The organism is Microbispora sp. H10949 (assembly GCF_014161435.1).
In the GTDB taxonomy this organism is placed as follows: Bacteria; Actinomycetota; Actinomycetes; order Streptosporangiales; family Streptosporangiaceae; genus Microbispora; species Microbispora triticiradicis.
Genome location: NZ_JABBWZ010000005.1, coordinates 428,748 through 539,074 on the forward strand (window position 1 = coordinate 428,748; position 110,327 = coordinate 539,074).

113 protein-coding genes, 3 pseudogenes and 1 riboswitch (2 of these 117 cut by a window edge) are annotated in these 110,327 nt (G+C 73.5%); of the genes and pseudogenes, 67 read left to right on the forward strand and 49 right to left on the reverse strand.

The window, feature by feature from the left end; all coding sequences use genetic code 11:
• Positions 1-321, reverse strand: partial view of a universal stress protein gene (locus HHX40_RS15440; protein ID WP_182881119.1) — the beginning only. Its footprint begins 540 nt before the window's first position; 321 of the gene's 861 nt are visible here — the first part of the coding sequence; it begins with the start codon at positions 319-321; the stop codon falls past the left edge of the window.
• Positions 322-447: 126 nt separating this feature from the next.
• Positions 448-1,863 (reverse strand): cellulose binding domain-containing protein, encoded by a 1,416-nt coding sequence (locus HHX40_RS15445; protein ID WP_182881120.1) that lies wholly within the window; start codon positions 1,861-1,863, stop codon positions 448-450.
• Between the two features lie 237 nt (positions 1,864-2,100).
• On the opposite strand from HHX40_RS15445, the gene HHX40_RS15450 reads away from it, so the two are divergent.
• From HHX40_RS15450 to HHX40_RS15460, 3 genes are read left to right on the forward strand one after another with little or no spacing between them, the layout of a single operon-like run.
• A complete protein-coding gene (locus HHX40_RS15450) occupies positions 2,101-3,276 on the forward strand; it encodes a carboxylate-amine ligase (RefSeq protein ID WP_182881121.1) in 1,176 nt (391 codons plus the stop codon).
• Between the two features lie 4 nt (positions 3,277-3,280).
• Positions 3,281-5,062: an N-acetylglutaminylglutamine amidotransferase gene (locus HHX40_RS15455; protein ID WP_182881122.1), complete on the forward strand. Its 1,782-nt coding sequence runs from the start codon at positions 3,281-3,283 to the stop codon at positions 5,060-5,062.
• The gene (locus HHX40_RS15460; protein WP_259403598.1) at positions 5,062-6,978 is read left to right on the forward strand and encodes a prolyl oligopeptidase family serine peptidase; all 1,917 of its coding nucleotides are present in this window, start codon (positions 5,062-5,064) and stop codon (positions 6,976-6,978) included. Before HHX40_RS15455 ends, HHX40_RS15460 begins: the two co-directional genes overlap by 1 nt.
• Before the next feature lie 36 nt (positions 6,979-7,014).
• On the opposite strand, the gene HHX40_RS15465 is transcribed toward HHX40_RS15460, so the two are convergent.
• Together HHX40_RS15465 and HHX40_RS15470 are read right to left on the reverse strand one after the other, a co-directional pair.
• The gene (locus HHX40_RS15465; RefSeq protein WP_111701285.1) at positions 7,015-7,224 is read right to left on the reverse strand and encodes a hypothetical protein; all 210 of its coding nucleotides are present in this window, start codon (positions 7,222-7,224) and stop codon (positions 7,015-7,017) included.
• 109 nt (positions 7,225-7,333) lie between these two features.
• Entirely contained in the window at positions 7,334-8,038 is a 705-nt protein-coding gene (locus HHX40_RS15470; RefSeq protein ID WP_138460818.1) for a hypothetical protein, read from the reverse strand.
• Between the two features lie 17 nt (positions 8,039-8,055).
• Here HHX40_RS15470 and HHX40_RS15475 point away from each other — a divergent pair, with 17 nt between their 5' ends.
• Complete coding sequence (locus HHX40_RS15475) at positions 8,056-8,223, forward strand: hypothetical protein (protein ID WP_165900726.1); 168 nt, start codon at positions 8,056-8,058, stop codon at positions 8,221-8,223.
• On the opposite strand, the gene HHX40_RS15480 is transcribed toward HHX40_RS15475, so the two are convergent.
• Positions 8,208-8,960, reverse strand: coding sequence for a sulfite exporter TauE/SafE family protein (locus tag HHX40_RS15480; RefSeq protein ID WP_310738120.1), 753 nt, complete (start codon positions 8,958-8,960; stop codon positions 8,208-8,210). The two genes, HHX40_RS15475 and HHX40_RS15480, sit on opposite strands and share 16 nt — an antisense overlap.
• A 159-nt stretch (positions 8,961-9,119) precedes the next feature.
• Positions 9,120-9,563 carry a protein-tyrosine phosphatase family protein gene (locus tag HHX40_RS15485; RefSeq protein WP_182881123.1) on the reverse strand — a complete coding sequence of 148 codons (444 nt, stop codon included), beginning with the start codon at positions 9,561-9,563 and terminating at the stop codon, positions 9,120-9,122.
• Positions 9,564-9,742: 179 nt separating this feature from the next.
• Between HHX40_RS15485 and HHX40_RS15490 the strand changes: the two genes are divergently transcribed.
• The 5 genes from HHX40_RS15490 (at position 9,743) to HHX40_RS15510 (ending at position 13,441) form a co-directional block, all read left to right on the forward strand.
• The gene (locus HHX40_RS15490; protein WP_182881124.1) at positions 9,743-10,750 is read left to right on the forward strand and encodes a hypothetical protein; all 1,008 of its coding nucleotides are present in this window, start codon (positions 9,743-9,745) and stop codon (positions 10,748-10,750) included.
• Positions 10,747-11,145 (forward strand): phage holin family protein, encoded by a 399-nt coding sequence (locus HHX40_RS15495; protein WP_111701289.1) that lies wholly within the window; start codon positions 10,747-10,749, stop codon positions 11,143-11,145. The genes HHX40_RS15490 and HHX40_RS15495 overlap by 4 nt, the downstream gene beginning before the upstream one ends.
• Positions 11,121-11,807 (forward strand): DUF3618 domain-containing protein, encoded by a 687-nt coding sequence (locus HHX40_RS15500; protein WP_111701290.1) that lies wholly within the window; start codon positions 11,121-11,123, stop codon positions 11,805-11,807. The genes HHX40_RS15495 and HHX40_RS15500 overlap by 25 nt, the downstream gene beginning before the upstream one ends.
• Positions 11,808-12,064: 257 nt before the next feature.
• Positions 12,065-13,087 carry a zinc-dependent alcohol dehydrogenase gene (locus HHX40_RS15505; protein ID WP_182881125.1) on the forward strand — a complete coding sequence of 341 codons (1,023 nt, stop codon included), beginning with the start codon at positions 12,065-12,067 and terminating at the stop codon, positions 13,085-13,087.
• A gap of 93 nt (positions 13,088-13,180) precedes the next feature.
• Positions 13,181-13,441, forward strand: coding sequence for a winged helix-turn-helix domain-containing protein (locus HHX40_RS15510; RefSeq protein ID WP_111701292.1), 261 nt, complete (start codon positions 13,181-13,183; stop codon positions 13,439-13,441).
• A 10-nt stretch (positions 13,442-13,451) separates the two neighbouring features.
• Here HHX40_RS15510 and HHX40_RS15515 read toward each other — a convergent pair whose 3' ends face one another.
• Together HHX40_RS15515 and HHX40_RS15520 are read right to left on the reverse strand one after the other, a co-directional pair.
• Entirely contained in the window at positions 13,452-14,429 is a 978-nt protein-coding gene (locus HHX40_RS15515; protein WP_182881126.1) for an IS481 family transposase, read from the reverse strand.
• Positions 14,430-14,534: 105 nt separating this feature from the next.
• Positions 14,535-15,386 (reverse strand): helix-turn-helix transcriptional regulator, encoded by an 852-nt coding sequence (locus HHX40_RS15520; RefSeq protein ID WP_182881127.1) that lies wholly within the window; start codon positions 15,384-15,386, stop codon positions 14,535-14,537.
• A 113-nt stretch (positions 15,387-15,499) separates the two neighbouring features.
• On the opposite strand from HHX40_RS15520, the gene HHX40_RS15525 reads away from it, so the two are divergent.
• Positions 15,500-16,375 carry an NmrA/HSCARG family protein gene (locus tag HHX40_RS15525; protein ID WP_182881128.1) on the forward strand — a complete coding sequence of 292 codons (876 nt, stop codon included), beginning with the start codon at positions 15,500-15,502 and terminating at the stop codon, positions 16,373-16,375.
• Between the two features lie 43 nt (positions 16,376-16,418).
• Here HHX40_RS15525 and HHX40_RS15530 read toward each other — a convergent pair whose 3' ends face one another.
• The 3 genes from HHX40_RS15530 to HHX40_RS15540 are packed head-to-tail and all read right to left on the reverse strand — an operon-like array spanning position 16,419 to position 19,134.
• A complete protein-coding gene (locus HHX40_RS15530) occupies positions 16,419-17,030 on the reverse strand; it encodes a GNAT family N-acetyltransferase (RefSeq protein ID WP_182881129.1) in 612 nt (203 codons plus the stop codon).
• Positions 17,027-18,499, reverse strand: coding sequence for an APC family permease (locus tag HHX40_RS15535; protein ID WP_182881130.1), 1,473 nt, complete (start codon positions 18,497-18,499; stop codon positions 17,027-17,029). Before HHX40_RS15535 ends, HHX40_RS15530 begins: the two co-directional genes overlap by 4 nt.
• Positions 18,500-18,534: 35 nt before the next feature.
• A complete protein-coding gene (locus tag HHX40_RS15540) occupies positions 18,535-19,134 on the reverse strand; it encodes a GOLPH3/VPS74 family protein (RefSeq protein ID WP_182873533.1) in 600 nt (199 codons plus the stop codon).
• A gap of 418 nt (positions 19,135-19,552) precedes the next feature.
• Here HHX40_RS15540 and HHX40_RS35710 point away from each other — a divergent pair, with 418 nt between their 5' ends.
• Together HHX40_RS35710 and HHX40_RS15550 are read left to right on the forward strand one after the other, a co-directional pair.
• Complete coding sequence (locus HHX40_RS35710) at positions 19,553-20,089, forward strand: hypothetical protein (RefSeq protein WP_220499126.1); 537 nt, start codon at positions 19,553-19,555, stop codon at positions 20,087-20,089.
• 81 nt (positions 20,090-20,170) lie between these two features.
• Positions 20,171-20,371 (forward strand): DUF3072 domain-containing protein, encoded by a 201-nt coding sequence (locus tag HHX40_RS15550; RefSeq protein ID WP_111701298.1) that lies wholly within the window; start codon positions 20,171-20,173, stop codon positions 20,369-20,371.
• A 111-nt stretch (positions 20,372-20,482) separates the two neighbouring features.
• Here the strand turns inward: HHX40_RS15550 and HHX40_RS15555 are convergent, their stop codons facing one another.
• A complete protein-coding gene (locus HHX40_RS15555; RefSeq protein WP_138460824.1) occupies positions 20,483-21,346 on the reverse strand; it encodes an SDR family oxidoreductase in 864 nt (287 codons plus the stop codon).
• Between the two features lie 134 nt (positions 21,347-21,480).
• Here HHX40_RS15555 and HHX40_RS15560 point away from each other — a divergent pair, with 134 nt between their 5' ends.
• From HHX40_RS15560 to HHX40_RS15590, 7 genes are all read left to right on the forward strand, one after another.
• Positions 21,481-23,319 carry a pentapeptide repeat-containing protein gene (locus HHX40_RS15560; protein ID WP_182881131.1) on the forward strand — a complete coding sequence of 613 codons (1,839 nt, stop codon included), beginning with the start codon at positions 21,481-21,483 and terminating at the stop codon, positions 23,317-23,319.
• A 117-nt stretch (positions 23,320-23,436) separates the two neighbouring features.
• On the forward strand, positions 23,437-24,321 hold the full coding sequence (locus HHX40_RS15565) for an ABC transporter substrate-binding protein (protein ID WP_182873536.1): 885 nt from the start codon (positions 23,437-23,439) through the stop codon (positions 24,319-24,321).
• A complete protein-coding gene (locus HHX40_RS15570; protein ID WP_310738121.1) occupies positions 24,312-25,229 on the forward strand; it encodes an amino acid ABC transporter permease in 918 nt (305 codons plus the stop codon). Before HHX40_RS15565 ends, HHX40_RS15570 begins: the two co-directional genes overlap by 10 nt.
• Positions 25,230-25,282: 53 nt before the next feature.
• Positions 25,283-26,035, forward strand: a complete 753-nt coding sequence (locus tag HHX40_RS15575) for an amino acid ABC transporter ATP-binding protein (RefSeq protein ID WP_182881294.1) — start codon at positions 25,283-25,285, stop codon at positions 26,033-26,035.
• Between the two features lie 121 nt (positions 26,036-26,156).
• Complete coding sequence (locus HHX40_RS15580; protein WP_182881132.1) at positions 26,157-27,854, forward strand: N-acyl-D-amino-acid deacylase family protein; 1,698 nt, start codon at positions 26,157-26,159, stop codon at positions 27,852-27,854.
• A complete protein-coding gene (locus tag HHX40_RS15585) occupies positions 27,851-28,756 on the forward strand; it encodes a serine hydrolase (protein ID WP_310738122.1) in 906 nt (301 codons plus the stop codon). Before HHX40_RS15580 ends, HHX40_RS15585 begins: the two co-directional genes overlap by 4 nt.
• Before the next feature lie 31 nt (positions 28,757-28,787).
• Complete coding sequence (locus HHX40_RS15590; RefSeq protein WP_259403599.1) at positions 28,788-29,945, forward strand: LysR family transcriptional regulator; 1,158 nt, start codon at positions 28,788-28,790, stop codon at positions 29,943-29,945.
• Here the strand turns inward: HHX40_RS15590 and HHX40_RS38200 are convergent.
• Positions 29,874-30,218 (reverse strand): annotated as a pseudogene (locus HHX40_RS38200) (SPW repeat protein); the annotation flags it as partial. The gene HHX40_RS15590 and the pseudogene HHX40_RS38200 sit on opposite strands and share 72 nt — an antisense overlap.
• A 210-nt stretch (positions 30,219-30,428) precedes the next feature.
• Here HHX40_RS38200 and HHX40_RS15600 point away from each other — a divergent pair.
• A complete protein-coding gene (locus tag HHX40_RS15600) occupies positions 30,429-31,283 on the forward strand; it encodes a DMT family transporter (RefSeq protein ID WP_111701306.1) in 855 nt (284 codons plus the stop codon).
• Here the strand turns inward: HHX40_RS15600 and HHX40_RS15605 are convergent.
• Positions 31,270-32,523: an MGDG synthase family glycosyltransferase gene (locus HHX40_RS15605; RefSeq protein WP_310738123.1), complete on the reverse strand. Its 1,254-nt coding sequence runs from the start codon at positions 32,521-32,523 to the stop codon at positions 31,270-31,272. The two genes, HHX40_RS15600 and HHX40_RS15605, sit on opposite strands and share 14 nt — an antisense overlap.
• Before the next feature lie 89 nt (positions 32,524-32,612).
• On the opposite strand from HHX40_RS15605, the gene HHX40_RS15610 reads away from it, so the two are divergent.
• From HHX40_RS15610 to hpnH, 7 genes are all read left to right on the forward strand, one after another.
• Positions 32,613-33,323 carry a polysaccharide deacetylase family protein gene (locus HHX40_RS15610; protein ID WP_111701308.1) on the forward strand — a complete coding sequence of 237 codons (711 nt, stop codon included), beginning with the start codon at positions 32,613-32,615 and terminating at the stop codon, positions 33,321-33,323.
• Between the two features lie 221 nt (positions 33,324-33,544).
• The gene (gene hpnC, locus HHX40_RS15615; protein ID WP_182881134.1) at positions 33,545-34,396 is read left to right on the forward strand and encodes a squalene synthase HpnC; all 852 of its coding nucleotides are present in this window, start codon (positions 33,545-33,547) and stop codon (positions 34,394-34,396) included.
• On the forward strand, positions 34,371-35,507 hold the full coding sequence (locus tag HHX40_RS15620; protein WP_310738124.1) for a phytoene/squalene synthase family protein: 1,137 nt from the start codon (positions 34,371-34,373) through the stop codon (positions 35,505-35,507). Before hpnC ends, HHX40_RS15620 begins: the two co-directional genes overlap by 26 nt.
• Complete coding sequence (hpnE, locus tag HHX40_RS15625; protein ID WP_259403600.1) at positions 35,504-36,940, forward strand: hydroxysqualene dehydroxylase HpnE; 1,437 nt, start codon at positions 35,504-35,506, stop codon at positions 36,938-36,940. The genes HHX40_RS15620 and hpnE overlap by 4 nt, the downstream gene beginning before the upstream one ends.
• Entirely contained in the window at positions 36,937-38,820 is a 1,884-nt protein-coding gene (shc, locus tag HHX40_RS15630) for a squalene--hopene cyclase (protein ID WP_182881135.1), read from the forward strand. The genes hpnE and shc overlap by 4 nt, the downstream gene beginning before the upstream one ends.
• The gene (gene ispH / locus HHX40_RS15635; protein WP_182881136.1) at positions 38,817-40,346 is read left to right on the forward strand and encodes a 4-hydroxy-3-methylbut-2-enyl diphosphate reductase; all 1,530 of its coding nucleotides are present in this window, start codon (positions 38,817-38,819) and stop codon (positions 40,344-40,346) included. Before shc ends, ispH begins: the two co-directional genes overlap by 4 nt.
• Entirely contained in the window at positions 40,346-41,350 is a 1,005-nt protein-coding gene (gene hpnH / locus HHX40_RS15640) for an adenosyl-hopene transferase HpnH (protein WP_182881137.1), read from the forward strand. The genes ispH and hpnH overlap by 1 nt, the downstream gene beginning before the upstream one ends.
• 39 nt (positions 41,351-41,389) lie before the next feature.
• Here hpnH and HHX40_RS15645 read toward each other — a convergent pair whose 3' ends face one another.
• Entirely contained in the window at positions 41,390-42,157 is a 768-nt protein-coding gene (locus HHX40_RS15645) for an SDR family NAD(P)-dependent oxidoreductase (RefSeq protein ID WP_182881138.1), read from the reverse strand.
• A gap of 114 nt (positions 42,158-42,271) precedes the next feature.
• On the opposite strand from HHX40_RS15645, the gene HHX40_RS15650 reads away from it, so the two are divergent.
• Both HHX40_RS15650 and HHX40_RS15655 read left to right on the forward strand, forming a co-directional pair.
• Positions 42,272-42,505, forward strand: a complete 234-nt coding sequence (locus HHX40_RS15650; RefSeq protein ID WP_117410272.1) for a ribbon-helix-helix domain-containing protein — start codon at positions 42,272-42,274, stop codon at positions 42,503-42,505.
• Complete coding sequence (locus HHX40_RS15655; protein WP_117410271.1) at positions 42,502-42,951, forward strand: hypothetical protein; 450 nt, start codon at positions 42,502-42,504, stop codon at positions 42,949-42,951. Before HHX40_RS15650 ends, HHX40_RS15655 begins: the two co-directional genes overlap by 4 nt.
• Here the strand turns inward: HHX40_RS15655 and HHX40_RS15660 are convergent.
• Genes HHX40_RS15660 through HHX40_RS15675 form a run of 4 tightly spaced genes read right to left on the reverse strand, consistent with a single transcriptional unit; the run spans position 42,948 to position 46,045 of the window.
• Entirely contained in the window at positions 42,948-43,544 is a 597-nt protein-coding gene (locus HHX40_RS15660) for a response regulator (protein ID WP_182881139.1), read from the reverse strand. The genes HHX40_RS15655 and HHX40_RS15660 overlap by 4 nt on opposite strands.
• The gene (locus HHX40_RS15665) at positions 43,544-44,641 is read right to left on the reverse strand and encodes a sensor histidine kinase (RefSeq protein WP_182881140.1); all 1,098 of its coding nucleotides are present in this window, start codon (positions 44,639-44,641) and stop codon (positions 43,544-43,546) included. Before HHX40_RS15665 ends, HHX40_RS15660 begins: the two co-directional genes overlap by 1 nt.
• A gap of 4 nt (positions 44,642-44,645) precedes the next feature.
• Positions 44,646-45,335, reverse strand: coding sequence for an ABC transporter permease (locus HHX40_RS15670; protein ID WP_182881141.1), 690 nt, complete (start codon positions 45,333-45,335; stop codon positions 44,646-44,648).
• A complete protein-coding gene (locus HHX40_RS15675) occupies positions 45,332-46,045 on the reverse strand; it encodes an ABC transporter ATP-binding protein (protein WP_182881142.1) in 714 nt (237 codons plus the stop codon). The genes HHX40_RS15670 and HHX40_RS15675 overlap by 4 nt, the downstream gene beginning before the upstream one ends.
• A 169-nt stretch (positions 46,046-46,214) precedes the next feature.
• Here HHX40_RS15675 and ligD point away from each other — a divergent pair, with 169 nt between their 5' ends.
• Entirely contained in the window at positions 46,215-47,180 is a 966-nt protein-coding gene (gene ligD / locus HHX40_RS15680) for a non-homologous end-joining DNA ligase (RefSeq protein ID WP_182881143.1), read from the forward strand.
• A gap of 6 nt (positions 47,181-47,186) precedes the next feature.
• Here ligD and HHX40_RS15685 read toward each other — a convergent pair whose 3' ends face one another.
• From HHX40_RS15685 to HHX40_RS15695, 3 genes are all read right to left on the reverse strand, one after another.
• The gene (locus HHX40_RS15685; RefSeq protein ID WP_220499127.1) at positions 47,187-47,693 is read right to left on the reverse strand and encodes a DUF2716 domain-containing protein; all 507 of its coding nucleotides are present in this window, start codon (positions 47,691-47,693) and stop codon (positions 47,187-47,189) included.
• A gap of 189 nt (positions 47,694-47,882) precedes the next feature.
• Positions 47,883-48,929: a hypothetical protein gene (locus HHX40_RS15690; protein ID WP_182881144.1), complete on the reverse strand. Its 1,047-nt coding sequence runs from the start codon at positions 48,927-48,929 to the stop codon at positions 47,883-47,885.
• Complete coding sequence (locus HHX40_RS15695; RefSeq protein WP_182881145.1) at positions 48,916-49,149, reverse strand: hypothetical protein; 234 nt, start codon at positions 49,147-49,149, stop codon at positions 48,916-48,918. Before HHX40_RS15695 ends, HHX40_RS15690 begins: the two co-directional genes overlap by 14 nt.
• Before the next feature lie 179 nt (positions 49,150-49,328).
• Between HHX40_RS15695 and HHX40_RS15700 the strand changes: the two genes are divergently transcribed.
• The 3 genes from HHX40_RS15700 (at position 49,329) to HHX40_RS15710 (ending at position 52,385) form a co-directional block, all read left to right on the forward strand.
• Complete coding sequence (locus tag HHX40_RS15700; RefSeq protein WP_182881146.1) at positions 49,329-50,561, forward strand: sensor histidine kinase; 1,233 nt, start codon at positions 49,329-49,331, stop codon at positions 50,559-50,561.
• Positions 50,558-51,247, forward strand: a complete 690-nt coding sequence (locus HHX40_RS15705) for a response regulator (protein ID WP_117408212.1) — start codon at positions 50,558-50,560, stop codon at positions 51,245-51,247. Before HHX40_RS15700 ends, HHX40_RS15705 begins: the two co-directional genes overlap by 4 nt.
• Positions 51,248-51,335: 88 nt before the next feature.
• Positions 51,336-52,385, forward strand: coding sequence for a glucose 1-dehydrogenase (locus tag HHX40_RS15710; protein ID WP_182881147.1), 1,050 nt, complete (start codon positions 51,336-51,338; stop codon positions 52,383-52,385).
• 3 nt (positions 52,386-52,388) lie between these two features.
• On the opposite strand, the gene HHX40_RS15715 is transcribed toward HHX40_RS15710, so the two are convergent.
• Positions 52,389-53,441, reverse strand: a complete 1,053-nt coding sequence (locus HHX40_RS15715) for a polyprenyl synthetase family protein (RefSeq protein WP_310738125.1) — start codon at positions 53,439-53,441, stop codon at positions 52,389-52,391.
• A 99-nt stretch (positions 53,442-53,540) separates the two neighbouring features.
• Here HHX40_RS15715 and HHX40_RS15720 point away from each other — a divergent pair, with 99 nt between their 5' ends.
• Complete coding sequence (locus HHX40_RS15720; protein WP_182881300.1) at positions 53,541-54,500, forward strand: aldo/keto reductase; 960 nt, start codon at positions 53,541-53,543, stop codon at positions 54,498-54,500.
• A 22-nt stretch (positions 54,501-54,522) separates the two neighbouring features.
• Here the strand turns inward: HHX40_RS15720 and HHX40_RS15725 are convergent, their stop codons facing one another.
• The 3 genes from HHX40_RS15725 to HHX40_RS15735 all read right to left on the reverse strand — a co-directional run bounded on the left by HHX40_RS15725 (position 54,523) and on the right by HHX40_RS15735 (position 56,991).
• On the reverse strand, positions 54,523-55,326 hold the full coding sequence (locus HHX40_RS15725; protein ID WP_220499210.1) for an NAD-dependent protein deacetylase: 804 nt from the start codon (positions 55,324-55,326) through the stop codon (positions 54,523-54,525).
• 127 nt (positions 55,327-55,453) lie between these two features.
• Positions 55,454-56,005 carry a YceI family protein gene (locus HHX40_RS15730; protein ID WP_182881148.1) on the reverse strand — a complete coding sequence of 184 codons (552 nt, stop codon included), beginning with the start codon at positions 56,003-56,005 and terminating at the stop codon, positions 55,454-55,456.
• A 116-nt stretch (positions 56,006-56,121) separates the two neighbouring features.
• Entirely contained in the window at positions 56,122-56,991 is an 870-nt protein-coding gene (locus HHX40_RS15735; protein ID WP_182881149.1) for a universal stress protein, read from the reverse strand.
• A gap of 399 nt (positions 56,992-57,390) precedes the next feature.
• On the opposite strand from HHX40_RS15735, the gene HHX40_RS15740 reads away from it, so the two are divergent.
• Entirely contained in the window at positions 57,391-58,296 is a 906-nt protein-coding gene (locus tag HHX40_RS15740) for a hypothetical protein (protein ID WP_220499128.1), read from the forward strand.
• A gap of 80 nt (positions 58,297-58,376) precedes the next feature.
• On the opposite strand, the gene HHX40_RS15745 is transcribed toward HHX40_RS15740, so the two are convergent.
• From HHX40_RS15745 to HHX40_RS15755, 3 genes are all read right to left on the reverse strand, one after another.
• Positions 58,377-61,088 (reverse strand): arabinofuranosidase catalytic domain-containing protein, encoded by a 2,712-nt coding sequence (locus HHX40_RS15745; RefSeq protein ID WP_220499129.1) that lies wholly within the window; start codon positions 61,086-61,088, stop codon positions 58,377-58,379.
• 240 nt (positions 61,089-61,328) lie between these two features.
• On the reverse strand, positions 61,329-61,958 hold the full coding sequence (locus HHX40_RS15750; protein ID WP_182881151.1) for an MBL fold metallo-hydrolase: 630 nt from the start codon (positions 61,956-61,958) through the stop codon (positions 61,329-61,331).
• Between the two features lie 105 nt (positions 61,959-62,063).
• The gene (locus HHX40_RS15755; protein ID WP_117408197.1) at positions 62,064-62,549 is read right to left on the reverse strand and encodes an HPP family protein; all 486 of its coding nucleotides are present in this window, start codon (positions 62,547-62,549) and stop codon (positions 62,064-62,066) included.
• A 167-nt stretch (positions 62,550-62,716) separates the two neighbouring features.
• Between HHX40_RS15755 and HHX40_RS15760 the strand changes: the two genes are divergently transcribed.
• Complete coding sequence (locus HHX40_RS15760) at positions 62,717-63,307, forward strand: CBS domain-containing protein (RefSeq protein WP_182881152.1); 591 nt, start codon at positions 62,717-62,719, stop codon at positions 63,305-63,307.
• Positions 63,308-63,324: 17 nt separating this feature from the next.
• On the opposite strand, the gene HHX40_RS15765 is transcribed toward HHX40_RS15760, so the two are convergent.
• Together HHX40_RS15765 and HHX40_RS15770 are read right to left on the reverse strand one after the other, a co-directional pair.
• Complete coding sequence (locus HHX40_RS15765; protein WP_182881153.1) at positions 63,325-64,164, reverse strand: universal stress protein; 840 nt, start codon at positions 64,162-64,164, stop codon at positions 63,325-63,327.
• Positions 64,154-65,824 (reverse strand): GAF domain-containing sensor histidine kinase, encoded by a 1,671-nt coding sequence (locus tag HHX40_RS15770; RefSeq protein WP_310738127.1) that lies wholly within the window; start codon positions 65,822-65,824, stop codon positions 64,154-64,156. Before HHX40_RS15770 ends, HHX40_RS15765 begins: the two co-directional genes overlap by 11 nt.
• 165 nt (positions 65,825-65,989) lie before the next feature.
• On the opposite strand from HHX40_RS15770, the gene HHX40_RS15775 reads away from it, so the two are divergent.
• Both HHX40_RS15775 and HHX40_RS15780 read left to right on the forward strand, forming a co-directional pair.
• Entirely contained in the window at positions 65,990-66,484 is a 495-nt protein-coding gene (locus tag HHX40_RS15775) for an OsmC family protein (RefSeq protein WP_182881154.1), read from the forward strand.
• A gap of 285 nt (positions 66,485-66,769) precedes the next feature.
• Entirely contained in the window at positions 66,770-67,189 is a 420-nt protein-coding gene (locus tag HHX40_RS15780) for a cellulose binding domain-containing protein (protein ID WP_182881155.1), read from the forward strand.
• A 25-nt stretch (positions 67,190-67,214) separates the two neighbouring features.
• On the opposite strand, the gene HHX40_RS15785 is transcribed toward HHX40_RS15780, so the two are convergent.
• Positions 67,215-68,003 (reverse strand): IclR family transcriptional regulator, encoded by a 789-nt coding sequence (locus HHX40_RS15785; protein WP_182881156.1) that lies wholly within the window; start codon positions 68,001-68,003, stop codon positions 67,215-67,217.
• A gap of 84 nt (positions 68,004-68,087) precedes the next feature.
• On the opposite strand from HHX40_RS15785, the gene pobA reads away from it, so the two are divergent.
• The 14 genes from pobA to HHX40_RS15855 all read left to right on the forward strand — a co-directional run bounded on the left by pobA (position 68,088) and on the right by HHX40_RS15855 (position 81,058).
• Positions 68,088-69,275: a 4-hydroxybenzoate 3-monooxygenase gene (gene pobA, locus HHX40_RS15790; protein WP_182881157.1), complete on the forward strand. Its 1,188-nt coding sequence runs from the start codon at positions 68,088-68,090 to the stop codon at positions 69,273-69,275.
• Between the two features lie 8 nt (positions 69,276-69,283).
• Complete coding sequence (locus HHX40_RS15795) at positions 69,284-70,045, forward strand: CoA transferase subunit A (RefSeq protein WP_182881304.1); 762 nt, start codon at positions 69,284-69,286, stop codon at positions 70,043-70,045.
• A gap of 21 nt (positions 70,046-70,066) precedes the next feature.
• Complete coding sequence (locus HHX40_RS15800) at positions 70,067-70,669, forward strand: 3-oxoacid CoA-transferase subunit B (RefSeq protein WP_220499213.1); 603 nt, start codon at positions 70,067-70,069, stop codon at positions 70,667-70,669.
• Entirely contained in the window at positions 70,666-71,841 is a 1,176-nt protein-coding gene (locus HHX40_RS15805; protein WP_117408186.1) for a thiolase family protein, read from the forward strand. Before HHX40_RS15800 ends, HHX40_RS15805 begins: the two co-directional genes overlap by 4 nt.
• Positions 71,838-72,518, forward strand: coding sequence for a protocatechuate 3,4-dioxygenase subunit beta (pcaH, locus tag HHX40_RS15810; RefSeq protein WP_182881159.1), 681 nt, complete (start codon positions 71,838-71,840; stop codon positions 72,516-72,518). Before HHX40_RS15805 ends, pcaH begins: the two co-directional genes overlap by 4 nt.
• Positions 72,515-73,060: a protocatechuate 3,4-dioxygenase subunit alpha gene (gene pcaG, locus HHX40_RS15815; protein WP_182881160.1), complete on the forward strand. Its 546-nt coding sequence runs from the start codon at positions 72,515-72,517 to the stop codon at positions 73,058-73,060. The genes pcaH and pcaG overlap by 4 nt, the downstream gene beginning before the upstream one ends.
• Positions 73,061-73,181: 121 nt before the next feature.
• The gene (pcaB, locus tag HHX40_RS15820; RefSeq protein ID WP_310738128.1) at positions 73,182-74,333 is read left to right on the forward strand and encodes a 3-carboxy-cis,cis-muconate cycloisomerase; all 1,152 of its coding nucleotides are present in this window, start codon (positions 73,182-73,184) and stop codon (positions 74,331-74,333) included.
• Positions 74,330-75,088, forward strand: coding sequence for a 3-oxoadipate enol-lactonase (gene pcaD, locus HHX40_RS15825; protein ID WP_182881161.1), 759 nt, complete (start codon positions 74,330-74,332; stop codon positions 75,086-75,088). Before pcaB ends, pcaD begins: the two co-directional genes overlap by 4 nt.
• Positions 75,085-75,465 carry a 4-carboxymuconolactone decarboxylase gene (gene pcaC, locus HHX40_RS15830; protein ID WP_182881162.1) on the forward strand — a complete coding sequence of 127 codons (381 nt, stop codon included), beginning with the start codon at positions 75,085-75,087 and terminating at the stop codon, positions 75,463-75,465. The genes pcaD and pcaC overlap by 4 nt, the downstream gene beginning before the upstream one ends.
• The gene (locus HHX40_RS15835; protein ID WP_182881163.1) at positions 75,462-76,502 is read left to right on the forward strand and encodes a carbohydrate kinase family protein; all 1,041 of its coding nucleotides are present in this window, start codon (positions 75,462-75,464) and stop codon (positions 76,500-76,502) included. Before pcaC ends, HHX40_RS15835 begins: the two co-directional genes overlap by 4 nt.
• Positions 76,499-77,830: an MBL fold metallo-hydrolase gene (locus HHX40_RS15840; RefSeq protein ID WP_182881164.1), complete on the forward strand. Its 1,332-nt coding sequence runs from the start codon at positions 76,499-76,501 to the stop codon at positions 77,828-77,830. Before HHX40_RS15835 ends, HHX40_RS15840 begins: the two co-directional genes overlap by 4 nt.
• 109 nt (positions 77,831-77,939) lie before the next feature.
• Positions 77,940-79,034 carry a sensor histidine kinase gene (locus HHX40_RS15845; RefSeq protein WP_220499131.1) on the forward strand — a complete coding sequence of 365 codons (1,095 nt, stop codon included), beginning with the start codon at positions 77,940-77,942 and terminating at the stop codon, positions 79,032-79,034.
• A gap of 32 nt (positions 79,035-79,066) precedes the next feature.
• Positions 79,067-79,672 carry a response regulator transcription factor gene (locus tag HHX40_RS15850; protein WP_310738139.1) on the forward strand — a complete coding sequence of 202 codons (606 nt, stop codon included), beginning with the start codon at positions 79,067-79,069 and terminating at the stop codon, positions 79,670-79,672.
• 117 nt (positions 79,673-79,789) lie between these two features.
• Positions 79,790-81,058 carry a cytochrome P450 family protein gene (locus tag HHX40_RS15855; protein ID WP_182881166.1) on the forward strand — a complete coding sequence of 423 codons (1,269 nt, stop codon included), beginning with the start codon at positions 79,790-79,792 and terminating at the stop codon, positions 81,056-81,058.
• Between the two features lie 16 nt (positions 81,059-81,074).
• Here HHX40_RS15855 and HHX40_RS15860 read toward each other — a convergent pair whose 3' ends face one another.
• The 4 genes from HHX40_RS15860 to HHX40_RS15875 all read right to left on the reverse strand — a co-directional run bounded on the left by HHX40_RS15860 (position 81,075) and on the right by HHX40_RS15875 (position 86,114).
• The gene (locus HHX40_RS15860) at positions 81,075-82,655 is read right to left on the reverse strand and encodes a peptide chain release factor 3 (RefSeq protein ID WP_182881167.1); all 1,581 of its coding nucleotides are present in this window, start codon (positions 82,653-82,655) and stop codon (positions 81,075-81,077) included.
• Between the two features lie 125 nt (positions 82,656-82,780).
• A complete protein-coding gene (locus tag HHX40_RS15865; RefSeq protein ID WP_182881168.1) occupies positions 82,781-84,088 on the reverse strand; it encodes a condensation domain-containing protein in 1,308 nt (435 codons plus the stop codon).
• 94 nt (positions 84,089-84,182) lie between these two features.
• On the reverse strand, positions 84,183-85,352 hold the full coding sequence (hsaA, locus tag HHX40_RS15870) for a 3-hydroxy-9,10-secoandrosta-1,3,5(10)-triene-9,17-dione monooxygenase oxygenase subunit (protein WP_111702099.1): 1,170 nt from the start codon (positions 85,350-85,352) through the stop codon (positions 84,183-84,185).
• Between the two features lie 21 nt (positions 85,353-85,373).
• Positions 85,374-86,114, reverse strand: a complete 741-nt coding sequence (locus tag HHX40_RS15875; RefSeq protein WP_182873583.1) for a TetR/AcrR family transcriptional regulator C-terminal domain-containing protein — start codon at positions 86,112-86,114, stop codon at positions 85,374-85,376.
• A gap of 112 nt (positions 86,115-86,226) precedes the next feature.
• Between HHX40_RS15875 and HHX40_RS15880 the strand changes: the two genes are divergently transcribed.
• On the forward strand, positions 86,227-86,817 hold the full coding sequence (locus tag HHX40_RS15880) for an NADPH-dependent FMN reductase (protein ID WP_182881169.1): 591 nt from the start codon (positions 86,227-86,229) through the stop codon (positions 86,815-86,817).
• A 56-nt stretch (positions 86,818-86,873) separates the two neighbouring features.
• On the opposite strand, the gene HHX40_RS15885 is transcribed toward HHX40_RS15880, so the two are convergent.
• Positions 86,874-87,491 (reverse strand): TetR/AcrR family transcriptional regulator, encoded by a 618-nt coding sequence (locus HHX40_RS15885; RefSeq protein ID WP_182881307.1) that lies wholly within the window; start codon positions 87,489-87,491, stop codon positions 86,874-86,876.
• A 77-nt stretch (positions 87,492-87,568) separates the two neighbouring features.
• Between HHX40_RS15885 and HHX40_RS15890 the strand changes: the two genes are divergently transcribed.
• Complete coding sequence (locus HHX40_RS15890) at positions 87,569-88,135, forward strand: dihydrofolate reductase family protein (RefSeq protein WP_182881170.1); 567 nt, start codon at positions 87,569-87,571, stop codon at positions 88,133-88,135.
• A 141-nt stretch (positions 88,136-88,276) separates the two neighbouring features.
• Here the strand turns inward: HHX40_RS15890 and HHX40_RS15895 are convergent, their stop codons facing one another.
• The 4 genes from HHX40_RS15895 to HHX40_RS15910 form a co-directional block, all read right to left on the reverse strand.
• Complete coding sequence (locus tag HHX40_RS15895) at positions 88,277-88,615, reverse strand: TraR/DksA family transcriptional regulator (protein ID WP_111702091.1); 339 nt, start codon at positions 88,613-88,615, stop codon at positions 88,277-88,279.
• A complete protein-coding gene (locus HHX40_RS15900) occupies positions 88,602-89,495 on the reverse strand; it encodes a rod shape-determining protein (RefSeq protein WP_182881171.1) in 894 nt (297 codons plus the stop codon). Before HHX40_RS15900 ends, HHX40_RS15895 begins: the two co-directional genes overlap by 14 nt.
• Positions 89,492-89,851: a TraR/DksA family transcriptional regulator gene (locus HHX40_RS15905; protein WP_182881172.1), complete on the reverse strand. Its 360-nt coding sequence runs from the start codon at positions 89,849-89,851 to the stop codon at positions 89,492-89,494. Before HHX40_RS15905 ends, HHX40_RS15900 begins: the two co-directional genes overlap by 4 nt.
• A 705-nt stretch (positions 89,852-90,556) precedes the next feature.
• Complete coding sequence (locus HHX40_RS15910; RefSeq protein ID WP_138460855.1) at positions 90,557-90,922, reverse strand: hypothetical protein; 366 nt, start codon at positions 90,920-90,922, stop codon at positions 90,557-90,559.
• A gap of 187 nt (positions 90,923-91,109) precedes the next feature.
• Here HHX40_RS15910 and HHX40_RS15915 point away from each other — a divergent pair, with 187 nt between their 5' ends.
• Positions 91,110-91,604 carry a hypothetical protein gene (locus HHX40_RS15915; protein ID WP_182881173.1) on the forward strand — a complete coding sequence of 165 codons (495 nt, stop codon included), beginning with the start codon at positions 91,110-91,112 and terminating at the stop codon, positions 91,602-91,604.
• A 38-nt stretch (positions 91,605-91,642) separates the two neighbouring features.
• Positions 91,643-93,889 (forward strand): protein translocase subunit SecD, encoded by a 2,247-nt coding sequence (gene secD / locus HHX40_RS15920; RefSeq protein WP_182881174.1) that lies wholly within the window; start codon positions 91,643-91,645, stop codon positions 93,887-93,889.
• Between the two features lie 76 nt (positions 93,890-93,965).
• On the opposite strand, the gene HHX40_RS15925 is transcribed toward secD, so the two are convergent.
• On the reverse strand, positions 93,966-94,703 hold the full coding sequence (locus HHX40_RS15925) for a glycoside hydrolase family 25 protein (protein ID WP_182881175.1): 738 nt from the start codon (positions 94,701-94,703) through the stop codon (positions 93,966-93,968).
• 13 nt (positions 94,704-94,716) lie between these two features.
• Positions 94,717-94,860, reverse strand: a riboswitch (cyclic di-AMP (ydaO/yuaA leader).
• 293 nt (positions 94,861-95,153) lie between these two features.
• On the opposite strand from HHX40_RS15925, the gene HHX40_RS15930 reads away from it, so the two are divergent.
• A complete protein-coding gene (locus tag HHX40_RS15930) occupies positions 95,154-95,741 on the forward strand; it encodes a flavin reductase family protein (RefSeq protein ID WP_182881176.1) in 588 nt (195 codons plus the stop codon).
• Positions 95,742-95,833: 92 nt separating this feature from the next.
• Positions 95,834-97,537, forward strand: a complete 1,704-nt coding sequence (locus tag HHX40_RS15935) for an alpha/beta hydrolase (protein ID WP_182881177.1) — start codon at positions 95,834-95,836, stop codon at positions 97,535-97,537.
• On the opposite strand, the gene HHX40_RS15940 is transcribed toward HHX40_RS15935, so the two are convergent.
• The gene (locus HHX40_RS15940) at positions 97,523-98,113 is read right to left on the reverse strand and encodes a TetR/AcrR family transcriptional regulator (protein ID WP_111702075.1); all 591 of its coding nucleotides are present in this window, start codon (positions 98,111-98,113) and stop codon (positions 97,523-97,525) included. The two genes, HHX40_RS15935 and HHX40_RS15940, sit on opposite strands and share 15 nt — an antisense overlap.
• Before the next feature lie 75 nt (positions 98,114-98,188).
• Between HHX40_RS15940 and HHX40_RS15945 the strand changes: the two genes are divergently transcribed.
• The 3 genes and pseudogenes from HHX40_RS15945 to HHX40_RS15950 all read left to right on the forward strand — a co-directional run bounded on the left by HHX40_RS15945 (position 98,189) and on the right by HHX40_RS15950 (position 100,854).
• Positions 98,189-99,037, forward strand: a complete 849-nt coding sequence (locus HHX40_RS15945; protein WP_182881178.1) for an NAD(P)H-binding protein — start codon at positions 98,189-98,191, stop codon at positions 99,035-99,037.
• Positions 98,962-99,285, forward strand: a pseudogene (locus HHX40_RS37715) (hypothetical protein); the annotation flags it as partial. The gene HHX40_RS15945 and the pseudogene HHX40_RS37715, both read left to right, overlap by 76 nt.
• 813 nt (positions 99,286-100,098) lie before the next feature.
• Positions 100,099-100,854, forward strand: coding sequence for a recombinase family protein (locus tag HHX40_RS15950; RefSeq protein WP_310738129.1), 756 nt, complete (start codon positions 100,099-100,101; stop codon positions 100,852-100,854).
• A 122-nt stretch (positions 100,855-100,976) separates the two neighbouring features.
• On the opposite strand, the gene HHX40_RS15955 is transcribed toward HHX40_RS15950, so the two are convergent.
• From HHX40_RS15955 to HHX40_RS38205, 5 genes and pseudogenes are all read right to left on the reverse strand, one after another.
• Positions 100,977-101,441 (reverse strand): SRPBCC family protein, encoded by a 465-nt coding sequence (locus tag HHX40_RS15955; RefSeq protein WP_182881179.1) that lies wholly within the window; start codon positions 101,439-101,441, stop codon positions 100,977-100,979.
• Positions 101,438-101,785 (reverse strand): ArsR/SmtB family transcription factor, encoded by a 348-nt coding sequence (locus tag HHX40_RS15960; RefSeq protein ID WP_182881180.1) that lies wholly within the window; start codon positions 101,783-101,785, stop codon positions 101,438-101,440. Before HHX40_RS15960 ends, HHX40_RS15955 begins: the two co-directional genes overlap by 4 nt.
• A gap of 181 nt (positions 101,786-101,966) precedes the next feature.
• On the reverse strand, positions 101,967-102,212 hold the full coding sequence (locus HHX40_RS15965) for a hypothetical protein (RefSeq protein ID WP_182881181.1): 246 nt from the start codon (positions 102,210-102,212) through the stop codon (positions 101,967-101,969).
• Positions 102,213-102,870: 658 nt separating this feature from the next.
• Positions 102,871-103,191, reverse strand: a complete 321-nt coding sequence (locus HHX40_RS36690; RefSeq protein WP_259403602.1) for a hypothetical protein — start codon at positions 103,189-103,191, stop codon at positions 102,871-102,873.
• A 58-nt stretch (positions 103,192-103,249) separates the two neighbouring features.
• A pseudogene (locus HHX40_RS38205) lies at positions 103,250-103,501 on the reverse strand (LacI family DNA-binding transcriptional regulator); the annotation flags it as partial.
• 112 nt (positions 103,502-103,613) lie between these two features.
• Between HHX40_RS38205 and HHX40_RS15975 the strand changes: the two are divergent.
• The 5 genes from HHX40_RS15975 to HHX40_RS15995 all read left to right on the forward strand — a co-directional run bounded on the left by HHX40_RS15975 (position 103,614) and on the right by HHX40_RS15995 (position 109,065).
• The gene (locus HHX40_RS15975; protein ID WP_239101359.1) at positions 103,614-104,882 is read left to right on the forward strand and encodes an extracellular solute-binding protein; all 1,269 of its coding nucleotides are present in this window, start codon (positions 103,614-103,616) and stop codon (positions 104,880-104,882) included.
• A 68-nt stretch (positions 104,883-104,950) separates the two neighbouring features.
• A complete protein-coding gene (locus tag HHX40_RS15980; RefSeq protein ID WP_182875223.1) occupies positions 104,951-105,877 on the forward strand; it encodes a carbohydrate ABC transporter permease in 927 nt (308 codons plus the stop codon).
• Position 105,878: 1 nt separating this feature from the next.
• Positions 105,879-106,769 carry a carbohydrate ABC transporter permease gene (locus tag HHX40_RS15985; protein ID WP_150934115.1) on the forward strand — a complete coding sequence of 297 codons (891 nt, stop codon included), beginning with the start codon at positions 105,879-105,881 and terminating at the stop codon, positions 106,767-106,769.
• A complete protein-coding gene (locus HHX40_RS15990; RefSeq protein ID WP_182881182.1) occupies positions 106,766-108,268 on the forward strand; it encodes a GH1 family beta-glucosidase in 1,503 nt (500 codons plus the stop codon). The genes HHX40_RS15985 and HHX40_RS15990 overlap by 4 nt, the downstream gene beginning before the upstream one ends.
• A 212-nt stretch (positions 108,269-108,480) precedes the next feature.
• Complete coding sequence (locus tag HHX40_RS15995; protein ID WP_220499136.1) at positions 108,481-109,065, forward strand: hypothetical protein; 585 nt, start codon at positions 108,481-108,483, stop codon at positions 109,063-109,065.
• On the opposite strand, the gene HHX40_RS16000 is transcribed toward HHX40_RS15995, so the two are convergent.
• Positions 109,039-110,019 (reverse strand): helix-turn-helix transcriptional regulator, encoded by a 981-nt coding sequence (locus HHX40_RS16000; RefSeq protein ID WP_182881183.1) that lies wholly within the window; start codon positions 110,017-110,019, stop codon positions 109,039-109,041. The two genes, HHX40_RS15995 and HHX40_RS16000, sit on opposite strands and share 27 nt — an antisense overlap.
• A gap of 80 nt (positions 110,020-110,099) precedes the next feature.
• On the opposite strand from HHX40_RS16000, the gene HHX40_RS16005 reads away from it, so the two are divergent.
• Positions 110,100-110,327 carry the start of an alpha/beta fold hydrolase gene (locus HHX40_RS16005; RefSeq protein ID WP_182881184.1) on the forward strand. 510 nt of this gene lie beyond the right edge of the window, so 228 of the gene's 738 nt are visible here — the first part of the coding sequence; its start codon is at positions 110,100-110,102; the stop codon falls past the right edge of the window.

Below are 110,327 nucleotides of genomic sequence, written 5' to 3' on the forward strand. Positions count from 1 at the left end.
GCCGACGACGATCTCCGCCGCCCCGGCGGCCTCCCGCCGCAGCATCCTCGACGGGTCCCCCTCGACGAGGTCGGGGACGACGCGGACGGCGGGATGGATCTCGCGTACGGACTGCGCGGCCTCCTCCAGGATCCGCCGGCCGGCCCGGTCGAGCTGGTCCTCGATGGGGATGGGATAGCGGGCGATCTCGTAGGGCAGGCGGTCCACGGCGTGGACGATCCGCAGCGGCAGGCCCCTGCGCGCGGCGTCTCCCGCGGCCCACTCCACCGCGGCGGCCGCGGCGCGCGAGCCGTCGGTGCCCACGACGACGGGTTCGGACATGGCTCCTCCTTCGTGCCTGTCCTCATCCCACCGTCCGCGCGCCGCCCCGGGCAGGGCCGCTGGTCCCTGTCTCCCGGGACCTTCCGCCCTGCGGAAGGTCCCCGGTGGGAGATCAGGAACCGGAGATCAGGGACAGGTGATGGCGGTCGGCCCCGGCGAGGAGGATCCGGACGCCTGGAAGCCGAAGCTCGCCGACGCGCCGGGCGCGAGGGTCTTGCCCCAGGAGGGAGCCCGCGCCGTCCAGCGGGACCCGCTGGCGGTCACGGTCGCGCTCCAGCCGCTGACGAGGCCCACTCCGGCCGGCATGGTCCAGCCGACCGTCCAGTCCGCCCAGGTCGTCGTGCCGGTGTTCTTGACCGTGACGTTCGCGGTGAAGCCCCCCTGCCACGAGCTGGCCACCTGGTAGCTCACCTGGCACGTCCCCGGGCTCGCGGACGGGCTCGCGGACGGGGAGGCGGACGGAGACGTCGAGGGGGACGCCGAGGGGGAAGCGGAGGGGGAGACCGACGGGGAGGAGGACGGAGAAACCGAGGGAGACGCCGAGGGGGACGCCGAGGGGGACGCGCTGGGCGACGTCGTGGTCGTGGTGTAGCTCGCCTCGGTGTAGTCGGCGGCGCACTGCGTGCCGCACGACGAGGGCAGGCCGAAGCTGTAGACGCGGCCGCCGTTCAGCGGCTGGTCGGCCGCGTCGCGCACGCGGATCTGGAACCGCGTCGCGCCCTTGCTGGTCCCGCTGATGAGGTACGACTGGCCCATGTCGGAGTTCATCTGGGCCGGCTGCCAGGCGCCGTCGGCGTAGTACTCCACCCCGTGGATGCCGTTGGGCAGGTGGGAGACCGCGATCGCGGTCCAGTACGCCTGGGAGCCCTTGAGGAACCCGATGCGGATGTCGCCCGAGTAGTTCGGCGCCGGGATGAACGACCAGGTGACGTGGCGGTTGTTCCAGTGGTTCGGGTACATGTCCCCGACCGGCGCGCCGTTCTTCACGAACCTGTTGAGCGAGGGCTTCGACAGGTCGAGGTGGTAGCGGTCGTCGCGGCACCAGCCGTTGGAGTCGCCGCAGCTGTCGGCGACGATCATGGTCAGCGTGGCGCCGTTGTAGGCGTCGGAGACCCACGAGCCGTTCCGGCAGAACTGCGAGTTCTGCCCGCCGTCGTTGACGCCGGTGCAGAAGTCCGAGATCTGCACCTGGACGAAGCGGCCGCAGTTCAGCCCGTTGTTCCACAACCCGGTCTTGGACGCGTTGGCGCCGGTCAGCGGCCGGGGGTAGAAGTTGTAGTCGCCGGGGGTGTCGTACACGTTGAGGGCGACGAAGTCCTGCGAGTCGAGCTGGGACTGCGGCATCCCGCAGCCGCCGTACGGCGAGCCTAGGGCGTCAAAGTAGGTGGCGTTGCCGGTCACCGGCGCGGGCGGGTCGCCGACGGCGCCCGCCGGGGACGCGGCGGGCCAGGCGGTCAGCAGCACCGCGGCGACGGCGGCGGTCCAGATGCGGCGCCGGAGGCGCCGGATGCGACCTCGGACGGAGAATGCGCGGCCGGTCATCGGACTCCCTGCGCTCACGGTCGGGGCTCGGAACGCCGTGATCCTGGCGGCGGGCCGGTGCCGGGTCAAGGGCCCGCCACGACGGCCGCGGCGACCAACCCGGTGAGCTGCGTGCGAAGTCCGCACCGTTTGGTGACTGCCTGTAACTTTCATCACCCTCCTGAGCCGATGACGTGCGTAAGCCGACTTTCGGGGCAGAAGAGACGAAATGATTCGTGACGGGCGGGGAGCGGCCACATGACGGATTTCGCAGAGGACATGGCGGTCGGCGTCGAGGAGGAGTTCCACATCGTGGACCTCGCGACCCGGCAGCTCGTTCCCCGAGCCGGCCTGCTGCTCCAGCAGTTGCGATCCGACCATTTCACCCAGGAACTGCAGCGGTCGGTCCTGGAGACCGGGACGACGCCGCGGATCCGGCTGGAGGACCTCGCCGGGGAGCTGACCGGGCTGCGCGCCGACGCGGTCGCGGCGGCGGAGGGGCTCGGCCTCGGCATCGCGGCGGCCGGGACCGTCCCGCTGCTGGACCCGGAGGCGATGAAGATCTCCCCCGACCCGCGCTACGAGCAGATGCTGGACGACTACCAGGTGCTCGCCCGCGAGCAGCTCATCTGCGGCACGCAGGTGCACGCCGAGGTGCGCGACCGGGACCTCGCCGTGGCCGTCACCCACCGGCTCGGCCCGTGGCTGCCTCCCCTGCTGGCCCTGAGCTGCAGCTCGCCGTACTGGATGGGCGCCGACACCGGCTACGCGAGCTTCCGGTCGATGGTGTGGCAGCGCTGGCCCACGGCCGGCCCGGCGGAGCGGTTCGAGTCGGCCGACGAGTACGACGCGATGGTGAAGGAGCTGGTCAGGTCGGGGGTCATCAGCGATCCCGGGATGCTCTACTTCGACGTCCGGCCCTCGGCGCACGTGCCGACCGTGGAGTTGCGGCTGTGCGACTCCTGCCCCCGGATCGACGACATCGTGCTGATCGCCGGGCTGTTCCGCGCGCTGGTCACCCGGGAGCTCCACGCCCTCACCACCGGTGCGCCCACTCCCCTGGACCCCGGCACCGTACGCCCGGAGCTGGTCCGGGCCGCCTCGTGGCGGGCGGCGCGGTCCGGCCTGGACGGCGAGCTGGTCGACCCCGTCGAGGGCGTCCCGAAGCCCGCCCGCACCGTGGTGAGCCGGCTGCTGGAGGGCCTGCGGCCGCAGCTCGAGGCGTACGGCGACTGGGCGCTGGTCAGCTCGCTCGCCGCCGAGGCGCTGGACCGCGGCGGCTCCGCCGCGCGGCAGCGCGAGGCGTTCCGGCGGGCCGGCCGCCTGACCGACGTGGTGGACCTCGTCCTGGCCGAGACCAGGTCCCGAACCGGGTCCCGAACCGGGTCCCGAACCAGACCCGCGAGCCCGTGCGCCGCGGCGGCCGGGAGGTAGGAGCGTGTGCGGACTGAGCGGTGAGATCCGCTTCGACGGACGGCCGGCGGACATCGGCGTGGTGGGCAGGATGACCGACGCCATGCACGAGCGCGGCCCGGACGGTTCGGGGCTGTGGGAGTGGGGGCCGGTCGCCCTCGGCCACCGGCGCCTGAAGATCATCGACCTTTCGGACAAGGCCGCGCAGCCGATGGCCGACCCCGCCCTCGGGCTGACGGCGGTCTTCAACGGCTGCCTGTACAACTACCGTGAGCTGCGTGAGGAGCTGCGGGGCGACGGCTACCGCTTCTTCTCCACCTCCGACACGGAGGTGCTGGTCAAGGCGTTCCACCGGTGGGGAGCCGACTGCGTGCGCCGGTTCGCCGGGATGTTCGCCTTCGCCGTGTTCGAGCAGGAGACCGGGCGGCTGACGCTCGCCCGCGACCGCCTGGGCATCAAGCCGTTGTACGTGTCGGGGAACGGCGACCGGCTGCGCTTCGCCTCGACCCTGCCCGCGCTGCTGGCCGGGGGCGAGGTCAATACGGACATCGACCCGGTCGCGCTGCACCACTACATGACCTTCCACTCGCTGGTGCCGGGCGAGCGCACGATCCTCGCGGGCGTGCGGAAGCTGCCCCCGGCCACCGTCCGCACGGTCGAGGCGGACGGCTCCTCCCGCGACACCGTCTACTGGGACCCGCCGTTCACCCGGCTGCCGGAGCACGAGGGGATGGACGCCGCCGACTGGCGCGACGCCGTGCACGACCGGTTGCGGGCGGCCGTACGGCGGCGGATGGTCGCGGACGTGCCCGTCGGCGTGCTGCTGTCGGGCGGCCTCGACTCCAGCGTCATCGTCGCGATGCTCGCCGAGGAGGGCCAGCGGGACCTGTCGACGTTCAGCATCGGGTTCCACGCGGCCGGGGGCGACTCGGGGGACGAGTTCCGCTACTCCGACCTGGTCGCCGACCATTTCGGCACCGACCACCACCGCATCCTCATCGAGGACTCCCGGCTGCTGTCGGGCCTGCCGGACGCGGTGCGGGCGATGAGCGAGCCGATGGTCAGCCACGACTGCGTCGCCTTCCACCTGCTGTCGCAGGAGGTGGCCAGGCACGTCAGGGTCGTGCAGTCCGGGCAGGGCGCCGACGAGGTGTTCGCCGGATACCGCTGGTTCCCGCCGCTCGCCGCCGTGCCCCGTGACGAGGCGTTCGCGACGTACGCCAGGGAGTTCTTCGACCACCCGCACGAGGACCTGGCGGGGATCGTGGCTCCCGAGCACCTCGTCGACGAGGACGTGAGCGGGGAGATCATCCGCCGCCACCTCGGCCGTCCGGGCGCGGAGACCGCGCTGGACGCGGTGCTGCGCCTGGAGACGCGGCTGATGCTGCCCGACGACCCGGTCAAGCGGGTGGACAACATGACCATGGCCCACGGGCTGGAGGGGCGCACCCCGTTCCTCGACCACGAACTGGTCGAGCTGGCCGCGGCGTGCCCGCCGGAGCTGAAGCTCGTCGGGGGCGGCAAGGGGATACTCAAGGAGGCCTCCCGCGCGCTTCTGCCGCGCGAGGTGGTCGACCGGCCCAAGGGCTACTTCCCGGTGCCCGCCATCCGGCACATCGACGGGCCGTTCCTCGACCTGGTGCGCGACGTGCTCACCGCGCCCGCCGCCCGGGATCGGGGCCTGTTCGACAAGGCGTACGTCGAGGGGCTGCTGGAGAACAGGGAGACCAGCCGCACCACGACGGGGGTCAACATGCTGTGGCAGCTCGGGCTTCTGGAGATGTGGTTGCAGGCGCAGGGAGTGTGATGGCGGCGGAAGCTCTCGGCGTGCGGACTCCGCCCCTCGGGGAGTCCGTCGGGATGCCCGCCGTGAAGTCCGCCGCGAAATCCGCCGGGGATGCGGCGCTCAGCGCCTGGAGCTGCCGGGCGCCGGCGCTCGCCCCCGACCGCGGCGCGGTCGCGTACGTCAGCGACCGGGACGGCGTGCCGCGGGTCTGGGTCAGACCGCTGCGGCGGGGCGGGCGGGCGCGGCCGGTCGCCACGGGACCGGAGCCGGTCGCGGAGGTGAGCTGGTCGCCGTCCGGGGAACGGCTGGCCGTCCTGCTCACGCCGGGCGGCGGCGAGCACACGCAGGTCTGGACTGTCCGGCCGGACGGCGGCGACCTGCGCCCGCTGGCCGCGCCGGAGGGCGGGTCGGCGTGGTTCGTCCACTGGACCGGCCGCGGCGACCTGCTGCTGGCCGCCGAGGTCGCGGCGTCCGGAACGGCCGAGGCGCTGCTGGTCGACGCGGCGACCGGAGGCCGGGAGACGGTGGCCCGCGGGCCCCTGCTGCACCCGGAGGCGGTCAGCCGCGACCACGCCCGGGTGCTGCTGCGGCGGGGGCCGCGCGGGGTCCGGCGGATGTACGTCAGGGAGCTGTCGCCGGAGGCCACCGGCCCGGGAGGCGAGCGGCCGCTGCTGGCGGACCTGCCCGGCTCCACCGGCTACGGCGTCCTGTCCCCCGGCGGCGAGACGGCCTACCTGCTGTCGGACGCGGGGCGGGACCGCGCCGCGCTGCTGGCCGTCGCCGGTGACGGCCGCCCGGTCGTGCTCGCCGAACGCCCGGACGCCGAACTGGACATGTTCGCGCTGACCGCCGACGGCCGGCGCGTGGTGCTGGTGTGGAACGCCGCCGGCCGCTCCGAGCTGGAGGTGCTGGACGCGCCCGGGGCGCCGGAGCCGCTGGAGACGCCGGAGCGGGCCGGCGGGGCCGGGAGCCCGGCGCGGCGTCCCCTCCCCCCTCCCCCGGGCGAGGTGGTCACCTCGATCAGGGTCTCCCTGGACGACCGGGCCGCCGTACTCACGGTGGAGGGACCGGCCCAGCCGCCGCACGTCGTGCTGTGCGACCTGGAGACGGGCCGCTACCGCCGGGTCGCCGGGGCGGGCCGGATCGCCGGGGCGGTGGACGCCGAGCTCGTACGGTTCCCGGCCCGCGACGGGCTGGAGCTCAGCGGCTGGCTCTACCGGCCGCCCGCGGCCGTGGGCCCGGCGCCGTACGCCGTGTTCCTGCACGGCGGGCCGGAGGACCAGGAGCGGCCCACGTTCAACCCGCTGTACCAGAGCCTGCTGGCCGCCGGGATCGGCGTGCTCGCCCCGAACGTGCGCGGGTCGGCCGGCCTCGGCCGGGCCTTCCGCGAGGCGGACGACCACGCGCTGCGCTTCCGCGCGATCGACGACGTGGCCGACTGCGCCGCCTTCCTGGTGCGGGCCGGTCTCGCCGACGCCGCCCGGCTGGCCTGCCTGGGCTGGTCGTACGGCGGCTACCTCACGCTGGCCGCGCTCGTCACGTATCCGGGGCTGTTCCGTGCCGGGGTGGACGTCTGCGGAATGGCCGACTTCGCCACCTTCTACGAGCGCACGCAGCCGTGGATCGCGGCGGCGGCGGTGAGCGAGTACGGCCATCCGGAGGCCGACCGCGACCTGCTGCACGCCCTGTCGCCCCTGCACGCCTTCGACCGGCTGGCCACTCCCCTGCTGGTGGTGCACGGCGCGCGCGACACCAACGTCCCGGTGTACGAGGCCGAGCAGGTCGTCCGCGCGGCCAGGGCCGCGGGAGTGCCCTGCGAGGTCCTGCTGTTCGAGGACGAAGGGCACGAGATCCGGCGGCGGGCCAACCGGGTCACGTTCGTCAGGCGGGTGACGGACTGGCTCGACCGGCACCTGACCGGCGTGTTCCCCGGCTGAGCGGAGTCTGCCGGGGACGGGCGCGGCCCGGCACGCTCAGCGCGACTCGCGCAGCCTGGCCAGGTCGCTCTCCATCTTCGCGATGACCCGCTGGTAGCCCTCCCAGCCGCACAGCCGGAGCAGCTCCGACTTCATGCGCAGCGTCTCCTCCTGCACCGCCTCCGGGCCCTGCCGCCGGATCGCGTCGAGCGCGCTGCGCGCCCGGCTCTCCTCGTCGCTGGCGTCGGCGAGACCTTCGCGTCTCATATCAGGAGCAGGCATGGGACCTTTCCTCCGGGTCTGGACGAACGGTGCCTACACCTGACGCGCCTTGACGCCGGGAGGTTGACGGCCGGGAGAAATATTGGCCGGCGCGTTATCGGAGCGGCCGGACCTCGCCGCCGGGGACGTCCACCGCGATCTCGCCGCCCAGCCGCCGGCCGTCGTCGAGGACCAGGTTGTCGCCGCTCCAGAACCTGCCGGGGTCGTACCAGTTGGGCCGGCGGCCACCCGGCAGCAAGCCCATCTCCTCGTACGTCACGGCGACGACCTCCGCGCAGTAGGCCGTCTCCAGCGTCCTGTCCCGCGCCGTGCGTCCCTCCGCGTCGCGTTTCCCCCGGCGGAGCCCGGGGAGGGAGACAGGGCGGAGCGCGGGCAGGCGCCCGCGCAGCCAGCGCCCCGCCAGACGGGCGGTGGACGGGAACGGCGTGCCGTCCAGCCGGGCGATCGTCCGCAGGACCGCGTCCTCCATCTCCCTGCCCACCGGCGGCTCCAGCTGGCGCAGCCAGGCGCGCTGGCCGTACCTCGCCGCCCAGACGCACACCGCGTCACGCATGTCGTGCAGCTGCACGCCGCGCTGGTGGGTGCCCGACCACATGTCGGGCAGCGACCGGCCGAGCTCCGCGTGCCACATCAGCGGCGGCAGGTCCTCGATGACCACCGCCATGCCCACGTGGTTCACCGGGCTGTTGGTCGTGACCTGGATGGCCCGGTCGGGCGCGCTGCGCCCCCGGAACACCCACACGTCACCGGTACGGACCAGTTCGAGCGCCTTGTCGAGGCTTATCCGCGTACGAGCCACGGCAGTAGCCTAGGCACATGCGGTGGTGGAAGATACTCGGCCTGGCGGCGTTCGCGGGCGTCGCGGCGACCGGCGTGGTGATCGCCCGTGCGGAGCGCCGTCGGCGCGCCTACACGCCGGAGGAGATCCGGACGCGCCTGCGCGCCCGGCACGCCGAGGCGGTCGCCGCTCAGCCGCTCCGGTAGGCGTCGGCGCCGAGCTTGACCGCGACCGCGAGACCGCAGATCGCGGCGGCGAGGCGCAGCGAGTCGCCGGGCAGGCGGCGGGCGATGGCGGGGCCCAGCCAGCCGCCGAGGAGGAACCCCGCGGCGAGCGGCCCGACCGCGGCCCAGTCGACCGGGCCGAACAGGGCGAACCAGACGGCCGCGACGGCGTTGGCGAGCGCGCCCACGAGGTTCTTCACCGCGTTGACCCCTGCCGGGGATCGGTCGAGCGCCGCCGCGAGCACCGCGAACATGATGATCCCTCCGGCGGCGCCGAAGTAGCCGGTGTAGACCGCGACGCAGAACACGGCGGCACGCAGCGCCAGGCCGCTCTCCCCGCCGAGGCTCACCTGTCCCGCGCGGGGCGGGCGCAGCAGCAACAGCAGCGAGGCGCCGCCGACCAGTAATGGAGCGACCATCTCGAACATCCGCGCGGGCGTGACCAGCAGCAGGCCCGCGCCGGCCGCGCCGCCCAGGGCGGCGAAGAGCCCGAGACGGCCGACGACCGAGCGCTGGCCCGCCAGTTCCGGCCGCGAACCGGCCGCCGCGCCCACGCCGGTGAACAGCAACGCGACCGTGTTGGTGACGTTCGCGGCCAGGGGCGGCAGCCCGAAGGCCAGCAGGGCGGGATACGACACGATCGAGGCCAGGCTCACCACCGTGCTGACCACTCCGGCCACCAGACCCACGGCGGCCAGCCCCAACACGTCGACAAACACAGACGAACCCAACCATATGGGCCATAGTCGCCCGTCACCGGCCTCCCGCTCTCACGCACGTCATGACGGCGCCGGGGGACGGTGCGGGTGACACCGGCCGCTTCACGCCGGTCTCCACCCGGGCGGCCCGGTTCCGCGGCGGCGCCCGCGGCCCGGTCGTCAGAGCGCGGGGAAGCGGAGCACCCAGCGGCACTGCCAGGGCGTCTCGACGGCGCGCCGGTGATAGTTGGCCCGGGTCCAGGCCACGGCCTCGTGCGCGGGCAGGCCCGACAGGATCGCCAGGCACGCGATGGCGGTGCCCGTGCGCCCGACGCCTCCGCCGCAGGCCACCTCCACCGCCTGGCCGGCGCGGGCGTGCCCGTGCAGCGCCCGGATGAGGCCGGCCGCGCTCTCCCCGTCGCGGGGCAGCAGGAAGTCGGGCCAGTCGATCCACTCGTGCGCCCAGGTGAGGCCGGAGTCGTGCCGGCGCCTCAGCCGGGCGCCGCCCAGATAGAGGCCGCGCTCGGGCGGGACGCCCTCGGGAGCGGGGTACCGCAGACCGCGTCCGCGGATCGGGGTGCCGTCGGGCAGCTTGATCGCGCCGGGGAGGAAGGTCTCGGACATGATCCCATCCTGCCCCGCCGACGGGACCGGAGAGCACCGGCCGGGTTCGACGGCGTGGCCGTTTGCCCCCCTTGATCCTGTCAAGACGAATTTTTTACTTTTTCCCGCTTTATGGGCGTCCGTTCCAATATCGAGGGTAGCTCGCGGCTCAGGGACGAATTCGACCCAAGGAGGCTTTCGTGAGCGACTTCCATCCCGAGACGCGAACATACGCGGGGGGAAGCGGGCAGCCGCAGGGCACGCTCCGGCAGGAGGAGACGGCCCGGGAGACGGCATTGCGGGGGACGACCCAGCAGGGCGTGACGCAGGGCAACGGTCAGCAGGGTACGACGCAGCAGGTCCGCGAGACGGCTCAGCAGACGGCGCAGCAGGCCAAGGAGGCCGCCGGCGAGGTCGCCGCGACCGCCAAGGACCAGGTGCGCACCGTCGCCCAGGAGGCCAAGGACCAGACGCGGCACGTGGTCCACCAGCTTCGCAGGCGTACCGACGAGCAGGCGTGGCAGCAGAGCAGGCGCGCGGCCGGCGCGATCCGGCAGTGGACCGAGCAGCTGGAGTCGGCCGCCGACGGCGTCACGCCCGACTCCCCCGTGCGCGACGTGGTCAGGCAGGTGACCGACCGGGGCCGCCGCACGGCCGACTACCTGGAGACCGAAGGTCTGACCGGCGCGGTGCGCGACGTGCAGGACTTCGCGCGGCGCCGTCCCGGCCTGTTCCTGGCGGGCGCCCTGGTGGCGGGGTTCCTCGCCGGACGCGCGGTGAAGGCCGTCGCCACGGCCGAGGACCCGGCGGAAACGGACGACGCGCGGCGGTTCGGCTCCGGCACCGCATACGGCTCCGCCCCTGACTACGGGCGCGGCACCGCATACGCTACCGGGTCCCCCTCCCCGGTCCGGTACGGCGACGGCGCCGGAAACGGCCTGACCGGGGAATCGGTCTCCGGGAGCACGGGCACCGGTGGCCCGGGGACCGGCGCCGCCTCCCCGTCGTACGGAACCGGCAGTGGCAACGGCACTGGATACGAGACCGGCGCCCGGTATCCGGGCGGCGAGTTCCGCGACGGCCGCACGGACGGCCGCACGGACGGGTACACGAACGGGCGCGGCGACGGGTACGCGGACGGCGACGGGAACGGCCGCGGGCACAGCGGTGGGTTCCCCGGCGGTCTCCCCGGAGGTGAACCGCGATGAGCTACCCCAGCCCACCGGCCGAGCCCTCACTGGGCAAGCTGGTCGGCGAGATCGGCGAGGACCTGTCCAAGCTGTTCCGCCAGGAGGTGGAGCTCGCCAAGGCCGAGATCCGCCAGGAGGCGGGCAAGGCCGGCAAGGCCGCCGGAATGCTCGGCGGCGCCGGCTTCGCCGGATACATGGTGGCGCTCCTCGTCACGCTGGCCGTCGTGTTCGGCCTCGGCAACGTCATGGACCTGGCCTGGGCCGCGCTCATCGTCGCGGCCGTGTGGGCCGTGATCGGCGGAGTGCTGTTCGCGCGGGGCAAGGAGCGCATGCGCGAGGTGAACCCCACGCCCGAGCAGACCATCGAGACCCTGAAGGAGGACGTGCAATGGGCGCGAGCCCAGAGGAGATAAGGGCCGAGATCGATGCCACTCGGGCGGAACTCGCCGCCGACGTGGACCGGCTCGCCGACAGGACGAGCCCGTCGCGCATCGTGCGGCGTCGTACGGACAGTCTGCGCCAGACGGCGCGATCGGTGAGGGAGAAGGTGATGGGGGTGCCGGCACACGCCACCCACACGGTTCGCGACCAGGCCGGCGACACCGTGGGAACGGTCCGCGACAAGGCCGCGGAGGCGGGCGAGACGGTGCGGCACGCGGCGGCCGAGGCCGGCGAGACCGTACGGCACGGCGCCCAGCAGGCCGCGGAGACCGTGCGGAGCGCGCCGCGCCAGGCGCTGCGCGGCACGCAGGGCAACCCCCTCGCGGCCGGGCTGATCGCCTTCGGGGCGGGCCTGCTGGCCGCGAGCCTGCTGCCGAAGACCGCCGCCGAGGAGCGGGCGGCCCTGCAGGTCAAGGATCGGGCGGGTGAGCTGGCCGAGCCGGTCAAGCAGGCCGTCCAGGAGACCGCGCAGCTTGTCGGCGAGGACGCCAAGGAGGCCGTCCAGCAGGTGCGCGACACGGCGGCCGAGGCGACCAGGACGACCCGCGACGAGGCCCGCGACCAGGCCAGGCAGGTCACCGAGGACACCCGTGACCAGGCCAGGCAGATGACCGGGCAGTCGCGTTCGCAGTGACCGTCGCGAGGGCCGGGCCCGGTGGACGGGCCCGGCCCTCGGGCGTGTCACCACCGGGCCCGCGATCACCGACAGGGTGATGCCGGGGGCCGGCTCCGCTGGACGGAGCCGGCCCCCGGGCGTGTCACCGCCCACGCGGCCGCCGCGCCGGCGATCACGGAACTCGCGGCCGCAGGCTTGCGATCACCGGGGTTACGATCGACGGGAAGACGATCTCAGGGGGCGGCGATGGCGTCGAGGGACGCGGAGGGCGGAGCGTGAAGGCCGCCCGGCTGCACAAGGTGGGCGACATCCGGCTGAGCGACGAGCCGCCGCCCGTCCCGGGCCCGGGTGAGAGCCTGGTGCGGGTCACCGCGGTCGGCCTGTGCGGCTCCGACCTGCACTGGTACGCCGAGGGCGGCATCGGCGACGCGGTGCTGGACACGCCGCTCGTGGTGGGACACGAGATCGCGGGGGTGATCGAGGGCGGTCCCCGGGACGGCACGCGGGTCGCGGTGGACCCGGCGATCCCGTGCGGCCGCTGCGCGGTCTGCGCCACGGGCTACGGCAATCTCTGCCCGGACGTCCGCTTCGCCGGGCACGGGACGCTCGACGGCGGCCTGCGGGAGCGGATCGCCTGGCCCGACGACCTGCTGCACCCGCTGCCCGCCGCGCTCTCCGACGGCGACGGTGCCATGCTCGAACCCCTGGGCGTCGCGATCCACGCCGTGGACCTCGGGCACGTCCCGCTGGGCGCGCCCGTCGCCGTCGTCGGCTGCGGGCCGATCGGCCTGCTCGTGATCCGGCTCGCCCGGCTCGCCGGAGCCTGCGCCGTCATCGCCGTCGACCCGCTGCCGCACCGCCGCGCCGCCGCCCTGAGGTACGGAGCCGGCCTGGCGCTGTCGCCCGAGGAGGCGGCGGAGCCCGGCGTGTGGCGGGAGGTCGACGGCTCGGCGGGCCTCGGCGTCCGGGTGGCGTTCGAGGTGGCGGGCGACGACGACGCCGTACGCCTCGCCATGACCGCGGTCCGGCCCGGCGGGCGGGTGGTGCTGGCCGGGATCCCCGACGAGGACCGCACCTGCTTCCCCGCGTCACTCGCCCGGCGCAAGGGCCTGACGATCGCCCTCGTCCGGCGGATGAACCTCACCTATCCCCGGGCGATCCGGCTGGCCGCCGACCGGCTGGTCGACGTGTCGTCGCTGATCACCGAGCGTTTCCCGCTCACGGCCACGGCGGAGGCGTTCATCGCCGCCGTCTCGCGGCGCGGGCTCAAGGTCCTGGTCGAGCCCGGCCGCCGCTGAGCCGCGGCCGGTCTCGCACGGGATCGGTACGGCAGGACCGGAACCGGCAGAACCGGCAGGATTGGACCGCCGGCCGCCGGGCAGGGCCATGACGTGGCTGTCACCGACGATTCCGGCGAGCCGGTCCCGGCGTACCGGCGGCTCGCGGCGATGCTGCGCGAGGAGATCGTGCACGGCCGGATCGAGCCGGACCGTCCCCTGCCCTCGGAGGAGCGCCTGGTGCGCGAGCACGGGTTCAGCCCCGACGACGTCCGCCGTGCCGTCGGCGTGCTGAGCGGCGAGGGCCTCGTCTACACGATCGAGGGGCAGGGGGCCTACGTCTCCACCCGGGCCGAGGAGACCGGCGGCGGCTAGGTGTACCCGGTCATGGCGTTGGTGACAGTCGGCTGATCGGCGGAAGGCCGTCCAGTGCGGTGTGACGTCGTCGGGTGTTGTAGTACTCCAGCCATGGTTGCAGGGCTTGGGCGCGTTGGGTGTTGCTGGTGAAGAGCTGGCGGTAGGCCCACTCGGTCTGCAGGGTGCGGTTGAAGCGTTCGACCTTGCCGTTCTGCCATGGGCAGTGCGGCGTGATGAACTTCTGCCGGGCGCCGAGCGCTGCCACCGCGGCGCGAAAGGCGGCCGAGTGGCGGTAGGCCCAGGCGTTGTCGGTGATCACTCGTTCGATGGCGGGGATGCCGCAAGCGGCGAAGAAGGCGGCGGCCCGGCGCAGGAATCCCGCGCTGGTCTCGCCGGTTTCGTCGGGCAGGATCTCGGCGTAGGCCAGGCGGGAGTGGTCGTCGACGGCGGCGTGGACGTAGTCGTAGCCGATGGTGGTCTTCTTGTGTTTGTGGGCTGAGGTCGCCGCGCGTCCCAGGGCACGCCGGCCGCCTCCGTCGGGGATCTTGCCGATTTTCTTGACGTCCAGGTGGACCAGTTCGCCGGGGCGGTCGCGCTCATAGCGGATGATGGTGGTGCGGGTGGCGCGGATGACCTGCCCGGTGAGGGGGTCGCAGTCGGCCAGGTGGGGGTGGTTGTGGCGGCGCAGGATCCGGGAGACGGTGCGCTCGGGCACGCCGGTGTGGGCGGCGATGTGCGCTGGTCCACGCCGCATCTGGCGGCGGCAGTCCACCACGGTTTGCTCCAGCTGAGGCGGGGTGCGGTTGGCGACGCGGTGGGGGCGGGAGGAACGGTCGTGCAGGCCGGCCCAGCCCTGCTGGTCGTAGCGCTTGACCCACCGGTGCGCGCATTGGCGGGAGATGCCCAGCTCCTTGGTCACGTGCGCCACCGGGCGGTGATCGAAACGCACCCGCCGTACCAGCAGGATGCGTCCATGAACGGTCAGCCGGGCATTAGCGTGGGCCATGAAGACCTCCGGTTCGGTGAAGACGGCATCTCCACCACATCCGGAGGTCTTCCTATTGATCAAGCACCGACCCCGGCGCGTCACCAACCTGCTGACCGAGTACACCTAGTCCCGGCCGGCCCGGCCGAGGAGGGAGGCGACCCGTCTGCGGGCGTCCTCGCCCACCGGCACCTGGAGCACCAGCACGAGATCGGGGTGTCCCATCGGGCGCATCTTGAACATCTCCAGGTCGAGCCGCCCTATCTCGGGATGGTCGATCCCGACCGTCGCCGGCCGGAAGCGGCGCACGGGGTAGTCGGCCCACCATTCGCGGAACTCCCGGCTGACCTCGCTGAGCTCCTCCACCAGCGCCGCGAGCCGCGGGTCGCCGGGCCTGCGTCCCATCGCGGCGCGGAACTGGCTGATCACGGCGCGGGCCGCGGGCTCCCAGTCGACCATGCGGGCACGGTTCGCGGCGTCGGTGAACATCATCCACAGCAGGTTCCGCCGGCCCGGCGGGAACGTCAGCGGATCCAGACGGAGCAAGGTGTAGGAGGTGTTCCAGGCCACATAGTCGAAGCACGCGTCGTAGAGGGAGGCGGCGTTCGGGGCGGCGGCGTCGACCAGGCGCCGGAGCCGGGCCGCTGCCGCCGCCTGCTCCCCTCCGGGAGGCGGCGTGTCGGGCGGGGCGAGGCCCGCGAGGTCCCGCAGGTGGTGGTGCTCGTCGGGGTCGAGCCGCAGCGCGCGGGCCAGCGCGTCGATGACCTGCGCCGACGCCGAGATGTCCCGCCCCTGCTCCAGGTAGGTGTACCAGGTGACGCCGACGCCCGAGAGCTCGGCGACCTCCTCGCGCCGCAGTCCGGGGGTGCGGCGCAGGGCCGGATCGCCTCCCGGCAGCCCGACGTCGGCGGGCCGCAGGCGGGCCCGCTGGGCACGCAGGAACGCGCCGAGTTCGGCCCTGCGGTCCGAGTCCCTCACGCGGCGGCCGGGCGCGAGACTGGCAGCACGAGTGCCAGGACCGCCGGACGCCGCCTCGTTATCGTGACGGCCATGATCCTTCACAGGGCGAGTCTCCCAGGGAGGCGGGTGTCATGAGTGATCGCGTACTGGTGATCGGCGCCACCGGGCGGCAGGGCGGCGCCACCGCCCGCGAACTGCTCGCCCGCGGGCGGACCGTGCGCGCCCTGGTGCGCGACCCGGGCTCCCCCGCCGCGGCGTCCCTGGAGCAGGCGGGGGCCGAGCTCGCGGTGGGCGACCTGGACGACGAGGCGTCGCTGCGCCGCGCCATGCGGGACGCCGAAGGGGTCTTCCTGGCGCTGACCATGATGCAGGGACCGAGGATCACCGTCGAGGGCGCCGCCGCCGAGGAACGGCGGGGGCTGACGGTGGTCCGGCTGGCCGCCGAGGCCGGCCTCGGGCACCTCGTGTACAGCTCGCTCCCCGGCACCGACGCCGACTCCGGCATCCCCCACTTCGAGAGCAAGGCACGGATCGAGCGGGAGATCCACGCGCTCGGGCTCCCGGCGACGATCCTGCGCCCGGTCTCCTTCATGGAGAACTTCCTCACCTACAGTCGTCCCTCCGTGGAGGACGGCACCCTGGTCCTGCGGCTTCCCGCACGGCCCGGGACGCCGATGCAGCTGATCTCCGTCAGGGACATCGGGGTCTTCACCGCCCTCGCCTTCGAGCGTCCCGGCGGGTACGTCGGCCGGACCGTCGACATCGGCGCGGACGAGCTGACCCCGCCGGAGATCGCCGCCGCGTTCGGCCGGGTGAGCGGCCTGCCGGCCCGCTTCGAGCAGACGCCGATCGAGCAGGTGCGCGCGTTCGACGAGCACCTGGCCCGGATGTTCGAGTTCTTCGACGAGCACCCGGCCGGCGGTGTCGACCTGAAGGCCCTGCGGGCCGAGCATCCCGGTCTGACGACGTTCGAGACCTGGCTGCGCACCACCGGCTGGAAGCCGTGAGGCGCGGGACGTCACCGGCGGCCGGGATGCCACGCCCGTACGGCTATTCCGCGGGCGGCCGGGGCTCGCGCCACATGGGATACATGACCGGGCCTCCGGGCAGCCGGATCAGTTCCGGCATGTCCACGTAGCCGTGGCGGAGGTAGAGCCGCCGGCTCGACTCGCTGCTCGCCTCCAGGTAGGCGGGCACCCCCTCGGCGTCGAGCCGGCGATGGTGCTCCTCCAGCAGCATGGTGCCGAGGCCGCGGCCGGTCCTCCCCCGCTCCAGGGCGATGAAGTTCAGGTAGTGGTGCGGCTCGCGCGGATGGTGCTTCTCCAGCAGCTCGCCCAGGATGTGGTAGCGCCCCGCGTTCTCCCCGGTGAAGGCGTCGATCTCCGCCCGCTCGCCGGGGATCTCCGGGAACGGCGCGGTGAACCAGACGGCCACCCCGGCCAGTTCGCCCGCCTCGTGGATGCCGTAGACGTCGCCGTGCTCCATCGCGTGCGCGGCGTACATGGTGAAGAACCTCCGCTGGAGGGGCAGGCGGTCCTCCTGGCGCGGGACGAGCCACGCGGTGATCGCGTCGACGTGGAAGGTCTCCGCGATCAGGTGGCCGGTCGCCTCCGCGTCCGTCATCCGGCCGATCACCGGACCCGCCGCGTCCGCCGCGGTCACCGGGGGCCTCCCGCCGCGGCCTGGGCGCCGAGGCCGATGCCGGCGTACACCTCGGGCCGGGTCGCCCTGATCACCCGGGCCCAGACGACGCCGAACACCACTGCGACGACGTAGATGGAGGGCAGGATCCACCGGATCGGCGAGTCGGGCGCGACCCCGAGGACCGTGTCGAAGTTGACCAGCGTCAGCGCGATGATCACGACCAGCGCCACGATCGACAGGGCGGGAGCGAAACGCGTCCGCCAGGCCGTCTCTCCCCGGAGGTCGCGGGAGAAGTACACGATCACCGAGATCGAGGTGACCGTGAGCAGGGTCAGCAGCCCGAGGCCGCCGAAGGCGCCGAAGGTGAAGAACAGCTTCGTCACGGGGTCGAGTCCCGAGACGGCGTAAATCGCGATCACGATAAAGCCGAGCGCGGTCTGCAGCACCGATCCGGAGATCGGCGCGGCGGTGCGGGCCGAGGTGCGGCCGAACACCGAGGGCAGCACGTTCTCCCGGCCGAGGGCGAAGATGTAACGGGCCGTGGTGTTGTGGAAGGCGATCATGCAGGCGATGCTGCTGGTCACGAACAGCACCGAGCCGACCGTCGCGACGGTGCCGCCCAGGTGCTCGGCCGCCTGGCCGAAGACGAGCGTGGGACCCTGCTCGGTCGCCGCCTTGACGATCCCGTCCGGGCCGGTCGGCACCGTCTGGGCCCAGGCGGAGATCGAGTAGAGGATGGCGATGACCGCGATGCCCAGGTAGGTGGCGACGGGCACGGTGCGGAGGCGGTCCTTGGACTCCTCGGCGAAGACGACCGACGACTCGATGCCGGCGAAGCCCGCGACGACGGTGGCGAGCGCGGCGCCCACGCCGGGCACGAACAGCGCGGCGGGGCTGTAGCCCTCGAAGCTGACGCCGTTCCGCGCGCCGCCGAACAGGTCGCCCAGGTCGAACAGCAGGACGACGGCGATCTCGCTGACCAGCAGGACCGACAGGATCCGGCCGTTGATATCGACCCGCAGCAGGCCGAGCAGGCCGGTCAGCGCCCAGGCCCCCAGCGCGATGACCCACCACGGGGGCGAACCGCCGAACCAGTCCAGGAGCAGCGGCTCCGCCGCCGACCCGATGATGCCGTACAGGCCGAGTTGCAGCGCGTTGTAGGCGAGCAGCGCCACCCACGCCGTCACCACGCCCTGCGTCCGGCCGAGACCCTGCGCCGCGTAGGCGTAGAAGGCGCCGGCGTTCACCACGTGCCTGGCCATGGTCACGTAGCCGACGGCGAAGAGCGAGAAGACCCCGCCCAGCAGCAGGAACGCGAGCGGCACGCCGATCACGCCCGTCACCGCGTACGCCGTGGGCACCGAACCCGCGACGACCATCAGGGGCGCCGCCGCGGAGATGACGAAGAACACGATGGACGGCACACCGAGCCGGTCCTGGGCCAGTGCGGCGGAGACGGCGCTCGGCCGTTGCTCTGTCAGGGACACCTGGAACTCCGTGAGGGGATTTGGGGGGCGAGCGGTCACCGGCGGCTGAGGACGGCCTGGCCGACGGCGGCCTTGGTCTGGGCGACGAGTCTCTGCATGGGGGCCGGGAGCATGGCGATCACCGCGGCCACGAAGCGGGGATCGTGTTCCGACAGCACCCGCTGGGCACAGCCGGCGGCGTCCAGCAGTCCCAGGAGGACTCGGTCCCGGGGGTTCGGCGGCGTGCGGCGCTGGACGGCGAGGTTCAGGCGGGCGAGCGGCCACGCGGCCGTGCTCATGTCCGCCGGAGCCGGGGGCTGCTGCTTCAGCAGGTGCCTGACCGGTGGTTTGAGCAGCTTCGCGGCGATCATCCTGGCGGTCACCTCGGCCTCGGCCGTACGGGCCAGGAACAGCAGCCACGTGCTCACCGGATGGTACGGCTCGGCGACGACGTGGCCGAGCACCCTCCTGGTGAAGGCGTCATCGCTGTCCTCCCCGGCCGCCGCGTGGAGGCGTTCGGGGTTCGACGTGAGATCCAGGGTCACCCGCTCGGCGAGCATCAGCTCGGCGAGGACGCCGCCGGCCAGTGCCAGCCCCGCGAGCCGTGAATGCAGGTGTGGATGACCCGTCGCATTGTCGTGCAGGACGAAATACAAGTCATCGACAAGAGACGGGCTCGAAAGATCGCTTTCAGCCACGGTCGGCGATGATATCGGCGCTTTGTTTCATTTGTCATCGCCCGGGAATCATCAAGGCGAGAATGGGAACGCGTTTTCCCATCACGACGTGAATTATGCCAACCGAAACCCGCTTTTTGGTTTATGAGAGCGCATCGCGCGCTCCAGCCGAGGAATCCTCACCGGAGCAGGGCGTTCACGACGATTGTGAGCAGGATCGACGCGACGATCGAGATGATGATCATAAGGATGCATCCCGTCGCGCCGCCGAGTGGACGAACCCTGAAATTTCCTGGCATGAGGACCTCCCGCCGCCGCTCCTTCCACGACCTACCCTTGGCCTCCGCCGCGAACCGGCCCGCGTTTTGTCCGTTTTGAGGGTGGGCATCGAGGGCCTATGACCACCCAGGACGACAGGGGCGCGGTGGTCCTGGCCCGCGCCCACGGCCTCTTCAACATCGCGGGCGGACTGTGGCCGCTCCTGCACCTGACGAGCTTCGAGAAGGTGTACGGCCCGAAGACCGACCGCTGGCTGCAACGGACCGTCGCGGGCCTGCTGGTGGGGATCGGCTGGACCCAGGTCCGCGCCGCGCGCACGCCGGACGGCGTCCGGCAGGCGCGCCGTCTCGGCATGGCCACCGCCGCGACGCTTCTCACCGCCGACCTGCTCTGCGTGCCCACCGGCCGTATCAGGCCGACCTATCTCCTCGACGCGGCGGCCGAGGCGCTGTGGCTGCGCGCCTGGCGGGCCGGCGCCGTACAGCCCGAGCCACCGGCCCGCCGTACGGGCTCGGTCCTCGCCGCGGCGGCGGCGCTGGCGGCCGGGTGCGCCACCGGCGGCCTGCTGGCCTCGCGGGTGCTGCGGCGCCCGCCGGAGCAGGAGGTGTCCGAACTGACCCGGGCCCGCTACCTCCGTCATCCCGCCGCGAGGTGACGGGCGCCGGCCTCTCCCCTCCACCGGGTTACGTCTCCCGGCGACGGGTAGAGCGAACGGCAGTTCGACATTGGAGGGACGATGGACCGAGGACCGGTGGAGAAGGACCCCGAGGACTGGGCGACCGGGGACGAGCCGATGACCGCGCCGCAGGAGTCCTACCTGCGCACACTGGCCCGGGAGGCCGGGCGTGACGTGCCCGAGGGGCTCAGCAAGGCCGAGGCCTCCACGTTGATCGACGAGTTGCAGGACCAGAGCCGCCGCCTGAACGAGAACGGGTGACCGCCGCCACCCGTCCCGTCGCCGCCCCGTGCGCGGCGGCCGGGCGGGCGGACGACCGGGGCCGCCCGGGTGGGAGGATCCACCCGGGCGGCCCACGCCGTCCTCGCCCGGCTATCCGGGCAGCGTCTCGCCGCCGATCGGCGCGAGGACCTCACCCGTGTAGTACGACGAGAGCCGGTTGGCCGCGAAGAACACGTACGACGGGGCGATCTCGTCCGGGTCGGCCGGGCGGCCCATCGGCACCTGCTCGCCGAACTTCTCCACCTTCTCCTCCGGGAAGGTGGCCGGGATGAGCGGCGTCCAGACCGGGCCCGGAGCCACGGCGTTGATCCTGATCCCCCGGTCGACCAGCACCTGGGCCATCGCGTAGGTGAACGCGTTGATCGCGCCCTTGGTCGCGGAGTAGTCGATCAGCTGCTTGTTGCCGCGCAGCCCGTTGATCGACGAGGTGTTCACGATCGACCCGCCCTCGGGCATGTGCCGCAGCGCGGCCTTCGTCACCCGGAAGTAACTGTGGATGTTGACGGCGAAGGTGTGCTCCCACTGCTCGTCGGACAACTCCTCCAGGCCCTGAACGGGGGTCTGCGTGGCCACGTTGTTCACCAGCACGTCGATGCCGCCGAGCTCGCGGACGGTGCGCTCGACGACCTCCTCGCAGTGCCGGCGGTCGGCGAGATCGCCCGGCAGGAGCAGGCAGGTGCGGCCCTCCTGCTCCACCAGTTTCCTGGTGTGCTCGGCGTCCTCGTGCTCGCTCAGGTAGGCGATGGCGACGTCCGCCCCCTCCTTGGCGAACGCCACGGCGACGGCCCGGCCGATGCCGGAGTCGCCCCCGGTGACGAGGGCCCGCTTTCCGGCCAGCAGGTCGCGTCCGGTGTAGTCGCGCATCTCGTCCCTCGGCTCGGGGCTCATCTCGCCCGTCCGGCCGGGATACGACTGCGTCTGCGGTGGCGGTGTGGAGTTCGACTGCTCAGACATGCACCCCGCGTACCCCTGCCCGGCCAGGGCAAACGGCAGGACGCGGCGGTGGGACGGTCGCCCGGCGGATACACAGTGTTACCTATCCATCACGCTTTAGCGTCCCGAGATGGGACATCATGTATGACGTTGACATGACATCCCGGCCGAAGATCGCCCTCATGGACGTCGTATGGAGGACGTGCGGCGCCTCCCCCGGCTGCCCGGGCATCGCCCGCGAGCCGTACGGCCGGTGCCTGGCGCACCTGACGCCCGCCGAGACCGGCGCCGTCCTGCGGGAACTCGCGCCGGGCCAGGCGCTGGACCTGCGCGGCACCACCGTGGCGGAGGACCTGCTCGCCCACCTGCTGGACCGTCTTGAGCGCCGTGTCGGACGGGCCAGGTTCGACCACGCCGTCTTCACCAGCCAGGCCCGCTTCGGCGAGGTCGCCTTCACGGGGGACGCGACCTTCGACCACGCCCGGTTCGACCGGCTCGCCTCCTTCTACGGCGCCAGATTCCTGCGCAACGTCTCCTTCCGCGCGGCCCGGTTCGCGCGCGAACTGTCCCTGCACGACGCGCGGGTGCGCGGCCACGCCGCCTTCGACCACGCCACGATCCGCGGCGACGCCCTGTTCGGCGCGGCGCGCTTCGGCGGCGACCTCCCCGCCGGGAGCACGCCCGGCGGCACGCCGTCCCCCGGCGCCCCGCCCTTCCGGGCCACACCGGACGTCTCGTCGGAGGGGACCCGGAACACCCCGCTCGCGGAGGCGCGGAACGCCTCGTCGCCAGGGGCACGGAACGCCTCGTTCCACGGCAGACAGGACGTCTCGTTCGAGGGAACGCAGTTCCGCGGGTTCGCGGCGTTCGACGCGGCGGTGTTCGCGGGGGACGTCGTCTTCCGCGGCGCCCGTTTCCACCGGGCCGTCTCCTTCCGCGGCGCGGTCTGCGCGGCGACCGCCGCCTTCGAGGGAACACGGTTCCAGGGCGCGGCCTACCTGGGCCCGATGCGGGTCGGGCGGCGGCTGTCCCTCGCGGGCGTGCGGGCCGGGGCGGCGCTGCACGTGGAGACCGGCGGGTGCCGCGTGATACTCCGGACGGCGGACGTCGCCGGGCCGCTCGTCGCGCGGCTGTCCGACGCCGATCTCGACCTGCGGGGCGCCGTCCTCTCCGGGACGTCGGCGGTCACCCGGCGCTCCGGCCGGCTGCGGGTGACCTCGCTCGACGGTCTCGACGCCGCGGCGCTCACGCTCACGGGGGCCGACCTGCGCGGGTGCGGTCTCGGCGGGCTGCGCCGCCCGGAACGCCTGCGACTGCGGGAGTGCCTGTTCGCGGCGACGCCCGGCGGGATGCGGCTGCGGCTGGGCTGGCCGCCGGTCCGGTGGTGGAGCCGCCGCCGCGTCCTCGCCGACGAGCACCTGTGGCGCGGCTGGGACGCGGCGGGGTTCGCCGGGTCTCCGGAATCCCCGGCCCCGCCCTCGCCACGGTCCCATGGATCAGCCGGGCCGCAGGATTCCCGGCCGCAGGGAGCACATCGGCCGCGGAAGCCGCCACAGGAGTCGCCGGGATCGCCGGACGCCGCCCGGCTGGCCGTCCTGTACGAGCGGCTGCGGCCGGGCGTGGACGACGCCAGGACCTCCGCCGACTTCGCGTTCGGCGCCATGGACATGCGGCGGCTCGGCAGTTCCCGCGGCCGGGCCAGGCTGCTGCTCTCGCTCTACTGGCTCGCCTCTGGGTACGGCCTGCGGACGGGCCGCGCCCTGGGGTGGCTGACGCTGGTGACGGCCGTCGCCGCGGGCGCCGTCTGCTGGACGGCCGGAGCCCGTCCGGCACGGCCGCCGGTCGGCCAGCGCCCCCAGGTGGCGGTGGTCGGAGCGGTGATGCGGGGCGGGGTGCGTGCCGGGCTGCGGGGCGGGGTGCGCGCGGGGCTGCGGCCGGCGGCGACCGCCTCCCGGCCGGCCCACTCCCACGCCCTGCCCACCCGCGCGGGCTGACCACGGGGCCCGAGCATCGAGAACGTCGATGCTCAGGGCCGCAAGCGTTCACGATCCTTACGACCGTGACCTCCTGTCGCCAGCATAAGCTCAATCGTTCGCGAAACAGGAGGTTCCATGACAAAGCGCCTATCTGTGGCCATAGTCGGCGCGCTGGTCGTGTCGGCGCTCGCTGGCGGCTGCGGGCGTTCGTCGTCGGAGACCGCCGCGGGCGACAACGCGGCGGCGACGGCGAACAAGACCGCCAAGGACCTGGTCCCGGAGGACGTGCGCAAGACCGGCACACTGCGGGTCGCCACCTCCGAGGGCTACCCGCCGATGGAGATGTACAAGAAGGGCACCCAGGAGCTCACCGGGGTCGACCCCGACCTCGGCGCGGCCATCGCGGCCAAGCTGGGGCTCAAGTTCTCGATCACCAACGCCGCCTTCGACGGGCTCATCCCGGGCCTGCAGGGCGGGCGCTGGGACATCGTGATGTCCTCGATGAGCGACACCGAGGAGCGGCGCGCGGCGGTCGACTTCGTCGACTACTTCAACGCCGGTGGCGCGATCATGGTCAAGAAGGGCAACCCCGAGGGGATCAAGAACCTCGACGACCTGTGCGGCCGCACGGTCGTGCTGGCCAAGGGCAGCTCCAACCTCGCCATCGGCGAGAAGCAGAACGAGAAGTGCGCCACCAAGATGAAGATCATGCAGAGCGAGGACGCGCCCACCGGCCTGCTCTCGATCGACTCCGGGCGCGCCACCGCGACCATCGTGGACTACCCCGTCGCCGTCATGTACGCCAAGGACACCGGCAAGTACGACGTGCTGTCCGAGCAGTACGACGCCGGGCCGTGGGGCATCGCCGTCGACAAGCGGAAGACCGCGCTGCGCGACGCCGTCGCCAAGGCGATGGAGGAGCTGCAGGCCGACGGCGGCTACAAGGCCGTGCTGGACTCCTACGGCGTGACGGCCAACGCCGTCGACGGCGTGCTGGTCAACACCCAGCCGTGGAAGTGACCCAGGAGAAGGCGCCCGCCGCCGAACTGCCGATCGACGCCGTGCGCCCCGCGCGGCCCGGCCGGTGGCTCGGCGCGGCGGCCGCCCTGCTCTTCCTCGTATGGCTGGCCTACACGGTCATCGTCAACGAGAACCTGCACTGGGACGTCATCGTCGCCTACCTGGCCGACGGCAGGATCCTCGGCGGCCTGTGGGTGACCATCCAGCTCACCGTGCTCTCCATGGCCATCGGCCTCGCGCTGGGCGTGCTCGCCGCCGTCATGCAGCTGTCGGACAACCCCGTGCTGCGCGGCACCTCCGCGCTCTACACGTGGTTCTTCCGCGGCACGCCGCTGCTGGTGCAGCTGATCTTCTGGTTCAACATCGGGCTGGTCTTTCCCACCTTCGCGATCGGCGTCCCGTTCGGCGGGCCCAAGCTGATCGAGTGGCAGGCGAACGAGATCATCACGCCGTTCACCGCGGCGCTGCTCGGCCTGGCGATCAACGAGGGCGCGTACATGGCGGAGATCGTCCGCGCCGGCATCCGCTCCGTGGACCCGGGCCAGCGGGAGGCCGCCGAGTCGCTCGGGATGTCGCACCGGCAGGTGCTGTGCCGTGTGGTGCTGCCGCAGGCCATGCGGGTGATCATCCCGCCGACCGGCAACCAGTTCATCTCCATGCTGAAGACCACGTCGATGGTCTCGGTCATCGCCGGGGCCGAGCTGCTCACCGTGGCGCAGCGCATCTACCTCGGCAACTTCGAGGTCATCGCGATGCTCGTCGTCGCGTCGATCTGGTACGTCGTGCTCACCACGATCGCGAGCGTCGGGCAGCACTTCGTGGAGAAGCGGTTCGAGCGCGGCCACGTGCGGCTGTCCTCCCGCGTACGCCGCAACCTGCGGCCCCTGACGTCCAAGGAGCCCTCGTGAGCGCCCCCGCTCAGTCACCCGGCCGGCCACCCGGTCGGCCGTCCGACCTGCCGATGGTGCGGATCCGCGCCGTGCGCAAGCGGTTCGGCCCGCTGGAGGTGCTCAAGGGCATCGACCTCGACGTCCCCGCCGGCTCGGTGGTGTGCGTGGTCGGGCCGTCCGGGTCGGGCAAGTCGACGCTGCTGCGCTGCGTCAACCGCCTGGAGACGATCGACTCCGGCCGCATCTGGGTGAACGGCGAGCTGATGGGCTACGCCGAGCGCGGCGGGCGGCTGCACGCGTTGCGCCCGGCCGAGCTGTCCCGCCAGCAGCGCGGCATCGGCATGGTGTTCCAGCGATTCCACCTGTTCCCGCACCGCACCGCGATCGAGAACGTCATGGAGGGGCCGGTCACCGTGCTCCGCACGCCCGCCGCCCAGGCCCGGCGGCAGGCGGCGGAGCTGCTGGAGCGGGTCGGCCTGGCCGACCGCGCGCACCACTACCCCGCGCAGTTGTCCGGCGGGCAGCAGCAGCGGGTGGCCATCGCCCGCAGCCTGGCCATGCGGCCCAGCCTGATGCTGTTCGACGAGCCGACCAGTGCGCTCGACCCCGAGCTCGTGCAGGAGGTGCTCGCCGTCATGCGGGACCTCGCGGCGAGCGGCATGACGATGATGGTCGTCACCCACGAGATGAGCTTCGCCCGCGAGGTCGGCGACCAGCTCGTCTTCATGGACGACGGCGTCGTCGTCGAGCGGGGCGACCCCCGCGAGGTGCTCGCGGCGCCCCGGCACGGCCGGCTGCGCGCCTTCCTGGGACAGGTCCTGTGAACCCGGGCGCGGCCGCTCGTACGGGACGGCCGGGCGGGCGGCGTCCCGCGGCCCCGGAGATCTCGGGGACAGGTCCGGTGGCGGGAACGGGTGGGACGGATCGGGTGACGAGGAGGCTTCCGTGACGGGGGCGGGGACCCGCTTCGACCTTCTCGTCCGGGGCGGGCTGGTGGTCGACGGCACCGGCCGCCCGGCCCGGCCCGCCGACGTCGGGGTCTCCGGCGGGCGGCTGACCGTCCTGCCCCCCGGCTCGTCGTCCGGCTCGGGGTCCGGGTCGTCGCCGGGCTCGGCGGCCGGCGCCGCCGAGGTGCTCGACGCGCGCGGGCGGGTCGTCTCCCCCGGGTTCGTCGACGTCCACACGCACTCCGACGGCGTGGCCCTGCTCGGCCCGGCCGGCGACGGCGACAGGCCGGGAGACGGATCAGGAAACGGGTCCCGCGACGGGTCCGGCAGGGAGCTGGTGCGGGCCTCGGTGCTGCAGGGGGTCACCACCGAGATCTGCGGCAACTGCGGGTCGAGCCTGTTCCCGGCCCTGCCTGAGCGGCTGGCCGCCATGCGGGCGGAGACCCGGATCACCTTCGGCGGCGACGTCGGCGCGTACGCCGACTTCGCGGGTTTCGCCGCCGCGCACGCCGGGGTGCCCCGGGCCAACCACCTGGCCTCGCTCGTCGGCCACGGCACGCTCCGGGCGGGTGTGCTCGGCCCGGTGGACCGGCCGGCCCGGCCCGGCGAGCTGCGTGCGATGTGCGCGCTGCTCGACGCGTCCCTGACGCAGGGCGCCGCCGGCCTGTCCACCGGCCTCATCTACACCCCCGGCTCGTACGCGGGCACCGCCGAGGTGGTGGCGCTGGCGGAGGTGGCCGCCCGGCACGGCAAGCCGTACGTGACCCACCTGCGCGACGAGATGTCGCGGGTGGAGGAGGCGCTGGAGGAGGCCGTCGAGATCTCCCGGCGCAGCGGCGCGGCGCTGCACGTGTCGCACCACAAGACCGCCGGGCGGTACGCCTGGGGCCGCACCGAGCGCACCCTGCCGCGCCTCGCGGAGCTGCGCGCGGGCGGCATGGACGTCACCTGCGACGTCTACCCCTACACGGCGGGCAGCACTGCGCTGGCCGCGATGCTGCCGCCGTGGGCGAACGACGGCGGGCTGCGCGCCCTGACCGCGAGGCTCGGCGACCCCGCCCAGCGGGACCGGATGCGCCGGGCCATCTCCGAGGGCGTACCCGGCTGGGAGAACACGGTCGGCAACGGCGGCTGGGACCGGATCTCGGTGGCCTGCGCGCCCCGCCATCCGCGGGCCGAGGGCGCGACGATCGCCGACCTCGCCGCCGCCGCGGGCGCCGATCCCCTCGACGTGGCCGCCGACCTGCTGGTCGCCGAGGACGGCGAGGTGACGATCATCAGTCATTCCATGATCGAGGAGGATGTGCGGCGGGTGCTGGCCGCGCCGTACGCGATGATCGGTTCCGACGGCGTGCCGAAGCCGGGCGGTCGCCCGCATCCGCGCTGGGCGGGGACCTTCCCCCGGGTTCTCGGCAGATACGTGCGCGAGCTCGGGCTGCTCGGCCTGGAGGAGGCGGTGCACAAGATGACCGGGATGGCGGCGGCGCGCTTCGGGCTGAGCGGGCGGGGCGTGATCCGCGACGGCGCGCACGCCGACCTGGTGGTGTTCGATCCGGCGGCGGTGGCCGACCGGGCCACCTTCACCGAGCCGCTGCTGCCGCCCGCGGGCGTCGACGCGGTGGTGGTCGGCGGCGCGGTCGTGGTGCGTGACGGCGAGGAGACGGGCGCCCGCCCGGGACGGGTGCTGGCGCTGTGAACACCGGAGACGCGGGGAACGCCGGGGACGCAGGGAACGCCGGGGACGGGGGCGGGCTCCCCCGCGACGCCGGGCCGGGGGACGTCTCCGGCGCCGCGCGCGGCTCGCTGGCGGAGCTGGCGGCGTCCTGCCCCGGGACGCTGGCCGTGTGCGTGCCCGGCCTGCTCGGGGTGAACGAGGACGTGGTGCTGCCGCTCGCCAGCACGGGCAAGGTGCTGCTGCTCGCCGCGCTCGCGCGGGACGTCGCGTCCGGCGCGCTCGATCCGGCCGAGCCGGTCGCGCTGCTCGACGAGGACTACGCGGGGGGCTCGGGTTTGCTCACCGAGCTGTCGGCCCGCCGCTGGACCATCGGCGACCTCGCCGTGCTGACGGCGTCCGTCAGCGACAACACCGCGACGAACGCGCTGCTGCGGCGGCTCGGGCTCGCCCGGGTGGACGCCGCGGCCGGCGCGCTCGGGCTGGCCGGGACGCGTGTCCACGACAGGATCCGGGAGCCGCGGCTGCCCGCGCACCCGCCCGCGTTCGCCACCGGGACGGCCCGTGAGCTCGCCGGTCTCATGCGGTCCGTGGCGTACGGCCGGGAGCCGTGGCAGCGGCTGCTGCTCGGCTGGATGGCGTGCAACACCGACCGCGGCCTGGTCCCGGCGCTGCTGCCGCACGAGCCGGAGGACCGCGAGCCGCCGCGGGTCCTGCCGTACGCCGCCGGGGTGTGGGTGGCGAACAAGACCGGCACGGACGCCGGGACGCGGGCCGACGTCGGCGTGATCGCGGCGGCCAGGTGGGAGGGTTACGCGGTGCTCGCGCACGGGCCGGAAGGCTCCGAGCAGGCCCTCGTGCGGGCCGTGCGGCAGGCGGGCGTCGCCGTCGCCGCCACCGTGACGGGCGCCGCCGCTCGGGCGTGACCAGCGCGGACGCGGCCCGATACTGGGTGGCATGCTCAGCAGCCACCGCCTCAGGGTGCTCCTGGAGGTCTTCAGGACCGGGAGCATCGCCGGAGCCGCCAAGACCCTGCGGCTGTCGCCGTCCGCCGTCTCGCACCAGCTCGCCCGGCTGGAGGAGGAGGCGGGGGTCGGGCTGGTGGAGCGGGCCGCGCACAGCCTGCGGCTGACCGCCGCCGGCCGCCGCCTCGCCGGGCGGGCACAGGAGGTGCTCGACCTCATCGAGTCCGCCGAGAAGGACCTGCTCGCGCAGGCGCGGGCGGACGCCGGGCAGCTCCGGATCGGGTTCTTCGCCTCGGCGGGCTACCGGCTGCTGCCGATGGCGCTGTCGTCGTTCACGGCCCGCCACCCCGGCGTCGATCTCGACCTGGTGCTCGGGCAGCCGCACGAGCTGCTGGCCGACGTGGAGCGTGGCGAGCTCGACGTGCTGGTCGTGTTCGAGCACGCGCTCGATCCGTGGAAGGCGCCGAAGGGCGTGGAGGTCGTCCACCTCTTCGACGAGCCGCAACTCCTGGTGATGCCGCTCGGCCATCCCGCCGGGCACCGGCCCCGCGTACGGCTGGCCGACCTGGCCGACGATCCGTGGATCACCACGTTCGGCACCGAGACCCCGGTGTCGGTGCTGGAGCGGGCCAGCGCCCTGGAGGGGTTCACCCCCGCGATCCGCTGCCGCAGCGACCACTACGAGGTGACGCTCGGCCTGGTGCGGGCCGGGCTGGGGGTGGCCCTGGTGCCGAGCCTCGGCGTGCAGGGCGCGGCGGGCGTCCAGGTCTGCCAGGTGGAGGGCCCCCGGCTCTACCGCCGGGTCGGCGCCGCGATCCGGCCGACCAACCCCAATCCCGCCCTGCGCGCCTTCGTCGGCTATCTCAGGGACGCCTCGGCCCGCCTCAGCGTGACGCTCCGCCAGGGCGCGACCGAGCGGCCCGCCGCGCGTGGCGGCGGGCCGCCGGACGGCCGGTCACCAATTGCCGAGCCGGTGCCCGCTCCGCTCACCCCGCTCGTGCCGGCGGTACACCTGCGCCATGCCCAGCGCGGCGGCGCCGAGCGCGAAGATCACGATGCCGGTCACGACGTTGTTCCAGACGGTGCTGGTGGTCGCCTCGCCTCCACGGCGCACCACCCAGGGCGAGACCAGCGCCCAGACGCCGAGTAGCGGGATCAGCCACCCCATGCCGTAGGTGCGTCCGAAGGCGGACGCGAGCCCGAGGGCCAGGGCACTGACCACGAGACCCGTGATCAGGTTGCTGATGGTCAGCCCGGGGAAGCGAAAGAACCCGACTATCCAGGGCGAGAGCGCCAGATAGAGACCCGCCAGGAAGGAGAGCCCTTCCAGTACCTGAGCGGGGGCCGTCGAACCCGCCCGGTCGTAGGTCTGACGCAGTTCGGCGATGTCGGGGTGACGCTCGATGCCGGTAGGTCCAACCATGACTGGTCCCGCCTTTCCTGCTGGTTGCGTTTGCGCGGACGGCCATACCCGCACAAATCCAGCAATTCTCTACTTTGCGTAATATCTCGCTTATTAATCGGTTTTGCGGGATAAATTGCCTTCAGAGCATTCATTGGGAGATAGCGGTATGTGCGGCCGGGGAGGGTACCGATGAGGTCCGGCTGAGGGGGCGGCGACGCGGAGGGGGCCATGATCGCTGTAGTCCTGGCGGTGCTCGCCGCGGCGGCCAACGCCGTCGCGTCGGTGCTGCAGCGCCGGGCCGCGCGCCGCATGCCCCCCGGCGAGGCGTTCCGGCTGGGGCTGATCCTGCACCTGCTGCGCAGTTCCGCCTGGCTGGGCGGCATCGGGGCGCTGATCGCCGGGTTCCTGCTGCAGGCCGCCGCGCTCGCGTCCGGAGGGCTCGCCCTCGTGCAGCCCCTGCTCGTCGCCGAACTGCCGATCACGATGCTGGTGGCGGGCTGGATGTTCCGGATCCGCGTTTCCCCGATGACGTGGCTGGCCGTCGCGGCCCTGACGGCGGGGCTGGCCGGGTTCCTGGGGGCCGCCTCCCCCTCTCCAGGCGACCGCCTGCCGGGTGTGCTGGGCTGGACGATCTCGGCGGGCGTGACCGCCGGGCTCGTGGCCGGCTGCGTGGCGGTCGCGATCAGCTCCGGCGGCGCCACCCGCGCCGTGCTGCTCGGGGTCTCCGCCGGGCTCGGCTTCGCCTACACCGCCGTGCTGATGAAGCGCACCGTCGAGGTGCTGCCCGACGGGCTGCGGGCCCTGTCCGGCGCCTGGTCGCTCTACGCCATGGTCGCCGCCGGCCTGTGCAGCCTGTTCCTGCTGCAGAACGCCCTGCACAGCGGCCCCCTCGTCGCCGTGCAGCCGGCCCTGACCGTGACCGACCCCGTCGCCAGCACGGCGTACGGCGTGGCCCTGTTCGGCGAGGGCATCCGCACCGGCCCGTGGGTGCTGCCCGAGCTGACCGGCATGGCCCTCATCCTGTACGGCAGCGTGCTGCTGTCCCGGCACGCGCCGCTGCACGAGGCCGTCAGGAGACCGTGAGGGCCGCGCCGTCCGGCCGCGCGAAGCGGAGCAGCAGGGCCTCCGCCGGTTCGGCGTCGAACAGGGCCTCCGCGCGAGCGGTCAGCGCGGCGCGGGCGGGCGAGCCGGGGGCGAGCCGGTCGAGCTCCCGGAGCAGTCCGGCGGGACGGCGGACGTGGACGCTCATCCCGGCCCTGGCCATCGCGAGCACCCCGTCGCGGCCGTGGCCGGGGATCGGCAGGCAGGTCACGACAGGCACCCGCGCGGCGAACGCCTCCCGGCAGGTCAGCCCGGCGGCGTTGTCCACCAGCGCGTACGCCGCGGCGAGCAGGCCGGGCAGGTCGTCACGCCAGCCGAGGGCGAGGCCCGCCGGCCCCGGCGGCTCGCCGAAAAGCCGCGACAGGCGGCGGCGCAGCCGCTCGTTGCGCCCGCAGAGCACGACGGGCACGTACCGCCCGCTCTCCTGCCCGTCTCCCGGCCTGTCCCGCCGCCTGTCCCGCGGCCTGTCCCGCGCTGCGGAGCGGCACAGGGCGCGGGCCGTCCGCACGACCCGGCCGACCCCCCACGCGCCCGCGCCGACCAGCACGATCCGGTCGCCGTCCGGCAGGCCGAGCCGGGCGTGGCCGCTCCGCCCCGGCGCCCGTACGGCGGCGAACCCGGGCCGCACGATCGGGGCGTGCCGGAAGGCCGGGCGGCCGGTGGCGGCCGTCACGGCGAGGGCGGTGGCCGCGTCCGGGCACAGATACCGGTCGTTGCCCCCGTGCAGCCAGAGGCGGTGCGCGGCGAAGTCGGTCAGCACGACCACGCTGGGGACGGCCAGCCGCCCCCGCGACCGCAGGTGCCCGGCGGCCTGGGCGGCCACGTGGAAGACGGGCACCACCAGCGAGGGCCGCAGGCGGCGCACCACCCTGCTCAGCCCGGCCGCCACCACGACCGTCAGCGGCGACACCGCGCGAGCTCGCGGGGCCCGCGGCGACACGAAGAAGATCCGGTAGACGAGGGCGTACAGCCACGGAGCCCGGAGCATCACGGTGCGGTACCACCAGCGCAGGACCGTGCCCAGCCGCAGCGGCAGCAGGGCGAGCACGTCCACCACCACCACCCGGACCCCGGCGGCGGCGAGGCGCCGGGCCAGTTCGGCGGCCACGCCGTCGTGACCGGCCCCCATCGACGCGCTGACGATCAGCACCTTCGCCGCCGGCGGTGTCATGGGCCCCTCCCAGGGAGTGGACGACGACGCGGCGAGGCGCCGCCAGGTCACGCGCGGCACCGGACGCCCTCCCCCGTCTCGTTCCCGGTGTGGCGAATCCGGACACAGGACCTGATACAGGACGGGTGATACTGAATCCGATGAGACGTCGCGTGGCCGCCGCCGGGGCGGCCCTGCTGCCCGTCGCGGTGCACGTCGCGCCGGGCGCGGCCTGGCTGCCCGCCGTACGCCGCCTGCTGCCCGCCCTCGCGGGCGAGGGGCGTCCCGGACACGTCGCGCTGACCTTCGACGACGGGCCCGATCCCCGGTCGACGCCGCTGTTCCTCGACGAGCTCGCCCGGCTGGGCTGCCGGGCGACCTTCTTCATGCTGGGCGAGCTGCTCGACCGCCACCCCGGCCTCGGGCGGAGCGTCGCGCGGGCCGGGCACGAGGTGGCCGTGCACGGCTGGCACCACGTGAACGCCCTGGTCGCCAGGCCGGGCCGGATCGCGGCGGAGACGGCCCGGGCCGCGCGCCTCGTCGCCGAGGTCACCGGCGCGCGGCCCGCCTGGTACCGCCCGCCGTACGGCGTGCTGAGCGCGGAGGCGCTGCTGGCGGCGCGGTGGCACGGCCTGCGCCCGGTGCTGTGGACGGCGTGGGGCGAGGACTGGACGCGGCGGGCCACGCCGGAGTCGGTGCTGCGGACCCTGGCTCCCGGCCTGCGGGGCGGCGCCACGCTGCTGCTGCACGACTGCGACCACACCTCCGCCCCCGGGTCGTGGCGCTCGGCGCTCGGCGCGCTGCCCGAGGTGGTCGGCCGCTGCCGCGCCGCCGGGCTGCGGGTCGGGCCGCTCGGCTCCCACCTTCCCTGAGCGCAGAGCGCCTCCCGGGGAGAGCTTTTTACCGGCGGCCGGAAGCGCCAACCGCGGGCAACGGTTCCGCCCGCCCCCGGCTGCCCCGCCCGGCGTTTCTTTGGCCCGCCTTTCCGTCCGCCCCCGTCCGCGTACGCCGGGTTGCCCGTCAGGTCGCACGCGCAAAGCCGCTGCCCGATCTGTCGGGTTTTGGGGTGATTTTCGGTGGAGATTCTCCTGACATGTCCGCAGCGGACGTACGCGACGCCGCGCGCCGGGAGAACTTCCCGGTGGCCTCCCGGCTGCTGCCGCGCGGGTACCGCCGCGACCTCATGGCGGTGTACGGCTTCGCCCGGTACGTGGACGACGCCGGTGACGAGGCGGACCCCGCGGAGCGGCCCGCCCTGCTCGACGCCGTGGAGGCCGATCTCGGCCGCCTGTACGCGGGAGACGTCCCGCGCCTGCCGGCCGTACGCGCGCTGGCGCCGCTGGTCGCCCGCCAGGCCGTGCCGAGCGCTCCGTTCCTGCACCTGGTCGAGGCGAACCGGCGCGACCAGGTGGTGTGGCGCTACGACACGTTCGCCCAGTTGCTGGGCTACTGCGAGCTGTCGGCCAACCCGGTCGGCCGGATCGTGCTGCACGTGTTCGGGCTGGCGACGCCGGAGCGAGTGCGGCTGTCCGACCTCGTCTGCTCGGCGCTCCAGGTGATCGAGCACTGCCAGGACGTGGGCGAGGACCACGCCCGCGGCCGCGTCTACCTGCCGGCGGAGGACCTGCGCAGGTTCGGCGCCGGGGAGGCCGATCTGACCGCCGCGCACGCCTCCCCGCGGCTGCGCCGGGTGATCGCCCTGCAGGCCCGTCGCGCGGCGACCCTCCTCGACGAGGGGACGCCGCTCCTGGAGACCCTGCGCGGGTTCGCGCGCACGGCGGTGGCCGGTTACGTCGCGGGCGGCCGGGCGCAGCTCGCGGCGCTCGAACGCCGCCGACACGACGTGCTGGCCGGCGCCCCGTGTGCCCGCCGTCACGCGGTGCTGCGCGAGTGGGTGCGTGTGCTGAAGGAGGTGGACGGTGACGGTTCCCGGCGCGATTCCTGATCCCGTCCCCGAGCCCCTGGCCGGCGCGGCGGCGGACCTCCCGGCCGGGCGGGCGCCCCGGGCCGGGCCGGGACCGATGCCGGTGTCGCGGGCCTACGGGCACTGCGAGCGCGTCGTCCGCACCCGGGCACGGAACTTCGCGTACGGCATCCGCCTGCTGCCCCCGCCGAAGCGGCGCGCGCTCAGCGCCGTCTACGCGCTCGCCCGGCGGATCGACGACCTCGGCGACGAGGCCGGGCCCGTGGCCGGACGACTGGAGCGGCTGGAGCGGGAGCGCGAACTGCTGAGGGCCCTGAAAACCGTGCCCGGTTCCTCGGGACCTGACTCCATGCGGCCTGGTTCCTCGGGGCCGGGTTCCTCGGGGCCTGGTCCGGAGGCCGTTCATCCGGTGACGGCCGATCCGGTGCTGGTGGCGCTGGGCGACGCCGCCGCGCGTTTTCCCCTTCCCCTTGAGGCGTTCGAGGAGCTCATCGACGGGTGCGCCGCCGACGTCGCCGGGGCGCGTTACCGGTGCCACGACGACCTGGTGGGCTACTGCCGGCAGGTGGCCGGGTCGATCGGGCGGCTGTCCCTCGGCGTTTTCGGCCTCGCCGGCGGCGCGTACGGAGACGACGGGACCGGTGGCGGACCCGGTGACGGCGAGCTTGTGCTGCGGCGCGCGGCGGGCCGGGCGGACGCCCTCGGCGTGGCGCTGCAGCTCACCAACATCCTCAGGGACCTGCGGGAGGACCGCTGCGCCGAGCGGGTGTACCTGCCCGCCGACGACCTGCGGAGGTTCGGCTGCACACTCGGGCTGGACGCGAGGGGGGATTTCACCGACCCGCCCGAGCGGCTGGCCGGGCTGATCCGGTTCGAGGCCGCGCGGGCGCTCGGCTGGTACGCCGAGGGCATGCGGCTGATCCCGCTGCTCGACCGGCGCAGCGCCGCCTGCACCGCGGCGATGGCCGGCATCTACCGGCGCCTGCTGGGGCGGATCGCCACCGACCCGGCCCGGGTCCTGGCCGGGCGGCTGTCGCTCGCGCCGTGGGTCAAGGCGATGGTCGCGGCGCGGGCCGTCACGGGCGCGGCCCAGGCGGAGCCCGAGGCCGGTTCCCAGGGAGAGTCCCCATGAACAGCCCGATGAGCAGCCCCACGAACGGCCCGATGACCGGCCCGGACGGCGGCGTCCCGCTCGTCGCGGTGATCGGCGGCGGCCTCGCCGGGATCACCGCGACCCTCGCCATCGCGGAGGCCGGGTGGCCGGTGACCCTGTTCGAGGCGCGGCCCCGGCTCGGCGGGGCCACCCACTCCTTCGCCCGCGGCGGCCTGACCGCCGACAACGGCCAGCACGTCTTCCTGCGCTGCTGCACGGCGTACCTGGGCCTGCTCGACCGGCTCGGCGGGACCGGGCGGGTGCGCCTGCAGGAGCGCTTCGACGTGCGGGTGCTCACCCCGCACGGCGAGCGGGGGCGGCTGCGCCGGGCCTCGCTGCCCGGGCCGTTCCACCTGCTCCCCGCGCTCGCGCGCTACCGGCTGCTGTCCCCCGCCGACCGCCTCCGGGCGGTGCGCGGCGCGCTGGCGCTGCGCGGTCTCGATCCGGCCACGCCCGCGCTGGACCGGGCCGCGCTGGGCGCCTGGCTGGCCTCCAGGGGCCAGCGGGACACCGTGCGGCGCGCCCTGTGGGACCTGTTCGCCGTGGCCGCGCTCAACATCGCCGCCGACGAGGCGGCGCTCGGGCCGGCGGCCATGGTGTTCCGCACGGCCCTGCTCGGCCGGCCCGACGCCGCGGACATCGGGGTGCCGTCCGTGCCGCTCGGCGAACTGCACGGCGGCGCGGCGCTGACCGCCGTCGCGCGGGCCGGCGGCACGGTGCGGCTGCCGGCGAAGGCCGAGGCGATCCTGCCGGCCCCGCCCGGCCTGCCGGGGCCCTCGGTCCTCGTCGGCGGCGCGCGGGTGGAGACCTCCGCCGTCGTCGTCGCCGTCCCCCACGGGCAGGCCGCGCGGCTCCTGCCCGCCGAGGCGGCGCCGGACCGCGACGCGTGGGCGGGGCTCGGAGCGAGCCCGATCGTCAACGTGCACGTCGTCTACGACCGGCCGGTCACCAGCCTGCCGTTCGCCGCGGTCGTCGGCTCGCCGGTGCAGTGGATCTTCGACAGGACGGCGGCGGGCGGGCTGACCCGGGGCCAGTACCTGACGGTGTCGGTGTCGGCGGCCCGGCACTGGATCGACGTGCCCACGTCCGCGATGCGCGCGGTGTTCGTGCCGGAGCTGGAGCGGGTGCTCCCGGCCACCCGGACGGTGCGGCTGCTCGACTTCTTCATCACCAGGGAACGGCGGGCCACCTTCCGCCAGGGCCCGGGGAGCGGCGCGCTGCGCCCCGGCGCGGCCACCCGCTGGCCGGGGCTGTTCCTGGCCGGCGCCTGGACCGACACCGGCTGGCCCGACACGATGGAGGGCGCCGTGCGCAGCGGCCTGGAGGCGGCCCGCCTGGTGCGGCTGCACCTCAGCCACCTCGGCCACCTCGGCCATGTCGGGGAGCCCACGCGAGCGGAGTGGGCCCGATGACCGCGCTCCTCACCGCCGCGTCCCGCGCCGCCACCGCGCTCGAGGCGGCCCGCGCCCACCTGCTCGCCCTGCAGTCGCCGGAGGGCTGGTGGAAGGGCGAACTGCGGACCAACGTGACCATGGACGCCGAGGACCTCCTGCTGCGCGAGTTCCTCGGCGTGCGGACCGCGGCCGAGACGGCCGGGGCCGCCCGGTGGATCAGGTCGCAGCAGCAGGCGGGCGGCGGCTGGGCCAACTTCCACGACGGCCCGGCCGACCTGTCCACCACCGTCGAGGCGTACACCGCGCTGCGGCTCGCGGGCGACCCGCCGTCGGCCCCGCACCTGCGCGCCGCCGCGGCCCTCGTCCGCGATCTGGGCGGCGTCGAGTCCACGAGGGTCTTCACCCGTATCTGGCTCGCGATGTTCGGCCAGTGGCGGTGGGAGGACCTGCCGGTGATCCCCCCGGAGATCGTGTTCCTGCCGCCGTGGTGCCCGCTGAACGTGTACGACTGGGCCTGCTGGGCGCGGCAGACGATCGTGCCGCTGACGATCGTGACCGCGCACCGGCCGGTCCGCCCGCTGCCGTTCGGCCTGGCGGAGCTGCGCACCGGAAGGCCCGCCCGGCGGGGCCCGCGCACCGGCTGGGACGCGGCGTTCGCGGCGCTCGACCACGTGCTGCACCGGTACGAGACGCGGCCGCTCGGCGGGCTCCGCCGCGCCGCGCTCCGGCGGGCCGCCGAGTGGGTCGTCGCCCGCCAGGAGGCCGACGGGTCGTGGGGCGGCATCCAGCCGCCCTGGGTCTACTCGCTGATCGCGCTGCGCCTCTCCGGATACGACCTCTCCCACCCCGTGATGCGCCGCGGGCTGGCCGGGCTGGACCGGTTCACGATCAGGGAGGACGGCTCGCGCAGGCTTGAGGCGTGCCAGTCGCCGGTCTGGGACACCGCGCTCGCGATGATCGCCCTCCTGGACGCCGGCCTGCCGCGCGATCACCCGGCGCTGGACCGGGCGGGTGAGTGGCTGCTCCGCGAAGAGATCCGGGGGCCCGGCGACTGGGCCGTGCGGCGCCCGGGGCTCGCGCCCGGCGGCTGGGCGTTCGAGTTCGACAACGACGGCTATCCCGACGTCGACGACACGGCGGAGGTGATCCTCGCGCTGGGCCGGTGGGGCCGTCCCGCCGCCCGGGACGCCGTCCGGCGGGGGCTGCGCTGGACGGCGGGGATGGCCTCCCGCGACGGCGGCTTCGCCGCCTTCGACGCCGACAACACGCGCGCGCTGTGCCTGCGGCTGCCGTTCTGCGACTTCGGCGCGGTCATCGACCCGCCGTCGGCCGACGTCACCGCGCACGTGGTCGAGGCGCTCGCCGCCGAGGGCCTGGCCCGCTCCCCCGTCGTACGGCGGGCGGTGACCTGGCTGCTGCGGGCGCAGGAGCCCGGCGGCTCGTGGTTCGGCAGGTGGGGGGCGAACCACGTGTACGGAACCGGGGCCGTGCTGCCCGCCCTCGCCGCCGCCGGGGTGCCGCCCGCCGCGCCCTGCGTACGGCGGGCGGTGGCCTGGCTGGAGGCCCACCAGCACCCCGGCGGCGGCTGGGGCGAGGACATGCGCTCCTACCGCGACCCCGCCTGGATCGGGCGGGGCGAGCCGACCGCCTCGCAGACGGCCTGGGCGCTCATCGGCCTGCTGGCCGCCGGGGAGCGGGGCCCGTCGGTCGAGCGCGGTGTGGCCTGGCTGGCCGGCACGCAGCGCCCGGACGGCACCTGGGACGAGCCGCACTACACCGGGACCGGGTTCCCCGGCGACTTCTTCATCAACTACCACCTCTACCGGCTCGTGTTCCCGGTCAGCGCGCTCGGCCGCTACCTGCGGGCCGGCGAGGGGGCACGGGAGGGGACGCCATGACGGATCTGATCGTGTGCACCGCGCTGGGCATGGAGGCCCGGGCCGTGGCCCGCGGGCTGCGGCCGGCGCGGGAGCGTTCCCGCGTCCGGGTCGTCCGGGTCGGGATGGGGCCGGACCGGGCGGCGCGCGCGGCGGCCCTGCTCCCGCCCGCCGGCGCCCTCGCCGTCACCGGCTTCGCGGGGGCCCTGGACGACGGGCTGCGTCCCGGGGACGTGCTCGTCGCCACCGAGGTCCGCTCCGGGGACCGCGTGTGGCCGTGCCCGTCCGCTCCGCTGCTCGCCGGCGAACTGGCCCGCGCCGGGCTGCGCGCCGTCACCGGCCCGCTCGTGACCTCCCCTCGCGTCGTGTCGGGCCGCGACCGCCGCGCGCTCGCCCTTGAGGGCGGGATCGCGGTCGACATGGAGAGCGCGCCGCTGGCCGCCGCCGCCCGGGGGCGGCCCTTCGCCGCCGTACGCGTCATCGTGGACACCCCCACCGCTCCCCTGCTGAGCCTCGCCACGACGGGCGGCGCGGTCGCGGCGTGCCGCACGCTCACCCGGATCGGCCCGGTGCTGGCGCGGTGGGCGGCGGCCACGGGCCCCCGGCGGGTGCTGCTCGCCTCCCCCCGCTCGTTCTGCGCGGGGGTCGATCGGGCGATCGAGATCGTGGAACGGGCGCTCGTCCGGTTCGGCCCGCCGGTGTACGTGCGGAAGCAGATCGTGCACAACGCCCACGTCGTACGGGACCTGGAGCGGCGCGGCGCGGTGTTCGTGGACGACCTGGCCGAGGTGCCCGAGCTTCCCGGGGGCGCGGTGACCGTGTTCTCCGCGCACGGGGTGTCGCCCGCCGTACGGGAGGAGGCCGGCCGCCGCGGCCTCCGGGTGGTCGACGCGACGTGCCCGCTGGTCGCGAAGGTCCACGCGGAGGCCCGCCGGTTCGCCGCCCGGGGCGACCTCGTCGTGCTGATCGGCCACGCCGGGCACGAGGAGGTCGAGGGCGTGCTCGGCGAGGTGCCCGGCGCGGGCGTGCTGGCCGAGGACGAGGCCGCGGTGGAGGCCCTGCCCGCGGCCGAGGGGCGCGGGGTCGCCTGCCTGACGCAGACCACGCTGGCCGCCGACGAGGCCGAGGAGGTCGCGGCGGCGGTCCGGCGGCGCTTCCCCGGCGCGGAGGGGCCGCGGGGCGACGACATCTGCTACGCGACGACCAACCGGCAGCGCGCGGTGCGGGCGGTGGCCGCCGAGGCCGGGCTGGTCCTGGTCGTCGGGTCGGCGAACTCGTCCAACGCCCGGCGGCTGACCGAGGTCGCCGCCCGTTCGGGTCGTGACGGGGCCCCGCTCGCCCGCCTGGTCGACGGCCCCGGCGACATCGCCCTGGAGTGGCTGCGCGGCGCGCGGACGGTCGGGCTGACCGCGAGCGCGTCCACCCCCGCCGCGCTGGTGGACGCCGTCGTGGCGGCCCTCGGCGGGCTCGGGCCGCTGGAGGTGGAGGAACGGCGGGTGACCGAGGAGAACGTCGAGTTCACACTGCCGAAGGAGGTGCGGCCCTGATGCCGATGCCCTTACGTCAGAGCCTTCGCGTCGGCGGGTACGTCCTGCGCCAGCGGTTGCGGCGGCGCAGGCGGTTCCCGCTGCTGGTCGAGCTCGAGCCGTTGTTCGCCTGCAACCTCAAGTGCGCGGGCTGCGGGAAGATCCAGCACCCGGCCGACGTGCTCAGGCGGCGCATGCCGGTCGGCCAGGCGGTGGCCGCCGTCGAGGAGTGCGGCGCGCCGATGGTGTCCATCGCCGGCGGGGAGCCGCTCATGCACCCCCATATCGCGGAGATGGTCCGGGCGCTGGTGGCCCGGCGGAAGTACGTCTTCCTGTGCACCAACGCCCTGCTGATCCCACGCAAGATCGACCAGTTCACGCCCTCGCCGTACTTCGCCTGGGCGGTGCACATCGACGGGCTGCGCGAGCGGCACGACGCGTCGGTGTGCAAGGAGGGCGTGTTCGACGAGGCGGTCGCGGCGATCCGGGAGTGCCGGAGGCGCGGCTTCCGCGTGACCACGAACACCACCTTCTTCGCCGGGGACAGCCCGCGCACGGTGATCGAGGTGCTCGACTACCTCAACGACGACCTGCGGGTCGACCAGATGATGATCTCTCCGGGGTACGCGTACGAGAAGGCGCCCGACCAGGACTGCTTCCTCGGGGTGCGGCAGACCCGCGAGCTCTTCCGCGCGGCGTTCGCCGGCGGCAACCGCGGGCGCTGGCGGCTGAACCACTCGCCGCTGTACCTGGACTTCCTGGAGGGGAGGATCGACTTCCCCTGCACGGCCTGGGCCATCCCGTCGTACTCGGTCTTCGGCTGGCAGCGGCCCTGTTACCTGATGGCGGACGGGTACGCCGAGACCTACCGGGAACTGGCCGACGACACCGACTGGAGCGCCTACGGCCGGGGCCGCGACCCGCGCTGCGCCAACTGCATGGCGCACTGCGGCTACGAGCCGACGGCGGTCTTCGCCACCGTCGGCTCGCTGCGCGAGTCCCTGCGCGCGCTGCGCAGCCCTTAAGAAACCGCGCAGCCCCTGAGTTCGTGGGCGTACGCGATCTCAGGGCCGGCCGAAGCGGCGGGCGAGGACGCGGAACGGGCCCGGCGCGGCGCCACGGAGCCGGGCGGGCAGCCGCAGCCAGGCCGGCACGTACACCTCGGCGCGGCCGCGCTCGACGGCCACCGCGACGGCCCGCGCCACCCGCTCCGGCGGCACGGGCGCGGGCCTGCGGCGCGCGTACGGCGTGCCACGCCGAGCGAAGAACGGCGTGTCGACCACCCCGGGCACCACGGTGGTCACCCCGATCCCGGGCAGCTCGTACCGCAGGCTCTCGGCGAAGGCCAGCAGGCCCGCCTTGGTCGCGGCGTAGACCGCCTCCCCGGGGACCCCCACCACCCCCGCGATCGAGGCGACGTAGACGAGGTGCCCGCGGCCGCGCTCGGCCATCGCGGGCAGCAGCAGCCGGGTGAGCTGCACGTGGGCCGTCAGATTGACCGCGATCAGGCGTTCCGCCGTGGCGCCGGGCATCCGCGTCAGCGGCCCGCTCCAGCCCTCGCCCGCGTTGGCGACCAGCACGTCCACCGGCCCGGCGCGTGCGGCCAGGTCCTCGACCGGGCTCCCGGCCCCGCCCTCGATTCCGGCGCGGTCGTGGGCGAGGTCGGCGGGGACGACCTCGCCGCCGGTCCGGGCGGCCACGGCGGCGAGCGCCTCCCGGTCGCGCCCGGACAGCACCAGGCGGGCGCGACGGGCCCACAGTTCGAGCGCGATCGCCGTGCCGATGCCCGACGACGCGCCCGTGACCAGCACCCGTGCCCCCGCCAGCCGCATCCGTCCTCCCCACTGTGGCTGTACCCGCGGACGCGGCCGCCGCCCGGGGATCGGCTGCCGCTCTTCCCGTGAACCGGTGGACCTTCGGCGGTATGACTGAGTAACCTTCCGAGTATGACCAAGAAGATTACGATCTCTTTGCCGGACGAACTGGCCGACGAGGCGCAGGCGTCCGGCAACGCCTCGGCCTACATCGCCGCGGCGCTGCGCGAGCGGCGGCGCGTCCAGGGTGACCTGGCCATCATGGCCGATTTATGGGGGCCGGGCTGGCAGGACGGGATCACCGACGACGACAGCGCCCGCGCGGCCCGCCTCATGGGCGGGGACGCCAAGGCGGACGCCGCGTGACCGACCCCGTCCCACCGGCCGGCGTCCTGTCCGGCCACGTGCTGGACCTCGACGCCGTCGTCCACCTGATCGAGGGCAAGAGCATGTACGGCAGGGCGGTCGTGCGGCAGTCCTCGGCGCACGGCGTCACCCTCCTCGTGCCCGCGCTCGCCGTCCAGGTCCTCTCGCTGGGCCCGATCCAGCCCCGCCTCGAACGCTTCCTGCGCATGTCGATGGTCGTCACCGGCGCGCTGTCGCCCGACGACGCCGTCGAGGGCGGGCCGTACGCGCAGGCGATCAGGGCGAGCCTGCGCCGGCACCGGCCCGCGGCGGCCGACGCGCGCCTGACCGACGTGCTCGTGGCCGCCCATGCCGTCGTCCACGCCACCCGCCGCGACTGGCGGATCATCACCCCGTCCCCCTACCTGTACGAGGGCCTCGACGTCCGCCTGGAGATCCTCCCCTAGATGAGCCCTCGCTCCATGGCCACGACGACGGCCGCGGCCCTGCTGTCGACGCCGAGCTTGGCGAAGACGTGCTTGAGATGCGTCTTCACCGTCGTCTCGCTGATCAGCAGGGTCCTGGCGATCTCCTTGTTCGCCGAGCCCCGCGCCACCAGGCGCAGCACCTCCAGCTCGCGCGGGCTCGGCTCCTGGGCCCCGGGCCTACTCAGCAGGGCGGACGCGACCGACGGCGCCAGGACCGCGCCGCCGGCGGCGGCCGTACGGACCGCTCTGTGCAGCTCCTCGCGCGGCGCGTCCTTCAGCAGGTAGCCCGCCACCCCGGCGGCCATGGCCCGCGCCACGTCCGCGTCCGTGTCGTACGTGGTCAGCACGACCACCTTGATCTCCGGGTGGTCCGCCCGGAGCCGCCGGATCGCCCCGACGCCGTCCAGGCCGGGCATGCGAAGGTCCATCAGCACCACGTGCGGCCGCGCCCGCCTGGCCATGGCCAGCGCCTCGAACCCGTCGGACGCCTCCGCCACCACCTCGATGTCCGCCACGTGGTCGAACATCCCACGCAGTCCGTCGCGGACCACGGGATGGTCATCGACGATCATCAGTTTGAGGGGATCCGCAGGCACAGCGCCGTCCCCTCTCCCGGTGCGGACTCCACGGTCAGCGTTCCCCCGACGCCGCCGGCCCGCTCCCGCATGGCCGCCAGCCCGTACCCCGCGCCGGGCGCGTCCGGGTCGAAACCCACCCCGTCGTCGAACACGTCCAGCGTCACCTCGTCGTCCATGTAGGTCAGCGTGATCGCGACCCTGCCCGCCCGGGCGTGCCTGGCCGCGTTCGACAGCCCTTCCTGCGCCGCCCGCAGCAGCGTCGTCTGCACCTCGCCGGGCAGCGGCCGGGGCGTCCCCTCCACCGACACGGCCGCCGCCACCCCCGACGTCCGCGACCACCGCGCGGCCACCTCCGCGAGCGCCGCCTCGGGACCCGCGCCGGCGAGAGGGCCCGGCCGCAGCGCGTCGACCGAGCGCCGCGCCTCCTGCAGATTGTCTCGCGCCAGCTCCTTGGCCAGCGCGATCCGCTTCCGCACGGCGCCCAGGTCGGGCATCGCCTGCTCGGCCGCCTCCAGCTGGGTGACGATGCCGCTCAGCCCCTGGGCGAGGGTGTCGTGGATCTCCCTGGCCAGCCTCGCCCGCTCCTCCAGCACCCCGACCGTCCGGTTCTGCGCGCTCTGCCGGGACACGTAGTCGACGAACAGCCCGATCGCCACGACGAGGCCCGAACTGCCGACGAGCCGCCACAGGACGCCGGGCTCGTCCAGATAGCCTCTGGCGGCGAACGTGCTGAGGACCGTCGCCACCGCGCCCACGTAGGACCAGGGGCTCGCCAGCATCAGATACGGCTGGGGCATCAGCCCGAAGACGACGACGTCGAAGGACCGGTCCCGCGACACCAGCGCGAGGTAGAGCGCGCCGACGACCGCCAGGTGGAACGCCATGGGGTTCAGCCGCCCGAGCAGCCCCGGCCGCCGTACGACGAAGAAGCCGTGCCAGCCCGCCATGAGCGCGACGATTCCCAGCGTGAGCGGGCCGGGGCCGGTGCCCTCGCCCGTGCCGTCCCCGTACGAGAGGATCAGCCCGAGCGCCAGGCAGGCGTAGTACAGCACGTGGAAGGCGCGCGACCAGCGCGCCTCCCAGACGTTCACGTCCTCACTCCCATCGGAACAGCGCCGCGCCGGTGGCCGTGGCCGCCACGATTATCCCGGCCAGGATCAGCAGGGGGAAGGGCGCGGCGGCGCCGGACCAGGCGCCTCCCAGGGCCTCCACGGCAGGGGTCAGGGGCAGGAAGTCGCCGATCTGACGCAGCGAGCCGGGCAGGGCCTTCCTGGGCACGGCCGCGCCGGACAGGAAGATCATGGGGAACATGACCAGCATGCCGATCAGGCTCGCGCCTCTGGTGTTGCGCACGACCGCGGCGATCACGAAGCCCAGCGCGCAGGCCATCACCGAGCAGAGCAGGAAGGCCGCGGTCAGCATGAGGACGTCGCCGGGCGCCCGCGCGCCGAACACCGCGACCGTCACGACCACCAGCAGCGCGGAGCCCGCCAGGCCCGCGGCGACCTGTGACACCAGCTGGGCGCCAAGCAGCAGGACCGGGGAGATCGGCGTGGTGGCCAGCCGCTTGAGCACCTTGCGCTCGCGGTACGAGGCCAGCAGGCCCGGCAGCGCGCCCATCCCGCCGATGGCGGCGATCATCGCGAGGTAGCCGGGGACCGCGCCGCCGTCGCCGCGTTTCAGCACCAGCAGCATGAGAGGGAAGGCCACCATGAAGAACAACGAGGCGGGGTCGCGCGACAGCAGCCTGAGCTCGGCGGCCGTCAGAGCCGTGAACGCCTTCATCGGTCCGCTCCCTCCAGGGCGAGGTAGGCCTCTTCCAGCGAGGCGGTTCCGGTCCGGGCGACGAGCTCGCCCGTGGTGCCCGTCGCCGCCACCCGGCCGCGGGCGAAGACGGCGACCCTGTCGCAGAGCGCCTCGATCTCGTCGAAGTAGTGGCTGACCAGCACCACGGTGGTGCCCGCCGCCTTCAGGTCGCCGATCAGCCGCCAGGTCTCGCGGCGCGCGATCGGGTCGAGGCCCGTGGTCAGCTCGTCGAGCACGACCATCTCCGGGTCGCCGACCAGGGCCAGCGCGAGCATCAGCCGCTGTCTCTGACCGCCCGACAGGTCGCCGAACGCCTTCCTCGCCAGCGGCCGCAGGCCCCAGCGCTCCATCACCCGCCGCCAGTCGGACGCGTCCCGGTAGAAGGCGCCGAACATGCGCAACGCCTCGGCCACCTTGATCCGCTCCGGCAGGGAGCTGTCCTGCAGTTGCACGCCGAGGCGGTGAGCCAGGGCCCGCCGCCTGCGCGCCGGATCCTCGCCGAGTACCCGGACCGTGCCCGCGTCGGCTCGCCTGAGCCCGATCAGGCACTCGACGGTCGTGGTCTTTCCGGCGCCGTTGTGGCCGATGATCCCGAACGTCTCACCGGCCCGGACCGTGAACGTCACCCCGTCCACGGCGCGGGTGTCCCCGTAGGACTTGCGGAGGTCTGTCACCTCGATGGCTTCCATGCCTCAAGGTTCGGGGCGGCGCCGATCACGCGGCATCACCCGGCACGTCGCCCCGCATCACCCGTTCGGAGGATGGCGGTGCGCGCAGGCGACGGCGTCCTGCCCTGCCGGTCGCATGTCAGCGCAGGTCAGGGGGGTATCCGGAGACCGGCCGGGGTACCAGCGGGGCATGGCCGCCCTTCCGGCGTACGCGCCGATGATGGCCCGGCTCGGGCCACTGCCCGAGCCGCAGGGCGACTACGCGCACGAGATGAAGTGGGACGGGGTCCGCGCCCTCGGGTACGTCGAGGACGGGACGCTCCGGCTCGTCTCCCGCAACGGCAGGGACATCACCCCCGCCTACCCTGAGATCGCCGGGCTGGCCGGCGCGACCGGCGGGCGGGCGATCGTGCTCGACGGGGAGATCGTCGCCTTCGACGAACGGGGCAGGCCCTCGTTCGAGGCGCTCCAGCCGCGCATGCACCAGCGCGACCCGCTCAAAGTCAGGCATCTGGTGGTCACCACGCCCGTGACGTACCTGCTGTTCGACGTGCTGCACGTCGGCGCGGGCACCATGACCAGAGCGGCCTACACGGAACGGCGGCGCGTCCTGGAGGACCTCGTGCGCGCCGGGCGCCACTGGGCCATCCCGCCCTACTACTCCGGCGGCGGGGAGCACGCGCTGGCCGACTCCCGCCGCCTGGGGCTGGAGGGCGTCGTCGCCAAACGGCTCGTCTCCGCCTACCTGCCCGGCCGCCGCTCCCCCGACTGGGTTAAGGTCAAGAACGTCCGCACCCAGGAGGTCGTGGTCGGCGGCTGGCGGCCCGGGGAGGGGCGCCGCGCCGACACGATCGGCTCGCTGCTGGTGGGCGTGAACGACGGCGGCCTCCTCCGGTACGCCGGCAGCGTCGGCACCGGCTTCACCGACGAGGCGCTGCGGCGGCTCGGCGAGCGCCTCGCGCCGCTGCGGCGGGACACGCCCCCGTTCTCCGGCATCACCCGCGAGGAGGCCAGAGGTTGTGGCTGGGTGGAGCCGGTGCTGGTCGGCGAGGTGCAGTTCGCCGAGTGGACCGGCGAGGGACGGCTGCGCCACCCCTCCTGGCGGGGCCTGCGCGACGACAAGGACCCCGGCGAGGTCGTCCGCTCCGATGGATGAGAGGGGTCATGGTTTGGCGCGTTTGATCGGCAGCCATGAGGTCAGGAGCGGCGCCAAGGTGTTGACCAGCGGGTCGCCGAAGACGCACAGGGTCTGTTCCCACGGGTGGCCGAAGGTGCCGGTCGTCATGTCCTCGGACAGGAAGACGTAGTAGTCCCCATTGGGGAAGATCTCCACCGGCCAGCCTGGTTCGGGGTCGAGGGCCTGGCGGTGGGGCCAGAACCACCAGCTGGGGTGCTGCCAGTCGAGCACGAGCAGCCGTTGCGAGGCGGGGAAGGCACGGGTCATGGCGAGCAGGCCGAGCGCGTTGACGGCGTCGTCGGCGGCGGCGAACTGGGCCGGCTCGCCGGCGAAGACGGGGGCCAGGTCGACGGTCACCGACGGGATCGGCTCCCTGATCGCGGCTTGGTCGTTCTGCTCGTAGCCGGGCCGGAAGCCGAACCGGGCGTCGAAGGGCGCCCAGAAGTCGTCGTAGCGTTCCGGCTCGATCTGCTGCCAGGCGGGGGCGGTCACGAAATGACGGTAAGTGCTGGCCCAGCATCGCGACACGCCTGACGATCCGATCCCGGTCGCCATCGAGGCCTCACGCGGGCTGCTGGTGGCCTGCCCGCGCACGGACGCCGCACCCGACCGATACCCGCCCACTCCTTCCTGCGATCACCGTTAGCTCCTTGTTTATTGCGGAGGGGCGGCACGCCGGGCTCACCGGCCCGGGCCCACACCCGGGTCCGCATCGGGGTCCACGGTGCCGCGCGGCCGCGTCGCGAGCACGCCGAGCAGCACCGCGCCGGTGAGGAAGGCGACGTTGTGCGCGTACTTCGCGACCGGCGCGACATTACCCAGCGGCACCACGAAGAACCCGACGACCGTGCGCGCGGTCATGGCTCCGGCGGCGAGCGCGGCGGCGTGGCGGCAGGTCCACGCCGGTGAGCGGGCGAGCCGTCCGGCCGCGGCGGCGGTCAGGGCGAGCAGGGCGAGCCCGCCCGCGACCCCGGCCCAGGTCGCGGGCAGGAGGTCGAAGGCGAGGCCCGCCACCAGGCCGGCCGCGGCGACGGCGACCGGCCGGGGCGGGCGCCGGGGCGGCACGTCAGGAGCAGGGGAACCAGGGCGGCGCCGGGCGCGGACCGTACGGAGAAGCGCGAGCAGCGCCAGCAGCGCGGCGACGGCCAGCGCGCTCCCGATCTGGGCCGCCGAGGCGTGGTCGGACTCGGTCCGCAGATGGTCGGTCAGCACCAACGTCGCCGCCGCGAGGTACAGCGCCACGGCGGCGGCCAGCCCGGGCGCGCGCAGCCAGGGCGTACGCGATAACCGGGGGGCCAGCGCCTCGGTCAGCGCGATCGGCACGCCGAAGCTCCAGATCGCGTGGCCCCCGACGAAGGCCAGCGCGGTGTGGGCCGCCAGCCCCAGAGGCTCGACGTACGTCGGGCGGATCATCTCCTCCCAGTACGGAATGTCCCGGTAGCCCTCGCTGAACAGGGACTGGTCGATGACGCCCGCCTGCAGCACGCCGAAGGCGGCCGCGAGGGCGAGGATCTCCGGCCAGCGCAGCCCCAGCCTGCGGGCCGTCTCACGGATCAGCAACGCGGGCGCGCCGTACAGCGGACTGAAGATCACCAGGCTGGCGATCAGCACGAACGGATCGCCCGTGCTGTCGTCGTAGCCCGCGAGGTACTCGGCGCACATCGGCGAGAGCACCATCAGCCCGGCCGCGAGCGACCAGCGGGCCCGGCGCGCGTCAGGCGTTCTCATCGCGCCTCCTCGCGGCGGCGAACACGACGGCGCCGGCGACCGCGACGAGCAGGTTCGCGTACACCTCGTAGCCGGTCAGGAAGGCGAGGCGCGGGATGACCTGACGGTTGAAGACGTTGAGGATCGCTCCGTTGAACGGCTGCACGGCCAGACGGTCGATGGTGCCGCTGACTCCCACGGCGACCAGGAACGCCCCGGCCAGCTGGATGACCTTGCGCATGACGCCGACGCTAGGGACCGGCGGGACCGCCGGGCATCGGGCGTCGGCATCCCTCCGTCCGGCGAAGGTCGCCGGCGCGCGGCGTGCTCTCCGACCGAAGTCGGACGTCCCCCGACTTCGGTATCGACTTCGCGCCACCGCGTGGGCGCGCCTCCCTCGAAGCCGTACGCTGCGGCCGTATGGAAGCTCCCGCCACCCCCCGGCGTCGGCGGACCCGGCGTGACTGGCTCGTGGACACGGCGATGTTCCTGCTCGCCGCGGCGTTCGCGCTCCTCATGTCGGCGGAGCGCCTCGGCACCGCGCCACTGCCGCCCGGGTGGCTGTTCCCCCTCGACCAGGTCGCGGGCGCGCTCGGCTGCGCCGCGCTGTGGCTGCGCCGCCGGTGGCCGGTCGGGCTCGCGGTGACGCTCGTCGCGCTGTCGGCCGTCTTCGAGATGGTCGCGGGCCCGATGCTGGCCGCGCTCTTCTCGGTCGCGGTCCACCGGCGTCCCCGGACCTCCGGCGTGGTGTTCGCGCTCAGCGTGCTGGCCGCGGTCGTGTTCACGTGGTTGCGCCCCGAGCCGGGCACGCCGCCGCTCGCGATGTTCATGCTGGGCCTGGCCCTGCAGGGTGCGGCGGCGGGCTGGGGGCTGTTCGTCCACCACCGGCGGCGGCTGGTGCTGGCGCAGCGCGACCGCGCGGCCCGGATGGAGACGGAGGCGAGGCTGCGGGCCGAGCAGGCGCAGCACCTGGTCCGCGAGGCCATCGCCCGGGAGATGCACGACGTGCTCGGGCACCGGCTGTCCCTGCTGAGCGTGCACGCGGGAGCGCTGGAGTTCAACCCCGGCGCCGACCCCGCCGACGTCGCCCGCGCGGCGCGGGTGATCAGGGAGAGCGCCCACCAGGCACTGCAGGACCTGCGCGAGGTCATCGGTGTGCTGCGCGCCCCAACCGGCGGCACACCAGGCGGCACATCAGGCGACCCGTCCGGCGAACGGTCCGCGCCCACGCGGCCCGTCCTGCCCGGGCTGGCCGATCTGGACCGGCTTGTCGCGGAGTCGGGCGAGGCCGGCATGCGGGTGCGGCTGCGCGACGAACTCGGCGGGCAATCCCGGGAGGCCGTCCCCGACCGGACGGGCCGCACCGCGTACCGGGTCGTGCAGGAGGCGCTCACCAACGCGCGCAGGCACGCGCCGGGGGCGGAGGTCCGCCTGCGGCTGGCGGGGGCGCCCGGCGACTGCCTGACGATCGAGGTGGTCAACGACATCCCCGGGGCCGGCCGGCCGGAGACCGAAGGGGGTCACGGGCTCATCGGCCTGGCCGAGCGGGTCACCCTGGCCGGGGGACGGCTGGAGCACGGGCCCGTGCGCCGGGACGGCGGCACCGGCCCAGGTGCCTGGCAGGTGCGGGTTTGGCTACCGTGGCCCGCATGATCTCGCCCGACTCCGCGCCGATCGGCGTGCTCATCGCCGACGACGACCCGCTCGTCCGGGCCGGCCTCGTGATGATGCTCGGAGGCGCGCCCGACCTCCGTGTCGTCGCCGAGGCGGGAGACGGCGCGGAGGTCCTGCCGCTGGCCCGCCGGCACCACCCCGACGTGGTGCTGATGGACATCCGGATGCCCGTCATGGACGGCCTGACGGCGACCGAGGCGCTGCGCGCCCGCGAGGGCGCCCCGGAGGTGATCGTGCTGACCACCTTCGACGCCGACGAGCACGTGCTGCGCGCCCTGCGCGCGGGGGCGGCCGGGTTCCTGCTGAAGGACACCCCACCGGACGAGATCGTCGACGCCGTCCGCCGGGTGGCCCGCGGCCATCCGGTGCTGTCCCCGGCGGTGACCCGGCGGCTCATCGCCCGGGTGGCCGAGTCGGGCCGGGACCTGCGGCGGGCGCGGGCGGAGGAACGCCTGGCGCCGCTGAACGACCGGGAACGGGAGATCGCCGTGGCGGTCGGGCAGGGCAGGCCCAACGCCGAGATCGCCGCGCTGCTCCACCTCAGCGTCCCGACCGTGAAGACGCACGTGTCGAGCATCCTCGCCAAGCTCGGGCTGAACAACCGCGTGCAGATCGCGCTGCTGGCCCACGACGCCGGGCTGCTCGACGACGTCCCGGAGAGCTGAGGACATTTTCCTTCCCCTTGGTGTTCTCATTGCCCGGCCCGGGGCGGCGCCGCAGGTGGGACGGGTGGTCCTGGGGAAGGAATGCTGCATGCGCGCGCTCACCGTCGTGCCGCGCCGGGCCGGGTCGCTGGCGCTGACCGAGGTGCCCGACCCCGTGCCCGGCCCCGGCGAACTCCTCGTCGAGAGCGTCGCCGTCGGCGTGTGCGGCACCGACAGGGAGGTCGTCTCCGGCGACTACGGATACGCCCCGCCTGGCCGGGAGCGGCTGGTCATCGGGCACGAGTCCCTCGGCCGTGTGCGGCAGGCCCCCGCCGGGTCCGGCTTCTCCCCCGGCGACCTCGTCGTGGGCCTGGTGCGCTATCCGGATCCGGTGCCGTGTGTGGCCTGCGCCCACGGCGAGCCCGACATGTGCCGCAACGGGCGGTACACCATGCGGGGATTGAAGGAACGGGACGGCTACGCGAGCGAGATGTGGTCCGTGGAGACGGACTGCGCCGTACGTCTCGACTCGGGTCTCGGCGAGTCGGGCGTGCTGCTGCAGCCGGCGTCGGTGGTCGCCAAGGCCTGGGAGCAGGTCGAGAAGATCGGGCGCCGGTCCTGGTACGAGCCGCGCCGGGTGCTGGTCACCGGCGCGGGACCGTTCGGCATGCTCGCCGCGCTCCTCGGTGTCCAGCGCGGCCTCGACGTGCATGTGTTCGACTTCGTCAAGGGCGGGCCCAAACCGGCGCTGGTCACCGACCTGGGCGCGACCTACCACACGGGCTGGATCGAGGACGTGGTGACCGGTCTCCGGCCGGACGTGGTCGTCGAGGCCTGCGGCGCGGCCGAGGTCTTCACCGGCACGATCTCGGCGATCGGTCCGTACGGGATCGTCTGCCTGACCGGGGTCACCCCCGGCTCCCGCCGGGTCACCGTGGACGTGGGCACGCTCAACCGTGAGATGGTCCTGGAGAACGCCGTGGTGATCGGGACGATCGACTCCAACTTCCGCCACTTCACCGCCGCGGCCGGCGCCCTCGCCGTGTCGAACCGCGACTGGCTCGCCCGGCTGATCTCCCGGAGGGTGCCCCTGGACCGCTACGCGGACGCGTACGAGAGGCGGGAGAACGAAGTCAAGGTCGTGCTCACCTTCGGCTGAACCTCAGCGGTCGCGGTCGGCGGTCAGCCGGGCCAGCGCCTCCAGCCCCGCGGCGGCCTCCGGCGTCAGCCCCGCCGCCCGCAGCGACTCCAGCGCCTCGGCCAGCAGGCCGTCCACCCGGGCGAGGCTCCAGGCGCGCCCGCCCGCCTCCTCCACCAGCCGCGCCGCCCGCGCCAGGTCGGGCTCCGCGACGGGACGGCGGTACAGGGCGGCGAGCGCGGCGCCCGCCGGGGTGCCCGAGGCCAGCGCGGCGACGACCGGCAGGGACTTCTTCCGGTTACGCAGATCGGAATACACCGCCTTGCCGGTGGCCGCCGGGTCGCCCCAGATGCCGAGCAGGTCGTCCACGATCTGGAAGGCCAGCCCCACGCGCTCGCCGTACGCCTTCAGCAGCACGGACTGATCGGGGGTGGCGCCGCCGTACAGCGCGCCGAGGGCGCAGGCACACCGGAAGAGGGCCGCGGTCTTGCCCTCCGCCATCCGCACACACGCCTCCAGGCCCACCTCGGCGCGCTCCTCGAAGTCGAGATCGGCGCTCTGGCCGTCCAGCAGCGACTGCACGTGCCCGGCCAGCACCGGCACTCCGTCCGTCCTGCCGTCTGCCGCGCAGTCCGGCCCCCCGTCCGTTCCGGTGGCGAGCACGGCGAACGCCAGCGCCAGCAGCGAGTCGCCCGCCAGGATCGCCTGGGCGCGTCCGAACACGGCCCAGGCGGTGGGCCGGTGCCGGCGGACCCGGTCGCCGTCCATCACGTCGTCGTGGATCAGCGAGAAGTTGTGCACCAGTTCCACCGCCACGGCGGCGGGCAGCGCCGCCGTGGCCTCTCCCCCGGCTCCCTCGGCCGCCAGCAGCGTGAACGCCGGCCGCAGCGCCTTGCCGCCGCCCGCGCCGCCGACCGGCCGCTCCCGGGCGTCCCACCAGCCGAAGTGATACCCGGCCACGCGGCGCATCGAGTGCGGCAGCGTGCCCACCGTGCGGCGCAGCGCGGGATCGAGCAGGTCGCGCGTGCGGGTGAGCACGTCCGCGGCGTACGGACGCGCCACCACCGGTTCCGTCACGCTCCCACCGCCTCTGGCTCGGGTGCATCGTCGGACAGGCCGGGGCCTGTCGGCGTACCCGATCGCGGGGGTCCACTAACGTGGGGCGTCGTGTACGAGATGCTCCGCCGGCCGCTGGGCCGCAGCCGCCTCCAGGTCACCCCGATGGGTCTCGGGCTCGCGGCGCTCGGGCGCCCCGCGTACATCACGCTCGGGCGCGAGGAGGACCTCGGGCCCGGCCGGGACGTCGCGGCGATGCGGGCGCGCACCTGGGAGGTGCTGGACGCCGCCTGGGCGGCCGGTGTGCGCTACTTCGACACCGCGCGCTCCTATGGACGCGCCGAGGAGTTCCTCGCGGGCTGGCTCGCCGACCGGGGGGTCCCCGCGCGGGAGGTCGTCGTCGGCTCCAAGTGGGGGTACGAGTACGTGGGCGGCTGGCGGATGGACGCCGACCGCCACGAGGTGAAGGACCTGTCGGCCGCCCGGCTGCGCCGCCAGCTCGGCGAGACGCGGGAACTGCTCGGGGACCACCTGTCGCTCTACCAGATCCACTCCGCCACGGTCGGCAGCGGCGTGCTCGACGACGAGGACGTGCTCGGCGAGCTGCGTGCGCTACGCGACCGGGGCGTCGCCGTCGGCCTGTCCACCACCGGGCCCGCGCAGGCGGACACGATCGACAAGGCGGTCGCGACGGGACTGTTCGACACGGTGCAGTCGACGTGGAACCTGCTGGAGCGTTCGGCGGGCGACGCCCTGGCCCGGGCGCACGCCGCCGGACTCGGCGTCATCGTCAAGGAGGGCGTGGCCAACGGCCGGCTGACGGCTCGCGGCGCGCCCCCCGCGCTGGTCCGCGCCGCCCGCGAGCGGGGCGTCACCCCGGACGCCCTCGCGCTGGCCGCCGTGCTCTCCCGCCCGTGGGCGGGCACCGTGCTGAGCGGCGCGGCCACGACCGGCCAGCTCGGCGAGAACCTCGCGGCGCTCGGCCTGATCTGGGACGACGAGGCCGAGAAGACGCTCTCCGAGCCGGCAGAGGATCCGGAGACCTACTGGGCCCGCCGCGCCGCCCTGCCCTGGAGCTGACCCCGGCGCCCGTCGTGGTCCTCTAGGCCAGGTCTCCCAGGAGGGTGGTCAGGGCCGGGCCGAGCGGGGCGTCGAAGGTCATCAGCGCCTCGCCGTCGCCCCGGGTCGGCCCCTGGTTGATGATCGCGACAGGGATCGAGCGGGCGGCGGCGTGCCGGACGAACCGGTAACCGGACATCACGGTCAGCGAGGATCCCAGGACCAGCAGCAGGCCGGCCCGCTCGGTCAGCGCGTAGCACTCCTGCACCCGCGACGGCGGGACGTTCTCGCCGAAGAACACCACGTCCGGTTTGAGCACGCCGCCGCAGCCCTCGCAGTCCACCGTACGGAACGTCTCGATCTCGGCGGTGGTCAGCACGGCGTCGCCGTCGGGGTTGATCAGCGCGGTGCGGGAGTGCCAGCCGGGGTTCTCCGCACGCAGCCGCCGGTCCAGTTCGTGGCGGGCGCCGCGGTGACCACAGCCGAGGCAGCGCACCCGGTGCAGGCTGCCGTGCAGCTCGATCACCCCGTGCGCGCCGGCGGCCTCGTGCAGGCCGTCCACGTTCTGGGTGATGACCCCGGCGACGAGCCCCCGGCGCTGCAGTTCGGCGACCGCGCGGTGACCGGCGTTGGGGGCGGCCTCCACGATGTGCCGCCAGCCCAGATGACTGCGGGCCCAGTAGCGCCGGCGGGCGGAGGCGCTGCTCACGAAGGTGTGATAGGTCATCGGGTCGGCTCTGCGCCTGCGTCCGGTCTCTCCGCGGTAGTCCGGAATGCCGGACTCGGTGGACAGGCCCGCCCCGCTGAGCACCACCACGTCGCCGTCCGCCACGAGATCGGCCAGCATGCTCCACCGCTCGCCGGTCCGCTCGGCGGTCCGCTCGGCGGTCCGCTCGCTGGCCTGCTCGGCGGTCTGCTTGATGGCTCGCGCCATTGGAAGCCGGTTCACCCCTCCATGGTGCACGATGGGCGCCTCAGCCCGGCACGAGCCGCACATCGAAGATCACCTCGACCTCGTCGCGCAGCCTGAGCGCGCCGAAGAACGCGGAGTAGGGGCGGATGCCCCACTCCGACTGCACGACGGTGGCCCGGCCGCGGGCCCGACCGCCGGCGAGCACTCCCTCGACGGCGACCGGCCGGGTCACGCCCGCGATGGTCAGGTCGCCCTCGACGCGGAACGCCCCGGGGCCGCCCCCGACACGCGTCGACCGGAACGTGATCGTGGGATGCCGGTCCGGCTTGAGGACCTTCTCCCGCATGTTCTTCTCGATCTCGACCCGGTCGGAGTCGGTGAGCGGCTTGACCCCGCCCGTGCCCTCCCTGACCCGCATCGAGGCCGTCTCGGCCTCCAGCGAGATCCGGGAGGCCGCCGGGTCGTCCGGTGCCACCACCGCCTCGCCCCGCCACCTGGTGACCTCGATCGTCAGGTCATGCCCGGCCTTCGCGCCCAGACCGGCGCGGCCGGTGAGGACCAGCAACCGCCCCGACCTGGGCCCCAGCACGTACGTGCCCGCCTCGACGTCCATGTCATCGGCATTCCCACGCTCTCGTCCGGCGATGTCGCCGCGGGTGACGGTACTCGTGGCGACCCGGCGGGAGGGATCTGCACAAGGCCGCCGCCTTTACGTTGTAGATTCTGAAATCAACGCGTCCCCTCCGGGGGCCGTACGACCGCGACGGGGCAGTGCGCGCGGTGCAGCACGGCGTGGCTGACCGAGCCGAGCAGCGCGCCGCGCACACCGCCCAGCCCCCGCGACCCGACGACGACGAGGTCGGCGACGAGCGACGCCTCGGCGAGCGCGGGAACCGGGTGCCCGAAGACCGCCGACTCGACGAGCGGGACGTCCGGGTGCTTCTCGCGCCACGGCGCCAGCCGCAGCCGGGCCGAGCGCGACTCCTCGTCGAAGACCTCGTGCATCGTCGCTATGTAGCCGGTGGCGAAGGGGGAGAAGATCGGCGCCTCCCACGCGTACACGGCGTGCACCCGGGCCCGGCGCGCCCGCGCCTCCTCGAAGGCGAACTCCAGCGCGGCCTCCGAGTGAGGCGATCCGTCGAAACCGACGACGACCTCGTGGTACTCGTCGCGGTGCGGCCGGCGTACGACCACGACGGGGACCGGAGCGTGCCCGGTCAGACCCAGGCCGACCGACCCGAGGACCAGGCCGGAGAAGCCCCCCGTCCCCCGGCTGCCGACCACGAGCGCGCCGGCCCCGGCCGACGCGGCGCGCAGCGTCTCGACGACCGTCCCCTCGGCGAGTTCCGTCGTCACCTCCAGGTCCGGGGCGACCTGACGTGCGCGCTCCGCGGCCGCGGCGAGCACCCCTTCGCAGAACTCGCCGTAGGAGTCGGCGAACCCCTCCACGGCGTGGAACGGGTACTGGTGCGCCCACGGCTCGCGTACGTGAACGATGCGCAGCGCGGCCCCCCTGCGCCGCGCGTCGTCCGCCGCCCACTCCAGCGCCGCCGTCGCGGGCTTCGATCCGTCGACGGCGGCGACGACCAGTCCGGTCATGATCCGTTTCCTCCCTGTGCTCAGCGGCTCGCGGTGCTCGGCGGCTCGCGGACGTCGTGCGGCTCGCGGGCGCGGGGACACCGCTCCCGGCGACCATCGCACCGTGTCCGCTGCCCGTCGCACAGCGGTCGAAAGTCACTTCGCCCCGGGACTTCCGCCGCCCGCCGTGCCTCCTGGGCGGCAGGCCCGCCAGACATCGCGAACTCCATGGATCGAGAGGCTTCCGGCGGGCATGCTCTCTGTCAGGAGACGTCTCGGGCGGGAGCGAGCATCGTGCCTGGCGGAATGCCGTGTGATGACAGGACCAACGCAACTCACCGGTCGCGGAGCGGAGCGCGCCTGGACGCGCCCCTGTCCGGCTCGCCGCCCTCACCCGGCCGCATCCTCCGGCGGACGCCCGTGGCAGGCACGCCCCTTTCCGGCGCGCCGTCCGCGCCCGGCCGGATCCGCCGCCGGCCGCCCGCCGTACTGGCCCCGGTGCTGGCCCCGGTGCTGGCCACGCTGGGGTTCCTCGCGGCGGCGTGCGGTACGGGCCCGGGGTCGTCCCCCGCCGCCGAATCGGGCGCCACGTCAGCCGTAACGTCCACAGGCCCGTCGTCCGGCTCGTCCCTCGCGGTGCCCTCGGCGGCCGTGACCGGCACTCCGGCTCCCTCGCCCGCCCTCGCCACCTCCTCCGGCAGCCCCCTGGTGGCAGGCCGTTACCAGCCGCTGTGGCCGTTCGCCGACGAGACGCAGGTGCGCGACTGGCAGCGGAGCTACCGCGCGGGCGGGCACCAGCCCTGGCACCTGGACGCCGGGCAGACCGCTCTCGCCTTCACCCAGGGATACCTGGGGTTCAAGGGGATCGACCAGCTGGTCGACAGCACCGTCGACGGCGCGCACGCCCGCGTCTCCGTCGGCATCCGCGGCGAGGGCGGCGGTCGTCCCGGCATCGCCTCCGTCATCCACCTGGTGAGGTTCGGCACCGGTGGCGACGCTCCCTGGGAGGTGGTGGGCACCGACGACACCACCCTCTCCCTCACCACCCCCCGGTACGGCAGCTCCGTCTCCTCCCCCGTGAAGGTCGGCGGCAGGATCACCGGCGTGGACGAGAGCGTCCGGGTGCAGGCACGCGGTGTCGGTGGCACCGGCCCGCTCGGCGAGCGCTGCTGCGTCTCGGCGGGCGGCGAGAACCGCCCCTGGTCCACCACCCTCGACTTCCGTGCCGCCCCGGGCCGGACTGTGACCATCGTCGCGAGCACCGGCGGTCACATCGCCGACGTCGAACGGTTCGCCGTGACCGGGGTACGCACCGCTCCACGTTAGGCTCCCCGGCCTCGTCGGGCCGCCGGTTCCGGTGCCCACCGTTCGCGGCGGGCACCGGAAGCGGCCGGCGATGAGTCAGGTCACCTCGCGTTGGCCGCGCCGGGCGTGGGCACGTTGGTGGTGACGAAGTCGCGGCAGAGGCTGTCGGTGTCGTTTCCGTCGGGCCAGCGGGCGTTGCTCCGTCCGGCGCCGGCGGCCGCGCCCGCCACCACCGTGATGCAGCCGCCCCCGCCCTGGTCGGCTTCCAGGACGGCGAGCTCGGGGCTGGTGATGGTCCCGTTGCCGCTCGAACTGCTCTGCTGGGATCCGTAGACGACGGCGTCGACGACCACCGCGCCGGTGCCGTCCCGCAACGCGATCGAACCGGCGCCGGTGGACAGGGCGCCTCCGAACCACTGGTCGGGCGCCGGCTGCCCCTGGTAGCCGGTCGTCGTGACCAGGGGATTCACCACGGCCGTGCCGATCTCGTGGCCGTTGTCGAGCGGACGGTCGAGGGTGATGCCGCTGCCGAGCGCCTGCACGGACACCCCGCTCGTGTGCGGCTCCTTCGTCCGCGGCGAGAAGCTGATGCCCGTCCCGCGGTCGGACACGTCGACGCCCTGCTCGTGGGCGAGCCGCAGCGGGGCGGCGAGGTCGACGCCCGTGCCGTTCGCGCCGGTGGTGCCGACGGCGGCGACGGTGACCTCCTCCTTGTTCTCGCCCGTGTCCACCGTCAGGGTGTCGCCGACCGTCATGTTGGCGTCGGCCGCGACCTTGATGTTGGTCGCGCCCGCGGGCGCCGCCGCCGACAGGGTCGTCTGCGTGGCCGCCTTGCCGACCGCGGTGACCATGGCCTGCTCGTAGTTCTCGCCCGTGTCGATGCCGATCCGGTCGCCGACCGCGAAACCGGCCGCGTTCGTGACCGGCACGTTGGACGAGCCACGGGGGATCGTGATCCACGGCCCGGTGGAGACGGGGATGAACAGCGTCGTCGCCGCGGTGGCCGCCGTCCCGACCTGCTGGACCGTACGGGTCTCCCGCCCGGAGCCGGTGTCGATGTCGACCTGCTGGCCGGCCGCGAAGCCGGTCGTGCTCCTGACGTTGACGACGGTCGCACCCTTGCTCACCGGGGCCGCCACTCCCGAGCCGGACAGGCCGAGCAGGTAGTAGTCGCCGCTCGCGAGCTTCGTCCCGGCCGGGATCCGCGCCAGGGTGGTGGCGGCCGAGCCGCTCGGGGTGTTGGTCAGGGTCCAGCCGGAGAGGTCGACCTCGGCGCCCGAGGCGTTGTAGAGCTCGACGAACTGGTCGGTCGCGTTGGTGCTGGTACGGAAGCGGACCTCGTTGATCCTGATCGGGAGGGCGCTCCGCACCGCCTGGGTGACCTCCGTGGACTGCCTGTTCCGGCCGGCGGAGTTGACGTACTTGCCCTCGCCGACCAGGAAGCCCGCGCCGGTCTCCGCCGCCGAGGTGACGGTGAAGGTGGCCCGCACGCTCTCACCCGGCTCGACCCGGCCGAACGTCGCGGATGTGTCATCGGTGCCCTTGACCCGGACGGTCCACTTCTTGGGCGCGGCCAGGCTCAGGTTGACGTTCAGCGCGGCCTCCCCCGTGGTGTTCGTGAACGTCTCGGTGACGTCCTGCGACGAGTTCGGGGTGAAGGTCGTGACCCGCGACAGGGCCAGCCGCTGCACGTCGTACCTGGCGGCGACGATGTTGGCCTGCACGGCGTCCGTCGTGGCCTCCGACGGGTAGCCCGTCGTCATCACCCCCTCGTAGAAGGTGCCGGACGAGCCGTTGCCGTTGTCGCCCCCGGTGCCCAGGAGGACGGCGCCCTTCTTGTGCATCGGGTAGTAGCTGGCGTTGGTCAGCGAGCCGGGGCGGATTCCGCTGTAGTAGGTCGTGAGGGGGCCCTCCTGCGCGTTGCCGCCGCGCAGGTCCCACTGGTTCCCGCCGCCGCCGTCGACGACGGCGGTGACGAACCGCCAGGAGTCGATGGTCGGGTCGGCCGGGTTCTGCTTCGCGTTGTATCCGGAGAACAGGCCCGCCTCCATGTCGGCCATGATCCACGGACCGGGTCCGCTGCCGCTCCCCCAGGCGGTGGCGGTGCCGAAGTAGGTGGTCTCCATGGTGCCGGTGCCCACGGCGCGGCCGTTCGTCGAGGAGTTGCCGTAGTCGAAGCAGCAGCCGCTGTCGTAGTGCTTGCCGTCGATGACGTAGTAGATGCCCTCCGGCTCGTCCCCCTTCGCGAGGCCGGTGGCGTTGTTGTTGCGATACCCCATGCCCGGCATGATGTAGGTGCCGTACACCCGGTGGCCGCCGAGCGTGATCGGCGCCATGTCCGCGATCGAGAGGGTGTCGAATCCACCGACGGCGGGGCCCCGGAAGGTGCCGGGGGGCGCCTGGTAGAGGTGGTTGCCCTTGCCGGACTGGTCGTAGATCGTGGTGATCAGGCAGACCGTGTCCTCGCAGAACGAGTCCTGCCTGTCGGCGTCGGCGTATCCGCCCGCGTCGGGGTATGCCCCGCCGACGGGGGCGACCACGCCGATGTCCCTGACCCTGTCGTCCGATGTCCGCCTGACCTGGTAGAGCGGGCCGTCGTAGGAGGCGTACAGCGCCCGGGTGGTGCTGTGGGCGGTCACACAGGGGGTGCCGCCGGCGGCGTAGATGTCACACGGGCCCTGCGGCCTGGCCGGAGGGGGCGCCGCCTGCGCCGTCGGCGCCGTCGCGAACGTGACGCCGGCCAGCGCCGTCACGATCGCCGCACCGGCGGTCAGGATTCTCCGGTGTACGGAACGGATGGGGGGTCTCACCATGTTGGATCGTTCCTCCATACATCCTGCTCGGCTTTGAAGCCGATTGTTAGCGCTAACAAATGTTTGCGCTAACATCATTAGCTGTTCTGGACGGCGGACGAGGAATGGGAGTCGGGCGCTGATCAGCAACCCAGACTATGGCACCGGGCAGAAATCACGTCAAGGTTAAGGGCGTGCTTTTCGGACGGGCCTTTTCCCCTCGTTTTCCCGCCGAAGCGGTGCCCGGCGCCCCGGGTGGGATCAGTGACCTCGGCGGATCCAGTCGTCGAGGTGGGGCTGCTCGGCGCCGATGGTCGTGCTGTCGCCGTGGCCGGTGTGCACGACGGTCTCGGGCGGCAGGGTCAGCAGGCGGTCGCGGATCGAGCCGATGATTACCCCGAAGTCGGAGAACGAACGGCCGGTGGCTCCTGGTCCGCCCTGGAACAGCGTGTCGCCGGTGAAGAGGACACCCAGGTCCGGTGCGTGGAAGCAGCAGGCGCCGGGGGCATGGCCGGGCGTGTGCAGCACTTCGAGGCGGGTCCCGGCCACCTCGATGATCTGCCCGTCGGACAGGGCGCCGTCGGGCTCCCGGTCAGGGTGGGTGAGCCGCCACAGCGGCAGGTCGGCCGGGTGCAGCAGGACGGGCGCCCCGGTGGCGCCGGCCAGGTCGGGCGCGACCCGGACATGGTCGTCGTGCGCGTGGGTGGCCAGGATCGCCAGGACCCGCCGACCGGCGATCACGTCCGTGATCGCCTTGACGTCGTGCGGCGCGTCGAACACCACGCATTCGGCGTCGTCGCCGAGCACCCACACGTTGTTGTCGACGTCGAACGTCTGGCCGTCCAGGCTGAACGTGCCCGATGTGACGGCATGGTCGATACGGGCACTCACGAGAAGATCACCACCGAGTTGCGCATGGCCCCCATTGTGCAGGATCTCGGCGGGCGGAGTCCTGGTGGGCAGGGCCTGGCGGACAGGGGCTCGGCGGGCAGGGGCTCAGTCCGCCCGCGACGGCTTGGGCGGGAGCACCGGCTCCAGCCGGAACAGTCCCGCCGACGAGTCCGCGTCCTGTGCCACGGCCACCCGTCTGCCCGCCACCGCCGCCAGCAGGTCGGTCACGGTGACGATGCCCTTCAGCATGCCGGAGGCCCCGATGACGGGCACCACGTCCACCTCCGACTCCAGCATCGCGGCCGCCACCCCGGGCAGGGGCTCGTCCGGGGACACGTGCGGGCACCTGCGCCCTCCGAGCAGCTGCCGCACCTGGGCGCTCGACTGCTCCGCCGGGCCGCCGGACCAGTGGGCGGCGATGTCCTCCCGGGTGAGCACGCCGATGATGTGGGACCCGGAGTCCACGACGGGCAGATGGTGCATCGACCCGCGGCGCATGAGCTCCCAGGCCATGAGCGGCGACTCGTCCGGCTTCACGGTCACCAGCACGCGGCTCATCACGTCGGCGGCGGTCATGGCTTCCATGGTCATCGTCGTCCACCTCCCGCGGGCGGCGCGCCCGGCTCTCTGCCGGGGCATGCGCGTCTGCCATCTCCATGGAACACCGGAACGCGCTCCGGCGCAGGTGCCGAACGTCCCGAGCCGCGGGGACCTGCGGCCCGGCGGGCACCGGCGCCGCCCAGGCGAGGATGGAGACAGTGAAGGTGGAACGGTCGACGCTCAGATGGGAGGTGGCCATGCTCGCCGGTGAGGTCATGAGCAGCCCGGTGATCACGCTGGGCCGGGGCGACACGGTCCGACGCGCGATCCGGGTGCTGTACGACCACGACATCACCGCCGCTCCCGTGCTCGGAGACCACGGCGAGCTGGTGGGGATGGTCAGCGAGATCGATTTGCTGTGCGGCGCCTTCGCGCCCGGCATGTCCGGGCCGGCCACGGTGGCGGACGTCATGTCGCGGCAGGTCAGCACGGTCGAGGAGACCACCGACACGGCGGTGCTGACCGACCTGATGATCGCGAGGAGGATCAAGAGCGTCCCGGTGCTGCGGGACGAGCGGGTCGTCGGCATGGTCAGCCGCCGGGACCTCATGGCGCTGCTGGCCAGGTCGGACGCCGAGCTTCGCGACGCGGTCCTCGCCGCGCTCCGCGAGCGCTACCCGTCCGAGACCTGGGAGGTGAGCGTGCGGAACGGGGAGATCGACCTGCGCGGCCCGGAGGGCCAGGGCCCGGAGCACGTGGCCGACCTGCTGGAGCGGGCGGTCCCCGGGGTACGGCCGGCCCGCCGCTGACACCGGCGGCCCAGCGGTCAGAGAGCGTGCCGGACGACGGCCACCGGGCAGCGCGCGTGTTCGAGCACGGCGCGGCTGACCGAGCCGAGCATGGCCGCGGTGAGGGCGTTCCTGCCGTGGGAGCCGACGACGAGCAGGGCGGCCCGGGCCGAGGCGTCGACGAGCGCGGAGACCGGATGGGCGCGGACCATGTCGAGTTCGGTCTCGACGTCCGCGTACCTGTCCCGCCAGACGGTCAGCAGGCGCCGCGCCCGGTCCTCCCGGATCCGCCCGATCTCGCCGGTGTCCACGGCGATCCTGGGCCCGGAGGAGATCGGCGGTTCCCAGGCGCAGACGACCCTGAGCCGGTGCCCGCGCAGCCGGGCCTCGTCGAACGCGTACGCGAGCGCGGGCGTCGCCGCGTGCGTGCCGTCGAATCCGGCCACGATCTCCGCGCCGGCGCCGGGAGACGCCGGGCGTACGACGACGACCGGCACGTCCACGTGACCGGCGAGCCGCGCGCCGACCGGCCCGTGGCCGCCCAGCACCAGCTCGGCCGCGCGGCCGGCCTGCTCGCGCAGCACGCGGCCGGGCCGCCCGTCGGCCAGTTCCGTGCTCACCTCCAGGCCGGGCCACCGGTCCCGGGCGACCTTCTCGGCGTGGTCGAGAAGCTGCCGGCCGGACGGGATCATCCGGTCGTAGCAGTCGGGGATCGGATAGCGGGGGGCGTCGTACGGCAGGCGGTCGGCGGCGTGGACCACCCGCAGGGGCAGTCCCTTCCGGTGGGCCTCGTCGGCCGCCCATTCCACGGCCTGGATGGCCACGGTCGTGCCGTCGGTGCCCGCCACGATCGGGCGGTCGGCGAAACTAGTCCTCATCGCAAGCCTCTCCAGGTGGCGGCAGCGGGACGCTCCAGCGCAGGCAGGTGCCCCCGTCCGGGCGTGGCCCGGCCGTGCAGCTCCCTCCCAGGGCCTCGGCCCGTTCCCGCAGGTTGAGCAGGCCGCTGCGGCGGCCCTGTGCCGGGATGCCGATCCCGTCGTCCTCCACGGTCAGCGTCAGCCGGCTTCCCTCCACGCACACGCTCACCGTGGTGCGGGTGGCGCGGGCGTGCCGTACGACGTTCGACAGGCCCTCGCGCACCACCGCCAGCAGATGCTCGCCGATGCCGCCGGGGACGCGGGTGTCGAGCCCGCCGTCCAGCCGCAGGGCAGGCAGGAAGCCGAGTTGCGCCCGCGCGCTCTCGACCAGCGCGACGAGCCGGGCGCGCAGCCCGGGAGCGCCGGCGGGGGTCTGCAGCGCGAAGATCGTGGAGCGGATCTCCCGGATCGTGCCGTCGAGCTCGTCGATCGCGTACCGCAGGCGGGCGGACGCCTCCGGGCGCTCGACCAGCCGAGCGGCGGCCGTCAGGGTCATCGCGATCGCGAACAGCCGCTGGATGACCACGTCGTGCAGGTCCCTGGCGATGCGGTCGCGGTCTTCGAGCAGGCCGAGCCGCTCGGCGTCCTTGCGCGCCTCGGCCAGTTCCAGCGCGACGGCCGCGTGCCCGGCGAACGCGTGCAGCATGCACACCTCCGACCGGCTGAACGGAATGCGGCCGGGCCGCCTGCCGAGCCACAGCACCCCGCGTACGGCCCCCGGAGTCCCCAGCGGGACGGCGCACACCGGTCCCTCGTCCTCGTCTGCGGCGTCGGCGGCCATGCGGGGTTCCGCCAGGGTGAAGGCCTGCCCGGCGAGCGTGCCGTCGACGGGGATCGGGCGCGCCCCCGCGCAGGGCTCGGGGAGGGCGCCGTCGGCGATCGCGACCCGGAGGGTGCGCCCGCCGGGGTTCGGCAGCAGGATCGCCATGGTGTCGGCGCCGGCCATCCGCCGGGCGCGGCGGGCGATCAGCGTGAGCACGCGGGGCGTCTCGGCGCCGGACAGCAGGCTGGTCGTGATCTCGCCCGACGCCTGCAGCCAGATCTCCCTGCGGCGGGTCTCCTCGTAGAGGCGGGCGTTCTCGATGGCCACTCCGGCGGCTCCCGCGAGGGCGACGACGATCGCCTCGTCGTCCTCGTCGAACTCCCCTCCCCCGCGTTTCTCGGTGAGGTAGAGGTTGCCGAACACCTCGCCCCGCACCCGTACGGGAACGCCGAGGAAGCCGCGCATGGGGGGATGGCCGGGCGGGAGGCCGTACGACTCGGGGTGCCGGGAGATGTCGGGCAGCCGCAGCGTCCGGGGCTCCTTGATCAGCAGGCCGAGGAGGCCCAGCCCGTGGGGCCAGTGCCCGATGCGGGCGATCTCCTCCTCGCTCATCCCGACGGGCACGAACCGGGCCAGGGTGTTGTCCTCCCCGATCAGGCCGAGCGCGCCGTACCTGGCGTCGACCAGGGTGGTGGCGGTCTCGACGATGCGCCGCAGGACGGTTTCGAGATCGAGGTCGCCGCCCACCGAGACGACCGCCTCCAGCAGTGCCTGCACCCGGTCACGCGTCACCAGGACCGCCTGCAGCCGCGCGTGCAGCTCGGTCAGTAGCTCGTCCAGGCGCGTGCGCGGAATCACCGCGCTCACCCTCGTCCTCGCCGCGGCATGTGGGCCACATCTGAAAGTGTCGCAAATAAGGACAGTCCGGACACCGGCTCTTTGCCAGGTCACGACGGGCTTCTTACCAGTGCGAGCCCTCGGCGGGCCCGACCGCCCGGAGATACTCGAACTGGGGGGTGGACCATGCCGGCTGAACAGCGTGACGGGGTCATCCAGGTCGCCTGGCACGGAGCCGGCCGTTTCGACGTCCACGTCCGCCGGCACGCCGTGCGGTCCGACCAGCCAAGGGACGTCGGCGGGAGCGACACCGGCCCCACGCCGGCCGAGCTGTTCGTGGGCGGGCTGGCCGCGGGCGTCGCGCACTGCGCCGAACGCTTCCTGCGCCAGCGGCAGCTCGCCGCCGGGGTCGGCGTCACCGCGCGGTACGGCCTGGGCGTCTGTCCCGGGCGGATCGACCGCGTCGAGCTGTCGGTGGACGCCCCCGGCCTCCCGGAGGGCCTGCGCGCCTCTCTCCTGTCGGTCCTGGAGCACTGCGCGCTCTGCACCACGCTGCGGGTGCCGCCGCGGATCACCTTCGACGTGCGCGAGGCCGTTCCCGGGTCAGCCGTTCCCGCAGCTCACGAGCCGTACGGTGAACCGCGGGCAGGACGGGCGGGGTCATCGGCGCCCCCGGTGTGAAGTCACCGCTCGATGCCGACGACGACCAGCTCGCCCGGCAGGCGGCCGAGGGCCCGGCCGAGGCCGACGGCGTCCATGGCGGCCCCCCTCGCCGCTGCCTGTGATGCCCCTCGCACTCACCGTACGCCTGCCATACCGGCGGATGAAACGTTCACCCGCGTACCGGCGCTACCGCGCGTACGGAGCCCGAGGCCATGACATTCCCCGCCGGCCGTGATCACAATCCGGAGGAACGTTCGTCGAATCGGCCGCGGGGACACCCCCTGGCCGGCGAAAGGAGAGGGAATGGCACGGCGGTATCGTGAAACCGGTTTCACCCGGCGGGGCGCCTGGATCGCCGCGGCGACGCTGGCCGCGGCCGCGGTGGTCGCCGCCCCCGCCCCGGCGAGCGCGGCCTCGGCGTCCTGCTCGGTCAGCTTCCCGACCGTCCACAGCTTTCCCTCGGGTTTCGTGGCGGACGGCAGAGTGGTGAACACCGGGACGACCACCCTGAACGGCTGGCGGATCTCCTGGACCTTCACCGGCGACGAGAAGCTCTTCTCCCTGCTGACCACGAGGTGGACCCAGACCGGGCGGAGCGTCACCGCGACGAACGTGTCCTGGAACGGCACCATCGCGCCCGGGGGGAGTTTCGCCGTCACCGCCAACGGCTCCTCGACCGGCGGCACGTTCGGGATGACCGGTCTGACCTGTACGCCGCTGTGACACCCGGGGTCCCGCGCCCCGGCCGTCAGGACCGCGCGACGGCGGCCCGGTAGTCGGCGGCGATGCGGGCCGCGACGGTCAGCAGCGGTTCGACCAGGCGGGGCAGCTCACGCACCCGCCGTGAGGACACCACGATGCCGACGGCCGCAACGGGCCGGTAGGCCTGCCCGTCGGCGGGCGGGCCTCCGGCCAGCACCGGCGCGGCGGCCGAGCACGAGCCGAGCGTCATCTCCTCGTGGGTCGTGGCGTACCCCTGGGCGCGCACCTGGGCGAGCTCGCGGGCCAGCCGTCCCGGCTCGGTGATCGTGTGCGGCGTCGGCCGCTCCAGCGGCCGGGACAGATAGGACGTGACGAACCATCCCGGCTCGTAGGCCAGCAGGGCCTTGCCGACGCCGGTCGGGTGCATCGGCAGGCGGGAACCGGTCCGCGACAGGATCGGCACGGCCCGCTTGCCGTACACCTTGTCGACGTAGAGGACCTCCAGCCCGTCCCGCACGGCCAGGTGGACGTTCTCACCGGTGCCGCCGAACAGCTCCTGCAGCCAGGGATGGGCCACCTCCTGCAGCGGGTCGGGGGCGAGCTGCCCCAGCTCCCACAGGCGGCGGCCGATCTGGAAACGCCCGTCGGCGCCGCGGCGCAGGGCCCGCCACTCCTCCAGCTCCCCCGCCAGCCGGTGGACGGTGCTGAGCGCCAGGCCGGTGCGGTCGGCGATCTCCGTCAGCGTGAGCCGTGCGTGCCGGGCGTCGAAGGCGCCGAGGATCGCCAGCGCCCGGGACGTCACGGAACGCCCGGGGTCACGTGCGCCGCCGGCCATGTGACCCCCTCTTCCACTGAGCGGACTTCCACTGGGCGGAAGCAAAGCCTACGTGACACGGCGGGCGCCGCCGATGCTTGGGCCATGCGAACTCAGGTCGGGATCATCGGGGCGGGGCCGGCCGGCCTGCTGCTCTCCCATCTGCTCCATCTGCGGGGGATCGAATCGGTCGTGCTGGAACGCCGGAGCAGGGAGTACGTCGAACGGCGGGTGCGGGCCGGGGTGCTCGAACAGGGCACGGTGGACACGCTCGTCGAGGCGGGGGTGGGCGAGCGGCTGAAGCGGGAGGGTCTCCCCCACCACGGCATCGAGCTGCGGTACGGCGGAGCGGGCCACCGGATCGCCTTCGAGCGGCTGGTGCCCGGCCGGTGCATCACCGTGTACGGCCAGCAGGAGGTCGTCAAGGACCTCGTCGCGGCGCGGCTCGCGGCCGGGGGCGACGTCCGCTTCGAGGTGGACGACGTGCGGGTGCACGACGCGGCGACCGACCGGCCGTACCTGACCTTCACCGGCTCCGACGGCGCGGCACACCGGCTGGACTGCGACGTGATCGCGGGCTGCGACGGCTTCCACGGCGTGTCCCGGGACTCGATCCCGGACGGCGTGCTGACCGAGTATCGGCGGGACTACCCCTTCGCGTGGCTCGGGATCCTCGCCCGGGTGAAGCCGTCGTCGGAGGAGCTGATCTACGCGCGGACCGAGCGCGGCTTCGCCCTGCACAGCATGCGCTCCCCGGAGATCAGCCGCTTCTACCTCCAGGTGGCCCCGGACGAGAACGTCGCCGCGTGGCCCGACGAGCGGATCTGGGCCGAGCTGCGGACCCGGCTGGAGACCGTGCCCGGCTTCGCCCTGGCGACCGGCGAGATCGTCGAGAAGAGCGTCACGCCGATGCGGAGCTTCGTGGCCGAGCCCATGCAGTACGGCAGGCTGTTCCTGGCCGGGGACGCGGCCCACATCGTGCCGCCGACCGGCGCGAAGGGGCTCAACCTGGCGGTGGCCGACGTGCGGGTGCTGACCGAGGCGCTGGCCCGGTTCTTCGCCGGCGGCTCCACCGAGGCGCTGGACGGCTACTCGCGGGCCTGCCTGCCCCGGGTGTGGCGGGCGCAGCACTTCTCGTGGTGGATGACGACGCTGCTGCACACCTTCGACTCCGACGACGCCTACGCCCGGCAACTGCAGGGCTCCCATCTCGACTACGTCACCTCCTCGGACGCGGCGGGTACGACGCTCGCGGAGAACTACGTGGGCCTGCCGTACGAGGAGAGCCTGTGAACAGCCCTATGGACAAGGTGGTGGCGAGCGCCACGGAGGCGGTGGCCGACGTCGGCGAGGGCGCGTCGCTGGCCGTGGGCGGCTTCGGGCTGTCCGGTGTGCCGTCGGTGCTGATCCGCGCGCTGCTTGAGCGCGGCGTCGGCGGGTTGCACGTGGTGTCGAACAACTGCGGCACCAACGGCCGGGGCCTCGGCGAGCTGCTGGCCGCCGGCCGGATCGCCCGGGTCACCGGCTCGTACGTCGGGGAGAACAAGGAGTTCGCCCGGCAGTACCTGGCGGGCGAGGTCGAGGTGGAGCTGATCCCGCAGGGCACGCTGGCCGAGCGGCTGCGGGCGGGCGGCTGCGGCATCCCGGCCTTCTACACCCCTGCGGGGGTGGGGACGATGGTCGCCGACGGCGGGCTGCCCTGGCGTCACCACCCCGACGGCAGCGTGGCCGTGGCGTCGCCGCCGAAGGAGGTGCGCGAGTTCGACGGCGTGCCGTACGTGCTGGAACGCGGCATCGTGACCGACTTCGCGCTGGTCAGGGCGGCGAAGGGGGACGCGTACGGCAACCTCGTCTTCGCGAAGGCGGCGCGCAACTTCAACCCGCTCGCGGCGATGGCCGGGCGGGTGACGATCGCGGAGGTCGAGGAGCTGTGCGACCTCGACCCCGACGAGGTGCACCTGCCGGGGGTGTTCGTGCGGCGGGTGGTGCCGCTCACCCCTGAGCAGGCCGCCGGCAAGGGCGTCGAGAAGCGCACCGTGACACCTGCGGTGAAGGAGGCTTAGGTGGCCTGGAGCCGTGACGAGATGGCCGCAAGGGCGGCCCGTGAGCTGCCCGACGGCGGCTACGTCAACCTGGGGATCGGGCTGCCGACGCTGATCCCCGGTCATCTGGACGGCCGGCGCGTGGTGATCCACTCGGAGAACGGCGTGCTCGGCGTCGGCCCCTATCCCACCGAGGACGAGGTCGACCCCGATCTGATCAACGCGGGCAAGGAGACGATCACCGTGCTGCCCGGGGCCGCGTTCTTCGACTCGTCGCTGTCGTTCGGCATGATCCGCGGCGGGCACATCGACGTCGCCGTGCTCGGCGCGATGCAGGTGTCGGCTCGCGGCGATCTCGCCAACTGGGCCGTCCCCGGCAAGATGATCAAGGGGATGGGGGGTGCGATGGACCTGGTGCACGGCGCGAGGCGGCTGGTCGTGCTGATGGAGCACACCGCGAAGGACGGCACGCCGAAGATCGTGCCGGAGTGCACGCTGCCGCTGACCGGCCGGGCGTGCGTCCACAGGATCATCACCGACCTCGCCGTGGTCGACGTGACCCCGGAGGGCCTGCGGCTGGTGGAGACCGCGCCCGGTGTCACCTCCGGCGAGGTGCGGGCGAAGACGGGAGCCGAGATCGCATGAAGGACGTGTTCATCGCCGACGCCGTGCGGACCCCGATCGGGAGGTACGGCGGCGCGCTCGCCGGGATCCGCCCCGACGACCTGGCGGCCGGGGTGATCGGGGCGTTGCTGGACCGGGCCCCCGGCCTCGACCCGGAGCGGATCGACGACGTGGTCCTCGGCGCCGCGAACGGCGCCGGAGAGGACAACCGCAACGTGGGCCGGATGGCCGCCCTGCTGGCCGGGCTGCCGGTCACGGTGCCCGGCTCGACCGTCAACCGCCTGTGCGCCTCCGGCCTGGAGGCGGTGATCCAGGCCGCCAGGGCCGTGGCCTGCGGTGACGCCTCCGTGGTGGTGGCGGGCGGGGTCGAGTCGATGAGCCGCGCCCCCTGGGTGCTGCCCAAGCCCGAGCGCGGCTTCCCCCGGGGCCACGAGCAGCTCTACTCCACGACCCTCGGCTGGCGGATGGTCAACCCGGAGATGCCGGAGCGGTGGACGGTCTCCCTCGGCGAGGCGACCGAGACGCTCGCCCGCAGGCGCGGCGTGAGCCGCGAGGAGCAGGACGCCTTCGCCGAGCGCAGCCACCGCCGGGCCGCCGCCGCCTGGCGGGACGGCCTGTTCGACGCGGAGATCGTCCCGCGGGAGGGGCTGTCCCGCGACGAGACGATCAGGGACGACACGTCCGCCGAGGCGCTGGCCCGGCTGAAGCCCGCCTTCGCCGCCGACGGCACGATCACGGCGGGCAACTCCTCGCCGCTCAACGACGGCGCCGCCGCGCTGCTGGTCACCGACGCCGACGGCCTCGCCGCGCACGGCCTGCGCCCGCTCGCCCGGGTGGTGTCCACCGGGGTCGCGGGCGTGGACCCGGCCGACTTCGGCATCGGGCCCGTCCCCGCGGTCGCCCGGGCACTGGGCCGGGCCGGGCTCGGCCTCGCCGACCTGGCGTCCGTCGAGCTCAACGAGGCGTTCGCCGCGCAGGTGCTCGCCTGCCTCGGCGAGTGGAAGGAGCTCGACCCCGAGGTGGTCAACCCGCAGGGCGGTGCGATCGCGATCGGGCACCCGCTCGGCTGCTCCGGCGCGCGCCTCGCGGGCACTCTCGCCCACCGCCTCTCCCGCACCGGCGGGTACGGCGTGGCGACCCTGTGCGTCGGCGTCGGCCAAGGACTGGCCCTGACCCTCGAAGGACTCCGATGACCCAGCCGCCCTACCTGTATCCCGGCTACGCGAGCACGGTCCTGCGCGCGCCGTCCCGGACGCCGCTGCCGATGAAGGAGGACCCGGAGGCGGCCGAGCTGACCGGCCCGGTCTTCGGCCACGGGGACGTCGGCCCGCTCGACGCCGACCTGACCGCCGGGCACGCGGGCGAACCGATCGGCGAGCGGATCATCGTCACCGGCCGGATCCTCGACTCCTCCGGCCGGCCGGTGCCCCGGACGCTGGTGGAGATCTGGCAGGCGAACGCGGCCGGCCGGTACGCCCACCCGGTCGACCGGCACCCGGCGCCGCTCGACCCCAACTTCACCGGGGCGGGCCGGTGCCTGACCGACGACGAGGGCCGCTACCGGTTCGTCACGATCAAGCCGGGGGCCTATCCCTGGCGCAACCACCCGAACGCCTGGCGGCCGGCCCACATCCACTTCTCGGTCTTCGGCACCGCGTTCACCCAGCGCCTGGTGACGCAGATGTACTTCCCGGGCGACCCGTTGTTCGCGTTCGACCCGATCTTCCAGTCCGTCCCGGACCCGGCCGCCCGCGAGCGGCTCGTCTCCGCCTTCGACCTCGACGTCACCGAGCCGGAGTGGGCGCTCGGCTACCGCTGGGACGTCGTGCTGGGCCACACCCCGATCGAGGCAGCACAGGAGGACGCGTGACCACTCCCTCGCAGACCGTAGGGCCCTTCTTCGGGTTCGCCCTGCCGTACGAGGGCGGCTGGGAACTCGTGCCCAAGGGGCATCCGGGCGCGGTCACGATCACCGGCCGGGTGCTGGACGGCGCGGGCGAGCCGGTGCCCGACGCGCTGCTGGAGCTGTGGACCGGCGAGCCCGAGGGGGTCGGGCAGCGGGGGCCCGCCGGCACGGGGTCCGGCAGCGCAGCCGCCGCAGGCAGCGCAGGATTCGGCAGAGGCGGGTTCGGCAGAGGCGGGTTCGGCCGGTGCGCCACCGAGCCCGACGGCTCCTACCGGTTCCGGACCGCGCCGCCCGTCCGGCCGTACCTCCCCCTGCTGGTCTTCGCCCGGGGGCTGCTGAAGCCGGTGCGGACCCGCGTCTACCTCGCCGACGTGCCCGACCCCCTGCTCGGCTCGCTGGACCCGGACCGCCGCGCGACGTTGCTCGCCCGCGCGGACGGGAAGGACGCCTACCGGTTCGACGTACGGCTGCAGGGTGAGCGGGAGACGGTCTTCCTTGATTTCTGACGCACGCTCAGATGCAGGTTCCGATTCAGGGCCCGATGCGGAGTCCGATGCAGGGTCCGGCGCGGAGTCCGGCGCGGGCCCTGACCACGGCCTGCTGACGCCCGTCTGGGCGGGCACGGACGTGGCGGCGGTCACGGGCGACGGCGCCTGGTTGCGGGCGATGCTGGAGGCGGAGGTCTGCCTCGCGCGGGCGCAGGCCCGCCTCGGCGTCGTCCCCGAGCGGGCCGCCGCCGCGATCGCCGAGGCGGCCCGCCCGGAGCGGTTCGACGTGGCCGGTCTCGCCCGGCGGGCCAGGGACGCCGGCAACCCCGTCGTGCCGCTGGTCGAGGACCTGCGCGCCGCCGCCGGGGACGCGAAGAGATGGGTCCATCACGGCGCGACCAGCCAGGACGTGCTCGACACGGCGGCGATGCTGGTGTCGGCGCGGGCCCGCGCGGTGATCCTGCCGCACCTGGACCGGGTGCTCGCCGCGCTCGCCCGGCTGGCCGCCGAGCACCGCGGCACCCCGATGGCCGGACGCACGCTCATGCAGCGGGCGGTGCCCACCACGTTCGGGCTGAAGGCGGCCGGATGGCTGCTCGGCTGCCGGGACGCCCGCGACCGCCTCGCGGCGGTGCGGCTGCCGGTCCAGCTCGGCGGCGCGGCCGGGACGATGGCCGGGTACGGCGAGCGGGCCCTGGAGCTCCTGCCGCTCTTCGCCGCCGAGACCGGGCTGACCGAGCCGGTGCTGCCCTGGCACACCTCCCGCACCCCGGTCACGGACCTCGCCGCCGCGCTCGCCGCCGTCACGGGCGCGCTCGGCAAGCTCGCCGTCGACGTGATCCTGCTGGCGCAGAGCGAGGTGGGCGAGGTCGCCGAGCCCGCCGCGCCCGGCCGGGGCGGCTCGTCGGCGATGGCGCACAAGCGCAACCCGGTGCTCGCCACGATGATCCGGTCGGCGGCGCTGCAGGCGCCCGCCCTGACGCAGATCCTGCTGGCGTCACGGGTGGCCGAGCACGAGCGGCCCGCCGGAGGCTGGCACGCCGAATGGCAGCCGCTGCGCGAGTGCCTGCGCCTGGCCGGCGGCGCGGCGGAGACGGCCGCGGAGCTGACCGGGGGCCTGGAGGTGTTCCCCGGCCGGATGCGGCAGAATCTCGATGAGCTGCTCGCCGTGCTGCGCGAGCACGGGGAGGACACCGGGGCCGGGCCGGCGCCCGCCCTGGTGGACCGCGCCCTGGAGTTCCATGCCCGGGAGTCCCGTTCCCAGGAGCACCACGCGAGAGAAGACGGATGATCCCGCACCACCGATTCGACGGCCCGCCGGACGCTCCGGTCGTCGTGCTCGGCCCGTCGCTGGGCACGACGCTCGACCTGTGGGAGCCCCAGCTCGCCGCGCTCACCCGCACCTGGCGGGTCCTCCGTTACGATCTGCCCGGCCACGGCGGCTCGCCCGCCGCGTCCGGCTTCACCGTCGACGACCTCGCGACTGGGGTGCTGGCGCTGCTCGACGGCCACGGTCCCGGCCGCTTCTCGTACGCCGGGGTGTCGCTGGGCGGGGCCGTCGGGACCACCCTCGCGCTGCGCGCGCCGGACCGGGTCGCGAGCCTGGTGCTGTGCTGCACCTCCGCCCGGTTCGGCACTCCGGAGAGCTGGCGCGAACGCGCCGCGCTGGTGCGGGCGGAGGGCACCGGGCCCCTGGTGGAGACGACCCGGTCGCGGTGGTTCACGGCGGGCTTCCCCGGCGCCGGGCGCTACCTCGACATGCTGCGCGGCGCCGATCCCGAGGGGTACGCCGGCTGCTGCGACGCCCTGGCAGGCTTCGACGTCCGCGACCGGCTCGGGGAGGTCCGCGCGCCCACGCTGGTGGTCGCCGGGGCCGAGGACCCCGCGACCCCGCCCGCGCACGCCGAGGTCCTGGCCGGGGGCATCCCGGACGCCACGCTGCTGGTGGTGCCGGATGCGGCCCACCTGGCCAGCGCCGAACGGCCGGACGTCGTCACCGAGGCGATCGTCCGGCACCTGACCACCACCTCCCGGAGGACGGCATGAGCGACGACGACGGCATGCGGGTGCGGCGGGAGGTGCTGGGCGACGCGCACGTGGACCGGGCGCAGGCGGCGACCACCGAGTTCACCGCCGACTTCCAGGACCTCATCACCCGGTACGCCTGGGGCGAGATCTGGACCCGGCCGGGACTGGACCGCAGGACCCGCAGTTGCGTCACGCTCACCGCCCTCGTGGCTCGGGGACAGCTCGACGAACTGGCCATGCACGTGCGGGCCGCGCGGCGCAACGGGCTCACCACCGACGAGATCAAGGAGGTCCTGCTGCAGACCGCGATCTACTGCGGGGTGCCCGCCGCCAACGCCGCCTTCGCCGTCGCCCAGCGCGTGCTGGCGGAGGGCCCGGGAGAGGACGCCGCATGACGTTCCTCGTGACGGGCGAGAGCCTCGTCGACCTGATCGGCGCGCCGGGGTCGTGGACCTTCACCGCCGTGCCCGGAGGCAGCCCGCTCAACGTGGCGGTGGCGCTGGCCGCGCTGGGCCGGCCGGTGCGGTTCGCCGGGGAGACCGGCGACGACTTCTTCGGCGGCCTGCTCCGCGACCACCTGACCCGCCACGGGATCGGCACCGGCGACCTCGCCCCGGCGGCGTCCACCGGCCTGGCCTTCGCCCGGGTGGGCGCGGACGGCTCGGCGTCGTACGACTTCCGCTTCGAGTGGCGGCTCTCCGCCCCGGTCGCGCTCGACGGGGTGACCTGCCTGCACACCGGATCCCTGGCCACCCTCGTGGCCCCGGGCGGCGACCACGTCAGGGCCCTGATGCGGGCCGCGAAGGCGGCGGGCGTCACGGTCTCCTACGACCCGAACATCCGGCCCTCGCTGGCCGGCGACCATTCCGCCGCCGTGGCCCTGGTCGAGGAGTGCGTACGGCTGTCGCGCCTGGTCAAGGTGAGCGCCGAGGACCTGGACTGGCTCTACCCCGGCGAGCCCGGGCTCGACGTGGCGCGGCGCTGGGCCGGGCTCGGCCCGGAGCTGGTGGTGGTCACCCGGGGCGGCGACGGCGCGACAGCGGTGCTGCGTGACTGGCTCTCAGATGACGGGATTTCGGGTGACGGGGTTCCGGGCGACGGAGTGATCACCTGCCCGGCCCCGGCCGTCGAGGTCGTGGACACGGTCGGCGCCGGCGACACCTTCACCGCCGCCTACCTCGACGCGCTGCACGACGACGCCCTGCCCGACGACGCCCTGCACGGCGGGCCCCTGCCCGACGACGCCCTGCACGGCGGGCCCCTGCCCGACGGCGCCCTCACTCCCGCGCGGGTGGCCGAGGCGCTGCGGCGCGGCTGCGCCGCAGCCGCGATCGTGTGCACCCGCGCCGGCGCGGTCCCCCCCACCCGGGCGGAGGTGAATTCGTTCTCCCTGGGTACGGGTCTGTCCCGAGCCGAGGAGGGACATACATGATCGAGATCATCGCCGTCGGCACCCCCTCCCTGGGCGACCGCAGCTACCTCGTCACCGACGGGGAGGTCGCCTTCGTCGTGGACCCGCAGCGGGACGTCGACCGGATGCTCCGCCTCGCCGAGCGGCGCGGCGTCGACATCCGCGGCGTCTTCGAGACCCACGTGCACAACGACTACGTCACCGGCGGGCCCGCCCTGGCCGCGGCCACCGGCGCGGACTACCACGTCAACGCGGCCGACCCGGTGGCGTTCCGCCACTGCCCGATCCAGGACGGCGACGTGATAGAGGCCGGGGACGTGTGCCTGCGCGTGCTGGCGACCCCCGGCCACACGTTCACCCACCTGTCGTACGCGCTGGAGGTCCCGGGCCGGACGCCCGCGGTCTTCACGGGAGGCTCGCTGCTCTACGGCTCGACCGGGCGGCCCGACCTGCTCGGCCCCGAGTACACGGACACGCTGGTGCGCGCCCAGTACGCGTCGGCGCACCGCCTGGCCCGCGAACTGCCCCCGGAGACGGAGGTCTACCCCACGCACGGCTTCGGGAGCTTCTGCTCGTCCGCCCAGTCGGAGGAGGTCACCGAGTCGACGATCGGCCGGGAGTCGAAGACCAACCCGGCCCTGACGCGGGGCGAGGAGGAGTACGCGGAGGCGCTGCTCGCCGGGCTGGACGCCTACCCGGCGTACTACGCGCACATGGCGGCGCTCAACCTGGCCGGGCCGGACGCGCCCGACCTGTCCCCGCCGCACCGGGCCGGCGCCGCCGAGCTGCGCCGCCGCCTGCGGGACGGCGAGTGGGTGGTCGACCTGCGGTCCCGCACGGCGTTCGCGGCGGGCCACCTGCCGGGGACGCTCAACTTCGGGCTCGACGGCGGCTTCGCCGTCCACCTGGGCTGGCTCATCCCCTGGGGCACCCCGGTGACGCTGCTCGGCGCGACGCCGGAGGACGTGGCGGAGGCACAGCGCGAACTGGCGCGGATCGGCGTCGACCGCCCGGCCGCGGCCGCCACCGGAGGCCCGGCCGACTGGGCCGGTGACGGCGAGAAGCCCGCGTCCCTGCCGCTCGCGACCTTCGCCGACCTGTCCGCCGTACGCCGCCCGGTCGTGGTCCTGGACGTGCGCCGCCACGCGGAGTGGCGCGAGTCGCACCTGCCCGGCGCGGTCAACATCCCGCTGCACGAGCTGCCCGCGCGGCTGGACGAGGTGCCGCCCGGCGAGGTGTGGACGCACTGCGCGACCGGCTACCGGGCGGCCGTCGCCGCCTCCCTGCTCGCCGCCGCCGGGCGCGACGTCGTCGCCGTCGACGACACCTACCCTCCCGGCACGGGGTGATCCGCACCGGATGATCTGGGCCGCGTGATCCGGGCCAGGTGATTCGTACTGCCGGAGAGCGGACGTTCCACCCTGCGCATCCCGGCCGCCGGGGACCATAATGGCCGCCATGGCGGGAATATGGGCACTGGGGTTCACCGCCCTCCTGCTGCTCGCGCCGGCGTCGGCGGTACACAGCGGTTCCGAATGGGCCATCCTGGCCGTCGCGGGGGTGTCGTTCGCGGGCGCGGTGCTCACCTCCCGCCGTCCACCGCCGTCCGCGCGGTTCCTGCCGGCGGTGCTGGCCGGGCTGCTCGCGGCGGCGGCCGTCACGGCGAACGCCGCGTACGAGGCGACGGAGTGGCGGACGCTGTTCTCCCTGCTCGCGGTGGCCGTGGGAGTCGTCGCCCCCCTCCGCGTGGCACCCTGGCTCGTCGCCGCCACGGCCCTGCTGTCCGCCACCGTGGTGCTGGCCCGGGGCGGCTCCTTCGACGCCGCCCTCTGGGGCACCGCGCTGACCACCACGCTCGCGGGGATCACGGCGTACGGCTTCCGCCGGATGGGCCAGATCATCGAGGAGCTCGCCCGCACCCGCGAGCAGCTGGCCGCCGCCGCCGTCTCGGCCGAGCGGCTGCGTTTCTCCCGCGACCTGCACGACCTGCTCGGGCATACGCTCTCGATGGTGGTCGTGAAGGCCGAGGCCGTGCGCCGGCTGGCCCCGCGCGACGTCGCGGCCGCCGTGCGGCACGCCGAGGACATCGAGGCGATCGGGCGGCAGGCGCTGACCGAGGTGCGCGAGGCGGTCACGGGCTACCGGGACGCGAGCCTCGCGTACGAGCTGGACACCGCCCGGGCGGCGCTCGCCGCGGCCGGCATCGACTGCGAGGTGCGGGAGTCGGGGCCCGCGCTGCCCCGGGAGGCCGACGTGTTGCTGAGCTGGGTCGTCCGGGAGGGGGTCACGAACGTCGTGCGGCACTCCGGGGCGCGGCGTTGCGTCATCACGCTCCGCCGCGACCGCGACCCCGTGCTGGTCGAGGTCAGCGACGACGGCACCGGCGGCGCCGACGGCACAGGCGCGGAGGTCGCGGAGGAGAACGGCAGCGGCCTGCGCGGGCTGCGCGAGCGCCTGGCCGCCGCGGGCGGGCGGCTGCGGGCCACCCGGCTGCCCCGGGGGTTCGTCCTCGCCGCCGAGATCCCGCGCCTCGGCGGGGACGAGGGCCCGTGACGCAACCCGTGATCCCGCCCATGGCCCCGCCCGTGACGCGCGTGCTGATCGCGGAGGACCAGGCGATGATGCGCGACGCGCTCGCCGTCCTGCTCGACCTGGAGGACGACTTCGAGGTGGTCGCGCAGGTCGCGAGCGGGGACGAGATCCTGCCCGCGGCGCTGCGGACGGAGCCCGGCGTGGCCCTGCTCGACATCGAGATGCCGGGCGGCGGCGGGCTCGACGCGACCGCCGGGCTGCGGGCGGCGCTGCCCTCGTGCGCCGTGGTCATCGTGACCACGTTCGGCCGGCCCGGCTACCTGCGCCGCGCTCTGGACGCGGGCGCCCGCGGGTTCGTGGTGAAGGACCGGCCCGTCGGCGAGCTGGCCCAGGCGATCAGGCGGGTGCTGGCGGGCGAGGTCGTGGTCGACCCCGCCCTCGCCGCCGCCGCCCTCAGCGCGGGGCCGAGCCCGCTGACGCCGCGCGAGCGGGAGGTGCTCGTCGCGGCGGCCGACGGCTCGACGGCCGCGGACATCTCCCGCCGCCTCCATCTGTCGGAGAGCACCGTACGCAACCACCTGTCGTCGTGCATCGCCAAGACCGGCACCCGCAACCGCATGGAGGCCGTCCGGGCCGCCCGCCACAGCGGCTGGCTCTGACCGGTCCGATCCGGGCCGGGAAGCCGGTTGCCGGGGGGTGTGCCGCGGCGTAGCGTTGACGTCCGCCGCACGTGAAAGACGCACCTGACGCGACGTACCTGGCACGTGGAGGTTGGCATGAGCACTCCCGGCACGACGTCCGGCACAACCGTCGTCGACCTGTTCGACCCGCAGCTGGCGAGCGACCCGTTCGGGGGTTACTCGCGGCTGCGGGAGCAGGCCCCGATGATGCGCGGTTCCTTCCCCGGCCTGAGCTCCCCGATCTGGATCGTCATGCGGTACGAGGACGTGAAGACGGTGCTGAGCGACCGCCGGTTCGTCAACAACCCGGCCAACGTGCCGGGCTCGGACGTGCAGAACATCCGCGAGAACCTCATCGAGGCCCGCGGCATCCCCCGCGAGTACGCGCCGTACCTGCTCGACTCCGTCCTCGACGCCGATGGCGACGACCACCTGAGACTGCGCAGGCTGGTCTCCCGCGCCTTCACCGCGCGCCGCGTGGCGGAGCTGCGCCCCCGGGTGGAGGCGATCACCGAGGACCTGCTCGACCGGCTGCCCGGGCACGCCGAGGACGGTGTCGTCGACCTGATCGAGCACTTCGCCTATCCTCTGCCGATCACCGTCATCTGCGAGCTGGTCGGCATCCCGGAGGAGGACCGCCCGCAGTGGCGGGAGTGGGGCAAGGGCCTCTTCTCATTCGAACCGGGAGCGGTGAGCGAGCCGCTGCGGGCCATGGTCGACTACATCCACGAACTCGTCGGCCGCCGTCGCGCGGAGCCCACCGGCGACCTGCTCACCGGCCTGATCCGGGCCCACGACGAGGACGGCGACCGGCTGTCGGACACCGAACTGGTCACGATGATCCTCACGCTCGTCCTCGCCGGGCACGAGACCACCGCCCATCTGATCGGCAACGGGACCGCCGCCCTGCTGACCCACCCCGGCCAGCCCGCCGCGCTGCGGGCCGACCCCGGGCTGCTGCCGCGCGCCGTGCACGAGCTCATGCGCTGGTGCGGGCCCGTGCAGGGCACCCGGATCAGGTACGCCGCCGAGGACGTGCCGATCGGCGACCTGACCGTGCGGCGGGGCGAGCCGGTGATGGCCGTCCTGGTGTCGGCCAACTACGACCCCCGCCGCTTCGACGACCCCGACCGGCTCGACGTCACGCGGGAGTCCGACGGCCACAAGGAGGTCCACGTCGGCTTCGGCCACGGCCTGCACTACTGCCTGGGCGCCGCGCTGGCCCGGCAGGAGGGCGAGGTGGCCTTCGGCGCCCTCCTGCGCCGCCACCCCCGCCTCGCGCTCGCGGTCGCGCCGGAGGACCTCGGCCGCCAGTTCCTGCCGTTCTCCTGGCGCCTCACCCGCCTTCCCGTACGCCTGGGGTAGGGCGCAGGCGGCGGGATCAGCCCTGGCCGGCGATGAGCGGCTCCAGGGTCAGGCCCTCGTGCTCGCGCTGGATCGACCGCATGCGCCACTGGTCGGTGAACACCGCGAGCAGGGCCTGGTCCCGGCCGCGCATGAGCACCTCCGCGCCGCGCTGGCGGCGCAGCACCTCGGCCGACTCGGCGTCGGTGCGGCGGGCCAGGGTGTACTCCAGCCGGTCCAGCACGATCTCCGCGCCGAACTCGGCGGCCAGGCGGTGCTGCACGACCTCGAACTGCATGGGCCCGACCGCGGCCAGCACGGGCGCCTGGTCGCCCCGCAGGTCGGAGCGCAGCACCTGGATGACGCCCTCGCCGTCGAGCTGGTCGATGCCGCGGCGGAACTGCTTGGCCTTGGCGGTGCTCCGGGAGCGGGCCACGGCGAAGTGCTCGGGGGCGAAGCTCGGGATCGGCGGGAACTCCACTGCCGTGCCCTCGTACAGGGTGTCGCCGGGGCGCAGGGCGGTCGCGTTCACCAGCCCGACGACGTCCCCCGGGTAGGCCTCGTCGATGGTGGCGCGCTCCTGGCCGAACACCGACTGGGCGTACTTGGTGGCGAACGGCCGTCCGGTCGCGGCGTGGGTGAGCACCATGCCGCGCTCGAAGCGGCCGGAGCAGACCCGGACGAACGCGATGCGGTCGCGGTGGGCGGGGTCCATGTTGGCCTGCACCTTGAACACCAGGCCGGCGAACGGCGCGTCCAGCGGCCGGGCCGCGCCCTCGACGTCCGTACGCGGCGCGGGCGCGGGGGCGAGGTCGACCAGCACGTCGAGCAGCCGGGCCACGCCGAAGTTGGACAGCGCCGCGCCGAACAGCACCGGCGTCGCCTCGTGCGCCTCGAACGCCTTCTGGTCGTGCTCGGCGCCGATGGCGGCGAGCAGGTCGCTCTCCTCCCGCGCCCGGGTCCAGTCGGCCCCGAGATCGGCCTCCGCCTCCCCCGGCGTCAGCGTGGTCTCCAGCGCCTTGGTGGCGCCGCCCGGGGTGCGGGTGTAGCGGACGGCGCGGCCGTCGAGCCGGTCGACCACCCCGTGGAAGTTCCCGGCGGCGCCGATGGGCCAGGTCACGGGGGTGGGCCGCAGGCCGGTCCGCTCCTCGATCTCGTCGAGGAGTTCCAGCGGCTCGCGGCCCGGCCGGTCCCACTTGTTGACGAACGTGATGACCGGGATGCGGCGGTGGCGGCAGACCTCGAACAGCTTCATGGTCTGCGGCTCCATGCCCTTGGCCGCGTCGAGGAGCATGACCGCGCAGTCGACCGCGGCCAGCACGCGGTAGGTGTCCTCGGAGAAGTCGGCGTGGCCGGGGGTGTCGACCAGGTTGAACACGTGGCCGCGGTACTCGAAGCGGAGCGCCGCCGAGGTGATCGAGATGCCGCGGGCGCGCTCCATCTCCATCCAGTCCGACGTCACGCCCCGCCGTCCGGCCTTGCCGTGCACGGCCCCGGCCTGGGTGATCGCCGAGGCGTGCAGGGCGAGCGCCTCGGTCATCGTGGACTTTCCGGCGTCCGGGTGGCTGATCACCGCGAACGTCCGGCGCCGCGCCGCCTCACCCGTCACGGCGCTCATCGCCGCGTCCCCGGCGTACGGACGCGGGTCGTCGTGGTGTGATCGTGCGATCGAGGCATCCGGGCTCCCAACTGCGGTGAACACCGTAGGTTACCGCGTCCGCGGGCACCCTCCACGCCATGGCGTCACGGGACGGGTTCCCGGTGGGCGGCGGAGACGACGAAGGACTCCAGCCGGTGCAGCAGGGCCTCGATCTCACCTTCGGACAGGCGGGTGGTGTCGGCGTTCACCTCCACGCCGAGCGTGCCGTTGCGGCGCATCAGGGCCAGGCAGAAGTCGCAGCTGCGCTTATCGGTGCCGGGGAGCCACTCCAGCTCGGACTCCTCGTCCGCGCGGGCGGCGGCGCCCGGGTCCTCGCCCGGGCGCAGGTCGTTGAAGCAGCACGACGGGAACACGGAGACGCCGCGGTCGGCGCTCAGCCGGTCGATCATCGCCTGCATGGCCGGCTTGTCGAATCGGGCGCGCCGGTAGGACGCGAGAACCGCCGGGTACGCGGTCGCGACCGTCTCGGCGAGGCCCCCGCTCGGGCCCAGGGTGAACAGTCCGAGCTGATTGAGGCTGGTGACCAGATCCCGGGTCCGGTCGTCGAAACGGTTGTGCACGATCGGGGTGATCGCGGCGACCTCGTGCCCGGTCAGCTCGCGCAGCAGCATGGCGACCGCCACCAGCAGGACGGTGGCGGTGCTCACCCCGGCCCGGGCGGCGAGCACGTACGCGGCGTGGTTGAGCCGGGGCGACGTCAGCACGGCCCGCGCGTACCTCGGCGTCGAGGCCGGCCGGACCGATTCCGGGAACATGGCGGACGGCACGGTCCGGAGCAGCGCCTCCCACTGGGCGATCGCGCGGTCCGAACGCGCCGGTGCCGCCCGCTCCTCCCGCACCAGGTCGAGCAGCTGCGACGACGGCGGTCGCGTGATCGCGCCGCGGAGCAGCAGCGTCCGCAGGTCGTTCACCACGACGCCGGCCGCGTGCCAGTCGGCGACGGCATGGCTCATCACGAGGGTCACGTGGGTGACGGCACCGTCGCGGACCACGAATCCGGCGCGCAGCGGCTGCTCGCCGTCGCCGAAGGACCGCGCGGCCAGGCGGGCGGCGAGTGCCGCCGCGACGTCGCCCGCCTCGTCGCGGGCCGCCTCGGCCATCTCGACCGGCAGCGTCCCCGCCGCCGCCACCTCCTGGTACGGTCCGTCCGCGCCGAGCCGCACCAGGGACCGCAGGGCGTCGTGCCGTCCCGTCACCTCGGCCAGAGCGGCGGCCACGACCTCGGGTGAGCGCGGGCCGCCCGCGCGCGGGACGGCGAGAATCTTGGGCACGTTGAAGTAGTGGGCGCTGTCCGGCCCGACCTGCTGGAGGGCTCCCCAGATATCCCGCTGCCCCCAGGCGAGCTCCGCTGTACCGGAACGGCTGGAGGCGAAGCCCACCTGAAGCCGCATGGCTCTCCTTCGACGCGGGTGTCCGTGGGGACGCTGCCATGAAGGCTAGGATGCGCCTCCGAGCGGGTCAAGATCCTCCCGGGCCGCCCGCCGGTCAGATGAGGTTGTCCTCCACGGGCAGGCCGAACTCGCCCCTGCCGTACATCGCGAGGGCGCGCTCGACGTCGTTGGCCACGTGGACGCCGCCGGCGTGGGCGTCGCGCCAGGCCCGCTCGATGGGGTTGCCGCGGCGGAGGGAGTTGCCCCCCGCCGTCTTGAACAGGACGTCGATGGCCTCCAGCGCCCGCTCGGTGGCGCGGACCTGGTCCCGGCGCACCCGCAGCCGCAGCTCGGCCGGGATCGCCTCGCCCCGCACCGCGTGCTCGTAGGCCTCCCGCACGTTGCGGTCGGTCTGCAGGACCGCAGCGTCGATCTCCGAGGCCGCCCGGGCGACCGCGACCTGCGCGAACTGGTCGTCGGCGAACCGGCCGCCGCCGCCCAGGCTCAGCCGTACGCGGTCGCGCATGGCCGACACGTACGACCGGTAGCAGCCGGAGGCCATCCCGATGATCGGCGCGGTGATCGTGGTGGTGAACACGGCGCCGAACGGGAGCCGGTACAGCGGGCCGGTGTTCACCTGCTGGCCCGGCCCGCGCAGCCGGGTCAGGTCCTGGTTGCGCACCACCCGGTGCGCGGGGACGAAGGCGTCGTCCACGACGATGTCGTCGCTGGCCGTGCCGCGCAGCCCGATGACGTCCCAGACGTCCTCGATCGCGTAGTCGGAGCGGGGCACCAGCACCGTCACCACGTCCGCCGGCCGGCCCGCCGCGCCCAGGACGAGGCCGCCGAGCAGCGCCCACGACGCGTGCCCGCAGCCCGAGGAGAAGCGCCACCGGCCGGACAGGCGGTATCCCCCCTCGGCCGGGACGAGCCGCCCGACCGGCGCGTACGACGAGCAGGCGAGCACGCCGGGGTCGCTCCCCCAGACCTCGTCCTGGGCGGCCTCCTCGAACAGGGCGAGCTGCCAGGGGTGCACGCCGAGGACGGACACGAGCCAGCCGGTCGACCCGCACACCGCCGAGATCTCCCGCACCACCTCGTAGAAGCGCACCGGATCGCTCTCCGCGCCGCCGTACCTCTTGGGCTGCAGCATCCGGAACACCCCGGCCCGGGACAGCTCGCCGATCGACTCCGCGGGGACCCGCCGTTCCTCGTCGACGGCGCGGGCCCGTGCGGCGATCTCCGGCAGTAGCGCGCGAACCTCGTCCAGGACCTCGTTGCTCATGGGGGAATCCTTCTGTCTCGGTCAGATGCCCAGCCGGGCCGCGACGCCGTCGAGCACGCATTCGAGCCCCAGCTCGAACTGCCACTCGCCGTCGTCCTTGCGGACGCCTTCACGGATGTAGCGCTCGAAGGCGGGGTAGCGGCCCGACTCCAGCAGCCACCTCAGGTGCGAGGAGTAGAGGCCGCGCAGCTCGTCCGCCCCCGTGACGCCCTCGCGGCGCATGAGCTCGGCCAGGCCGACGTCGACCGCCACCATCCCGTTGACGTACGCGCTCACCGTGCCGACCACGGCCATGCGGCCGTCGGCGTCCAGGCCGAGGTCCTCCAGCGAGGCGAGCAGCCGGTCGGCCCGCGCGACGAGGTGCGGCGTGAGCTGGCCCGACCTGGCCGTCGTCCGGACCATCCAGGGGTGCCGCAGCACGGCGCGCCGCAGGCCGCGGGCCGCCTCGCGCAGCGTCGTACGCCAGTCGGCCGCGGGCTCCACCAGCGCCTCCTCCGCGATGACGGCGTCGAGCATCAGCTCGATCACGTCGTCCTTGCCGCGCACGTACCGGTAGAGCCCCATGGTCGCCACGCCGAGGCGTTCGGCCAGGTGGCGCATCGAGACGGCGTCGAGCCCCTCGGCGTCCGCGATCTCCACCGCCGCCGCGGCGATCTGGGCGTGGGTCAGCGCCGCGCGGGGCGGCCGGGCGGGGCGTTCCATCCGCTGCCAGATGGACTCGACGGCGTCACCCGCGACCTCGTCCGCGCTCTTCCCGGCCATCGCCACACTCCTCACCGTTGTGCGTGTACATCGTACCCGTGCTTGTACGCCGTACGCACTTGCGCGTACGGTGTACTCGTTGCGTACGACGTACTCACCTCGTGGAGGAACCATGCCCGGCGACGACCGGCTCGGAATCGCGATGATCATCGGCAGCGTCCGGGACGGGCGGGTGGCGCCCCTCGTCGCGAGCTGGTTCGCCGCCCAGGCCGAGCGGCGCGACGACCTCACCCTCGACGTGATCGACCTTGCCGAGACCCGGCTCCCCGACGGGTTGCGCGGGCACTTCGGCGGCGACAGGCCCGAGGAGGTCACGGCGCTGCGGCCCCGCGTGGACGAGGCGGACGCCTTCGTCGTCGTGACCCCCGAGTACAACCGGAGCTTCCCCGCCGCCCTCAAACTGATGATCGACAGCTATCACCGGGAGTGGGCGGCCAAGCCCGTCGGGTTCGTCAGCTACGGCGGCATGTCCAGCGGACTGCGGGCGGTCGAGCAGCTCCGGCTGGTCTTCGCCGAACTGCACGCGGTGACCGTCCGCGACTCCGTCGCGTTCCGGAGCCCCTGGACGCTGTTCGACGACGACGGCAACTGGCCGAAGGACCCCGCGGGCGCGGAGAGCGCGGCCAAGACGATGCTCGACGAGCTCGTCTGGTTCGGCAGGGCGCTGCGGGACGCGCGGGCGGCCCGGCCGTACGGCGCCTGATCCGGCCCTTCCCGTCCGCTCCCGCCCGCGCCTGCATCGCGACGCCGCCGCCCTGATCACGGGACGGCCGGTCCGTCAGCCTCCGTTGGAACCTCGTCCCGCGTCTCCGGGACCAGGCGCTCCACCGCCTGCTCCACGAGCTCACCCAGACGGGCCTCGGGGAACACGTCGGGCAGCGTGAGCCGCTCCAGGATCAGCCAGTTCATGGCCAGGTGGAGCAGCTCCACCGACGTGGCGTCCCCGGGCCGGCCGTCGCCGAGGTGGAGACGGATGTTCGCGTCCACGTCCGCTCTGATCCGCTCGGTGAGCACGGCCCGCAGGGCCGGCCGTCGCGTCGCCTCCAGGCGCAGCTCCAGCAGGGCCAGGAATCCCGTTCGGTAGGTGCTGACCCGCTCGACCACCTCGTGGGTCAGCTCGGCGACCCTCGCCCGGTCCCTGCGTTTCTCCGGGCTGCCGGTCAGGGACCCGGCCTCCGGCTCCAGCCGTTCGTAGACGCGCGCGCCCGCCTGGGTGAGCATCTCGTCCCGGTTGGCGAAGTAGTTGGACGCGGTGCCGCCCGGCACCTGCGCCTGGGCGTCCACCGCGCGGAAGGTCAGGCCCCGCGCGCCGTCCCGCGCCAGCACCTCGATGGCCGCGTCGAGCAGAGCCGCCCGCCGGGCCGGATTCTGTCGCACCACGATTGACACCACTCCACTTGTAGTACTACGGTCAGAACCACTACAGACAGAGTACTTCAAACGGAGCGTTTTGTATGCGAAAGCTTGTCTACTACATCGGCGTCAGCATCGACGGCTACATCGCGGGCCCCGGCGGGGAGTTCGACTTCTATCCGCTGGAGGACACGATGAGCTGGATCATCGAGGAGTATCCGGAGACGGTGCCGAGTCACATGCGCGCGCAACTGAACCTGGAAGCGCCGAACCGGCGTTTCGACACGGTCGTGATGGGCCGCGGCACCTACCAGCCGGGCCTCGACCTCGGCGTCACCAGCCCTTACGCCCACCTGAGGCAGTACGTGGTGTCGGCCTCGACCCCCGAGATCGGCGATCCCCAGGTGGAGCTCGTGCGGAGCGACCCCATCGGTCTCGTGCGGCGCCTCAAGCAGGAGGAGGGCGGGGACATCTGGCTGTGCGGAGGCGGCGCGCTCGCGGGCGCGCTGCTGCCGGAGATCGACGAACTCATCGTCAAGAGCTACCCGGTCGTGGCCGGCGACGGGATCTCGGCGTTCACCGGGGCCTTCCGCCCCACGCCGTTCACCCCGGTCCGGTCCCGGTCCTTCGGCAGCGGAACGACCGTGACCTGGTACGACAGGGCGTAGGCGATCAGTGTGGGGAGGCACCGTCCACCGGGGCGGCGTACGCGAGGGCCCCGGCGACGTTCTCCGGGCGACCCGGCCCGCACGCCCGCACCCCGGCCGCCCGTCCCGGCGAGAACGCCGGGACGGGCGGCCGGATCGGCGTCAGCGGGCCTCGTGACGCCGCTGGCAGGCGATGCAGTAGCGGGCCAGGGGCCGGATCTTCAACCGTCCGAACGGGATGGCCGCCGCGCAGTCGGCGCACCGGCCGTAGTGTCCCTCCTCCATCCGCTCCAGCGTCCGGCGCAGTTCGGTCACCGCCCGCTCGGTGGCGGCGACGTCGGCGAGCAGGGCGAGGCGGGCCGTGTCCTGCTCGCCGCCGTCGACCTCGGCCCGCAGGTCGCGCAGCTGCACCTCACGCCACTGGAGCTGCTCCTCCAGCTCGGTCCGGATGAGCCGTATCTGCGGCTCGCTGATGGCGGTGAACTCGTCACTGGTGGTCATCGTCGAGGTCCTTCACTTCGTCGGCGGGGATGAGGGCGGCACGGCGCGCGACCGCGGGCAGCAGGCAGGCCAGGCCCCTGACGGTCGCCTGGGCGGGATCGACGGCGGGGGTGACGGTGATCCGCAGCCCGGCGCAGAGCGCGCGGGCCAGCTCCGGATCGCGGGCGCCGCCGCCGGTGATCAGCAGGCCGCGCCCCCGCGCGACGCCCCGCATGCGGGCGGGAACGCGCGCGACGAGGTCGGCGACCATTGCCACGATGCGTTCCCGCACGTACGGCGGGAACCGCGGACCGTCCGGCGGGTCGCCGGCAGGGTCCTCGGCGCGGTCCTCGGACCGGTCCCGCGTGCCCATCTGTACGGCCCCCGCGTCGGCGATCCGGCCGCCGCGGATGACGACGGCCTCGGCGATCCCCGCACCGGCGTCGAGGAGCAGCCGCGGCCTCGGGTCTCCGATGTCGACGCCGCAGCCCACCGCGGCGGCGAGCGGCTCCTCGACGATCGTGACCGGGCAGCGGGCGGCGCTGCCGACCGCCGCCTGCGCCGCGCGCCGGTCAAGCCGCGAGGCCGCCACCGGCACGCCGAGCAGGACGCGTTCCAGAGGCTCCTGCCCGGCGGCCTCGCGCAGCGCGGCACGGACCAGCCGCGCGCAGCCGGGCATGTCGGAGACCATCCCGTGCCGCACCGGCCAGTGGCGCGGTGCGGCCGGAGCGCCGACCGCGGAGGGCCACTCCCGGATCACCGGGCTGCCGGACAGCAGCAGCCGGGTCCGCGCGGTGCCGAGGTCGAGGGCCAGGCCGGTCGCTCCGCCCGCTCCCCCGCCCGTCCCGCCACCCGCACGGGTCACGCCGTGCCCGGTCGTGATCCCGGTTGTGCCGGTCATGCCGACATCCGGGTCTCGCCGGCGCAGGCGGCGCACAGTTGCACGTGCGGCGCCGAGCGGAGCCGGTCGAGCGGCAGGAACGCCTCACACTCCGTGCAGGTGCCGTAGAGGCCGAGGTCCATCCGCTCGATCGCCGCCTCGATGGCGGCGACGTCGCGGCTCGCCCGCCGTACGGCCTCGGCGGACGGGCGGACCCGCGCGACCGGCGGCGTCACCTCGTGTGGTTCGCCCGCCAGGGCCAGCTCGGCCCGCGCGGCGCGCAGCCGCTCGTCGAGCAGCATGCGCAGCTCGGAGAGCTGCGCATCGTACTGCCGGCACTCCTCCATGAGAGAGCCCGGCGACCTGATCTCAGCCATGATCGGCATCACTCCAGGTATGGGAAAAAGGTGGGGTGGGACGCCACGCCCCACACCGGTACAAGACGGGTGCGAGCGGCGGCCCGGGTGACGGTCGGATCGGAGCGCGGCGAGCGGCCGGAGCCCGGCCGCCCCACAGACGCAGGAACGGACGCGGGAACGGACGCGAGGCGGAGCGCGGCGGTCGCGAGGTTGCGAGGTGGGCCCGGGACGGACGCGAGACGGACGCGAGACGGGCCCGGGACGAGCGCTCGCCCCACCACACCGCTCGGAGAAGCGGCGGAACGGCGGAACGAGCTGGCCGTGCACCGCGCGAAGCGGAATGCCCGCCTGCGCCCGGTGCCCGGCCCTGCCTCGCACCCGGCAACACCCGGTACGCGGCTGTGCTCGATGCCCGACGGATCTGCCCCCTGCCCGGCTGTGGGCCGGGTGGGGGCGTCTGCGGTTCGTGGCGGTACGCCTGTCACGTCATGCGGCGGATGCTCTGCATGCAGCCGGGTCGAGGACCATACGACCGGCCGTTCAGAGGCCCTGCCCCGGCCGTGTCGCAGGCCAGGTCGCCAGCCGCTGCACAGACGGTGTCGCGGACCCCCTGTCGAGGATCACTCGACGCGTGGACCGGCCTGATTACCGGACGGCTGGGACGGCTGGGGCTGCTCGACGACGAGACCGGGGCGACGCCGCGGCTCGGAGCGCTCCGAAGTTCTAGACCAGCGGCGGGCTGCGGGATCCGACCGTGCGATGCCCGGTCTGCTGCGGGCTGAGGAAGACGTCCTCGTCGTGCCGGACCAGCGCCGGGGCGGACGCCGGAGCCGCCAACGCGGCCACAGCGCTCCGCAGCCGCAACGACAGCGGCATGTGCTCTGAGCCGGCGCCCGCGGGCAGGGTGGCGGACTGGGGCGACCACGCCCCCGGCGTCCACACTTCGGCGGCGGCCTGGGGCGCGTGCTGCGCGGGGTCGCCTCCGTACCAGGCGGGCGTCGAGGCGACCAGGGCAAGGCCGAGCATCAGCAGGCCCACCACCCACGTGAAGGCGGTGGACCCGCACATGCCACGTCGTGAGGTCGCCATGAGACCGACCATAGCCCACCTTCGCGAAACGGTCATCTACGTTTTCCGCCGCCCGTTTCTCACCTTATTTCCGCCCATTTTCGAATGATCTCGGCACTTTTCGCCCTGCGCGATCACGGCACGCGGCAGGTCCGGGCCGGAGCGGCTACGGTGACGTGAGACCGGGTCGTCGCGGGAGGGAGGGATCGTGCGAAGCAGGCTGACCGCCGCGCTGCTGCTCCTGCTGCACGCGATCTTCCTGACCACCGGCTTCCTGACCGCCGGCGGCTCGCCCGCCGCCGCTCAGGGCATGACCCAGTCTGCCGGCGGGCTCCGCCTCACGGGCGCACCCGTCACCGCGGAGACCGCGGGCGTGCGGGGCGCCGCAGCGACCGCCGCGTCCACGGCAGCGCGACCCACGACCGCCAGCCCTGTAAGGGCGAAGGACACGAGCGCACGGAACACGACGGCGCGGCACTGGGGGTCACCGAGCGCGGGGCGGCCCGCGCACAGTGACCAGCCCCGGATCCACGCGGGTCCGGGCGGCCCCGGCGCCACCGCCGGGCCGGTCCTGCCGCCCGCCTCCGCGTCGCCGCGCGGGGGCACCCGGGTCACCCGAGCCGGCCCGGATCACGACGATCGTCCCGCCCAGCGCCCGCGCCGCACGACGGCCGCGCGGGCTCCTCCCTCCACGGCGTACTGAGGCCCTCTTCTCTCCTCGTACCTGCCTGTGGAGGCACAATGTCACGTGCGCCTTTGTGGCGCGCGGTGGCGGCGCTCGCCGTCATCGCCACCTCACTGCTGCTCGCCCTCACCATGGCCCCGCGCCTCGGGCTCGACCTGCGCGGCGGCACCCAGCTCGTCTTCGAGACGAAGGACTCCCCCACGGTCAGGGCGGACGCCGACGCCACCGACCGTGCCCTCGACGTGCTCCGGCGCCGTGCGGACGCCCTCGGAGTCGTCGAACCCACCCTGGTCCGCTCCGGCGAGAAGCGGATCATCGTGGAACTGCCCGGCGTGCTCGACCCGCGCGAGGCCGCCGAGGTCATCGGCAAGACCGCCCAGCTCAACTTCCACCCGGTGCTCGGCCCGGCCGGGGACGGCGACAAGGACGCGATCGCCGACGAGAGCGGCCAGAAGCTGAAGCTCGGGCCGGTCGCCCTCAGCGGGGCCGGCGTCACCGACGCCGCCGCCGGCACCGACCCCCAGCTCGGGCCCGGCTGGTTCGTGACGATCGACTTCCGGGAGGCGGGCCCCTGGCGGGAGCTGACCGGCAAGGCGGCCTGCGAGCCGATCGGCGATCCCAGGCGCAGGGTCGCCATCGTGCTCGACAACGAGATCATCTCCTCGCCCCAGGTGAACGAGACCGTGACCTGCGGGGCGGGCATCCCCGGCGGCACCACCCAGATCACCGGGTCGTTCTCCGCCGAGGAGGCGCAGAACCTCGCCGTGCTCGTCAAGGGCGGGTCGCTCCCGGTGCCCTTGGAGCTGGTCGAGCAGCGTACGGTCGGCCCGACCCTCGGCGCCGACGCGATCGCGGCGAGCGCCAAGGCGGGCGTCGCCGGGGTGATCCTCACCGCGGTGTTCATCGGCCTCGTCTACCGCCTGGTGGGCCTGCTGGCCGCGGTCGCGCTGGCCTGCTACGGGCTGATCTCGTACGCGGGACTGGTGGCGATGGGCGCCACGCTCACGCTGCCCGGCCTCGCCGGGTTCGTCCTGGCGATCGGCATGGCCGTGGACGCCAACGTACTGGTCTTCGAACGGGCCAGGGAGGAGTACGGCGCGGCGCCCCGCCGGGGCCTCAAGGCCGCCCTGGACCGGGGGTTCAAGAAAGCCTGGAGCGCGGTCGCCGACTCCAACATCACCACCCTGCTCGCCGCCGGGCTGCTGTTCTGGCTGGCGTCGGGGCCGGTGAAGGGCTTCGGCGTGACGCTGGCGATCGGCGTGCTCGCCTCGCTGATCTCGGCCATGCTGATCACCCGGGTGCTCGCCGCCGCCCTGATCGGCAGGTTCGGCCCGGGGGTGTCGGGCCTCGGCTCGATCGGACGGGTCAGGACCTGGCTGACCCGGCGGAACCCCGACCTGATGCGGGCGGGGCGGCGCTGGCTCGCCGTCGCGGCCGGGCTGCTCGTGCTGGTGGGCGCGGGGCTGGTCACCCGCGGCCTGAACTACGGCGTCGAGTTCACCGGCGGGCGGATCGTGGAGTTCGGCACGAGCGGGCCGGTCGACGTCGCCGCGGCCCGGCGGGCGGTGTCGGACGCCGGGTTCCCCACGGCCGTCGTGCAGCGGTCGGACGACGCGATCTCCGTACGGACCGGGCAGATCACCGCCGACGACGTCGTCCGCGTCGAGGAGGCCCTGGACCGGCGCGTCGGGGAGGTCACCAAGCAGCGCGACGAGCTCGTCGGGCCGAGCCTGGGCGCGGAGCTGCGCCGCAACGCGCTCATCGCGCTCGGCGTCGCGCTCGCGGCCCAGCTCGCCTACCTGGCGTTCCGGTTCCGGTGGACGTTCGGCGCCGCCGCCGTGGTGGCGCTGTTCGTGGACGCGGCCGTCGTCGTGGGCACGTTCGCCTGGCTGGGCAAGCCGATCGACGGCGTCTTCCTCGCCGCGATGCTGACGATCATCGGGTACTCGGTCAACGACAAGGTCGTGCTCTTCGACCGGGTCCGCGAGCTGTGGCCGGTGTCACGGGGGACGCCCTTCGGGCGGGTGGTGAACACGGCGATCCTGCAGACCGTGCCGCGTACGGTGAACACGGGGCTCGGCGCGCTGTTCATCCTGGCGGCGCTGGCGGTGTTCGGCGGCGACTCGCTGCGCGACTTCGCGATCGCCCTGCTGATCGGCATCGTGGCGGGCACGCTGTCGTCGTCGTTCGTGGCGGGGCCGGCGGCGATCGAGCTGGAGAGGCGCGCCGGTCAACCGCCGCCCGCACCCGCCGCTCCGCGTCGCCGGCCCGTGGCCCGCGACGGATCGGGCGCGGTGGTCTGAAGTGGTCGGAAATAGTGTGAAATCGGACTGAGGATGGTCCCGGGGCGGGCGGCGCCCGCCCCGGGACCACGGAGCCTCAGTGGCGGCCGAGGGCGCGCAGCTCGAGAGGGCTCAGCGCGGAGACGTTCTGGTCGATCGGCGAGTCGGTGTACTGGTGGATCGCCCAGCTCTTCCAGTCGGCCGGCGGGGTGATGTCGCCCGGGTTCCGGCTGTAGTGGGCCACCCACAGCGGATAGTCGCCCAGGCCGCGGCCGTACTTGTCGGCGAAGTTCCAGCCGCTGTAGAACATCGGCCGGACGCCGGTCTTGGCGGTCACGTACTCCAGCCATTTCCTGGCCCAGGCGTTGACGCGCTGCACCGACTGGCCGTCGGCGGTCTCCAGGTCGAGGACGAGGATGTCGCCGGGCTTGCCCGGCTGCGCGTTCACCACGCGGAGGAAGTGGTCGGCCTCGGCGATCGGGTCGTTGGAGGGGTGGCCGTAGTGGTAGACGCCGCGGACGATCCCCTTCTTGTCCAGCTCCCGCCAGTGCCGGGGGAAGGACGAGTCGACCCAGTCCAGGCCTTCGGTCGCCTTGATGAAGCCGAACTGCGCCCGGCTGTTGATCCAGTCGTGGTCGGCCTCGTAGCCGGAGACGTCCTGGCCGTACGTGTGCGGGTTCGCGTAGGCGGGAGCGGGCGCGGCCGCGGTGGCGACGAGCGTGGCGGCGGTGAGGGTGGCCGTGCCGGCCGTGACCGCGAGTGCCGCCGCGGCGAGGGCGGCGCGCAGGCGGCGGGCGGAGGGCCGCCCGGCGGGAGAGAACCTGATGGTGGGCATGACGCGGTTGAGCTCCTTGCTTCCATGCCGCCTACCGGGTTAGCTGACGGGTTCGGGCAGGAAGTGCCCTACGGGCGCATCTGGGGGTCTGCGCGCCGATTCACCCCGAGAAGTGGGTCCCCGGCTCCGCGGAACGCGGACTCGGCGGCCGCGCGCACAGAAGAGCGCACGGTCCGGGCAACGACACGGCAACGGAGGCGACGCGGATGTCACCGGTACCCATGCCGTGGCACCTAAAGGTACATACAGCTCAACAATGGTGTAAACCTGACAAAACCTGTTTTTACCTGGGAAGACTCGTCATGCAGGGTGCCCCGTTGGACGGGATCCCGTGCGGCGCGGCGCCGAGGGGGTTTGTAAGTTCGTGACCTGAGCGCTGAGTCACCGGACCAGAGCCGCACCAGAGGCACGCACACCGGAGCCACCGGACCGCACGCGAGAGGTGAACCCATGACCGCAGCTTCCGCCGGCCCCGGCCTCGGCGACCCCGGCTCCGGAGACGCGCCGCCGCCGTCGCCCGCGGAGTTCCGGCGCGCGCTCGGGATGTTCGCGACCGGCGTGACCGTGGTCACGGGTCTCGACGACGGCGATCCGGTGGGGTTCGCCTGCCAGTCGTTCGCGTCGGTGTCGCTCGAACCACCGCTCGTGCTCTTCTGCGCCGACCACAAGGGCCGCGCCTGGCCGCGGATCAGGAAGTCCGGCCGCTTCTGCGTCAACGTCCTCGGCGAGGAGCAGGTCGACGTGTGCGCCAGGTTCGGATCGAGCAACGGCGACAAGTTCGCCGGGCTCGCCTGGGACCTGTCCCGCTGGGGCACGCCCGCCCTGCGGGACGTGCTGCTGCGCGTCCACGGCGAGGTCCGGGAGGTGCACGTGGCCGGAGACCACGACGTGGTGATCGGCCTCGTCCGAGAACTCGAACCCGTCCATCCGGAGCAGCGGCCGATGCTGTTCTTCCGCGGCAGGTTCGGCGTGTACCACGACGACCCCGCCGCGGCGCTCGGGCCCAACCTGTGGGGCTGGGGCGACCACTGGGGATGAGGCCGTGCAGGGGGCGGGACCGTGACCTGCCGGTGACTTGATAGCCTGCCTGCTCCGCGAGTTCGGCGGACAGGCGGTGAATCGGGGGCCTGATGCGGGAGGGGCGGGTACGGCTCGGCGGAGCGCTGGACACGGCCGGGATCCTGTTCGCCGCGATCTTCTTCTGCCTGTCCCTCACGCCGTCGCTGCTGCCCCGCTCGTGGCCGCTGCAGGGGATCATCGCGGGCGTGCTGACCGCGACCGGATACCTGGCCGGCGTGACCGCCGGCACCCTGGCCCGCCGGAGCGCCGCCCCGGTCGTCCGGCGGTATGCCGGGGCCCGGTGCGCGGGATGGCGCGAGGGGTGGCACCGTACGGGACGGCGGCGGGTCCGCCGTCTGGTCGCGACGTTCGGCTGCGGGCTGGGCGCCGCGTCGCTGGTCCTCGGCGTACGCGCCCAGAGGGCCATCTACCCGCTGATGGGGCTGCGCCCGCCGGAACGGCTCGGCTATCTCGGCGTGCCGTTCGTCGCGGCGGCGGTGTTCCTGCTCCTGCTGGCCGCCGCCAGGGCGCTGCGCGTCGCCGCCCGGGCGCTCGGAGGCGTGCTCGGCAGGTGGATCCCCGCCACGGCGGCGCGGCTGGCCGCGACGCTCGGCGTCGGCGTGCTGGCCGTCCTGCTGACCGACGGGATCCTCACCGAGGCCCTGCTCAGAGGGGCCGACAACAGCTTCGCGGCGATCAACAGCGAGACCGCGCCCGGCACCTCGCGGCCCCGGTCCGCCGCCGTCTCGGGCGGCCCCTCCTCCCTGGTCTCCTTCGCGTCGCTCGGCCTGGAGGGCCGGGCGTTCGTCGCAGGCGCCCCTACCGTCGGGGAACTCAGCGGTTTCACCGGGCGGCCCGCGCTCCCGCCGGTCCGGGTCTACGCGGGGCTCGACTCCGCCGTGACCGCCCGCGAGCGGGCCGCCCTCGCCGTACGGGAGCTCGACCGGACCGGCGCGTTCCGCCGGGCGGTGCTGTGCGTGATCACGACGACCGGCACGGGCTGGGTGGACCCCCAGGCCGCCGCCGCCCTGGAGTTCATGTACGGCGGGGACACCGCGCTGGTCTCGATGCAGTACTCCTACCTGCCGAGCTGGCTGTCCTTCCTGGTGGACCGCGAGCGCGTCACGGCGGCCGGGCGCGAGCTGTTCGGCCAGGTGTACGCCCGGTGGTCGCGGCTGCCCGCCGGTCACCGGCCCCGGCTGCTGGTGTTCGGGGAGAGCCTCGGGGCGTTCGGCGCGGAGTCGGCGTTCCGCGACGACCGCGACCTGCGCGAGCGCACCGACGGCGCGCTTTTCGTCGGGCCGCCCGACAGCAGCCCGCTGTGGCGGCGGTTCGTGGACGGCCGCGACCCGGGCAGCCGGGAGGTGCTGCCCGTCTACCGGGACGGCGAGACCGTGCGCTTCGCCAACGGGCCCGAGGACCTGCCCGCGCCCGCCTCCTGGGACGGGTCGCGGGTGGTCTATCTCCAGCATCCCTCCGATCCGATCGTGTGGTGGACCCCGCGACTGATCCTCGGCCGCCCGGACTGGCTGGAGGAACGGCGCGGCGGCGACGTGCTGCCCTGGATCCGCTGGTATCCGTTCGTCACGTTCTGGCAGGTCACCGCGGATCTGGTGTTCTCCCTCGACGCACCGCCCGGCCACGGGCACGACTACGACGGCGAGGTGGCCGCCGCCTGGGCGCGGATCGCGCCGCCGGCCGGCTGGGACGACGCGCGGACGACGGCCCTGACCACGCTCCTGTCCCGGAGCGGGGCCGGCTCAGCCGGGCAGTGAGCCGAGCCAGCCGAGCAGCCGGTCGCCCTCACGCTTCATGATCTCGGGATCGCGCAGCGCGTTGGCCAGCAGCGACATGCCCTGATAGGCGCTCACCAGGGTCAGCGCGAGCCCGTCGGGCTCGGGCAGGCCCAGCTCGCGGAACTGGCGCTCGGCCCAGTCGAGCAGCAGCCGGATCACCCTCCCCGCCTCCGCGTCCAGCCCGCCCTCACCGCGCTTGTCCAGCTCGGCGGCGAGCGTGCCGGTCGGGCAGCCCCATCGCGCCGCGACGTCGCGCTGCCCGATCCAGGTCTCCACCAGCCCTTTGAGGCGCTCACGCGGATCGGGCAGCCGCTCCAGCCGTCCGGTGAGCTCCGCGAGATGCCGGGCGTGTTCGTCCAGCGCGGCGGCGACCAGCTCGTCCTTGGTCTTGAAGTAGTAGTACACGTTGCCCACCGGGACGCCGGCGGCGCGGGCGATGTCGGCGATGGTGGTGCGCTCGGCGCCCTGCCGGTGCACCACCTCGGCGGCGGCCGCCGTGAGCCGCCGCCGCTTGGCGCTCGCGGCCCCCGCGCGGGAAACGGTCGAGTCAGTCACCTGACTGACTATAGGCGCGTCCCGTGCTACGGTTCTCTCTGAGTCAGCCAACTAACTAAATTGAGGGAGATCATCATGATCGTCGTAACGGGAGCCACCGGGAACGTCGGCCGGGTCCTGGTCCGGCTCCTGGCGGAGGCGGGCGAGGACGTCACCGCCGTCGCCCGCCGCGTCTCGTCCGCCGATGTGCCCGAAGGCGTCCGTGCGGTCAGCGCGGACCTGGCCGATCCCGCCGGGCTGCGCCCCGCGCTGGAGGGGGCGGACGCGCTGTTCCTGGTGACGCCCGGCGACTACCTGGCCCTGGGCGGGAACGTGCGGCCGATCCTCCGCACCGCCGCGGAAGCCGGGGTGCGCCGGGTCGTCCTGCTGTCCTCCCAGTCCGCCGGGACGCGCCCGCTCTCCCCGGGTCACGGCATGCGGGCGCTGGAGGACGAGAGCGAGGTCAGGAACTCGGGGCTGGAGTGGACGATCCTGCGGCCGGGCGGCTTCGCCTCCAACGCCTTCGCCTGGGCGGAGTCCGTCCGCCTGCGCCGCACGGTGACCGCCCCGTTCGGAGACGTCGCGCTGCCCGTCATCGATCCCGGCGACATCGCCGAGGTCGCGGCGGCTGCCCTGCGGGAGCCCGGCCACGACGGCCGGGTCTACGAGCTCACCGGGCCGGAGCGGGTCTCTCCGCGTCAGATCGCCGCCGCGCTCGGCGACGCGCTCGGCGAGCCCGTACGGTTCGCCGAGCAGAGCCGCGACGAGGCACGCGCGATGATGGCGGCGTTCATGCCTGAGGAGGTGGCCGACGGCACCCTGGCCATCCTCGGCGATCCGACCCCCGGCGAACGGCGGGTCAGCCCGGAGGTCGAGCGGGTGCTCGGCCGCGCGCCGCGCCCGTTCTCGGACTGGGCGCGGCGCAACGCGGCCGCCTTCCGCTAGAGCAGGCGGCGGCCGGCGCCACCTACCACCACATCCACGGGATCACCTACTTCCACGGCTGCTACTCCGTCGGCGATGACCTGCTGTGGGGCGTCAACCGACGCCGCAAGGGCATCGACCACACCTGGGCGGCGCTGCGCTCCATCCGGGCCGCTCGCCCCGACGGTGCTCCTCGCCGCGAGCGCGCTCGCATCCGCAGCGAGAAGGGCATCCGTTCGGGCGGACGTCCCCTCGCCGATGCCGCTTGACCGGCCGGCGACCTTGCCCGGCCGGGTCCTAGCAGTAGCCGTCCACCCTGGCGCCGGCTGGAGCGAGGTTGGGCCAAGGATGCCCTGCTCTGTCGGAGGCAGCGGACCGTAGGAGGTCAAGAAGAGTGCATCCCGGGTAGCCCCGAAAACTCGCGTAGGTGCCCCGGTAGTAGCAGCTCCAGTAGCTCACGACCCGCCGTTGGGTGCGCGCGAAGAAGGCAGGGTTGTCCACGATGAACTGCCCGTAAGCGAGGTGGCCGCAGGTGCCGGGCGTGGCGAGATCACGGAGCTCATCGCAGATGACGATCAGGATCTCCAAGACGTACTCGCCAACCAGCTGCACGACGAAGGGGACGACCCATGCCTCGGTCAGGTAACTGGCATCAATGGCCCCACACACGCTCAACCCGGCGAAGGTATGCGGTTAGAGCACTAGGCAAGAGCGGAGAAGGCAGGGCGTTCTGCGATGCGCCCCCTGGTGATCCACCGCTCGGGTGTGCGCAATGAGCCCCCGTAGCTCTGTGTGACGGCGGTAACGGTATGTGGTTCTCAGAAATGACCGGTTCTGCGAGGGTGACCATGCCCTGGCGGGTGCGTCTGTTCGCGCAGGTCGCTATTCGCAAAACTCCTCGCAGAACCTGAGGGTTGTGCGAGGAAGTTCTGCGAGAATCGGCGGGTGGAGCTGACGCCAGAGGAGGCCGCCGCGGCGGTCGAGGGGTCGACTGCCCGACTTGCGAGGTGATGGCCCCCTCCCCGTGCCGCACGCGGGGTGGGAAGGTCGCCTCCAAGTACCACACCGCGCGCTTCATCTTGGTGCCCGCGCTGCGCGAGCTGCTGGAGGTGGCGGTCCCGGCCGGGCGCCGCCCGGGCGCGCGCTGGCAGGCGCCGGTGGCGGCCGCCGAGGTCACTCCGTCCGCGCCGGCGATCCGGATCGGCTACGCGCGCTGTTCGACCAAGGAGCAGGAACTGGACAGCCAGCTGCAGGCGTTGCGCGCGGCCGGGTGCACACGGATCTTCGCCGAGAAGATCTCCACTCGGATCAAGGTACGGCCCGAGCTGGATGCCGCGCTGACGCTGTGCCGTGACATCAAATCGGCCGCGCCCGGCCAAACGGTGATCTTCACCGTGCACGAGCTGAAGCGGCCCGCGCGCAACGCCGCCGAGCTGATGGCGCTGGCGGGCGGGCTGCAGGCGGCCGGGATCCAGTTGGAGCTGCCGACCGGCCCGTTGACCGGCGTCTACGACCCGAACGGGCTGGGCGCGATGTTGTTCGCCGTCCTGGCCGTCTGCGCCCAGCTCGACCGCGACTACATCCGCGACAAGACCCTGGAGGGCCAGCAGGCCGCCGCCGCGCGCGGCCATCATGGCGGCCGCCCCAAGGTGATCGATGAGGACATGCTCACCTTCGCCCTGGCGCTGCGGGCCAAGGGCCTGCCGGTTCCGGAGATCGCTGCCAAGCTGAAGATCGCCACGGGGAAGAACGCGGGCAGGGCGCCGTCGGTCGCCTCCCTGTATCGCGCGCTGGCCGATGCCGACCAGCGCAGCGCCTCGCTGGACGCATCCGGCTGAGCTGGGTCCTTCCGAACGTGACGGCTCGAAGGAGACGTTGACTTGGCGGCGATGGTGCGGCGTCGGAAGGATGGCCGGCCGCTCACGCGGCCGGCCATCTCCGTGAGGACCGCGGCGTGCGCTCAGTCGAAGAGCGCGGCGTAACGGTCCAGGTAGAGCGGCCAGCCCTGGTCGTTGCCCACGCCCTCGGCGAGGGACTCCCAGCCAGGCCCGTGCCGGTCGATGTGCCGGTGCTCCAGCTCCACCCGGGTCCGGGAGGGCGACTCTTCGATGAAGCGGACCTCGACCTCGCTGGCGTTCGCGGTGTCGGCCTCGATCTGCCACTGGACGCCGATATCCCAGGAGAACACCACGCGAGAGGGCGGCTCGTAGGCCAGGACCCGCGCCCACCGGCACTCACTGCCGTCCTCGGCGCGGTCGTAGATGTGCCCGCCGACCCTCGCCTCGAAGACGGTCTCGGCGATGGCCGCACCGAGCAGGTTGTGCTCGCGCGGCTTGAAGTCGCCGAACCGCTCGGTGAAAACCTTGAAGGCGTGCTCGACCGGTGCGTCGATCACGACGCTCCGATTCACGGCCGTCTGTGTCATTGCTGCTCCTCGTGCTGGCTTGGAGCGGCCGGGCCGTCCCGCTGGGCCGCGTCCTGGAAACCGGACAGCGCCCGCTCCCAGAACAGGTCGAGCTGATCGCGCAGCGCCGCCACGCCAGCCGGGTTCAGCCGGTAGATCCGACGAGTCCCCGCAGCGGTCTCGTCCACGAGCCCGGCGTCCTTCAGCACCTTCAGATGCTGCGACACCGCGGGCCGGCTGACCGGCAGCTCGTCGGCGAGTTCCCTGACCGAGCGCGGACGCTCGGCCAGGGTCGTGACGATCGTCCGCCGCGTCGGATCGCCCAGCGCGCTCCATACGTCGTCGTCTGATCGGTAAGTGGCCACGAACCGTAAGCTTAAACTTACCAATGCCGGAAGGCAAGGTCGCTGGCAGTCGCTCGCCGCGTGCGGGATCTCGTGTGCTTGGGACGAACTTCTCGCCGTTCTCATCAGGTTCGCGTTCCCCGTCGACCATCGTCATGTCGCACAGGCGAAGCAGGAGGCGGCGGCATGTCGTCCGTCATCGTCACACGGTGGGGTGGGCGGCGGCCATGACGCCGGGCACGGCCGCCGAGATACGGTCGGCGGCACGTCCGGGATCGGGCTGGCCTGCGTCGAGCCAGGCGATGACCGCCTCCAGGGTGAAGCCGGGGATCAGGTTGGCTGCCCAGTCCAGCCACGGCCCTTCGGGGATGACGCGGGCCAGGTTGCGGTGGGCGACCTCGCGGGAGGCGGCGGTGATGGAGTCGATCAGGTCGCGGAAGTCGCTCACGGGCGGCGTGGCGGAACAGCAGCCGGAACCCGTCGGGGTCGGCGGCGGCACGCAGCAGAGCGGGGATGGCGTTCTCGTCGAAGTCGTCGGCGCCGGTGGCCTCGGCCAGACGGGTGCAGGCCCGGTCCAGCACGGCTCGGTACTGGGTAGAGCGCACCGAGACATGTTTCACCGGAACGGACGATGCAAAGGGCGTCGGAAGGCTCCGGTTGGCCAACTACGTCGCGTCCATGGTGATCGAGGACCTGGCCCCGGCGACGATCGACCAGGCCATCGCGTGCATCCTCAGCTGGCGGCGCGTCGGCCGCGGCCGCCGCCGGCCGTTCCATGCTGGCCATCGCCCGGCATGGCCGCTGGGTCGAGACCTCGCCTGTCGTGCACGGATATGTCCGGGCAGCGGACATGTGGCGCGACAATCCCATGCGCGGACTCGGTGTGTGACCTGCGCCGACCACCTCCGTGATGCCTTCACGGCCTATACGAAGGTCGGCCTTGCAGCCGAAGTGGCCGCCAGCCGTCATTTAGGAGCCGGCGCTTGTATCCGCGCAGCGCGTGACGTGCGGCCTTAGTGTTCGGTTTCGGCTGGCGCGCCAGCTCGTGCCAATTAAGGCGGCCGCCTTCGAACTGCTCGATAGGCGGGCGCTCGCAAGAGCGCCGGTCACCGAGCCGCCGCCCGCGCCGGGCCCCGCCGTACGCCCCGCCGCCGGCGGCGGCCCGCCCGCCTCCCTCCGGCCGGCCGCCGCAGTGAGGGGTCCCACGTGCCGCTGTCGATCATCACCACGCCGTCCAGGTTGTGCCTGTGCACGGCCCGCACGAAGGCGTCGTCGGTCCGCTCACCGTTCCTCTCCCCGCTGGTGGCGAGCATGAGGTGATATCCGCGCCCGCTGAGCGCGGTCTTCAGGCCGACGAGGATTTCCTGGAAAAACGGGTGCCGCCAGCCGGGGCGGCGGTGGTCGGTGTCCCACACGAGGCCGACCATGAAGGACTTCTTGGTGGCCAGGGTGCGGGCCGACTCGTTTAAGCAGGTAGCCGATCTGACGCGCCGCCCGCAGAACCTGCGTCCTGGTCTTCGCGTTCGCTACCTCCGGATTGTTGAAATCGCGGGAGACGGTTGCCGGGGACACGCCGCACAGGCGTGCCACCTCTCTGATCGTTGCCACGGATCGAACGCTGTCGCATCTCGCTGCAACCGGTTTCATGTAACCGGTTTCGAGGAAATTACGCAATCGTGGGAAGTCTGTCAAGGTTGCCGGTAATTTCATCGGCGTTACGTTTTCGTGATTTGACATCGTGTGCCGCTGTTATGTCTCATGGCGGGCGTATCGGTCGATGCTTTTCGTTGCCGCGGCTCGACCGTCGCATCTCGCAGCCACGCCCCTTCTCCCTGCCAAGGAGTTCACGGTGTCTGCTGCGAAACTTCGTCTGCTCGTGGGTGTGCTCGCCGTCGGCGTGCTCACCGCCGGCTGCGGCGGCTCGACCGGCTCGTCCGGCGACGGCCCCGTCACCCTCACTCTCAACCTGTTCGGGAACATGGGGTTCAAGGACCTGTACGCCAAGTACGAGGCCGCCCACCCGAACATCAAGATCGTCGAGCGTACGTCGGCGTACAACGACCACCATCGCAACCTGGCCGCCCATCTGGCGACGGGCAGCGGCGCGGCGGACGTGGAGGGCATCGACACCGGCTTCATCGCCCAGTTCAGGGCGCAGCCGGAGCGCTTCGTCGACCTGCGCAAGCACGGCGCCGACGGGCTCAAGGACCGGTGGTTGCCGTGGAAGTGGCAGGCGTCGGTGGCCAAGAACGGGGCCCAGATCGGATACGGGACGGACGTCGGCGGCCTGGCCATGTGCTACCGGCGCGACCTGTTCGAGAAGGCCGGCCTGCCCACCGAGCGCGACGAGGTGAGCAAGCTCTGGCCGGACTGGGCGTCGTACTTCGAGGCCGGCAGGAAGTACACCGCGAACAAGCCGGAGGGCGCCAGCTTCTTCGACGGCGGCGCGCAGATCTTCAACGCGATGATCGGGCAGGCCGAGACCGGCTACTACGACGCCTCCGACCACGTGGTCGTCGCCACCAACCCGGTGGTCCGCTCGGCGTACGACGAGGTGCTCAAGGCCGTAGCCGACGGCGAGTCGGCCAAGCTGGTGGGCAGCTCCCCGGCGTGGAACACCGGCTTCGCCAAGAGTCAGTTCGCCACCATCGCCTGCCCCGCCTGGATGCTCGCGAAGATCCAGGACCAGGCCAAGGCATTCGCCGGCAAGTGGGACATCGCGGCCATCCCCGGCGGCGGCGGCAACTGGGGCGGCTCCTACCTGACGGTTCCGGCGCAGAGCAAGCACGTGAAGGAGGCGGTGGACCTGATCACCTGGCTGACGGCTCCCGAGCAGCAGATCGAGGTGTTCAAGGCGCACGGCATCCTGCCTTCAACAGTGGCGACGTACGAGAAGCCCGAGGTCAAGAACCTGAAGAACGCCTTCTTCAACGACGCCCCGGTCGGGCAGGTCTTCACCACCGCCGCGCTGAACCTGAAGCCGCAGTACCAAGGGCCGCGGGCCGGCGACATCCAGACCGCCATCCGCGACGCGATCAACCGAGTGGAGGAGGGCAAGCAGGACGGCCCGCAGGCCTGGGAGCAGATGCTCAAGGACGTCGAGCGCATCGAGCAGTAGCCGCCCAGCCAAACCGGGTGACGGCGGGAGGTAAGGGCCCGCCGTCACCCCTTCCCCGGGATGGACCCATGACCCTCGCACGATCCGGGCCACGGCGCCGCTGGGCCTACCAGCTCGACGTCAAGGGCTCGCCGTACTTCTACATCGCCCCGTTCTTCCTGCTGTTCGGCGCGGTGGGGATGTTCCCGCTGCTGTACACCGCGTACGTCTCGCTCACGAACTGGAACCTGCTGGAGCCCACCCGGCACTGGGTGGGGCTGGCGAACTACGCCGAACTGCTGACCGACGACTACTTCTGGAACGCGCTGTTCAACACCGTCAGCATCTGGCTGCTGTCCACCGTGCCGCAGCTGCTCGCGGCCCTGTTCATCGCGCACATGCTCAACCGCAGCCTGCGTGCCCGCACGTTCTTCCGGATGGGCGTGCTGCTGCCCAACGTGACGTCCATCGTCGCCGTCACGATCATCTTCGCCCAGCTCTTCGGCCGCGACTTCGGCATGGTCAACTGGGCGCTCGATCTGGTGGGGCTCGACCCGGTGGACTGGCAGGCGGGCACCCTGTCCTCGCACATCGCCATCTCGCTCATCGTCATCTGGCGGTGGACGGGCTACAACGCGCTGATCTACCTGGCCGCCATGCAGACGATCCCCGAGCATCTGTACGAGGCCGCGACGCTGGACGGGGCCGGCCAGTTCACCCAGTTCCGGAAGATCACGATCCCGATGCTGCGGCCGACGATCATCTTCACCGCCGTCGTGTCCACCATCGGCGGCTTCCAGATCATCGCCGAGCCGCTGCTGTTCCAAGCCGGCACGGGCAACCCGACGGGAGGCTCGGACCGACAGTTCCAGACCGTCGGCCTCTACCTCTACGAGCAGGGGTTCAGCCTGTACAAGTTCGGCTACGCCTCGGCCATCGCATGGACCCTGTGCCTGATCATCGTGGTCATGGCTCTGGTCAACTACTCGGTCACCCGCCGGATCAGGAGAAGCTGACGTGACGACGATCATCACCGAGGCGCCCCGGCAGGCGCGCGTGCCCCGCTCGCGGGCGGCCCGCTCCCGCGGCGGGCGCCGCTCGGCCGGGTTCTGGACCTATGCGGCGCTGGTCGCCGTCCTGCTCGGCTCCCTGTTCCCCGTCTACTGGTCGCTCATCGTGGCGTCGCACGACAACGACGCCATCGCCCGCGTGCCTCCCGTCCTGACGCCCGGCGGGCACCTGTTCGAGAACATCGCGCGAGTCTTCGACACGACCGCGTTCGGTAAGGCGATGCTCAACTCCTTCATCGTCTCCGGCTCGGTCACCGTCTCGGTCGTGCTGTTCTCCACGCTGGCCGGGTTCGCCTTCGCCAAGCTCCGCTTCCGGGGCCGGACGTCGCTGCTGGTCGTGGCCATCGCGACCACCACCGTGCCGCACCAGCTCGGGATCATCCCGCTCTACATCCTCATGGCGGAGCTCGGCTGGACCGGCCGGCTGGAGGCGGTGATCGTGCCCGGCCTGGTCACGGCGTTCGGTGTCTTCTTCATGACGCAGTACCTGTCGAGCGCGGTGCCGGACGAACTCCTGGAGGCCGGACGGATCGACGGCTGCTCCACCTTGCGCCTGTTCTGGCACGTGGTGGTGCCCGCGGCGCGGCCGGCCGCGGCCGTGCTCGGGCTGTTCACGTTCATGCAGGCATGGAACGACTTCTTCTGGCCGCTGGTGGTCCTCACCCCGGAGAACCCGACCGTGCAGGTCGCGCTCTCCTCGCTGGCCAGCGGCTACACGACCGACTACGCGCTCGTGCTCACCGGCACGGTGCTGGCGACAGTGCCTGTCGTGGCCGTCTTCGCGGCCCTGGGCCGGCAGATCATCGGAGGAATCATGTCAGGAGCGATCAAGGGATGACGGCGATCGAGGAAAGTCGCACCCGGCCGCGGACCTTTCCCGCCGGCTTCGTGTGGGGCACGGCCACCGCGGCGTACCAGATCGAGGGGGCCGTCGACACCGACGGCCGGGGGCCCTCGATCTGGGACACCTTCTGCCGGGTGCCCGGTGCGGTGGCACGGGGCGAGTCGGGTGCGTTCGCCTGCGACCACTATCACCGCTGGCAAGAGGATGTCGGCCTCCTGAAAGACCTGGGGGCGGGGGCCTACCGATTCTCCGTTGCCTGGCCGCGGGTGCTGCCCGACGGGCGCGGACTGGTGAACCGGCGCGGGCTGGACTTCTACCGCCGGCTCGTGGACGCCCTGCGCGAGGGCGGCATCGAGCCGTATGTGACTTTGTACCACTGGGACCTGCCGCAAGCGCTCGAGGACCTCGGGGGCTGGCGGGTCCGCGACACCGCCGAGCGTTTCGCCGACTACGCCGAGGTGATGTACGACGCCCTCGGCGAGTCGGTGTCGAACTGGATCACGCTAAACGAGCCGTACTGCTCGGCCATCGTCGGCTACGGCGAGGGCCGGCACGCGCCCGGCGCCAAGGAGGGGCACGGCGCGCTCGCCTCGGCCCACCACTTGCTGCTCGGGCACGGCCTCGCCGTGGGGCGCCTGCGGGAGATGGCCAGGTCCGGTCAGCAGATCGGGCTGACGCTCAACATGTCGCCGACGGTTCCCGTCACCTCGTCGCCGCAGGACGTCCAGGCCGCGCGCCGGTTGGACCTGCTGGTCAACCGGCAGTTCACCGAACCCCTCTTCGGCGGTGCCTACGCCGCCGACATGGCCGAGACGTTCGGCCGGATCAGCGGCTTCTCCTTCCGCCGGGACGGCGATTTGGAGATCGTCGGCAGGCCGGTGGACTTCCTCGGGGTGAACTACTACTACCGCCTGCACGTGGAGGCCGCGCCGTACGAGGAGGCCGATCCCGTCCGGCGCTCGGCGTTCGATTTGGGCGTGCGCACCGTCACGCCCGAGGACGCGCGCACCAGCGGGCTGGGCTGGGTGGTGGAGCCCGAGGGCCTGTACGAGACCCTGGTCGACCTGACCTCCCGCTATCCCGACCTGCCGCCCGTCTACATCACCGAGAACGGGTACGGCGACGACGGCGCGCTGGAGGACACCGGGCGCATCGACTACCTGCGCGACCACCTGACCGCGACCCGTGAGGCGATGACGGCGGGCGCCGACGTGCGCGGGTACTTCTGCTGGTCGTTGCTGGACAACTTCGAGTGGGCGCGGGGGTATTCGGCGAGGTTCGGCCTCGTGCACGTCGACTACGACACCCAGGCGCGCACGCCGAAGGCCAGCTTCCGCTGGATGCGGGACTTCATCGCCGACCTGGTCGTCACCACCCCCGTCACCGCCCGCCCCGCGACCACCGGCCCGGCCGACATCCTGGTCGCCGGCACCCCCAGAGATGACCGCTGGGGACCGGGGTCGCTTTCCCAGGCGGCGGAGGAATCGACGTGACGGTCTCGGGGGGCGAGGAACATCGGAACAAAAACTGGCGCTAAGCCCTAGTCGCCCCTGGTGAGCGATTGATGGCTCGTCGACGGCGAGCACGGCCTGAAGTTTTCCTACAGATAACGCCCTATTGTCTGCAGCAGGCTGAGTCGCGGCCTGCGGGGGCGTTCTCCAGGCGCTGCACGAGCCGCCCCTGTTATCTGTGGCAAGGGGATGCGGTGTCCGTACTCATGCAGTTGCCGGTCGGCAACGCCGTCACCGTTCAGGAGGCGGCCGATGCGTTCCTGGACTCGCTCGGCAACCCGAACACCGTCCGCAGCTATGGGATCGGCGTCAGGAAGACCGTTGAACGCCTCGGCGGGGGCGGACTGCTGGCGACAGTAGCCGACGACGAGGTCGGGGAGGCGCTGGAGGCGCTGTGGGGCACCGCGGCGGTGGGCACCTGGAACGTCCGCCGGGCCGCGGTGGTCTCCTGGCTGTCCTGGTGCCGCGAGCGCGGCCACGACGCGCCGACGGTTCCGGGGTGGGCGAAGCGGCTGGCGGCGCCGGACTCGCAGACCCCGGTGCGGTCGAAGATGGCGATCGACCGGCTGATTGCGCGGCGGGACGTCGGACTGCGGGAGAAGACGCTGTGGCGGATACCGTACGAGACCGCCGCGAGGGCCGAGGAGATCCTGGGCTTGAACATCGAGGACCTGGCGAAGCTGTCGCCGAACTCACGAGCCTGCTGGCACCCGGCGACAGCAGACGCTGAGACCGGGGGCGCGGGCGCTGGTTTACGCCGACTTTCGCTTTTCCCCTGATGGTCGTTCTGCGGCTTGGGTGAGTCGATCGGCCAGGTTCCTGAGCTCCTGTCGAAGTTCGTCGGGTTGGTGGATGGTGAAGGGCCATTCCAGGGAGGCGAGCATGTGGGCCATGCCGTCCAGCCGTTCCGCCCGCGCGTGCATCAGGACTCCGCTGGTGCCGGCGGTGAGTGTGACGGCCGAGCGTGGCAGCCGACGGGCGACCTCATCGAGGGGGCCGTGGATCGTCACCTGGACCTGCCAGCGGTATGGGGCTTGGGCCAGGGTCGAGGTCAGATGGGCGACGGGGTCGAACCCGTCGGGCTTGGCGAAACCGCGGGGGCGTGGGGTGACGGAGGCGATGCGGTCTATGCGGAAGGTCCGCAGGGCAGCGCGGAGGTGGTCGTGCCCGACGACGTACCAGCGTCCGGTGTGGAAGACCACGCCGTAGGGGTCGACGTCGCGTTCGGTGTGGTCTAGGCGCCACGACTGGTAACCGATACCGACGGTCGTGCGGGCGCGGGAGGCCTGGGCCAGCGCCAGCAGCACGCCTGTTTCGGGCGCCTGCCCGGGCACGGCGTTGGCGGTGAAGGACAGCGTCTCCCGCATCGCGGCGAGCGGTTCGCGCAAGGCGTTCGGCAGCACCCGCTCGATCTTGGCCAGGGCGCCGGCGTTGGCCGGGGCGGTCGTGCCCATGCCCAAGCGTTCCGCGGCCCGAAGACCCAGCACCACGGCGAGGGCCTCGTCGTTGGTGAGCACCAGCGGCGGCATCCGGTAGCCGCGGGCCAGGCGGTAGCCGCCGTAGCGGCCGCGTTCGGCCTGCACCGGGATGCCCAGCTCCCGCAGATGGGAGATGTAGCGGCGCACCGTGCGGACGTCGGTATCCAGGCGGTCAGCCAGCTCAACCCCGGTGAGTACGGCGTGCGACTGCAGGAGTTCCAGCAGGGTCAACGCGCGGGTCAGCGGATGTGACATGGATCACCCGGAATTCTAGGGCGGGAACTGTCCTGTATCGACCTTACTCTCCCTGCAGTACCTCACCTCAGGGAGATCACATGGCCACCTTCGTACTCGTTCCCGGCGCCTGGCTCGGGGCGTGGGCCTGGGAAGAGACAGCCCACGCTCTGCAGGAGCGGGGCCATACAGCACTGCCGCTGACGTTGACTGGCCTGGCCGAGAACGCCGGCCAGGGCGAGCCACAGACGGACCTGGACGCGCACATCGCGGATATCACCGGATTCGTCGAGCGGAATGATCTACACGACGTCACCCTGGTCGCGCAC

Excerpts from the sequence above, each read along its gene's own strand:
- HHX40_RS15880 (WP_182881169.1), top strand. The coding sequence starts at position 86,227 with ATGCCCGGCGACGACCGGCTCGGAATCGCGATGATCATCGGCAGCGTC.
- HHX40_RS15840 (WP_182881164.1), top strand. The coding sequence starts at position 76,499 with ATGATCGAGATCATCGCCGTCGGCACCCCCTCCCTGGGCGACCGCAGC.
- HHX40_RS15660 (WP_182881139.1), bottom strand. The coding sequence starts at position 43,544 with ATGATCGTCGATGACCATCCCGTGGTCCGCGACGGACTGCGTGGGATG.
- HHX40_RS15900 (WP_182881171.1), bottom strand. The coding sequence starts at position 89,495 with ATGACCGGCACAACCGGGATCACGACCGGGCACGGCGTGACCCGTGCG.
- ispH (WP_182881136.1), top strand. The coding sequence starts at position 38,817 with ATGACGGATCTGATCGTGTGCACCGCGCTGGGCATGGAGGCCCGGGCC.
- HHX40_RS15525 (WP_182881128.1), top strand. The coding sequence starts at position 15,500 with ATGAGTGATCGCGTACTGGTGATCGGCGCCACCGGGCGGCAGGGCGGC.
- HHX40_RS15990 (WP_182881182.1), top strand. The coding sequence starts at position 106,766 with ATGACGGCGATCGAGGAAAGTCGCACCCGGCCGCGGACCTTTCCCGCC.
- HHX40_RS15575 (WP_182881294.1), top strand. The coding sequence starts at position 25,283 with ATGGTGCGGATCCGCGCCGTGCGCAAGCGGTTCGGCCCGCTGGAGGTG.
- HHX40_RS15700 (WP_182881146.1), top strand. The coding sequence starts at position 49,329 with ATGGAAGCTCCCGCCACCCCCCGGCGTCGGCGGACCCGGCGTGACTGG.
- HHX40_RS15795 (WP_182881304.1), top strand. The coding sequence starts at position 69,284 with ATGGACAAGGTGGTGGCGAGCGCCACGGAGGCGGTGGCCGACGTCGGC.
- HHX40_RS15720 (WP_182881300.1), top strand. The coding sequence starts at position 53,541 with ATGCTCCGCCGGCCGCTGGGCCGCAGCCGCCTCCAGGTCACCCCGATG.
- HHX40_RS15590 (WP_259403599.1), top strand. The coding sequence starts at position 28,788 with ATGCTCAGCAGCCACCGCCTCAGGGTGCTCCTGGAGGTCTTCAGGACC.
- HHX40_RS15550 (WP_111701298.1), top strand. The coding sequence starts at position 20,171 with ATGGACCGAGGACCGGTGGAGAAGGACCCCGAGGACTGGGCGACCGGG.
- HHX40_RS15905 (WP_182881172.1), bottom strand. The coding sequence starts at position 89,851 with ATGGCTGAGATCAGGTCGCCGGGCTCTCTCATGGAGGAGTGCCGGCAG.
- HHX40_RS15485 (WP_182881123.1), bottom strand. The coding sequence starts at position 9,563 with ATGTCCGAGACCTTCCTCCCCGGCGCGATCAAGCTGCCCGACGGCACC.
- HHX40_RS15710 (WP_182881147.1), top strand. The coding sequence starts at position 51,336 with ATGCGCGCGCTCACCGTCGTGCCGCGCCGGGCCGGGTCGCTGGCGCTG.
- HHX40_RS15895 (WP_111702091.1), bottom strand. The coding sequence starts at position 88,615 with ATGACCACCAGTGACGAGTTCACCGCCATCAGCGAGCCGCAGATACGG.
- HHX40_RS15910 (WP_138460855.1), bottom strand. The coding sequence starts at position 90,922 with ATGGCGACCTCACGACGTGGCATGTGCGGGTCCACCGCCTTCACGTGG.
- HHX40_RS15775 (WP_182881154.1), top strand. The coding sequence starts at position 65,990 with ATGCCGGCTGAACAGCGTGACGGGGTCATCCAGGTCGCCTGGCACGGA.
- HHX40_RS15645 (WP_182881138.1), bottom strand. The coding sequence starts at position 42,157 with ATGCGGCTGGCGGGGGCACGGGTGCTGGTCACGGGCGCGTCGTCGGGC.
- HHX40_RS15805 (WP_117408186.1), top strand. The coding sequence starts at position 70,666 with ATGAAGGACGTGTTCATCGCCGACGCCGTGCGGACCCCGATCGGGAGG.
- HHX40_RS15925 (WP_182881175.1), bottom strand. The coding sequence starts at position 94,703 with ATGCCCACCATCAGGTTCTCTCCCGCCGGGCGGCCCTCCGCCCGCCGC.
- pcaC (WP_182881162.1), top strand. The coding sequence starts at position 75,085 with ATGAGCGACGACGACGGCATGCGGGTGCGGCGGGAGGTGCTGGGCGAC.
- HHX40_RS15600 (WP_111701306.1), top strand. The coding sequence starts at position 30,429 with ATGATCGCTGTAGTCCTGGCGGTGCTCGCCGCGGCGGCCAACGCCGTC.
- HHX40_RS15500 (WP_111701290.1), top strand. The coding sequence starts at position 11,121 with ATGGGCGCGAGCCCAGAGGAGATAAGGGCCGAGATCGATGCCACTCGG.
- HHX40_RS15865 (WP_182881168.1), bottom strand. The coding sequence starts at position 84,088 with ATGCGGCTTCAGGTGGGCTTCGCCTCCAGCCGTTCCGGTACAGCGGAG.
- HHX40_RS15705 (WP_117408212.1), top strand. The coding sequence starts at position 50,558 with ATGATCTCGCCCGACTCCGCGCCGATCGGCGTGCTCATCGCCGACGAC.
- secD (WP_182881174.1), top strand. The coding sequence starts at position 91,643 with ATGTCACGTGCGCCTTTGTGGCGCGCGGTGGCGGCGCTCGCCGTCATC.
- HHX40_RS15755 (WP_117408197.1), bottom strand. The coding sequence starts at position 62,549 with ATGACCATGGAAGCCATGACCGCCGCCGACGTGATGAGCCGCGTGCTG.
- HHX40_RS15945 (WP_182881178.1), top strand. The coding sequence starts at position 98,189 with ATGATCGTCGTAACGGGAGCCACCGGGAACGTCGGCCGGGTCCTGGTC.
- HHX40_RS15610 (WP_111701308.1), top strand. The coding sequence starts at position 32,613 with ATGAGACGTCGCGTGGCCGCCGCCGGGGCGGCCCTGCTGCCCGTCGCG.
- HHX40_RS15650 (WP_117410272.1), top strand. The coding sequence starts at position 42,272 with ATGACCAAGAAGATTACGATCTCTTTGCCGGACGAACTGGCCGACGAG.
- HHX40_RS15465 (WP_111701285.1), bottom strand. The coding sequence starts at position 7,224 with ATGAGACGCGAAGGTCTCGCCGACGCCAGCGACGAGGAGAGCCGGGCG.
- HHX40_RS15445 (WP_182881120.1), bottom strand. The coding sequence starts at position 1,863 with ATGACCGGCCGCGCATTCTCCGTCCGAGGTCGCATCCGGCGCCTCCGG.
- HHX40_RS15670 (WP_182881141.1), bottom strand. The coding sequence starts at position 45,335 with ATGAAGGCGTTCACGGCTCTGACGGCCGCCGAGCTCAGGCTGCTGTCG.
- hpnC (WP_182881134.1), top strand. The coding sequence starts at position 33,545 with ATGTCCGCAGCGGACGTACGCGACGCCGCGCGCCGGGAGAACTTCCCG.
- HHX40_RS15935 (WP_182881177.1), top strand. The coding sequence starts at position 95,834 with ATGCGGGAGGGGCGGGTACGGCTCGGCGGAGCGCTGGACACGGCCGGG.
- HHX40_RS15835 (WP_182881163.1), top strand. The coding sequence starts at position 75,462 with ATGACGTTCCTCGTGACGGGCGAGAGCCTCGTCGACCTGATCGGCGCG.
- HHX40_RS15475 (WP_165900726.1), top strand. The coding sequence starts at position 8,056 with ATGCGGTGGTGGAAGATACTCGGCCTGGCGGCGTTCGCGGGCGTCGCG.
- HHX40_RS15955 (WP_182881179.1), bottom strand. The coding sequence starts at position 101,441 with ATGACACAGACGGCCGTGAATCGGAGCGTCGTGATCGACGCACCGGTC.
- hsaA (WP_111702099.1), bottom strand. The coding sequence starts at position 85,352 with ATGAGCAACGAGGTCCTGGACGAGGTTCGCGCGCTACTGCCGGAGATC.
- HHX40_RS15780 (WP_182881155.1), top strand. The coding sequence starts at position 66,770 with ATGGCACGGCGGTATCGTGAAACCGGTTTCACCCGGCGGGGCGCCTGG.
- HHX40_RS16000 (WP_182881183.1), bottom strand. The coding sequence starts at position 110,019 with ATGTCACATCCGCTGACCCGCGCGTTGACCCTGCTGGAACTCCTGCAG.
- HHX40_RS15515 (WP_182881126.1), bottom strand. The coding sequence starts at position 14,429 with ATGGCCCACGCTAATGCCCGGCTGACCGTTCATGGACGCATCCTGCTG.
- HHX40_RS15845 (WP_220499131.1), top strand. The coding sequence starts at position 77,940 with ATGGCGGGAATATGGGCACTGGGGTTCACCGCCCTCCTGCTGCTCGCG.
- HHX40_RS15745 (WP_220499129.1), bottom strand. The coding sequence starts at position 61,088 with ATGGTGAGACCCCCCATCCGTTCCGTACACCGGAGAATCCTGACCGCC.
- HHX40_RS15675 (WP_182881142.1), bottom strand. The coding sequence starts at position 46,045 with ATGGAAGCCATCGAGGTGACAGACCTCCGCAAGTCCTACGGGGACACC.
- HHX40_RS15930 (WP_182881176.1), top strand. The coding sequence starts at position 95,154 with ATGACCGCAGCTTCCGCCGGCCCCGGCCTCGGCGACCCCGGCTCCGGA.
- HHX40_RS15730 (WP_182881148.1), bottom strand. The coding sequence starts at position 56,005 with ATGGACGTCGAGGCGGGCACGTACGTGCTGGGGCCCAGGTCGGGGCGG.
- HHX40_RS15860 (WP_182881167.1), bottom strand. The coding sequence starts at position 82,655 with ATGAGCGCCGTGACGGGTGAGGCGGCGCGGCGCCGGACGTTCGCGGTG.
- shc (WP_182881135.1), top strand. The coding sequence starts at position 36,937 with ATGACCGCGCTCCTCACCGCCGCGTCCCGCGCCGCCACCGCGCTCGAG.
- HHX40_RS15765 (WP_182881153.1), bottom strand. The coding sequence starts at position 64,164 with ATGAGGACTAGTTTCGCCGACCGCCCGATCGTGGCGGGCACCGACGGC.
- hpnE (WP_259403600.1), top strand. The coding sequence starts at position 35,504 with ATGAACAGCCCGATGAGCAGCCCCACGAACGGCCCGATGACCGGCCCG.
- pcaH (WP_182881159.1), top strand. The coding sequence starts at position 71,838 with ATGACCCAGCCGCCCTACCTGTATCCCGGCTACGCGAGCACGGTCCTG.
- HHX40_RS15565 (WP_182873536.1), top strand. The coding sequence starts at position 23,437 with ATGACAAAGCGCCTATCTGTGGCCATAGTCGGCGCGCTGGTCGTGTCG.
- HHX40_RS15725 (WP_220499210.1), bottom strand. The coding sequence starts at position 55,326 with ATGCTGGCCGATCTCGTGGCGGACGGCGACGTGGTGGTGCTCAGCGGG.
- HHX40_RS15855 (WP_182881166.1), top strand. The coding sequence starts at position 79,790 with ATGAGCACTCCCGGCACGACGTCCGGCACAACCGTCGTCGACCTGTTC.
- HHX40_RS15785 (WP_182881156.1), bottom strand. The coding sequence starts at position 68,003 with ATGGCCGGCGGCGCACGTGACCCCGGGCGTTCCGTGACGTCCCGGGCG.
- HHX40_RS15555 (WP_138460824.1), bottom strand. The coding sequence starts at position 21,346 with ATGTCTGAGCAGTCGAACTCCACACCGCCACCGCAGACGCAGTCGTAT.
- HHX40_RS15460 (WP_259403598.1), top strand. The coding sequence starts at position 5,062 with ATGGCGGCGGAAGCTCTCGGCGTGCGGACTCCGCCCCTCGGGGAGTCC.
- HHX40_RS15735 (WP_182881149.1), bottom strand. The coding sequence starts at position 56,991 with ATGACCGGACTGGTCGTCGCCGCCGTCGACGGATCGAAGCCCGCGACG.
- HHX40_RS15495 (WP_111701289.1), top strand. The coding sequence starts at position 10,747 with ATGAGCTACCCCAGCCCACCGGCCGAGCCCTCACTGGGCAAGCTGGTC.
- pobA (WP_182881157.1), top strand. The coding sequence starts at position 68,088 with ATGCGAACTCAGGTCGGGATCATCGGGGCGGGGCCGGCCGGCCTGCTG.
- HHX40_RS15560 (WP_182881131.1), top strand. The coding sequence starts at position 21,481 with ATGACATCCCGGCCGAAGATCGCCCTCATGGACGTCGTATGGAGGACG.
- HHX40_RS15875 (WP_182873583.1), bottom strand. The coding sequence starts at position 86,114 with ATGGCCGGGAAGAGCGCGGACGAGGTCGCGGGTGACGCCGTCGAGTCC.
- HHX40_RS15800 (WP_220499213.1), top strand. The coding sequence starts at position 70,067 with ATGGCCGCAAGGGCGGCCCGTGAGCTGCCCGACGGCGGCTACGTCAAC.
- HHX40_RS15695 (WP_182881145.1), bottom strand. The coding sequence starts at position 49,149 with ATGCGCAAGGTCATCCAGCTGGCCGGGGCGTTCCTGGTCGCCGTGGGA.
- HHX40_RS15450 (WP_182881121.1), top strand. The coding sequence starts at position 2,101 with ATGACGGATTTCGCAGAGGACATGGCGGTCGGCGTCGAGGAGGAGTTC.
- pcaD (WP_182881161.1), top strand. The coding sequence starts at position 74,330 with ATGATCCCGCACCACCGATTCGACGGCCCGCCGGACGCTCCGGTCGTC.
- HHX40_RS15690 (WP_182881144.1), bottom strand. The coding sequence starts at position 48,929 with ATGAGAACGCCTGACGCGCGCCGGGCCCGCTGGTCGCTCGCGGCCGGG.
- ligD (WP_182881143.1), top strand. The coding sequence starts at position 46,215 with ATGGCCGCCCTTCCGGCGTACGCGCCGATGATGGCCCGGCTCGGGCCA.
- HHX40_RS35710 (WP_220499126.1), top strand. The coding sequence starts at position 19,553 with ATGACCACCCAGGACGACAGGGGCGCGGTGGTCCTGGCCCGCGCCCAC.
- HHX40_RS15980 (WP_182875223.1), top strand. The coding sequence starts at position 104,951 with ATGACCCTCGCACGATCCGGGCCACGGCGCCGCTGGGCCTACCAGCTC.
- hpnH (WP_182881137.1), top strand. The coding sequence starts at position 40,346 with ATGCCGATGCCCTTACGTCAGAGCCTTCGCGTCGGCGGGTACGTCCTG.
- HHX40_RS36690 (WP_259403602.1), bottom strand. The coding sequence starts at position 103,191 with ATGGTCGGCCTCGTGTGGGACACCGACCACCGCCGCCCCGGCTGGCGG.
- HHX40_RS15890 (WP_182881170.1), top strand. The coding sequence starts at position 87,569 with ATGCGAAAGCTTGTCTACTACATCGGCGTCAGCATCGACGGCTACATC.